The organism is Bradyrhizobium tropiciagri (assembly GCF_001189845.1).
Lineage (GTDB): Bacteria > Pseudomonadota > Alphaproteobacteria > Rhizobiales > Xanthobacteraceae > Bradyrhizobium > Bradyrhizobium tropiciagri.
Map to the genome: position 1 here is coordinate 114,456 of NZ_LFLZ01000001.1, position 113,860 is coordinate 228,315.

A 113,860-nucleotide genomic window follows, 5' to 3' on the forward strand; every position below is an offset into this window, starting at 1 on the left:
GGATGTCCGGCGCGTCGGCCGTGCACATGAACGTGTTCGGGCTCAACCCGGTGGCGGTGTTCGGCACGAAGGAGCAGTGCCAGCGCATGCTGCCGCCGATCATCGACGGCCGCGACAAGTCCTGCTTTGCGGTCACCGAGCCCAACACCGGCCTCAACACCACGCAGCTCAAGACCCGCGCGGTGCGGCAGGGCGACAAATACATCGTCAACGGCCAGAAAGTGTGGATCTCGACCGCGCAGGTCGCCAACAAGATCCTGCTGCTCGCGCGCACCACGCCGCTGGAGGAGGTGCGCAGCCCGACCCACGGCCTCAGCCTGTTCTACACCGATTTCGACCGCAAGCGCGTCACCGTGCACGAGATCGAGAAGATGGGCCGCAAGCCGGTCGACTCCAACGAGCTGTTCTTCGAGAATTTCGAGATCCCGGTCGAGGACCGGATCGGCGAGGAAGGCCGCGGCTTCGAATACATCCTGCACGGCATGAACCCCGAGCGCATCCTGATCGCGGCGGAAGCCGTCGGCCTCGGCCAGATCGCGCTGAAGCGGGCGTCGGACTATGCCAAGGGCCGCATCGTGTTCAACCGCCCGATCGGGATGAATCAGGCGATCCAGCATCCGCTGGCGAAGTGCTGGATGGAGCTCGAGGCGGCCTGGCTGATGGTGCTGCGCGCTGGCTGGCAATATGACCAGAACCTGCCATGCGGCCCCGCGGCGAACTCCGCAAAGTATCTCGCGGCGGAAGCCGGCTTCCACGCCTGCGAGCAGGCCGTGATGACCCATGGCGGCTTCGGTTACGCCAAGGAGTACCACGTCGAGCGTTACTTGCGGGAATCGCTGATCCCGCGCATCGCGCCGATCAGCCCGCAGCTGATCCTCAGCTTCATCGGCGAGAAGGTGCTCGGCCTTCCGAAGTCGTATTGATGGTGGTCATAGCACCATGAGCTTCGTCACCGGCGTCGGCCTCACATCCTACGGCAAGCATGATGGCCTGTCCTCGCTCGACCTGATGAGCAGGGCAGCCGAGCTTGCGATCTCCGATGCCGGGCTGAAGCGCGCCGACATCGACGGCATCCTGTGCGGTTACTCCACGGTGTCGCCGCACATCATGCTGGCCACCGTGTTCGCCGAGCATTTCGGCATCCGCCCGTCCTACGCTCACGCCGTGCAGGTCGGCGGCGCCACCGGGCTTGCGATGACGATGCTGGCGCATCACCTCGTCGATGCCGGCGTGGCGAAGCACGTGCTGGTGGTCGGCGGCGAGAACCGCCTGACCGGACAGAGCCGCGATGCCTCGATCCAGGCGCTGGCCCAGGTCGGGCATCCCGACTACGAGGTGACGCTGGGCCCGACGATCCCGGCCTATTACGGCCTGGTCGCGACCCGCTACATGCATGAATACGGCCTCACGCAGGAAGACCTCGCCGAGTTCGCGGTGCTGATGCGCAAGCACGCGCTGACCCATCCCGGCGCCCAATTCCACGAGCCGATCACGGTCGCCGACGTGATGGCCTCGAAGCCGGTGGCGATGCCGCTCAAGCTGCTCGACTGTTGCCCGGTGTCCGACGGCGGCGCGGCCTGCGTGATCAGCCGCGAGGCGACCGGAGACGGGCGGGTCCGCATCCGTGGCTGCGCCCAGGCGCATACCCATCAGCACATCACGGCCGCACCCGCGTTGAGCGAGCTCGGTGCGGAGATTTCGATCGCGAAGGCGAAGGCAGCGTCGGGTCTGGCGATCTCGGACGTGCGTTATGCCGCGGTCTACGACAGTTTCACGATCACGCTGGCGATGCTGCTGGAAGATCTCGGCCTCGCCAAGCGCGGCGAGGCAGCCGCGCGGGTGCGCGCCGGCTATTTCAATCAGGACGGCGAGATGCCGCTCAACACCCATGGCGGCCTGCTCAGCTATGGCCATTGCGGCGTCGGCGGCGCGATGGCGCATCTGGTCGAGACCCATCTGCAGATGACCGGCCGCGCCGAAAACCGCCAGGTGCGCGACGCCTCGGTCGCGCTGCTGCACGGCGACGGCGGCGTGCTGTCGTCCCATGTCAGCATGTTCCTGGAGCGCGTGCGATGAGTGGACCGATCGCCGACTGGACCAAGGGCGCGGAAGCCATCGTCTATCAGACATGCAGCGCCTGCGGCGCGCGGCAATATTTTCGCCGCAGTTTTTGCGCGGCCTGCGGCTCGCCTGATCTCGCCGAGCATCGCGCGAGCGGGGCAGGGACGGTGTATGCGACATCGCTGGTCTGCCGTGCCGCGACGCCGGAGACGCGGGCGCATGTGCCCTACAACATCGTGCTGGTCGATGCCGACGAGGGCTTCCGCATGATGGCGCATGGCGACAACGAACTTGCCATCGGCGACAAGGTCTCGGCGCGCTTCACGCAATTTGCCGGACGGCTGGTGCCGTATTTCGCAAAGGCGAAATGAGGGGCTGAACGACCCGGTCAGAACGCGAAACCAGGCTGATCCAGATCATTCTTGCCCCTCTAGTTGCGGATACTATCGCCAATAAAATACAAAGCTGGCGATGACGAGCATCGCCGTCACCGCCAGCATTTGCGCAAGCGCTTCCGAGGCCGCCCTCTTGGTGGCTTCCTTCATGCGTTTCCCCTAGACTTGGGCGTGACTCATCGCTGCGCAGATTGCGCGCGCGATGGCCAGATTTTTTACTCGGAACACCCCGCGTCGAGCATTCGCTTTTGACGAGTCCCCACTCAGCGAATATCGACTTTGGCAGGGTTGTCTTTGAATGCGGCGGCAATTTGACTCGGGCGTGTTGCTCCTGCGACGGCAGCCCGTGCGGAGCGTTTTCAAGCGAAGTGGACACCGGTTCGCGTTAAGAAAACGCGTCAAAACAAGGATCTAGAGCCCCGTTCCGATTTCATCGGAACGGAAAAGTCTCTAGTGTTCGGAACCCGACAGAAACGACAGCAAGATCAAGGTTAGGAAATGGCCCGTATCGATTACTCCGATCCCGCGAAGGCAAGCCCGCGCACCCGCGAGATCCTCGACAAGAACCGCAACGCCAACATCTTCCGCATGATGGCGCATTCGCCGAGCTATTTTGAACAGTACTGCCGGCTCGGCGGCGCGATCCGCCACAAGGGCGAGCTCGATCCGATCGTGCGCGAACTCGCGATCACGCGCACCGGCATTCTCTGCGAGGCGCCTTACGAGATCGTCGCGCACAAGCGCATCGGCAAGAATGTCGGCGTCACCGACGAACAGAACGCTGCGCTCGAGAACTGGCAGTCGGCGACCTGCTTCAACGAGGTGCAGCGCGCCGCGCTCACCTTCACCGACGAGATCGTCAAGCTGAAGAAGCCGACGGACGCGACCTTCAAGGCGATCGCGGCGCTGTTGACGCCGGCCGCGCTGATCGAGCTGCAGCTCTCGGTCGGCTTCTACATCATGACGTCGAAGTTCCTCGAGACGTTCGAGATCGACATGCAGCCGGTGACGGAAGTGGTAAGCTGAGGTTTAGCCGGGCCCAGACTCCTTCGCCTCGCCCCGCTCGCGGGGAGAGGCCGGAGCGCATGCAGCGAAGCGCAATGCGCTCCGGGTGAGGGGGAGTCTCCGCGAGTTCGACGCCGGGTGCAGCCCCTCACCCCAACCCTCTCCCCGCAAGAGCGGGGCGAGGGAGAAGAAAGAGCTACCCCGACGTCAGCAGATCGACCTTCGCGTTCGCCACGATCAGCCGCTCGGCGAGAATCTGCGCGAGGTTGCGCATGATCCGCTCGCCGGCGCGCGGATGCTGCTCCCGGAAGCGCTCGAAATCCGGGATCGCGACCTCATAGGTGGTCGCCGACATGTCGGCCACCACATCCGCGGAGCGCTTCGGCTCCAGCAGCGCCATCTCGCCGAACGCCATGCCGGCGGTCAGGGTCGCGAGCCGGATGCCGTCGGGCAGGGTGACGTGGACCACGCCGCTGCGCAGGAAGAACAGCGAGGCCGCCTCGGTGCCCGCGGCGATGATCTTCTGGTTCGGCTGGTAGGTCCTGACCGCGCAGAGCGAGCCGAGGTCGGCGATCTCGGCTTCGCTCAATCCGGCCAGCAGCGGCTGCTCGGAAAGCTCTGTCGTCTCGAGGAAGTCGATCGAGCCGCCATAACGGTAGACGATCTGGTCCTCGGCCCATTCGATCGCGGTGTCGAGCAGGTAGAAATCCCTGATGTTGCCGAGCCGGTTGGTCCATTCGCTGATCGTGGTCCATTCGCGCGAGGTGCGCTTGATGCCTGACAGGATCACGGTGACGCCAAGCTCGGCGAGTTCCTGGAAGGCCTCCGCGACCAGCCTTGCGCCGGCGCGGGTGGTCGCGGTGACGCGGCGGAGATCGAAGATCACGAACTCCGGCCGCGGGCTGCCGGCGAGGCGGCGTGAGACGTAGTCGACATTGGAGAGTGACAGCGTGCCGACCAGTTCGATCACGCGCACCTCCTGGAAATGCCTGGCCAGGATCTCCTGTTCCTGCGGCCGGCGCACCCGGCGCGACGGGTTCTTGCCGATATTGTAGTCGGCGATGATGCTGTGGCGGGCGTCGTCGCTGCGGTTCAGCATGTGCAGGTCGTAATGCGCCGATAGTGCCTCGCAGACCTTGATGCCGCGCACGCTGTTGCCGTGCTTGTCGAGTTTTGGCGAGTAGCTGCCGAGCCCGAGCCGCGCCGGCAGCGCTGCCAGGATGCCGCCGCCGACGCCGCTCTTGGCGGGGATGCCGACGCGGTATATCCATTCGCCGGCGTAGTCGTACATCCCGGACGACGTCATGACCGACAGCGTGCGCGCGATCGCGTAGGGCGTCACCACCTGTTCGCCGGTCAAGGGATTGATGCCGCGGTTGGCCAGCGTCGCCGCCATCACGGCGGTGTCGCGCGCGGTGACGAGGATGGCGCATTGCCGGAAATAGACGTCGAGCACCGCAGGCACGTTGTCGGTGATCACGCTGTTGGTACGGAGCAGATAGCCGATCGCCCGGTTGCGGTCGCCGGTGGCGCTCTCGGAGGTGTAGACCGCATCGTCGACGTCGAGCTCGCGGCCGGCGAAGCGGCCGAGCGCCTGGCGGATAAAGTCGAACGCGCCGTCGCCCTTGTCGGCGTGGAGCAGGCCGGAGCAGGCGATCGCGCCGGCGTTCACCATCGCATTGAACGGGTGGTTGTCGGCATTGAGCCGGATCGAATTGAAGGGGTCGCCGGACGGCTCGACGCCGATCACGCTTTCCACCCGCTCGGCGCCCAGCGTGTCCAGCGCCACCGCGAACACGAACGGCTTCGACATCGACTGGATGGTGAACGGCACCCTGGTGTCGCCGACCTCGTAGACATGGCCGTCGAGCGTCGCCAGGCTGATGCCAAAATGGGCAGGATCGGCCTTGCCGAGCTCAGGGATGTAGTCGGCAACCGCGCCGCCGTCCTCGGTGAGGAAATTTGCGTAACAAGTGTGCAGAAACCGCAGCAGCGGCGGCTGCGAGCGGGCCCAGTTGACGGTAGAGGCGGTGACGGGAGGAGGCGATCGTTTCATCGCCTCCTGTTGTGCAACGCAATCAGGGCGCGCGCAACCGAGTGCGCCTCAGCGTCGGCCGTGACGCGGCCGGCTCGAGAAGATGCCGACTTTCGAACAGATGTTTACAAAACGAGCGGTTGCTCGGCATTTGTTTCGTCATACGAAACTGTTTGATCGAGAATGTTTCGAAAGCGAAACAGCGTGCGCCATTGCGTTGGCTGCAAGGCAACCACCACCCAGGATGCGGCATCTGGGAATTTGATCCGCGCGCGGCGGCGGCACGCCCGCCGTCAGGTCTCGACGATCGCGATCGCCTGGCCTTCGGCGATGACATCGTCAATCCTCACCAGAATCGACTTGATTTTGCCTGCTGCCGTCGATGTGACCGGTATCTCCATCTTCATCGCTTCGACGAACGCAATCTCGTCGCCATCGCCGATGCTGCTGCCGGCTTCAACAGGAAGCGCGCAAACGCGCCCCGCAACTTCGGTCACAACCTTGATCTCTGGCATTCCACTCTCCGATACCGTCTTGCGGAAATTTCATCCGGCGAACGGCTTTTTGTTGTGGCGGCAGATTGCCTGAGGTAGCTTCATCTGCAAGTGGAATTTTATTCCGCATGACGGAATGGAGCCAAACAAAATGGGACGGCGCTCGGAACGGCTTAGCAGGCAGGGAATGCTCGCCAGCGAGACTGGCGATGGCGATGTCATTCAGGTGGTGTCGCGCGCGTTTGACGTATTGCGGTGCTTCGAAGGACATGAAGCGCGGCTCGGCAATCTCGAGATCTCGAACCGCTGCGGCCTGCCGCGTTCGACGGTGTCGCGCTTGACCCACACGCTGACGCGGATGGGACAGCTCGTCTATCTGCCGCGCGATCAGAAATATCGCATCGGCCCGAGCGCGGTCGCGATGAGCACCACGATGATGAAGGGGCTGCAGCTTCGCAACCTGATCCGGCTGCGTTTGCAGGATGTCGCGGACCAATTGCCCGGCACCGTGGGCTTCGTCATCCCCGACCGTTTTCATCTGGTCTATCTGGAGTTCGCCCGCGCGGCGAACGCGCTCGGCCTGCATGAAGCAACCGGCAGCCGCATCTCGATGGCGACCACCGCCGCCGGCCACGCCTACACCGCCGCGCTCGATCCTGCGATCGGCGATGCGCTGATCGCGGAGATGGAAGGCGAGCTGCCCGAGGGCGCCAAGATGCTGACGCCGCGCATCGCGGCCAACCGCCGGCATCTGCAGGAGCACGGCTATGTCGTCGCCTGCGGCCTGTGGAGCCCGCACATCAACGGCGTCGCGGTGCCGCTGTGGTCGCCGCAATATCAGACCTATGTGGTCACCACGATCGGCCTGCTGTCCGCGATGTATGACGAGGCGCGGCTGCATCGCGAGGTCGCACCGCAGATGGTCGACCTTGCCGCTGCACTCGGCAGCCTGCTCGAAGGCGCCGACGGCGACATCTTCAACAATCGGATCGAACGCAAGTCGCTTCCGGTGACCGCCCATAACAACAACAAAATCATCAAAACGGAGGCAATGAATGAACTGGAAGCCGGAACTCGACGACCTCGCCCGGCGCGAAGCGTTCGCGCGGGAGATGGGAGGCGTTGACAAGGTCAAGCGGCAACGCGACCAGGGCCGGCTCACGGTTCGTGAGCGCATCGACAAGCTCGTCGACCAGAACAGCTTTCACGAGGTCGGCGCCATCTCCGGCATCGCCGAATACGACGAGAGCAACGAACTCAAGCATCTGACGCCGGCGAACTGCGTGTTCGGCCGGGCCAGGGTCGACGGTCGCACCGTGGTCGTGGTCGGCGACGATTTCACCGTACGCGGCGGCTCGGCGGATGCATCGATTTCCGCCAAGCCGCTGATGGCGGAGGAGATGGCGCACGACTTCCGCCTGCCGATCATCCGCGTGATCGAGGGATCCGGCGGCGGCGGCTCGGTGAAGACCATCGAGACCAGGGGCGCGGCCAATCTGCCCGGCGGCGTCGGTGGCACCCGTTCGTACTGGTTCACGCTTGCCAATCTGGCGCAGGTGCCGGTGGTCGGCCTCGGGCTCGGCTCGGTCGCGGGCCTCGGTGCCGCGCGGCTGGCGGCCACGCATTACTCGGTCATGACCAAGAGCTCCGCGATGTTCGTCGCCGGTCCGCCGGTGGTGAAGCGGCTCGGCCAGGATCTGACCAAGCAGGAACTCGGCGGCGCCGACATCCAGACTCGTGCCGGCGGGATCGACCAGGCCGTCGACACCGAGGAGGAGGCGTTCGACTACGCGCGGCGCTTCCTGTCCTACCTGCCGTCGTCGGTCTACGATTTGCCGCCGACCATTCCCTGCACCGACGACCCGGAGCGCGCCGAGGAGTCGCTGATGAAGGCCGTGCCGCGCAACCGCCGGCAGGTCTACAAGATGCGGCCGATCATCGAGGCGGTCGTCGACAAGGGCTCGTTCTTCGAGGTCGCCGCCAATTTCGGCCGGCCTGTCATCACCGGGCTGGCGCGGATCGAGGGCCGGGCGGTGCTGCTGCTCGCCAGCGATCCCTTCCACTACGGCGGCTCGTGGACTTCGGACGCGTGCCAGAAGGTAGTGCGCTGGGTCGACTTCGCCGAGACCTTCCATCTGCCGGTGGTCTATCTGATGGATTGCCCCGGCTTCATGATCGGTCTCGAGGCGGAGAAGTCGGCGACCATCCGCCACGGCGTTCGGGCGATGGCCGCGGTCAACCAGAGCACGGTGCCCTGGTGCACCATCATCATCCGCAACGCCTTCGGCGTTGCCGGCGTGGTGCATCAGCCGGCCAACCGCTTCTCGATGCGCTATGCCTGGCCGTCGGCCTATTGGGGCTCGCTGCCGCTCGAGGGCGGCATCGAGGCGGCCTACCGCGCCGAGATCGATGCGGCCGAAGATCCCGCCGCCAAGCTGCGCGAGATCGAGGATCGCCTCAACAAGCTGCGCTCGCCGTTCCGCTCGGCCGAGAAGTTCTGGGTCGAGGAGGTGATCGACCCGCGCAAGACGCGCTCGCTGCTGTGCGAATTCGCGCGCCTTGCCGAGCCGATCCGCAAGGTCGGGCCGCCGAGCAACATGTCGACGCGGCCGTAGGATCAATCATCGTCATTACGAGCCACCCGGTCGGCGCGGAGCGCCGCCGGATGACAGGCTCCGCGAAGCAATCCATCTATCCGCATGCGTGGACGCGTGGATTGGCTCGTCGCTTCGCTCCTCGCAATGACGGTGAAGGGGCGATTGCGTCCTACTCCGCCTCGCGATGCACGTCGTGGATCACGATGCCCATGCCGTTTTCGGGCATCTTGATCCATTCGCGACGCTTCAGCGAGCGCTTGGTGTCCTCGTGTCCGCTCGCCCAGTGCTCGCGCATCGAGGTGCCGGAGAATTCGTGATCCTTGGCGTCACCCTCATAGGCCTTCTGCTGATAGATCAGCTGCAGCAGCGTGATGCCGGGCAGCCGGCTGTTGGCCTTCTTGAGCTGGCGCTCGTCGTCCGAGAGCTGCTCGTCCGGGATCTTTCCCAGCGCGTTATGCAGGGCGGTGCGCAGATTGTAGGTCTTGCGGTAGACGTCGGTGTTGTAGCGGGTGCGCGACGAATACATGATGTCCTTGTGGCGGGCCATCACGTCCTGGATGTCGCGCGGCAGCGCGCCGCGCGCCGAGAACAAATCGACCTGGAACACCAGCGAGTTGGCATTGTCTTCCTGGTCGAGCAGATGCTGCAGCGGCGTGTTGGAGACGATGCCGCCGTCCCAGAAGTGATCGGTCCCGACCTTCACCATCGGCAGCGCCGGCGGCAGCGCGCCGCTCGCCATGATGTGCTCGGGGATGATCTCGTCATGGGCATTGTCGAAATAGATGAAGTTGCCGGAGAGCACGTTCACCGCACCGACCGCAAAGCGCATCTTCTTGGAATTGATGCGGTCGAAATCGACCAGTTCGAGCAGCGAGTCACGTAAGGGCGTGGTGTCGTAATAGCTGGTGGCGGTGCGGGCGCGGCCGGGCTGAACCACGGATTGGACTGATGCGGGGTGAAGAAGCCGGGCTGCCCGAGCGTCGTCGTCAGCCACGAGCTGGTGAAATTGCGCGCCTTGCGGAAGATGTCGCCGTCAGGCGTGTAGTGCCAGATCTTGCGGCTGGTGATGCGGTCCCAGAAGGTGTGCAGCCGCTCCAGCCGCTTGCCGGGTGGATTGCCGGCGATGATCGCCGAGTTGATCGCGCCGATCGAGACGCCGCAGACCCAGTCGGGCTCGATGTTGCACTCATGCAGCGCCTGGTAGACGCCGGCCTGATAGGCGCCGAGCGCGCCGCCGCCCTGCAGCACCAGCGCCACGCGATCGCATCCTTCGGGACGCCAGCCCGGCGTCGCGTGCTCGATATCGTCGACATGAGGGGTACGCGCGTCCATATCAGACACTCCAAAAAATTCGCGGCGAGAATTCAGGGCGCCGATGACGCGGTGATGACAAGCGTCGCGCCGGCGCACGGCGCATCCGCCATGCCTGCCTGCATGGTTAGCATTGGGCTCATCAGGCAAAGGCGAGTCACACAAGCGTAACCGAGGTCATGTCTCTGAAGGAAATCCCTCATATCGCTGTCAATCTCGGCCGCTAGCCTCCGCGCAAACTTTCCAAAACAGGGGGTTATTGCGATGCGCAGGGAAGATCTGCTCAAGCTTCCGTCCATGCCGGCCGCAGGTCCGAGCTATCCCGCCGGTCCTTACCGCTTCATCGATCGCGAATTCCTCGTCATCACCTATGAGACCGATCCGGAATTGATCCGCGCCGGCCTGCCTGAGCCGCTGGAGCCGATCGAGCAGGCGATCGTGCATTACGAATGGATCAACATGCCCGACAGCTCCGGCTTCGGCAGCTACACCGAGTCCGGCCTCGTGATCCCCGCGCGGCTGCGCGGCGAAGAGGTCAATTTCGTCTGCCAGATGTATCTCGACGATGATCCGCCGATCGCGGCCGGCCGCGAGATCTGGGGCTTTCCGAAGAAATACGCCCATCCCAAGCTCGAGATCGTCAAGGACACCCTGACCGGCACGCTGGAATATGCCGGCCAGCTCGTCGCGATGGGCACGATGGGCTACAAGCACGAGAGCATGGCGGGCAACGGCGACGTCACCCGCGCCACGCTGTCGAAGACGCAAGTCAATCTGAAGATGATCCCCGGCGTCGACGGCCATCTCGAGGTCTGCCAGCTGGTCGCGATCAACCTGACCGACATCGTCGTGAAGGGATCGTGGATCGGGCCGGGCCGCCTGCATCTCGTGCCGCACGTCAACGCGCCGGTCGCCGACTTCCCGGTCAAGCGCGTGGTCGGCGCGCATCACTACATCGCCGACCTGACGCTGCCGTTCGGCCGCGTCGTGCACGACTACAACAAGGAAGCCGCCGAGGCGGCAGCGCCGATCGGCCTCGCGGCGGAGTAGCGGCTGGCTGCCGGCGGGCATGAAGCCCGAACCGGCGCGGCCACTCAGGCCGCGGCTGGCTTCGGCTCTGCCAACGGCTTCGGCTGCGGCCGCGCGATCGCCAGCGTGATCACCGCAGCGAAGACACAGAGCGCGCCGGCGACGAAGAACGCCGGCAGATAGCTGGAATAGACCGTGCGCGATACGCCGGCGCCGAACGCGGCCGCGCCGGCGCCGAGCTGGTGGCCGGCGAAGATCCAGCCGAACACCAGATTGGCGCGCTCGGCGCCGAACCGCTGGGCGGTGAGCCGCACCGTCGGCGGCACGGTCGCGATCCAGTCCAGCCCGTAGAACATCGCAAACAGCGACAGGCCGTAGAACGTGAAGTCGGAATAGGGCAGGTACAGCAGCGACAGGCCGCGCAGGCCGTAGTACCAGAACAACAGATAGCGGTTGTCGTAACGGTCCGACAGCCAGCCCGAGATGATGGTGCCGAAGAAGTCGAAGATGCCCATCGCGGCGAGCAGGCTCGCAGCCTGCACCTGCGGGATGCCGAAATCGAGACACATCGGGATCAGGTGGACCTGGACCAGACCGTTGGTCGAGGCGCCGCAGACGAAAAAAGGTCGCGAACAGGATCCAGAACACAGACGACTTCGAGGAGTCGCGCAGCGTGCCGAGCGCGACCGCCATGATCGGCGCATTGGCCGGCGGCGGCGCGGGGAGGGGCGCGGTGCCCGCATCGCCGAACGGGCGCAGGCCGACGTCGCTCGGCCGGTCGCGGAGCAGCATCAGCACCGCAAAGGCGGCGATGCCGAGCATGACGCAGACGAATCCAAGCGCGACGCGCCAACCATGGCGCTCCGTGATTGTCGCGAGCAGCGGCAGGAAGGCGAGCTGCCCGGTCGCGACGCTCGCGGTGAGCATGCCGATCACGAGGCCGCGCCGCGCCACGAACCAGCGCGTGGCTATGGTCGCGCCGAGCACCAGCGCCGTCATGCCGGTGCCGATCCCGATCACGATGCCCCACAGCAGGATGAGCTGCCAGACCTGCGTCATCGCCAGCGACGCGACAAGGCCGGAGACCACGATCAACTGCGCTGCCAGAGTCACGTTGCGCAGGCCGTAGCGGTTCATCAGCGCGGCGGCGAACGGCGCCATCAGCCCGAACAGGATGAAGCGGATCGACAGCGCCGAGGAGATCTCGGCGGTGGACCAGCCGAATTCCTTTTGCAGCGGCACGATGAAGACGCCGGGCGCGCCGACGGTGCCGGCCGAGATCAGCGCGGCCAGGAAGGTCACGGCAACCATCACCCAGCCATAGTGGATGTTGCGGCGGGCGAGGGTGGAAGCAAGCCAGTTCGAGATCATCGGGTTCCAGATCGAATGCAATGAGGTTCTATTCGTGATGCGCAATATGGCACAGCGTGGCTACGTCTAAAATGGCGTAGTTCCCTCGTTTTCGGACATCAGCAGCGATGCGTCGCCGCCTCTTTTAGGGCATTCCGAGAAACGACGAGTATCCGCAGTTCCGTCATTGCGAGGAGCGAAGCGACGAAGCAATCCATAGCTCCGCATATGCGGATCGATGGATTGCTTCCGCCTTCGCCAAGGCTTCGGCGCACAAGTCGCTTCGCTCGCAATAACGGATGGCGCTGCGTCAGTGCGTGACGCGCTCGATCGCGATGGCGGCGGCTTCGCCGCCGCCGATGCACAGTGCGGCAACGCCGCGCTTCAGGTTCTGCGCTTCCAGCGCGTGCAGCAGCGTCACGATCAGCCGCGCGCCGGTGGCGCCGATCGGATGGCCGAGCGCGCAGGCGCCGCCGTTGATGTTGAGCCGATCTCTGGGGATCCCGAGGTCGCGCTGCGCCGCCATCGCGACCACCGCGAAAGCCTCGTTGATCTCGAACAGGTCGACGTCGTCGACGCTCCAGCCGACCTTGTCGAGCAGTTTTCTGATCGCCGGGATCGGCGCGGTCGTGAACCACTGCGGCTCCTGACTATGGGTGGCGTGGCCCTTGATCTCGGCCAGCACAGGCAACCCGTCGCGGTCGGCGAGCGAGCGCCTTGCCAGGATCAGTGCCGCGGCGCCGTCGGCATTGGCGGAGGAGGCGGCCGGTGTGATCGTGCCATTGGCGCGGAATGCCGGCTTCAGGCCGGGGATCTTGGCCGGATCGACCTTCAGCGGGTGCTCGTCATTGGCGATGATGCGCGGACCGGCTTTCTCGCTGAGTGTGATCGGCGCGATCTCGGCCTTGAAAGCGCCGCCCTCGACCGCCTTGCGGGCGCGGTTCAGCGTCTCCATCGCGAAAGCGTCCTGGTCGGCACGGGTGAACTGATAGGCCTCCGCCGTGGCCTCGCCGAAATCGCCCATCGAGCGGCCGGTCTCGTAGGCGTCCTCGAGCCCGTCCATCATCATGTGGTCGATGATGCGGTCGTGGCCGGCGCGATAGCCGCCGCGTGCCTTCTGCAACAGATACGGCGCGTTGCTCATGCTCTCCATGCCGCCGGACAGCACGATCTCGGCCGAGCCCGCCTTGATGATGTCGTGGGCCAGCATGGTCGCCTTCATGCCGGAGCCGCAGACCTTGTTGACGGTGGTGGCGCCAGTGGCATCCGGCAGCTTGGCGCCGCGCGCGGCCTGGCGGGCAGGGGCCTGGCCCTGGCCGGCGGGCAGCACGTTACCCATGAACACCTCGTCGATCCGCTCGGGCGCGAGTTTTGCGCGCTCCAGCGCCGCGCCGATCACATGCGAGCCGAGCTTGTGGGCGGCGAGCGGCGTGAGCTCGCCCATGAAGCGGCCAAGCGGGGTGCGGGCGGCGGAGAGGATGACGACGGGATCGGCGCTGGTTGCCATGGCGGAACTCCGTTCCATGCGGGAATCTGATTGGATTGTATGCATCATATGATGCAACGCAAAAAATGCAACCGCGGCTCCCATGACAAAATGTCGTGTTCGCATGAGTTGGTGCTGTTGCTCGCGATGACGGAATTTGGCGCGGCTTCAGCCAAGCATTCGGTGTCATCGCCCGCGAAGGCGGGCGATCCAGTATTCCAGAGGCATTAGTGCTTGAGCTGAGAGGCCGCGGCGTACTGGATCGCCCGGTCGAGCCGGGCGATGACAGGTGTCGGTGGAGACAAGATTCCGTCCGTCGTCCCTGCGAAAGCCAGGACCCATAATCACCGCATTTGGTGATGAGGGATCGCGGCCCCAGCGTCGCGCAACCATAGAAATATGGGGTAATGGGTCCTGGCTTTCGCCAGGACGACGATGTGGGTGGTTCTCGATTCAAAGGGCCAAACACGCGGTGGCGTGTTTGCTGTAGGGACCGTCACCGGGATGATGAGGGGATCGGTTTCGCTGCTCCTGCTTTGGCAGCCGGGCCGGCCATCAATAGCGGCCACCATCGCGCTTTTGCTGCGTGAGCCATTCCGACAAGGTTTTCGTTTTCGGTGCTGGATCGCGGGAGGGCTCGCGGCGGATGTTGTTGCCGGAACGCGTTGACCGGAGCTCAATCGATTCAGTTTTCATGGTTGCAGCCGCGGATGCGGTCGATCTATCCGCGGCTTCCTTTTCGAGGCGCAGCTTTTTCAATCGCGCCATCTTGTCCCGCTCTGCCTCGGTTTCAGCAGTGTCGGATAGCAGCGCCTTGTGGTGAGCAGTCTCTGCCGAACCCAGCACTCCGATAATCGTGGTCTCGCCCAGCGCTTTGCAGGCCTCGAGCCGATGCAATCCCTCGAGCAAGACGAGCCGGCTCTGATCTGGCCGAACGAGAATCGGGACTTGTTGTCCAATTTCCAGAATGCTGGCCGCAATCTCTTGAACGACCTCAAGCCTAAGGGTCTTCCTCTTCTTCAAGGGAACGTAGATATGGTCGATTGGAAGGCTTTCCGGGCCAGGCACGCTGTCACTTCCTCCTCAGGGCGATCCAAAACAGGTTCAAGGATGCAGCGCTACGCCGTGGCTGGAACCTTGTAAATCGGAGCGGGGGCCTCAAGCGCTCGACTTCATGCCCTAATCCGACCGCCACGCGCCGAGCAGGAATCGCCGCTTCGGCGCGGAGCCTGCCTGCTTCTGCACGTCGGGCAGATCGACGGCATAGCGCTTCATCGCTAGCCGGATTGCGATCCCGATGATCACAAAGGGCGTCACGTAGATCGCGAAAACTTCGAAGGCTGTCATGGTGTCCTCCGCGGTCTCGGACCGGCATTGTAGCACATCATCTCACGGGGCGGAGGAGACGGATGGTCCGGCAGCGCGCTGGTGGGCAGTGCAGCACGCCGCTACCCCCGCGCATGGCCGCATGCGGTGGCTTCGATTGACACGGATACCGTCGGCGCTACGCTACAGACCAAGGAATTTTCGCAACAGAATCAACACCCCGGATTCAAGTCCCAGAAGAACCAAGAAAAGGGCAGGACACGCCGTGACACGCGTCATCGCGTCGTGAGCGGGACCACACGGACCTCCGCGCTCGCGCCATTCCGCATCCGCAGCTATCGCTTCCAATGGCCGTCCGATCTGCTCACCTCCTGGGCGTTCGAGGTCGAGACGCTGGTGCTCGGCTGGTACATCATGGTCGAGACCGGCTCGGTGCTGCTGCTGACGGTGCTCGCTTCGCTGCAATATGTCGGCACGCTGGTCGCGCCGGTCGTCGGCATGATCGGCGACCGGATGGGGCATCGCGATCTGCTCGCCGTGATGCGCTTCGCCTATACGGCGCTGGCCGGCACCATCATGACGCTGGCGCTGACAGGGCATCTCGCGCCCTTGAACGTCATGATCATCGTCGCGATCATGGGGCTGATCCGCCCGTCGGACCTCGGTGTGCGCGGCGCGCTGCTCGCCGACATCATGCCGCCGGAGCAGCTGGTCGGCGCCATCAGCCTGGCGCGCACCACGCAGGACTCGGCGCGCATCGCCGGCGCCTTGACCGGGGCGGGATTGTTCGCCGCGCTCGGCATCGGCTATGTCTATGTCGGGATCGCGAGCTTCTATTTCATCGCGGCCATCCTGATGCTGTGCATGGGCCGGCCGAAATCGCATGCCGCAGCCGATCAGTCTGATATCGACCTGCCGGGCTCAAAGCTGCTGCGCGACCTCAAGGAGGGCATCGTCTATGCCTGGAGCGGCCCGGGGATGCGCGCGGCGCTCTGCGTCGCCTTCCTCGCCAACCTCACCGCGTTTCCGCTGACCAACGGGCTATTGCCCTATGTCGCGCGCGACATCTTCCATACTGACCAGACCGGCCTCGGATATCTCTCCGCGAGCTTTGCGGTCGGCTCGCTGATCGGCTCGATCACGCTCAGCATGGCCGGCGGCGTGCGCATCGCGCGGCTCTTGATCGGCGCGACGCTCGCCTGGTACGCGATGCTTCTGGTGTTCGTCGAGCTCAGGACCATGCCGGTCGCGATGGCCTGTCTGGTGCTCGCCGGCATCGCGCAGAGCATGTCGATGATCTCGGCGGCCGTGATGCTGATGCGCAACGCCAGCGCGCATCTGCGCGGCCGCGTCATGGGCGTGCGGATGATGGTGATCTACGGCTTGCCGCTCGGCCTGCTCGCGGCCGGCAGCCTGATCGATCTGATCGGCTACACCGCGACCGGCACGCTGCTCGCCGCCGCCGGCTTCATCGCCATGCTCGCGATCGCGCTGCACTGGCGGGCCGACCTCTGGCCGGTGCATGCACCGGCCAATGCGAGGTGAGGGAGTGCACGTAGCCAGGATAAAGCGAAGCGCAATCCGGGGTAAGCTCGATCTGCGGATGACGCGGTCCCGGATTACGCTTCGCTCCATCCGGGCTACGGCCTGACCGCTCAGGCAGCCTGCGCCGCCCGCCGAATATGCACCGGCACCGACTTGTAGGACGGCGTGCCGCTTTCCTTGTCCTGATAGTCGAGCGGCACGAGGCCGTTGGCTTCGGGATAATAGGCGGCGACCGAGCCCCGGGCGATGTCGTAGACGATCGCGGTCAGCGTCAGACGGCGCGGCTCGCCGGAGGGCAGGGCGGTCTCGATCTCGACGAGATCGCCATGGGCGAGACCGCGTGCGGTGAGGTCGGCCTCGTTGGCGAACAGCACGTCGCGCCGGCCGAACACGCCGCGGTAGCGGTCGTTCAAGCCGTAGATCGTGGTGTTGTACTGGTCGTGGCTGCGGATGGTGGCGAGCTTGAGGACTGTGTCGTCCGCCAGCACCGGATCCTCTTCGAGGCCGTCGAAGATCAGGAATTCGGCCTTGCCAGACGCCGTGGTCCATTTGCGCTCGGTCGGCGGCAGCGGCAGGCGGAAGCCGCCGGGAATCCGGATTCGCGCGTTGAAATCCTTGAAGTCGGGGAAGACGCCCTCGATAGCGTCGCGGATGCGGTCGTAATCGGCGATCAGCTCGGCCCACGGCACCTTGCTCGCCGGCAGGGTTGCCATCGCGATGCCGGCAATGATCGCCGATTCCGACAGCAGATCCTCGGAGGCCGGGGTCAGCTTGCCGCGCGAGGCGTGCACCATCGACATCGAATCCTCGACGGTGACGACCTGCGGGCCCGAAGCCTGGATGTCGCGCTCGGTGCGGCCCAGCACCGGCAGGATGATCGACTGCTTGCCGACCAAGAGATGCGAGCGGTTCAGCTTGGTGCCGAGGTGGACGGCAAGCTCCAGCTTGCGCATCGCGGCCGTGCAGCGTTCCGGGTCGGGCAGGGCGATGGCAAAATTGCCGCCGAGGCAGACCAGGACCTTCGACCGGCCGTCATCGATCGCTTCCATCGCCGCGACCGCGTCATGGCCGTGATGGCGCGGCGGCTTGAAGCCGAAGGTGCGCTCGATGCCCTCGAACATCGCGATGTTGGGCTTCTCGGTGATGCCCACGGTGCGGTTGCCCTGCACGTTGGAATGCCCGCGCAGCGGGCAGATGCCGGCGCCGGGCTTGCCGTAATTGCCCTTCAAGAGCAGCAGGTTTGCGATCTGCTGCACATTGTCGGTGCCGCGCATGTGCTGGGTGATGCCCATGCCGTAGGTGACGATGGTGGCGTTGGATTTTGCGTAGGCGGCCGCGACCTCGCCGAGCTGGGCGCGGCTGAAGCCGGAGACGGTCTCGATCGATTCCCACGGCGTGGCGCGCAAATCGGCTGCGAACGCATCAAAGCCGTTGGTGTGCTCGGCGATGAAGGCATGATCGAGCACGTCGTGGCTTGTGTCATCCTTCTCGATCAGCGCCTTCATGACGCCCTTCAGCACCGCGGCGTCGGCGCCGACCTTGGGCTGGTAATAGGTCGAGGCGATCCGGGTCGAGCCGAGCGTCGCCATCTCGATCGGGTCCTGCGGATCGGCAAAGCGCTCCAGCGCGCGTTCGCGTAAGGGATTGAACACGATGATCGGCACGCCGCGGCGTGAGACCTCCCACAAGGTGCCCATCATGCGCGGATGGTTGGTGCCGGGATTGTGGCCCATCGCGATGATCAGCTCGCAATGGTCGAAATCGTCCAGCGACACCGTGCCCTTGCCGATGCCGATCGATTGCGGCAGCCCGACGCTGGTCGCCTCGTGGCACATGTTTGAGCAGTCGGGGAAATTGTTGCTGCCGTATTCGCGCGCGAAGATCTGGAACAGGAATGCGGCTTCGTTCGAGGCGCGGCCGGAGGTGTAGAACTCGGCCATGTTGGGATCCGGAAGGTTGCGCAGCGTCTCGCCGATCCGCGCGAAGGCGTCCTCCCAGGCGATCGGCTGGTAGGTGTCGCTCGCGGCGTCATAGGCGAGGGGCTGGGTCAGGCGGCCCTCGTTCTCGAGATGGAAGTCGGTCCAACCGAGCAGCTCGGTCACGGTGTGGGCGGCAAAGAATTCCGGCGTGACGCGTTTGCTGGTCGCCTCCCAGGTCACGGCCTTGGCGCCGTTCTCGCAGAACTGGAAGGTGGAGGTGTGCTCCTTGTCGGGCCAGGCGCAGCCGGGCAGTCGAAGCCGTCGGGCTTGTTGGTCCGCAGCAGCGTGATCGGCGCCTCGACCAGATCCATCTGGGTGCGAACCGCCTCAGCGGTGGCCTTGAGGGCGCCCCAGCCGCCGGCCGGAGCATCATAGGGGCGGATACCGGGAACGTCGCGCTTTTGGACCATATGTCCTCCTGCAGCTTTTGAAGTGTGACCTTGTGCGTTTGTCCCGAAAATTGATTGTAGATTTCTGCCGCGGACCGCGCGAAACGGGCGTGCTCCAATCGACGTTCTCGATCTTGAAACACCTGGCTCGTGGTGGAGCTTAGCCTAGTCGGCTCGCGCCCGCGGTCAACCGGTCAAATGCGTAACCCGGATGGAGCCAACGGGTCGCGTGCAGGCACGCCCCGATGAGAGGGCGCAATCCGAGATGGTCGATCCGCGGATGGCGCGCCCCGGTTTTCGCGGAGCCTGTCATCGGGCGCGCGTTCGCGCGACCCCGTTGGCTCCATCCGGACTACGAGACCGCCGTTCGATGAACAAAGCCCATCCGCGTTGGCTGTGGAGGACATCCCCGCGTCACATATCTGTTGGAGCCCGGTGTTAGGACCGGCCTGCACCGCCTCGCATTTTCCGCGGGGTGCTCTCCGCATTGATCTATCGAATTGCTCCCCCTGACAAAAAGGCTCAGCTCCATGACGCGCTTGCTCTTTGGCACTGCCGCCGCCGGTGTCTTGCTTGCGGCCGCATCGACCGCCCATGCCGGCTCCACGCTCTCATACGTTCCGGACAGCCTGACACAATCCGTGATCGAACACGGACCGTGGACGCTGCATCAGTCCGGACATCATTTTCATCATGACGCTTCCGGCATCGTGCCGCCGGGCACGCTCACGCCGCCCTACAATCCGACCCTCTATGGGACGCCCTATGCCGACTATTGCTCGGCGAGCGGCGAGACCACGATCAATCACGGCAAGAGCGCGATGCAGCCCTACTATTTTCCGTTCGTTCGCCGCCGCGGCGCTGTCCTCGAAGGACTGTTCGACTATCGCCCGCGCAATGAGCAGGAGGCGACGGTCGCTGCGATCTCGACGGATTGGGGCGCGACCTGGCAGTTCAAGGGCAAGGCGCTGGCGCTCAACCCCTACTGCCCGTGGGATGCGACCGATCCGGACAACCAGAACGTCAACGTCAATGGCGTGAAGACGGCGTACGGCTCGTCGAGCGCAAATGCCGCCGACAACGGGCTTGGGCACGCCTTCGTGCTGTCCGTGAAGGGCAAGCAGCGCGTCTATCATCTCAACCGCGCCGATGGTCACATCGACAGCGATCAGCTCGTGGTCCATCCGCTGCATCGCGGCGAGGACTTCTCGCTGTTCGGACTTCCGGAGCTCGGATTTGTCAGCCCGCTTGCGTCCGGCGGCTATCCCAAGCTCGAGGCCACGGCGGGCGCGACCACCGGCCTGATCGATCCCGACGCCATTCTCGGCGCCGTGCACATGGGCGAGAAGACCGCCGTCGTCTACGTTTCCAAGAACCTCACCCCCGGCGACAAGAATTTCCCGGCCAACCAGGTGTGCTCCGCAACGCCGGCCTTCGCGCTGACCAACCTCGTCAACAAGAAGCCGCGGAAGGTCAACCATGACGTGATCACGATTCGCATTGCAACGACGTCCGATGGCGTGAACTTCACTGACGTTGGCGCAGCGACCGGCCTCAACGACCAGACCACGGTTGCGCTGAACGGCATTCGCTGGCTCGGCAGCGGCAGCATCCTGCGCATCCATGACGGGCGCTTCGGCATGTTCTTCGGCGCCGGAAACTGCCTGGACAACGACTCCGACGGCTTCCACTTCATCGGCTACGCCGAAACCGACAATCCGGTTCGCGGCGCCGGCGATCTCCTGAAGTGGCACGTGGTCAACGGCTTCGACAATCCGATCCTGTCCACGGACAAGGTCGTCGATCCCGCCGGCCCGCGGCCGTATCCACTGAATGCGCCGCTCGTGAACGTTCGTGGCGCAGACGCCCTGACGGCCGCGCAAGTCGCGCCCTTCGTACCGCCGGGCGAGGGCTATACCACGAACTTCTTCAGCGGCCGGGTCTACGATCCGCAGGCGGTGCTGACCGACGAGCGGACCGTGACGATCGTGTTCGCCGGCTACAACACGCCGCAGCCGAGCAACAATCTCGGTGATTACCGGTCGATCGGTCGGTTCCAGCTTGGCGTCCAGCGCGGCTATTTCATGCCGCCCTTCGTCGAGTCCGACGACTGAGGCGCACGGAAATCCGGACCAACAAGGACGCGGATCGAGGTTTGAACGCCTCGATCCGCGTCCTGCTATTTCCTATTTCTTCCGATCCAGGAACCCTGCAGCAGCCGCTGCGGCTCGCCGGTCTGGAACGATTTGCCGAACACGCCGACGCTGAGGTTGACCGACTCGGTCAGCGGCAGCTCTTCCCATTGCCGCAGCAGATCCTTCTGGATGCGCAGCGCCTCGGGGCCGCATTCCAGCAGCGCCTTGACGGTGTGCTCGACGGCCTCGTCGAGGCCGCCGGGCTTTGCTACCGTATCGACCAGGCCCCAGGCGAGCGCGGTCGGGGCGTCGATGTTCTCCGCGGTCATCATCAGCCAGCGGGCGCGGCCCCAGCCGATCAGGCGCGGCAGCAGCGCGGCGTGGATCACCGAGGGGATGCCGACCTTGACCTCAGGCATGCCGAACATCGCGTCATGCGCGGCGACACGGACGTCGCAGGCGGCCGCAACCTCGAGGCCGCCGCCGAGGCACCAGCCGGGCAGGCGGGCGATGACAGGCGCGGGGAATTTGCGCACCGCCTCGCAGAGGTCGCGCAAGCGGCTGATGAATGCTTCGGCGGATTTCTGGTCGAGCTTCGCCATCTCCTTGATGTCGGCGCCGCCGATCATGCTGCGCTCGCTTTCGCCGGCCAGGATCACCGCACGGATGGCCGGATCGGCGGCTAGATGCTCAAAGCCTTCGCGCACGCCGTTGGTCACGGCCGAGCTGACGATGTTCAGCTTGCCGGCGTTGCAGATGGTGAGGCGGACGACGCCTCTGTCGTCGCGGTCGATGCCGCAGTGGGGATTGAGCATGTCCATGGAATGGTTCCGGCGCAGGAATTGATCGCGCCATGTCCCGGACAAAGCAGGTCCCTGTCAAGCATGGGCGCCGCGGTTGCGCCGGCGGATGCGGTTAGATAGAATTATGAGCATCATATAAATGGAGCCATCATGACCGCCGCCGAGACATCAGATCTTCATTCCCCCGAGCTGACGCGCACGCGCGTGGTGGAATGGCAGGCGCCCGGGCCGGTCGCCAGGGCGGCGATGCCGATGTCCGGGATCGAGGCAATGCGTGCGATCCGCGACGGCCGTTTGCCGCCGCCGCCGATGGCCAAACTGATCGGCTTCCGCGTGGCCGTGGTCGAGGAGGGGCGGATTGTGATGGAACTCGAGCCGCATGAGAGCCTGGAGAATACCATCGGCCTGCTGCACGGCGCGACCGCCGCGGCGCTGCTCGATACCGCGATGGGCTGCGCGATCTCGACCCTGCTGCCGGCGGGGCAGACCTCGGTCACGCTCGACCTCAAGCTGACCTATCTGCGCCCGCTCTCGGCGCGCTCCGGAACCATTTCGGCCGAGGGCAAGGTGATCAAGCTCGGCCGCCAGACCAGCTACACCGAGGGCTTCGTCCGCGACGGCAGGGGCAATCTTGCGGTGCACGCGACTGCGACATTCTCGATGCTCGGCGGGGGAACCCAAAGCGGCTGATAACGCGAAATAACTGCAGCATTCCCGGCGCAAATCTGCTATTATATGATTAGAAACATTCCATGAGACCGGCATGCGCTATTCGAAAGAACACAAGCAGGAGACCCACGCGCGAATCGTGAAGAAGGCCGCGACGCGGCTGCGCGAGAAGGGCGCCCATGGCATCGGCGTCGCCGACCTGATGAAGGACGCCGGGCTGACCCATGGCGGCTTCTACGCGCATTTCGACTCGCGCGAGGCGCTGGTGATCGAGGCCTTCAACTATGCGATGGACCGCGCCACCGAGCGCTGGCGCAAGGTGACCGCGGAAGTGGCGCCGGAGAAGCGGCTTTCGACCATCGTCGACGGCTACGTGTCGGCGACCCATCGCGACGATCCCGGCCAGGGCTGCGCGGTGCCGGCGCTCGGCGCCGAGATCGCCCGCGAAAGCCCGAAGACCCGCAAGGCCTTTGCGCTCAAGCTCGACCAGATGATCGACATGATCACCGACCAGATCCAGGACGTGCCGCGCAAGACCGCGCGCAAGCAGGCGATGGCGACACTGGCGACCATGATGGGCACCATCGTGATGTCGCGGATCGCCGGCAACGGCGAAATGTCCGACGAGATCCTGGGCGCCGGACGCGAGGCTGTATTGGGACGCGCGGCTGCGGTCAAGTCGCCGGCGAAGAAGGCCAAGGTGAACTAAGGGCACGCTCCGCTTTTGAACCCGTCATCCTGAGGTGGCCGCGTCTTCAGCGGCCCTCGAAGGATCGACGGCCACGAGCCGGGCCGTGCATCCTTCGAGACGCGCTACGCGCTCCTCAGGATGACGGTGATGTGCCCGCATCACACCCCGCTGAACAGCGTGCGCTCGGCTTCCACCGTCTCGCAGATGTAATCCGCCGCCGATACAGTTGACCGGTTCGATCCTGCTGCCGGGGTGAGCCGCGAACTCACCTTCATTCGGGGAGCCCGGCTGCGCGAAGGCCTTTGGTAAAAATCGCAAGATCCTTCGCTCGCCGAAATGGTGCCAGCTCTCCCAGATTGGAGATGCGCAAATCGGGATCGCGTTCGCGTACATGTGCGATGCCCTTTTGTGCCGCCTCAAGGCGTCCGGTGAGTGCGTTGCTGGCTGCGAACATGCAGATGGCCAGCAGGAAATCCGGATTGTCGCGCAATGCTTTTTCGGCCCATGACAACGCCATGTCGTAGCGGCCGGAGAGAAAATGCGCATACGACACCGCTCCGTTTATGCCGTACATGGACGGATCGAGCGGGCTCAGGCGCATGGCACGCATCGCGTAGTCAAGCGCGAGGTCCGGTTCACCTCTGAACGCTCTCACCCAGGCACCAAGGTGCCATGCTTGCGCCAGGTTCGGATTGATCGCCAGTCCGCGATCCACGAAGGCGACAGCGTCGTCGAATTCATGGGCTATAAAGGCGAGTACATATGCACCCATGCACATCGCGGCCGGATCGTCTGCTCCCAGATGCACTGCCTTCCAGCCCAACCGTGTAGCTTCGGCACTTTCCTGCACACGATCGATCATCCAGTGGCGCGCTTTGCGTTGGATGTAGCACCATCCGGCCATGCCATAGGCGCACGCCAAACCTGGATCGAGCTCGATCGCCTTGCTGAAGAGCTGGAGCGCTTCGCTGTTCGCTTCCCTGGTCCACCGACGAACGATCGCCAATCTACGCAGGTAATAGTCGTATGCATCCAGATTCTCGGTTGGCTTGCGCCTGGCTCGCTTGATTTCCTCGCGCTGCAGCATCGGCGCGATTGCGCCCACGACGGTAGAAGTCACTTGGTCTTGCAGATCGAAAATATCTTCGAGCGCACCATCAAAGCGGTCCGCCCAGAGATGTGCGCCGGTTTCGGTATCGATAAGCTGACCGGCGATACGAATACGATTTCCGGCCTTGCGCACGCTACCTTCGAGCACATAGCGCACCGCAAGCTCGCGGCCGACCTGCTTGATGTCCACGGGCCGGCCCTTGTAAGTGAAACTCGAATTGCGCGCGATCACGAACAGCCAACGAAATCGCGACAGCGCCATGGTGATGTCTTCCACGACGCCGTCGGCGAAATACTCTTGCTCCGGGTCGGCGCTGAGGTTCTGGAACGGCAGCACGGCAATCGAGGGCTTGTCGGGGAGATTGAGGGGTGGCTGTCGCGGTTCGGGGGGAACGGCCGTTGCCGCGCTTGCCGGCGTCCGCTCTTCCCGGACCGCGCCGACAAACCGGAAGCCCTTGCGCGGCAGTGTCCTGATGAGGCGCTGCTGCTGGCCGGAATCGCCGATCGCGCTTCGCGCAGCGTTGAAGCGTGTGGTCAGGGCGGCATCGGACACGCAGCGCCCGTTCCAGATGGCGTCGATGAGATCGTCCTTGCTGACGACGCGCTCCCTGTTGCGGATCAGAAAGTCGAGCAGGTCGAATACCTGTGGCGCGACGGAGACCACGTCCGTCCCGCGATGCAGCTCGCGCCGGTCCGTGTCGAGTGCGTACTCCTCGAAGAGATAGCGCAAGCCGCGAATCCCTTGGGTATGCGTCCGATGATCGCCATCAGCGCTTTGGCAGCACCTCAGGCGCCAAGAATAAGCTGCCGGTGAGGAAAATGTAAGCTGCCCGTCAAGTGCGCTCGCGCACGCCCCGGTACCGTGTCCTGACGGAACGAACCTGGAGGTGCTGCAATGAGCACGACCTACAGCCCAACGCGTTCAGCCGAGGCGAGCGCACCGACGCCGCGGGCCTCCGGCGCCTTCAAGAGCTTTTGGGACTCAATTCGGGAATGGCGCAAATGGGAGCGGCTGCGCGCCGACCTCGGCAGCCTGAGCGATCGGGAGCTCATGGATATCGGCATCTCGCGTGGCGAGGTCGACTACGTCGCATCGAACCGGGATACCGACCCGCGCGGCATCCGATCCGCCGGATGACGTCGCCGAGCCCTATGGCCGGCTGAACAGCGCGCGCTCGGCTTCCACGGTCTCGTAGATGTAATCCGCCACAGCGCGGATGCGGGCGAGGTCCTTGCTGTCGGCGTGCATCAGGAGCCAGAAGGTGCGGGAGATCCGCACCTCGTCGCGCAGCACCGGCTGCAGCTCGGGGTGGGCTGATGCCATGAAGTGCGGCAGCACGGCGATGCCGAAGCCGGCGATGGTGGCGTTGAGCTGGGCGATCAGGTTGGCGCTGCGGAATTTGGCGGAGATCTTTGGCGAGACCTGCGGCAGATAGTCGAGCTCCGGCGTGAACAGCAGCTCCTCGATATAGCCGACGAAGCGGTGCCGCGGCAGATCGGCGCGCGCGGCAATGTTGGGCGCCTGCGCCAGATAGGCGGGTGCGGCATAAAGCCCGAGCGTGTAGTCGAGCAGCTTGCGGCCGACGATGCGGCCTTCCTTCGGCATGGTCAGGCTGATCGCGATGTCGGCCTCGCGCTTGGAGAGCGAGAACAGCCGCGCGGTGGCGACGAGCTGCAGATCGAGATCGGGATACCGCTCGGTGAACTTGACCAGCCGCGAGGCCAGAAAGTGACTGCCGAAGCCGTCGGGGGCACCGATCCGCACCGTGCCGGTGAGGTGGGCGCGCGAGCCGCCGACCGCCTCTTGGTTGGCGACGATAGTGGATTCCATCGCCTCCGCGCTGTCGGCGACGCGCTGGCCGGCCTCGGTCAGCAGGTAGCCGGTCTTGCGCCGATCAAACAGTTTTGCGGAGAGGTGGCGCTCCAGCCGGTCGACACGGCGGATCACTGTGGCATGATCGACGCCGAGCTGCTTGGCGGCAGCCGAAACCGACCCGCCGCGCACGATGGCAAGCACGAAGCGGAAGTCGTCCCAGTCGATTGTGCCGCCGCCTTGATCCAGCATTTCCGCACATCTATGGTGCAATTTATCGGACTTGAATCCTATAAAATGCAGGGTCAATAGGGTTTGTAAAGTGATCCCGCCGGCCGGCTGGCGATTCAGGTCCTTCAGGGAGGTTTATCCATGCGCTCAATCGGACATTTCATCGGTGGCAAGGAGGTCAAGGGCACCTCGGGCCGTACCGCAGACGTTTTCGAGCCGATGACCGGCGACGTCCAGGCCAAGGTCGCGCTGGCCTCGAAGGCCGAAGTCCGCGCCGCGGTCGAGAACGCCAAAGCCGCGCAGCCGGAATGGGCCTCCACCAACCCGCAGCGCCGCGCCCGCGTCATGATGAGGTTCGTCGAGCTGGTGCAGCGCGACTACGACAAGCTCGCCGAGCTTCTGGCGCGCGAGCACGGCAAGACGGTTCCCGACGCCAAGGGCGACATCCAGCGCGGCCTCGAGGTCGCCGAGTTCGCCTGCGGCATCCCGCATCTGATGAAGGGCGAGTACACCGAGGGCGCCGGTCCCGGCATCGACATCTATTCGATGCGCCAGCCGCTCGGCGTCGTCGCCGGCATCACCCCGTTCAATTTCCCGGCGATGATCCCGATGTGGAAGTTCGCGCCGGCGATTGCCTGCGGCAACGCGTTCATCCTCAAGCCCTCGGAGCGCGATCCCGGCGTACCGATGAAGCTCGCCGAACTGATGATCGAAGCGGGCCTGCCGGCTGGCATCCTCAATGTCGTCAACGGCGACAAGGAAGCGGTCGACGCCATCCTCGACGATCCCGACGTCAAGGCGATCGGCTTCGTCGGCTCGACCCCCATTGCCCAGTATATCTATGAGCGCGCCGCCCAGACCGGCAAGCGTTGCCAGTGCTTCGGCGGGGCCAAGAACCACGCCATCATCATGCCCGACGCCGACATGGACCAGGCGGTCGATGCGCTGATCGGCGCCGGCTACGGCTCGGCCGGCGAGCGCTGCATGGCGGTCTCGGTCGCGGTTCCCGTCGGCAAGACCACCGCCGACCGGCTGATGGACAAGCTGATCCCGCGCGTCGAGTCGCTCAAGATCGGCACCTCGGTCGATCCGTCGGCCGACTACGGTCCGCTGGTGACCCGTGAGGCGGTCGAGAAGGTCAAGAGCTACATCGACATCGGCGTCAAGGAAGGCGCGACGCTCGCGGTCGACGGCCGCGGCTTCAAGATGCAGGGCTACGAGAACGGCTTCTATCTCGGTGGTTCGCTGTTCGACAACGTCACCAAGGACATGCGGATCTACAAGGAAGAGATTTTTGGTCCGGTGCTCTCGGTGGTGCGCGCCAAGGACTATCACGAGGCGCTGGCGTTGCCGTCCGACCATGACTACGGCAACGGCGTTGCGATCTTCACCCGCGACGGCGACGCGGCGCGCGACTTCGCGGCCAAGGTCAATGTCGGCATGGTCGGCGTCAACGTGCCGATCCCGGTGCCGATCGCCTATTACACCTTCGGCGGCTGGAAGAAGTCGGGCTTCGGCGATCTCAACCAGCACGGTCCGGACTCGGTCCGCTTCTACACCAAGACCAAGACCGTGACCTCGCGTTGGCCGTCCGGCGTCAAGGACGGTGCGGAGTTCTCGATCCCGACGATGAAGTGATTTCCAGAGCCGTCATTGCGAGCGCGACGAAGCAATCCATCTATCCCCCGCGTGGAGGAATGGATTGCTTCGTCGCTCAGCTCCTCGCAATGACGACACATAGCCTTCAAGGGTAGGCGGCGCGATGCAGTTCGCTCTCAACGAGGACCAGATCGCGGTTCGCGACATGGCGCGGGCGTTTGCGGCGGAAAAGATCGCGCCGCACGCGCTCGAATGGGACGAAAAGAAGCACTTTCCGGTCGATGTGATGCGCGAGGCCGCTGGCCTCGGCATCGGCGGCATCTATATCAAGGACGACGTCGGCGGCTCGGCGATGACGCGCTTCGACGCCGCGTTGATCTTCGAGGCGCTGGCGACGGGCTGCCCGACTACGTCGGCCTTCATCTCGATCCACAACATGGCGTCCTGGATGATCGACGCCTATGGCAACGACACCCAGCGCCGCACATGGCTGCCGAAGCTCTGCACCATGGAGCTGATCGCGAGCTACTGCCTGACCGAACCGGGCGCGGGCTCCGATGCGGCTGCGTTGCGCACCCGCGCGGTGCGCGACGGCGATGATTACGTGCTCAACGGCCAGAAGCAGTTCATCTCGGGCGCCGGCAGCACCGATCTTCTGGTGGCGATGGTGCGCACCGGCGGCGACGGTCCCGGCGGCGTCTCGACGATCGTGATCGACGGCAAAACGCCGGGCGTGTCGTTCGGCAACAACGAGCGCAAGATGGGCTGGAATGCGCAGCCGACCCGCGCCGTGATGTTCGAGAATGCCCGCGTGCCGGTCGCGAACCGGCTCGGCGAAGAGGGCATCGGCTTCAAGATCGCGATGGCTGGCCTCGACGGCGGCCGCCTCAACATCGCCGCATGCTCGCTCGGCGGTGCGCAGACGGCGCTCGACAAGGCGCTGGCCTACATGAAGGATCGCAAGGCCTTCGGCAAACGCCTCGACGAATTCCAGGCGCTGCAATTCAAGATCGCCGACATGGCGACCGAGCTGGAGGCCGCACGCACCTTCCTGTGGCGCGCGGCCGCCGCACTCGACCGCAAAGATCCGGACGCCTCCATGCTGTGTGCGATGGCCAAGCGGTTCGGCACCGATGTCGGCTTCGAGGTCGCCAACCAGGCGCTGCAATTGCACGGCGGCTACGGTTACTTAAGCGAATACGGCGTCGAGAAGATCGTGCGCGATCTGCGCGTGCACCAGATCCTCGAAGGCACCAATGAAATCATGCGGCTGATCGTGTCGCGCAAATTGATCGAGGGCGCGCGATGAACGATGTGGCCGCGGAAGGCGATCTGATTGCGCGCAAGGAAGGGGCGGCCGGCATCATCCGGCTCAACCGGCCGAAGGCGATCAATGCCGTGACGCTGGAGATGTTCCACGACATCGACAGGGCGCTCGACGCGTTCGAGGCCGATCCCGACGTTGCCGTGATCGTGCTGGAAGGGGCCGGCGAGCGCGGGCTGTGCGCCGGCGGCGACATCCGCGCGCTCTGGGAAAGCTCCAAGGTCAAGGGCGATCTCGGCAAGATCCTGTGGCGCGACGAGTACATCCTCAACGCGCGGATCAAGCAATTTCCAAAGCCCTATGTCGCGTTCATGGACGGCATCGTGATGGGTGGCGGCGTCGGGCTGTCTGCGCACAGCCGCCACCGCGTCGTGACGGAGCGAACCAAGCTCGCGATGCCCGAGGTCGGGCTCGGCTTCTTCCCCGACGTCGGCGGCACCTATCTGTTGTCGCGTTCGCCGGGCGAGATCGGCACCTATTTTGGTCTCACCGGCACCACCATGAACGGGCCCGATGCGATCTACGCCAGGTTTGCCGACGCCGTGGTGCCGAGCGCCAAGCTGCCCGCGTTGCGCGAGGCGCTGACCAAGGTCGCCCCTCGCACCAGCTCGGCCGAGATCGACCGGCTGATTGCAGGCTTTGCCACCGGCGAGAAGGCTGGCCCCGTCGCCGCGATGCAGGCCAAAATCGATGGCTGGTTCGCGCGCGGCCGGATGGAGGAGATCATTGCGGCGCTGACGGCCGACGGTTCCGACCTGGCGCAGGCGACGCTGAAGACGCTCGGCGAAAAATCGCCGCGCGGCATGGTGGTGACACTGAAGCTGCTACGGCTGGCGCGGGCGACCGAGACGCTGGAGGAGTGCCTGGTGCGGGAATATCGCGCAGCGCTCGAAGTGTTCGCCAGCGACGATTTCCGCGAGGGCGTGCGTGCCGCCGTGATCGACAAGGACCGTAATCCGAAATGGTCGCCGCCCAGGATCGAGGACGTCACCCCTGAGATGCTGGCGCCTTACTTTGCCGAGATCGGCGCCGCCGAATTGAAATTTCCTGACAGCAAATAGAAACGTCGCAAGCGGAGGACTTCCCATGGCAAACGTCGCATTCATCGGGCTCGGCAATATGGGCGGGCCGATGGCGGCCAATCTGGTCAAGGCCGGCCACAAGGTGACCGCGTTCGATCTGGTCGCCGCTTCCCGCGATCAGGCCAAGAGCGACGGTGCTGCGATCGCCGAGAGCGGCGTTGCTGCCGTGAAGGGCGCCGATGTCGTCATCACCATGCTGCCGGCCGGCAAGCATGTGCTCGGCGTCTGGAACGAGGTGCTTCCGGCGATGGCCAAGCGCGCGCTGATCATCGATTGCTCGACCATCGACGTCGAAAGCGCCAAGCAGGCGCATGCGCTCGCCGCCAAGCACGGCATGGCCTCGGTCGATGCGCCGGTCTCCGGCGGCACCGGCGGAGCGAAGGGCGCGACGCTGACCTTCATGTGCGGCGGTGAAGCACAGGCCTTCGCGGCGGCCCAGCCGATGCTGGCCAACATGGGCAAGAAGATCGTGCATTGCGGCGCCGGCGGTGCGGGGCAGGCGGCCAAGATCTGCAACAACATGATCCTCGGCATCTCCATGATCGCGGTTGGCGAGGCCTTCGTGCTGGCCGAAAAGCTCGGCCTGTCGCACCAGGCGCTGTTCGACGTCGCCTCGACCTCGTCGGGGCAGTGCTGGTCGCTGACGACCTATTGCCCGGTTCCCGGCCCGGTGCCGACCTCGCCGGCCAACAACGACTACAAGCCGGGTTTCGCCTCGAATCTGATGGTGAAGGACCTGACGCTGGCACAGGACGCCGCCAATGCCGCCGGCGCGGTGACGCCGCTCGGCAAGCATGCGCAGGAGCTCTATAAGAACTTCGACGCGTCGGGCCATGGCGGGGTCGACTTTTCCGGAATTATCCAGCACGTTCGCAGCCTCGCTGGAAAGTAATTCTATTGCGTCATCCTTCGAGACGCCGCGCATAGCGCGGCTCCTCCAGCGACAACGCGAAGCGTTGCGCGGGGATGACGACAGCGGATGTGGAGAAGCCGGATGACCACATTTCAAGACGCACGCGCCTTTCTGCTCAAGCACCGCACCGACTACGACGCTGCGGTGAAGGGATTCCGCTGGCCGGATCCGGTGCCGTTCAACTGGGCGCTGGACTGGTTCGACGCCGAGCTCGCGCGCAATGCCGACAGCCGCGACCGGCCAGCGCTGTGGATCGTCGATGCCGCCAGTGGCAACGAGACCAAGTTGTCGTTCGCCGAGCTGTCGCGCCGTTCAAATCAAGTTGCAAACTTCCTGCGTGCGCAGGGGCTGAAGCGCGGCGATCATCTGTTGCTGCTGCTCGGCAATGTGGTGCCGCTGTGGGAGACCATGCTGGCGGCGATGAAGCTCGGTGTCGTCGTGATCCCCGCGACCACGCTGTTGACCGCGGACGAATTGCGCGACCGGCTCGATCGCGGCAAGGCGAGGGCGGTGGTCGCAACCCAGGAACAGGTCGCGAAGTTCGCAGGCCTCGGCAGCGACAGCCTCGTCCGCATCGTGGTCGGCGCGGCGCAAACGCAGGACGGCTGGCTGCCGTTCGAGGATGCGGCGAAGGCGTCGGACGCTTTCACCGCCGACGGCCCGACCAACGCCGACGACCCGATGCTGCTCTATTTCACCTCGGGCACCACGGCGAAGCCGAAGCTGGTGCGGCACAGCCAGCGCAGCTATCCGGTTGGCCATCTCTCGACCATGTACTGGATCGGGCTGCAGCCCGGCGATGTCCATCTCAACATCTCTTCGCCCGGTTGGGCCAAGCATGCCTGGAGCTGCTTCTTCGCGCCGTGGAATGCCGGTGCGACGATCTTCATCGCCAACCAGCCACGCTTTGAGGCAAAGGGACTGCTCTCGATCATCGGCCGCTGCGGCGTCACCACGCTGTGCGCGCCGCCGACGGTGTGGCGGATGTTCATCCAGGAGGATCTCGCCAGCTTCAAGGTCTCGCTGCGCGAAGTCTGCGGCGCCGGCGAGCCGCTCAATCCTGAGATCATCGACCAGGTCAAATCGGCCTGGGGCCTGACCATCCGCGACGGCTACGGCCAGACCGAGACCACGGCGCTGGCCGGCAACTCGCCGGGGCAGAAAGTGAGGGTCGGCTCGATGGGCCGGCCGCTGCCGGGCTATCGCGTGCAGGTCACCGACAGTGACGGCCACGCCGCGAAGGAGGGCGAGGTGACGCTGTTGCTCGGCGCCAACAGGCCGGCCGGCCTGATGCAGGGCTATCAGGGCGACGACGGCAGGCTGATCGGCACCGATGGCGAGATCTATCGCAGCGGCGACGTCGTGTTCACCGATGACGAGGGCTATCTCACCTTCGTCGGCCGCACCGACGACGTGTTCAAATCATCCGACTACCGCATCTCGCCGTTCGAACTGGAGAGCGTGCTGCTCGAGCACGACGCGGTGGCCGAGGCCGCCGTGGTGCCGAGCCCGGACCCGATCCGGCTCGCGATCCCCAAGGCCTACGTTTTGCTGGTTTCCGGTGTCGAGCGCAGCCCCGAGACGGCGCTGTCGATCTTCCAGCACCTGCACACGAGGCTCGCGCCGTTCAAGCGCATCCGCAAGATCGAGCTTGTGACCGAACTGCCGAAGACGATCTCCGGAAAAATCCGCCGGGTGCAGTTGCGTCGGCTCGAACATGACGATAATCGCACAGATGCGTTGCGCGGAGCCGAGTTCCGCGAGGAAGAATTTCCGGAGCTGCAGAAAGTGCGGACCTCCGGTTAGGAGGTCAGCCAATGAACGAAGTCTGGAAGAAGCCGCCGGTGTCGCTGGAAACCTACCAGGGCATGGTCGGCAAGGAGATCGGCGTGTCCTCGTGGCACCTGCTCGATCAGGGCCGCATCGATACCTATGCCGACGTGATCGAGGATCACCAGTTCATCCATGTCGATCCCGAGCGCGCGAAGAAGGAAACCGCGTTCGGCACCACGATCGCCCACGGCTTCCTGACGATGTCGCTGCTGTCAATCATGTCCTACGAGGTGATGCCGGTGCTCGAGGGCACTGCGATGGGCGTCAATTACGGTTTCGACAAGCTGCGCTTCATCTCGCCGGTGCGCTCCGGCAAGCGTGTCCGCGGCCGCTTCGTGCTGGCGGAAGCGACGCTGCGCAAGCCGAAGGAACTGCTGTCGCGCACCAATGTTACGGTCGAGATCGAGGGCGAGGACAAGCCCGCGCTGGTCGCCGACTGGCTCGGGCTGATCTATTTCAGCTAAGCAACAGTTGAGTTTCAGCTGAGGGATAGTTGAGTAGCTCCACCTTTCGTGCAAGCAGGAGAGGTGGAGCGAGCGCGCCTCGTCCAAGTAGTGCATTGACGGCTTCGGCCCCTGGTGTCCATCATGCCGCCTCTAGGCGGTGCGGTCCCGGGAGTGGCAGCCATGGTGCAAAACATCGTCGCCGGATTAGTCGTAGTCGGTTTGCTTCTGATTGGCTCGATGAGCTACGCCCAGGAGCATCACGAGTGCTGGAGCGGGCACCTGCTCAAAAGCTTGAAGCCCTGCGGATCGATGACCCCTGCGGTCTAACGCGCCCCCCTTGGCCGGTCAGTGCCGCACTTGACCCGGCCATCCATCGCTGCTCAAAAGCTGCCAATCGCGCGCGTATACACCCTCTCCCCTTGTGGGAGAGGGTGGCTTCGCGGCACGCGAAGCCGGGTGAGGGTCTGTCTCCACGAAACGACTCTCACGTGCGCTCGCGGAGACAGACCCCTCATCCGGCGCGCTTGCGCGCGCCACCTTCTCCCACAAGGGGAGAAGGGAAGTCAGAGCAGGAACGACAAGCATGGCAATCAGGTTTGACGGACGCGTCGCTATCGTCACCGGCGCGGGCAATGGTCTTGGACGGGCGCATGCGCTCGGGCTCGCCAGCCGCGGCGCCAAGGTCGTGGTCAACGATTTCGGCGGCGCGCGCGACGGCACCGGCGGCTCGCTGTCGCCGGCCGAGACCGTGGTCGAGGAGATCCGCAAGGCCGGTGGCACCGCGACGGCCGATGGCGCCGACGTCTCGAATTTCGAGCAGGTCACCGCGATGGTCGAGCGCGCCACCAAGGAATGGGGCAGCGTCGATCTGCTCTGCGCCAATGCCGGCATCCTGCGCGACAAATCGTTTGCCAAGATGGAGGTCGCCGACTGGGCCAAGGTGCTCGACGTGCATCTCACCGGTACCTTCTATTGCTGCAAGGCGGTGTGGGCCGGCATGCGCGAGCGCAACTATGGCCGCATCGTGCTGACGACCTCGTCGTCCGGCCTGTTCGGCAATTTCGGCCAGGCCAATTACGGCGCGGCGAAGGCCGGCATGGTCGGCCTGATGAACGTGCTCGCTGAAGAGGGCCGCAAGAACAACATCAAGGTCAACACCATCTCGCCGACGGCGGCGACCCGTATGACCGAGGAGCTGCTGCCGCCGCAGGCGCTGCAGCTGATGAAGCCGGAGGCGATCACGCCGGCGGTCGAATTCCTGCTCTCGGAGGACGCGCCGACCCGCACCATCATGGGCGCCGGCGCCGGCTCGTTCGCGGTGATCCGCGTGCTGGAAACCGAAGGCGTCAACCTGCCGCAGTCGGAGTGGACGCCGGACGGCGTCGCCGCGCACTTCAACGCGATCAGCGACATGTCGACCGCGAAGGCGCTGCAGGGCGCCTTCGAGCAGACGCAGAAATATGTCGCCCAGGCCGCCGCGCGAGCCGGGATCAAGCTCTGAGCATGACGGTCGCCGTCATCGGAGCCGGCCCCGCCGGCCTGATGGCGGCGGAGGTGCTTGCGCAAGGTGGCGTTGCCGTCACCGTCTACGACGCGATGCCGTCGGCCGGCCGCAAATTCCTGATGGCCGGCCGCGGTGGGCTCAATCTCACCCACTCCGAGCCGCTGCCGGATTTCCTTGCGCGCTATCGCGAGGCGATGCCGCGCCTCAAAGCCACGGTCGAGGCGTTTTCGCCGGATGCCTTGCGCGCCTGGTGCGCGGCGCTGGGGCAGCCGACGTTTGTCGGCACGAGCGGCCGCGTGTTTCCCAAGGCATTCAAGGCATCGCCTCTGCTGCGTGCCTGGCTGCGGCGGCTCGATGCTGCGGGAGTTGCATTCGCATTCCGGCATCGCTGGATCGGATGGGACGCGCAGGGCGCACTGCTGTTTGAGACCCCGGACGGCGTGCGCGCGGTTAGCGCCAATGTCACCGTGCTGGCGCTCGGCGGCGCGAGCTGGCCGCGGCTCGGTTCGGATGGCGCCTGGGCGGAGCTCCTTGCGGCGAAGGGCGTTGCTGTTGCCCCGATGCGACCGGCCAATTCCGGCTTCACCGTCGCGTGGTCGGATATCTTCCGCGACCGGTTTGAGGGGCAGCCGCTCAAGGGCGTCGCTCTCACGATCGGGCCGCACACCGTGCGCGGCGAGGCCGTCGTCACCCGCACGGGCATCGAAGGCGGCGCGATCTACGCGCTGTCGGCAGAATTGCGCGAGGCGGTGCTGGGTATCGGGCAGGCGACGCTGACGATCGCGCTGCGGCCGGACCTCGACGCCGCCGCGCTGACCACCCGCCTGTCCGGGACGCGCGGCAAGCAGTCGCTCGCGAATTTCCTGCGCAAGGCGGCGCAAGTCTCTCCTGTTGGCATCGGCCTGATGCAGGAGGCGGCGATTGCGTCGGGCCGGCCACTGACATCGTTCTCGCCGCCAGAGCTTGCGCAGCTGATCAACGCGATTCCGGTTCAGCTCACCGGCATCGCGCCGATCGATCGCGCGATCTCGACCGCGGGCGGGATCGCGTTCAGCGAGCTCGACGCGCATTTCATGGTGCGGCGGCTACCCGGCGTCTTCGCGGCCGGCGAGATGCTCGATTGGGAGGCGCCGACCGGCGGCTATCTGTTGCAGGCATCGTTCGCGACGGGTGTCGCAGCCGGGAAGGGCGCGTTGCAATGGTTAAAGTCGTAGCTTCGTAGGATGGGTGGAGCGAAGCGATACCCATCATGGTGCCGCGCTGGAAAAGGTTGATGGGTATCGCTGCGCTCCACCCATCCTACGAGATGCGGCTCATTCCGAGCCGGTCTTCGTCGCGATGTCGGTGATGAACCCGAGCACGCCGAACGTGGCGGCGACCGCGCAGACCGCGGTCCATCCACCATAACTCCAGGCCGTGGACGCGGCTGCCGCGCCGACCGCGCCGCCGATGAAGAACAGCGCCACGAACAGGCCGTTGATCCGGCCGCGCGCCTCGGGTTGCAGCAGATTGACGGCGCGGCGGCCGAGCGTCTGGTCGGTGGTGATGCCGAAATCGAGCAGCACGGCGCCGACGCCAAGCAAGGAGAGAGCCGCGATCCGCGACTCGATCATGCCGGCCCAGGCGCACAGCGCCAGCGAACCGGCGATGAGAAGGTGCGAGACGATCAGCAACGGCCGCGCGAAGCCCCTGTCGCCCCAGCGCCCGGCGATCGGCGTCGCTGCCGCACCTGCGACGCCGATCAGCGCGAACAGCGCGATTCCCTTGGCGTCGAGCTTGAACGGTGCGTCCGGCAGGCGTAGCGCCACCGCGGCCCAGAACGCGGTAAAGGACGCCATCACCAGCGCCGCGGTCCAGGAGCGGACGCGCAGCACCGGCTCCTCGCGCAGCAGCCTGGGAAATGAGCGCAACAGCGCGCCGTAGCTGACCCTCGCCGCAGGCTGCAAGGTCGGCAGATAACGCGCCAGCGCGCCGGCGAGCACGGTCATCAGGACGGCCGAGGTGACATAGTAGCCGCGCCAGTTCCAGCTGTCGGCGATCAGGCTTGCCGCCGGCCGCGAAAGCAGGATGCCGATCATCAGGCCGCTCATGACGTCGCCGATCGCCTGGCCCCGCCGCTCCGGCGGGACCATCGATGCAACCAGCGGCACCACCATCTGGATCGCGGCGCAGGATGCGCCGAGGACGAAGGTTGCGGCGAGCAGGATCAGCGGCGTCGGCGCCAGCGCGGTGCCGATCGCGGCGATGATGGCACAGGCGAGGGTCCGCAGGATCAGCCGCCTGTTCTCGACGAGGTCGACCAGCGGCACCAGCAGCAACAGCCCGAGCGCGTAGCCGAGCAGGGTCAGCGTCGAGATCAGGCCGGCCTGCAGCTCGGTCATGCCGAGCGAGCGGCCCATCAGGCCAACGAGGATCTGCGGAGCAAACAAATTGGTGACGACGGTGCCGGTCGTGATGGCGCCGATCCAGATCAGGGGACGCACCGAGACCGTGCGGGCCGGGGAGAGTTTGGTGGCTTCGGAAATGGTCATGGGACCTCGCGAGGAAGTGGCGAGGCCCCCTTTAGGGGATCGGCCTAATATGCTACAATTCAAATAAGATGATGAAGAATATGCGAGATTGTTATGAACACCCATGACCTCGTGGCGTTCGTCGCCGTGGTGGAGACCGGATCGATCGTTGCGGCGTCGGCGCGGTTGAACCTGACCCAGCCCGGCGTGACGCGGCGGATCCAGAATCTCGAGGAGATGCTCGGCGCGCAGCTCTTGGACCGGCTGTCGAAGCCGCTGAGGCCGACGGCGGCGGGCGTTGAGGCCTATGAGCAGGGGCGTCGTGTGCTGCGCATGCTCGACGACCTCAAGTCAGGCGTCGCCAATGACGGCGTTGTGCGCGGCGAGTTCAGGCTCGGGCTGACGCCGTTCTTGTCGGAGGCCGGGCTCACCGGTCCGCTCGATGCGGTGCGCGGCGAGTTTCCCGCGCTTGCGGTGCGCGTGGTCTCGGGCTGGTCGCCCAACCACATGGAGCGGGTCAGCCGCAACGAACTCGATGCGGCGGCGATCTGCCTGCCCGACGGCACCGCGCCGCCCGACGATCTCGAGGCCTCCGACCTCGGCGCGCAGCCGGTGGTGTTCGTCGTTGCGCGCGAGATGAAGACGCCGAAATCAGTCGATCTCGAATGGCTGTCGCGAACCGGCTGGGTGATCAACCAGGATGGCTGCGGCTTCCGCCAGACCTTGAAGCGGCATTTCGATGCGGCGCATCTGCCGTTCAACATCGCGGTCGAGGCGCTGGACAGTGAGCTGCGCCTGTCGCTGGTGGCGCGCGGCCTCGGCATCGGCCTCGTCACGCCGGTGGCGCTGAAGCGAAGCCCGATCCGCAGCCGGCTGAAGATCGTGAAGATCGCGGATTTCAATCCGGCGGTGCGCGCCTGGATCGTGCATCGCCCGCCCGCCGGCCGCCTGGCGCGGCCGATCGAGGTGTTTCGGTCGGCGCTGGATCGTGAGCTGCAGGCGCTGATCCGCGGGTAGATGCGTAGGATGGGTGGGGCGAAGCGATACCCATCATCTCGCCACGCGGTTGAGAGTCGATGGGTATCGCTGCGCTTCACCCATCCTAAAGAACGCGCCTACCGCAATTTCCCGCGCGCCGTCACCGGCAACGCGCCGATGATCTCGTCGCCGCGCACCATCACGACCTCGTCCATCATGTTGACGACGACGCAGACGTGATTGGGCACGATCCGCACCACGTCGCCGACATTCGGCCGGGTGTTGCTGCGGGAGAGGTCGAGGAAGCCGTGCTCCTCGGCGAAGCGGGCGATTTTGGCCTCGGGATGTTCGAGGATCAGGCCGTGGCCTTCGAGGCCGCCGGTATCCGACGTCAGCGTCTTGGAGCCGGCATCGAGGATGCCGCGCTCGGGGCCGGCACGGCTGACGACGGTGGAATAGATATGCAGCGCGCAATCGTCCCAGGTCGCGACGCCGGCGGCGACCTGCATGCGGTCGTTGTAGATGTAGGTGCCGAAGCGGTGCTCGGTGCCGCCCTTCAGTCTGCCGAGATTGACGAGGTTCGGCGTGCCGCCGGTCGAGACGATGGCAGCATCGAGGCCGTGGGCGCGCACGCCGGCCAGCGCCTCGTCGTAGAATTTCTGCGCATCCGCCCAGCCGGTCTCGGTCGGATACAGCATGAAGCCCGCGAAGCTCAGGCCCTTCGAGCTTGCGATCTCGCGCGCCAGCGCGATCGCCTCGGCCGGTGTCTCGACGCCGGCGCGCTTTCGGCCGGTGTCGCATTCGACCACGACGGAGAGTGGGCGGCCGGACGCGGCGGCCGCCTTCGGCAGGTCGCCGATCACGACGGAATTGTCCGCGGCGACGGTGACATTGGCCTTGCCCTGCAGCGCGCCGAGCCGCGCCATCTTCTCGTCGCCGAGCAGGTTGTAGCTGATCAGGATGTCGTCGATGCCGCTATCGGCCATGATCTCGGCCTCGCCGAGCTTCTGGCAGGTGATGCCCTTGGCGCCGGCCTTGATCTGCAGCTGCGCCAGCATCGGGTTCTTGTGGGTCTTGATGTGCGGCCGGTTGGCGACGCCGGCTTCGTCGCAAGCCTTCTGGATCCGCGCGATGTTGCGCTCGACCCGGTCCATGTCGATCACGGCGCAGGGCGTGCCGTATTCCCTGGCGATCTTGGCGGCGAGGGGCGTGGTCATCGGATTAGCTCCATTTCACAGCTTCCGTCATTGCGAGCGGAGCGAAGCAATCCATCCATCCGCATGTGCGGAGCCATGGATTGCTTCGTCGCTTCGCTCCTCGCAATGACGATCATTTCCATGTGCTTCATGCCTGCTCAATCTCTTCGCGCAGCACTTCGAGTTCGAGCCAGCGGTCTTCCGCGGCGGCGAGTTCGTCCTGCGCCTTGGCGATCGCCGCTGAAGCCGCGTCGAATTTCTTGCGATCCTTCGCATAGAGGTCGGGATCGTCGAGCAGCTTCTGCTGCTTGGCGATCTCGGCGTGCAATTTGTCGATCGTCTTCGGCAGCGTTTCCAGCGCGTGCTTCTCGTTGAAGCTCAGCCGGCGCCTGGGCGCTGCTTCGGGCGCTGCGGCCCTGGCTTCCTTTTTCTCCTCGGCCGCGGCTTCCGCCTTCACCGTCTCGCGCTTCACGTCGGCGCCGCGCTGCGCCAGCATGTCGGAGTAGCCGCCGGCATATTCGATCCAGCGTCCCTGGCCTTCGGGCACGATCACCGATGTCACCACGCGGTCGAGGAAGTCGCGGTCATGGCTGATCAGGATCACCGTGCCTTCGTAATCGCCGAGCATGTCCTCGAGCACGTCGAGGGTCTCGAGATCGAGGTCGTTGGTCGGTTCGTCCAGGATCAAGAGGTTCGACGGCTTGGCCAGCGCACGCGCCAGCATCAGCCGGCCACGCTCGCCGCCGGAGAGGGCTTCCAGCGGCGTGCCGCGCTGCTCCTGCGCGAACAGGAAATCCTTCATGTAGCCGATCACGTGCTTGGACTTGTCACCGACCATGACGTGATCGCCGCGGCCGCCGGTGAGCGCCTCGGCCAAGGTCAGCTTCGGGTCAAGGCTCTCGCGGTGCTGGTCGAGGGTCGCCATCTCGATATTGGCCCCGAGCCGCACCGAGCCGGAGTCGGGCGGATCGTTGCCGATCAGAAGATGCACCAGCGTGGTCTTGCCGGCGCCGTTGGGACCTACGATGCCGACGCGGTCGCCGCGCTGGATCCGGGTCGAGAAAGCATCGACGATCTTGCGCTCGCCAAAAGCCTTCGCGATGCTCTTCGCCTCGATCACCAGGCGGCCGGACTTGTCGGCCTCGGCGGCAGCGAGCGTGGCGTTGCCGGTGGCGCCGCGATAGTTGCGGCGCTGGTCGCGCAGCGCATGCAGATTGCCGAGCCGCTTGACGTTGCGCTTGCGGCGGCCGGAGACGCCGTAGCGCAGCCAGTGCTCCTCGTTGACGATCTTGCGGTCGAGCTTGTGCTGCTCGCGCTCTTCCTCCGCCAGCACCTCGTCGCGCCACGCCTCGAAGGCGCCGAAGCCGCGCTCGATCTGCCTGATCTGGCCGCGGTCGAGCCAGGCAGTGGTGCGCGACAGATTGGTGAGGAAGCGGCGGTCGTGGCTGATCAGCACCAGCGCGCAGCGCCGGCTTTCCAGTTCGCCTTCGAGCCATTCGATGGTCGGCAGATCGAGATGGTTGGTCGGCTCGTCCAGCAGCAGGATATCGGGCGAGGGCGCAAGCACGCGGGCCAGCGCCGCGCGGCGTGCCTCGCCGCCGGAGACATGCGCCGGATCTTCCTCGCCGCTGAGGCCGAGCTGCTCGAGCAGATAGCGCGCCTGGTAGTGATCGTCGCCGGGGCCGAGACCTGCCTCGACATAGGCCAGCGTCGTCTTGTGCTCGCCGAAGTCAGGCTCCTGCGGCAAATAGCGGATGGTAGCGCCGGGCTGCACGAAGCGGCTGCCGGCATCCGGCTCGACCAGGCCGGCCGCGATCCGCAGCAAGGTCGATTTGCCGGAGCCGTTGCGGCCGATCAGGCAGACGCGCTCGCCGGCGGAGACCGACAGCTCGACGCTTGACAGCAGCGGCGTGCCGCCGAAGGTCAGGCTGATGTCCTTGAGCTGGATCAGAGGAGGCGGAGCCATCGCGCTAACCCCCGTTCGCCGGCGCCTGCTCGGCGCGGCGGCGCTGGATGCGGCGGATGGTCTGGTCGAGCGTCGCCAGGAAATTCGAGCGGTCGCGCGGCGAATAAGATCTCGGCCCGCCGGTGATCTCGCCCGACGAACGCAGATCGGTCATCAGATTGCGCACCGCCAGCGTCATGCCGATCGACTGTTCGGTGAACGGCTTGCCGTTCGGCGCGATCACGTCGGCGCCGGCCTTGACGCAACGGCTCGCCAGCGGAATGTCCGCTGTTATCACCACGTCGCCCGCATGCGCGCGTTCGGCGATCCAGTCGTCGGCGGCATCCATGCCGGAACCGGCCGCGATGCGCTCGATCAGCGGATCCTGCGGCACGCGGATGAAATTGCCGGCGACCACGCTGACGGGCACGCCGAGCCGGATCGCGACGCGATAGATCTCGTCCTTCACCGGACAGGCGTCGGCGTCGACATAGATGCGGGTCAGGGCGGGGGTTTCAGTCATCGATTCCGGGTTCGCAGGCACGGCCTGCGTGTACTCCATGGTGCGGAAAATTGCGAGCAAAACGAGAGGCTTGTCACGCTGCCCGGTTCGACTACGATTGCCTGAGAAAAACAACCGAAATAAGGGGAAACCCCATGCCTTCGTCGACGCCCGCGCAGACCTACCGCGTCTCGGCCTACAACACCTCGAAACTGTCAGAGAACAAGATCCACGACGACACGGTGGCGCGGAAGTTCGGCTTTTCCGGCGGTCTGGTGCCCGGCGTCGACGTGATGGCCTACATGATGCATCTGCCGGTGGAGAAATGGGGCCGCGATTTCCTCGCGCGCGGCCTGATCGAGGCCCGCTTCGTCAAGCCGGTCTATGACGGCGAGATCGCGGAGTTGACCGGCCGGGAAACCGGCAATGGACTGTCGATCGAGCTCTTCAGCCGCGGCGAGCTCTGCGCCACCGGCACCGCATCGCTGCCGGCCTCCGTGCCGACATTCGTGCTCGACGACTACAAGCAGGTTGCCGCGGTTGCCGAACGCAAGCCGGTCAGCGCCTCGTCCTACGAAGAGGGCAAATGGCTCGGCGTCATCCCGCGCGACTGGTCGGGCGATGCGGCCAAGGAGTATCTCGCCGATATCAGGGAGACCGACCCGATCTACTTACGCGAAGGTCTCGGCCATCCCGGCCTGCTGCCGCGGGTGATGAACAAGGTGCTGGTCGACAATGCGATCCTCGGGCCGTGGATCCATGTCGGCACGAGGATGCAGCTGTTGTCGGCGGGGAAGATCGGCGACGAGCTGACTGCGCGCGCCAAGGTGACCGGCAATTACGACAAGAAGGGCCACCGCTTCGTCGAACTCGACGCGCTGGTGCTCGGCAACGGCGTGCCGCTCGCGCATTGCTGGCACATCGCGATCACCCAACCGCGCGAGCAGGCGGCGGCGTAACCTTCCACCTCTCCCCGTTCTTTACGGGGAGAGGTCGGATCGCATCGCAGATGCGATCCGGGTGAGGGGCAAGGCACAATTCCAGTTACAACGACGGTGCTCGCCGGATGGAGCCCCTCACCCCAACCCTCTCCCGCAAGAGCGGGGCGAGGGAGCAAACACGCCCTTACGCCGCGTTCGCCTTGGCGTCCTGGATCGCGCGCCAGACGCGTTCGGGCGTCAGCGGCATGTTGATGTGCTTGACGCCGTATTCCGACAGCGCGTCGACCACGGCGTTGACGATGCAGACCAGGCTGCCGGCGCAGCCGGCTTCGCCGCAGCCCTTGGTGCCGAGCGGGTTGGATTTCGCCGGCGAGGGATGATCCCCGACCTGCATCGACGGCACGTCGCCGGCGCGCGGCAGCGCGTAGTCCATGAACGAACCGGTGATCGGCTGGCCCGAGGCGTCGTAGCTGACCTCCTCCATCAACGCCTGGCCGATGCCCTGCGCGACGCCGCCGTGCAGCTGGCCGGCAACGATCATCGGATTGACCACGACGCCGAAATCGTTGACCGCCGAGTAGCGCACGATCCGCGTCACGCCGGTGTCGGGATCGATCTCGACCTCGGCGACGTGACAGCCGTTCGGGAAAGTCGACGCGGTCTCCTTGGTGGCGTGATCGACGTCGAGCGTGTCAGGCGTGCCCTCCGGCATCTTGCTTTCGCGCATCCGCTCGGCGAGCTCCATGATGCCGATCGAGCGGTCGGTGCCGGCGATGGTGAAGCGGCCCTGGCCGAACTCGATATCGGCCTCGGAGGCCTCCAGCATGTGCGCGGCGGCCTTCTTGCCTTTCTCGACAACGAGCGCAGAGGCCTCGACGATCGCCTGGCCGGTCGCCGTGATCGAGCGCGAGCCGCCGGTGCCGTTGCCGAACCGCACCAGATCGCTGTCACCCTGTTCGAGCGTGATCTTCTCGAAGGGAACGCCGAGCTGGTCGGACAGCACCTGCGCGAACGGCGTGGCGTGGCCCTGGCCGTAATCGAGCGTGCCGGTGGTGAGCTTCACCGAGCCGTCGGGCTCGAAGGTGATCTTGCCGAGCTCGCCAGACGGCGGCGCGGTGACCTCGAGATAGGAGCCGACGGCGATGCCGCGCAGCTTGCCGCTCTTCTTGCTCTCCTTCTTGCGCCTGGCGAAGTTGTCGTAGTCGGAGATCTCCAGCGCCTTCTGGAACACGCCGGCGAAATCGCCGCTGTCATAGGTGACGCCGGAGGCGGCGGGGAAGGGCAGCTGCGACGGCTTGATGAAGTTGCGCTTGCGCAAGGTGAAGCGGTTGATGCCCATCTCGTCGGCGGCGGCATCGATCAGCCGCTCCATGTAGTAGTTGGCCTCGGGCCGGCCGGCGCCGCGATAGGCGCCCATCAGCGTGGTGTTGGTCAGAACGGTCTTGATGTCGACGCCGAGCAGCGGCGTGCGATAGACGCTGGCGAGGTTCTTGCCCGTGTTGAGCGACAGCGGGCCCGGCGCGACGCCGGTGATGTAGGCGCCGAGGTTGCCGTAGCCGGACAACCGCACCGCGAGGAACTTGCCGTCGGCGTCGAGCGCGAGCTCGGCATGGATCAGCTGGGCGCGGCCCTGGCTGTCGGACAGGAAGCTGGTCGAACGCTCGTCGAGCCACTTCACGGGACGCCCGAGCTCGCGCGCCGCATGCGCGATGCAGGTGTATTCGGGATAGTTGAGGTTCTTCATCCCGAACGAGCCGCCGACATTGCCGGTCAGGATGCGGACCTTGTCCGCGGGCACATTGAGCAGCCGCGCCAGGATCGCCTTGTTGCCTGAAACGCCCTGGGTCGGGACCTGCAGCGTGAAGCGCTCGGTCTTCTTGTCGTAATGCGCGAGCGCGACGCGCGGCTCCATCGAGACCACGGCGACGCGGGTGTTGACGATGTCGAGTTTTGTGACGTGCGCGGCGCTGGCGAATGCCGCGTCGATCTTGGCGGTGTCACCATAGTGGTAGTCGAGCGCGACGTTGTTCGGGATGTTGTCATAGAGCTGCGGCGCGCCGGGCTTCGACGCCTCGGCGGCGTCGGTCACCGCGGGCAGCGGCTCGATGTCGACCTCGACCGCCTCGGCCGCATCGCGGGCCTGCGCCGCGGTCTCCGCCACCACGAAGGCGACGGGATCGCCGACGAAGCGCACCTTGTCAGTTACCAGCGCCGGGCGGTTGGTCTGCAGCAGCGGCGAGCCGTCGCGGTTCTTCAGCGGCAGGCCGCAGGTGAACGGCTTGTAGCCGGCGGCCGCGAGGTCGGCGCCGGTCCACACCCCGAGCACGCCCGGCATCGCCCTGACGGCTTCCGTATCGATCCCCTTGATGAGTCCGTGGGCATGGGAGGAGCGAACCATCCAGCAGATGGCTTGGCCGGGCAGGGAGAAATCGTCGGTGTATCTGCCCTTGCCGCGCACCAGGGTGTCGTCCTCCTTTCGTCGAACAGGCTGTCCGACACCGTATTTTTGCAGTGCGATAGCGTTTTCGAGGGAGGCGGGCGGCGTGTGATCTTGCATCGAAAATGACCTGAAATGCCCGGATTTGTTGGAATTTGGGGCGCTGAGGAGATAACGCACGCCCTCCTTAACGACAACGCCCGATTGGACATGGACCCAATGTGAACGGAGTTTGCGTAGCGCTTTGACGCTGCTAAAGTTTCCGTGAACGACAATTATTCGGCAGCCCCTTTGGGTCCTGCGGAAAGACAGTTTTGATGAACGACCATGTGCGGCTTTGCGACGGCCCTCCGGCCGGCGAAGCCCCGTCAGGGTTGGTTGCGGCAGCCGCGGATACTGGCGTCTACGCCGCACTCGATCTTGGCACCAACAATTGCCGGCTGTTGATAGCCTGTCCCACTGGCGACGGGTTCCGCGTGGTCGACTCCTTCTCGCGGATCATCCGGCTCGGCGAGGGCATCGCCGCGACCGGCTCGATCAGCGAAGCGGCGATCGAGCGCGCCATTGCGGCGCTCGCCATTTGCAGCGACAAGATCCGCTATCGCAAGGCCCGCCGGCTGCGGCTGATCGCCACCGAGGCCTGCCGCGCCGCCGGCAACGCGGAAAGCTTTCGCGCGCGCGTCGCGGCTGCGACCGGCATCGAGCTCGAGGTGATCGACCGCGAGACCGAGGCGACGCTCGCCGTGATCGGCTGCTCGCCGCTGCTCGACCCGAAAGGGCGGGGCGCCATCCTGTTCGACATCGGCGGCGGCTCGACCGAGTTGGTGCGGATTGAGCGCGATCCCGCCGCGCCCGATGCGCCGCCGCGGATCAAGGCGTGGATGTCGATCCCGCTCGGCGTCGTGACGCTGGCGGAGCATTTCGGCGGCAGGAACGTAACCCGGGATTTGTATGCGCAGATGATCGATGAGGTCGCGCGGCATGTCGCGCCGTTCGCGGCCGAGCATGGCAAGGATCTGCGCGACATGCATATGCTCGGCACCTCGGGCACCGTGACCACGCTCGCCGGCGTTTTCCTCAATCTGTCGCGCTACGACCGCCGCCGCATCGACGGCATCTGGATGAACGATGGCGACGTCACAGCGACGATCCAGAAGCTGCTCGGCATGAGCTACGAGGCGCGCGTCAACAACAACTGCATCAGCGTCGAGCGGGCCGACCTCGTGCTCGCCGGCTGCGCGATCCTCGATGCGATCCGCAACGCGTTCCCGATGCCGCGGCTCCGCGTCGCCGATCGCGGCCTGCGCGAGGGCATGCTGGTCGAGATGATGCGCGAGGACGGCGCGCTGCGGGCGTGCTAGAGCTTCTCTTGCCTCGCCCCGCTTGCGGGGAGAGGCCGGATCTTACGCAAAGCGCAAGATCCGGGTGAGGGGGACTCTCCGCGAGCTCATCTCTCACTTCTTTGACGAGGCAGCCCCTCACCGTAGCCGACGCTTTGCGTTGGCGTCCTTTTTAAGAACGGCGGCCGAAAGGCCGCCTATGCCTCTCCCCGCAAGAGCGGGGCGAGGGAGTAGAGAAGCAGTATGGCGAAAGACACCACCGGGCGGCTGCACGTCACGGTCAAGAGCGGCGGCAAGCGAAAGCTGTCGTCAAAACTCTGGCTCGAGCGCCAGCTCAACGATCCCTACGTCGCCAAGGCCAAGGCGCTGGGCTATCGCTCGCGCGCGGCCTTCAAGCTGCTCGAGATCGACGACAAATATCGCCTGCTCAAGCCGGGTATGACGGTGGTCGACCTCGGCGCTGCGCCTGGCGGCTGGAGCCAGATCGCCGCCAAGCGCACCGGCGCCGCCGACGGCAAGGGCAAGGTGGTCGCGATCGATCTGCTGGAGATGGGCGAGATCCCTGGCGTCACCTTTGCGCAGCTCGACTTCCTGGATCATGACGCGCCGGAAAAGCTGATCGCGATGATGGGCGGCCGCGCCGACATCGTGATGTCGGATATGGCCGCCAACACCACCGGCCATCGCAAGACCGATCAGCTGCGCATCATTGGTCTCGTCGAGACCGCCGCGCATTTCGCCGGCGAGGTGCTCAATCCCGGCGGGACCTTCCTGGCAAAGGTGTTCCAGAGCGGCGCCGATGCCGAGCTGGTCGGGCAGCTGAAGCGCGATTTCGCCACCGTCCGCCACGTCAAGCCGGCGGCCAGCCGGCAGGACTCCTCGGAGCGCTACGTGCTGGCGACTGGGTTTCGCGGGCAGCAGCCGTTGCGAGGAACGTAGCGACGGGGGTGGTGCCCCGGAAGAGGGCGACGCGCACCAAGCTGAAGCTTTTGGAACCCTTTCCCCTGCGGCGTATTCTATTTTCCCGGCGCGGTCTGTTCGTTGCGTATCTCGGCCTGACGCCACCACGGGATCCGTGCAACGAACCGCGCCTCCGTCTGGGAGATGTCCCGTGATGGAGTACAGGACGCGCATAGGCAATCGTCTTCTGGCTGCGCTGCCGCACGTAGATTTCGACCTGCTTGTGCCGCATCTACGCAAAGTATCGCTCGAACGCGACCTCGTGCTGGTGCGGTCGGGCGACCCTGTCGAACAGATCTATTTCCCGTGTACGGCATTGATCGCGTTCGTCATGGACATGCCGAACGGACAGGCCGTCGCGACCACGATGGTCGGCAACGAAGGTGCGGCGGGCATCCTGTCGACGCTGCGGCCGGTACGTTCGCCCATGACGGCGGTGGTTCGTGTCGCAGGCACCACATGGCAGATCTCGCCGGCGCGATTTCAGGCGGCGCTCGTGCGAAGCCACGCACTCGCGGATGCGGTGCAGCTCCATATGCGGTCGTTGCTGGTGCAGTTCCAGCATATGGCGGCGTGCAATGCGCTGCACTCGGTGGAAGCCCGTCTGGCCCGTTGGCTACTGCAGATTCACGACCAGATCGGCCAGGACACACTCCCGCTGACGCAGGAGACGCTGTCGGAATTGCTGGGCGTCAGGCGAACGACCGTAACCCACGTCGTGCAGAAGCTTCGCGCATCGGGGGCGATCCGGTCCAACCGGCGCAGCTCGATCGAGGTCGACAGGCAGGGCCTCGAAGCGGCGGCCTGCGAATGCTACGATATCATGCGAGACAGGATCGATCGCATCGTTTCGGCCGAAGGATTGAAACCGTCCGGTCGCGGTGCCGCGGCGCATGGGCCGCAGCGTTCGCACGCTCAACCATGGGCCAATGGCGACAAGGTTCAGGCACGTCCGCATGTAGCGGGGGCCTCGCGATCACGCAGCCATTGATCAACCTGTCAGGCGGGCGTCGATGTCAGGACGCCTCGAGCATCCGCTCGCCGGGTTCGTCGACCCAGGCGTCCCTGGCAAACCATTCGTGAGTGGTCCGGCAGATCGTGCAGTAGGTGCGCGAAAAGAACACCGTGCTGCAGCCAAATGTCTTGCGATCGGCTTTCTTGCCGGTTGTGATCGCGCGGCCTGTCCGCGGACATCTGATCATGATCGCGCCCACGGCGTCCTCCTCCAATGTCAGGTATTGCTGGATCCGCGCCCCTCGGCTGGACGGCGTCCCTTCTTGTGGGAGACGCTCGTTCCAGCCGGGGCTCCGGGAGCGGGTGGCTTGCTCCTCAGGAAGCTGTCTTCAACGCCCTTGCAAGGCTCTTCTTGAGCGGCTCGGAGGTCTCAGTCGCGACCCTCTTGGTGAGCTCCCAAAGCTCCTTGTTCTGCGCGGTGGTGACCTCGAAATTCCTGCGGCCATGCTCGGCCGAAAGCTGCATCGCCTCCGACAGTGACTTGGTGCCGGCAAGATCGGCCACGAAGGCGAGGGCCGAACTGGCGTTGGTGCTCGTGATCTCGACCAGCTTGGCTGCGTAATCCGCGGTGCCGCTGGCATTGATCGAATAGGCTTCCTTGAGCAGGAGGGTGATCTCTGCAGAGGCCTCCTTGACCTTCTCGAACTGTTCCTTTGCGCGCGTCGCATTTTGCTGGGCGATGCCCTGGAAGGCCTTGGGGAAGGCAAACACGGGCAGGCCGAAGCCGACTTTCGGATTGCCGTTCACTTCATTCGTATTCGCGTCACTCACTGGCTCTGATCCTTTCAAGCGAAACTCGATCAATGAAAACCGGGCCTTCCGTGGCGCACGGACGCCACGGAACGGAATCCGGAGCGCTTCCTCCTGCATGATTTCTGCTGATGCGGCGGTCACTGCGGGCCCGCTTGAGCCGAACTGTGCAGGATCGGCGGCGGCACTTCCGTTCGCTTTCTGACTCTCGCGTGGATTTTTTTGCAGGACCCGGCGTCGTCAGGATGGATGCGCGCAGGCGAACACTTCAACGTGGTCGATAGGAACCTGGAAGGACGGCCGGAGTCGAATCCCTGCTCCCGGCGCCAGAGCCCCCAAGGCCCACCGGGAGAAAACCCCCCACTGGGTTGGCGGCCTTGGTGCAGCAGCGTTTCGCGCACTGGGGCCGTTTGATGAAAAAGTGCTGGCAAAGCGCCATTCCCAGGCGCATATCCTGGCAATGGCGACAATTGTTCAATGCAATTGCGGCGCCGAGTACAGACGCACTGAAGAGAAGTTCTTGGTGCCGCACACGGGTGACGCGATCTGCACGGTTTGCGGAGCTGCGCTGGAATCGTGGCTGGAAGCGACCCACGTTCCCACATACGAACTTATTGAACGTCCGGATCGTCCACAGACAACCGGAATGACCGGCCATCCTTAGCGACCCGGTCGTGACGGACGGCGCGCTTGTACCGTGCCTCGCGAACAGCTCGCTCGATCGACTACCCCAGCCGCTGATCCCGCGCGTTCTGGGTGTCCTCGGTCGCGACCTTGACGGCCTCGGCGGCGCGACGCTTCTCGGCGCCCTTGCGGCTCGAGATGTCGATCGCCTTGCGGCCGGCGATCTCGTTGCCGGCGTCGACCGGCATCTGCCAGAAGAACCAGGCCGACGCAGCCGAGATCAGCGACACCACGATGAAGGCCGGTCCGAACACATCGGCCGAGAGCTCGGTCTGGTGATGCAGCGCCAGCGTGGTCTCGACCGAGAAGGCACCGACCGCGACGCCTGCGGACACCGCGAGCTGCTGGTTGACGCTGACGAGGGTGGTCGCGCGGCTCATCTGCGGCGGCTCGACTTCGGCATAGGCGACGGTGTTGATCGCGGTGAATTGCAGCGAGCGGAAGAAGCCGCCGACCACCAGGATGGTGAAGATCAGCATCAGCGGCGTCGAGATCGTGAACAGGGCGCAGGCGGCGAGGAAGGCAGAGCTGACCACCGCATTCACCGTCATCATGTTGCGGAAGCCGAAGGCCTTGATGATGCGCGCCGCCAGCGTCTTCATGCCCATGGCGCCGACCGCGGATGCAAACGTCACCAGGCCGGACTGGAACGGCGACAGGCCGAAGCCGACCTGCATCAATAGTGGCAGCAGGAACGGCAGCGCGCCGATGCCGAGCCGGAACATGAAGCCGCCGACGATCGACGCGCGCATGGTCGGCAGCCGCAGCAAGCCGAAATCGAGCACCGGCGAGCCGGTGCGCCGCGCGTGGATGACATAGAGGGTCATCGACACCGTGCCGACGCCGACCAATCCGGCGACGATCGGCCACGGCAACAGGTTGAGGCCGGCGACCGACAGCCCGAAGGCGATGCCGGCGAGCCCGATGCCGGCCAGCACCAGTCCCATCAGATCGAAGCGCTCGGGGGCCTCGCTCTTGATCGGGTCGATGTATTTCAGCGCGAGGAAGATGCCGAGCAGCCCGATCGGGATATTGATCAGGAAGATCCAGTGCCAGGAGAAATAGGTGGTGATGAAGCCGCCGAGCGGCGGCCCGATCACCGGGCCTATCAGCGCCGGGACCGTCACCCAGGCCATCGCGTTGACCAGCGCGCTCTTGTCGACCGAGCGCAATAGCACTAATCGCCCAACAGGCGTCATCATCGCCCCGCCGAGGCCTTGCAGGATGCGGGCGAACACGAAATCGGTCACCGAGGAGGACAGCGCGCAGCCGATCGAGCCCAGCATGAACACGGCGACTGCGCCCGCAAACACGATGCGGGCGCCGAAGCGGTCCGCGGTCCAGCCGCTCGCCGGGATGAACACCGCGAGCGACAGCAAATAGGACGTGATCGCGAGTTTCAGCGTCAGCGGGCTGGTGCCGATATCGGCGGCGATCGCCGGCAGCGAGGTCGCAATCACCGTAGAGTCCATGTTTTCCATGAACAGGGCAGTGGCCACGATGAGCGGGATCAGGCGTTGTTTGTTCATCAAAATAGGACAGCTGTGCTGAAAAAGGCAGGCGAGGGGGCCATATCATCCTGCCCTGAGCGGCGCTATTGCGGAACCGGCCAAACGCCCTAAATCCAGCGTGACGCTGGTATGCATCCGCCAGCGTTTGAGGTGCCTGCCGTGATCTACGTCCTCGCCGCTCTCTTGCCGCCGATCGGGCTGCTCCTGAACGGACAGCCGTTTTCGGCCATCTTCAATCTGGTCCTGATCGTGTTTTGCGCGATTTTCGGGCTGTTTTTCCATGTCTTGCTGCTGGTGCCGTCGGCCCATGCGGTCATCGCCGTCCACATGAAGCGGGAGGACCGGCGCCACCGCGAGATGGTCGAGGCGATCCGCCGGTACGGGCCGCCGCAGGGTTATCGCTAAACAGGCTGCCGGGGCCGTAAAAAAGCCTGTGCATGGCTGGCAAACACTTTGATTCGTCATGCCGCCATGCTATCGACCAGCGTCAACCCCACCGATGGGCGCCGATTCGACGGTGACGCAGCGCGCGTCGCCGCAGGCGGCGTTCATCCGTAAGACCCATTGCGGCTGCGGCCGCAGACAAGGAGTTGGCAATGGCCACGGGATTTCCGGCTATCCGAGAAGCGTTCACGTTCGACGATGTGCTTCTGAAGCCCGGTCTGTCCGACGTCCTTCCCTCGGAAGTCGATATCCGCTCGCGCGTCACCCGCGCGATCTCGCTCAATATCCCGATCATGGCGTCCGCGATGGACACCGTCACCGAGGCCCGCATGGCAATCGCGATGGCGCAGGCCGGCGGCCTCGGCGTCATCCACCGCAACTTCGATCCGGACGGCCAGGCCGCGCAGGTGCGCCAGGTCAAGAAGTTCGAATCCGGCATGGTGGTCAACCCGCTGACCATCGGCCCCGACGCGACGCTGGCCGACGCGCTGACCTTGATGAAGGAAAACGGCATCTCCGGTATTCCGGTCGTCACAGGTAGCGCCAAGAACGTGCCGGGCAAGCTGGTCGGCATCCTGACCAACCGCGACGTGCGTTTTGCCAGCGATCCCCGCCAGAAGGTCTCCGAGCTGATGACGCATGAGAACCTCGTGACCGTGCGCGAGGGCGTCAGCCAGGATGAGGCGAAGCGGATGCTGCACCAGCATCGCATCGAGAAGCTGCTCGTCGTCGACGACCAATATCGCTGCGTCGGCCTGATCACCGTGAAGGACATCGAGAAGGCGGTCGCCCATCCGCTCGCCTGCAAGGACGAACACGGCCGGCTTCGGGTCGCCGCCGCCACCACGGTCGGCGAGACCGGCTATGAGCGCACCGAGCGGCTGATCGATGCCGGCGTCGACGTCGTCGTGGTCGACACCGCGCATGGTCACTCGCGCCACGTGCTCAATGCCGTCAACCGCATCAAGCGGCTGTCCAATGCCGTGCAGGTCGTGGCCGGCAACGTCGCCACCGAAGGCGGCGCACAGGCCCTGATCGATGCCGGCGCGGATTGCATCAAGGTCGGCATCGGCCCGGGCTCCATCTGCACCACGCGCATCGTCGCCGGCGTCGGCGTGCCGCAGCTCACCGCGATCATGGATGCGGTGGCGGCGGCGAAGAAGGCCGACGTGCCCGTGATTGCCGATGGCGGCATCAAATATTCCGGCGACCTCGCCAAGGCGCTCGCCGCCGGCGCCGACATCGCGATGGTCGGCTCACTGCTCGCCGGCACCGACGAGACGCCCGGCGAAGTCTTCCTGTGGCAGGGCCGCTCCTACAAGGCCTATCGCGGCATGGGCTCGGTCGGCGCGATGGCGCGCGGCTCGGCCGACCGCTACTTCCAGCAGGACATCAAGGATACGCTGAAGCTCGTGCCGGAAGGCATCGAGGGCCAGGTGCCCTACAAGGGCCCGGTCGGCAACGTGATGCACCAGCTCGCCGGCGGCCTCCGCGCGGCGATGGGCTATGTCGGTGCGAAGGACATCAAGGACTTCCACGACAAAGCCGAGTTCGTCCGCATCACCGGCGCCGGCCTGCGCGAGAGCCACGTCCATGACGTCACCATCACGCGCGAAGCCCCGAACTATCCGGGCGGGGTGTAAACACTCCGTGCGTCATTCCGGGGCGATGCGAAGCATCGAACCTCGGGTGCGCAATTGCGCACCGGGGAATCTTGCGATTCCGGGCGCTGTCTGGACCTGATCGCCTTTGGCCCTCAAGCCGGAGTTGGCGGAGACGACAGCCTTGACCGCCAAGGCCCGAGGGCGCATTTTGCCCTCGATATGATCAGGCTTCCGCCGGCGCGCGCCGAAACCACCGAAGCTTTCCTGATGCAATCCGGCGCGGAGCTTGCCGCGCTGTGCACGGAATGCGGCGCGTGCTTCAACGCCTGTCCGATGGTCGACTACATCGATTTGCGCGGCGCTGATCCCAACATCGTTACAGGTGGATTGCGCCGGTTGGCGAGTGGTGAGGCCGCTCCAGACCAAACGGTGGCCTGGGTCGGCGCCTGCACCAAGAGCGGTCAGTGCGTCGATGCCTGCCCGCAAAAGGCCGCGGGGCTTGACGCCATGCTGCTGATCCGGATCGCCAAGCAACGCGCCATCAACGACACGCGCCAACTGCGCGCCAAGCAGGATCCCTCGTATTTCCCGCGCATCAAGACCTTCGCGCGACTCCAGCTCAGCGATGAGGAGCTTGAGACATGGCTGTAAGCGACAATCGCGTCACGTTCTGGTTCGGCTGCAACATGCTGCGCCACGCCGAAATGATCCGGCTGTCCATCATGCTGCTGGAGCGTGCAGGCTACGATGTCCGCGCCGCCGGCGGCCCGGCCTACTGCTGCGGCACCGCCCACGACCATCAACCGCATGCGGCGAGCAACATGGCGGGCCGGACCGTCGGCCGCTTCAATGAAGCCGTCGCGAAGGACGATCGCGGCACTGTCGTGACCTGGTGTCCCTCGTGCCACATGCACATGTCCGACATCATGGCGCCGGGCAACACGGTTGCGTTCGATATTGCGCACATTTCCGAATTGCTGGCCGCATCAATCGATCGGCTGGCGCCGCTGTTGACCATGCCAGTGCAGCGCCGCGTGCTGCTGCACCGGCATCTCGGGTTTTCAACCCACGTGCCGATCAACGATCGGATTGCCAGTATCTTGTCGCGAATACCGGGGCTCGAACTGATCGAGGGACCTGCGGTACCTGGCCACATGTGCAGCGGCATTGCTGCCGTGCCAGGCGCGCTGAAGGTGGTGATGGGCGAGACCTGGTCGGCGGCGGTCGCAAATCGTGCTGACACCGTGTGCACGATCCTTCATCCATGCCATCGCGAATTCGCGGTGCTCGACGGTCGCGACAACATCAAGGTCAGGAACTGGGTTCAGCTCGTTGCCGAAGCAATGGGGATCGAAGCCAGTGACGCCTATGTTGGCTGGCGCAATGGCGCCGCGCCCGATATCGCGGCCATCGAGCGTGCCGAGCCGTCGCGCTATCAGGCGCTGATTGAACCTGAACTGCGCGCACCGCCGTTGCTCGCGGCCTCCGCAATTGTGCCTGAGTAACGAGCCGGCCAGTCGCCCCGCCACCCGCCACCGTCATCCGTCCCGGAGTGACCGATTGGCCCTCGGGGGGCATGCCGGCATGACGCGCATCATTTCAAACAACATTTCAAACAAGCGCTACGCGAAAGAGCAAATCCATCTCCCTTGCGGGGAGGTCGATTGCATGACTACGTGTCCGCCACGAACAATCACCTCAAGAGGAAAATCATGTCCCAAGGAAAGCGCATCGTTCTGGCCTCGCGCCCGCACGGCGAGCCCACGCCGGCCAATTTCAGGCTCGAAGACTACGCGCCGCCGACACCGGGCGCGGGCGAGGTCCTGCTCCGCACCATCTGGCTGTCGCTCGATCCCTATATGCGCGGCCGCATGGCCGACGGCCCGTCCTATGCCGCGCCGGTGCCGGTCGGCGGCGTGATGGAGGGCGGCACGGTGAGCGAGGTGATCGCCTCAAACAATCCCGCCTTTGCCAAGGGCGATATCGTGCTGTCGCGCGCCGGCTGGCAGACCCATGTGCTGTCCGATGGCAAGGGGCTCGCCAAGATCGATCCGAAGATCGCGCCGATCTCGACCGCGGTCGGTGTGCTCGGCATGCCCGGCATGACCGCCTATACCGGCCTGCTCGAGATCGGCAAGCCGCAGGCCGGCGAGACGGTGGTGGTTGCGGCTGCATCCGGCGCCGTCGGTTCGGCGGTCGGCCAGATTGCCAGGATCAAGGGCGCGCGTGCGATCGGCATTGCCGGCGGCAAGGACAAGTGCGCCTACGTCAAGAACGAGCTCGGCTTCGACGAGTGCCTCGACCACCGCGATCCCAATCTCGCGGCGAAGCTGAAGGAAGCTTGCCCGAAGGGCATCGACGTCTATTTCGAGAATGTCGGCGGTGCGGTGTTCGACGCGGTGTTTCCGCTGCTCAATGCGTTCGCGCGGATTCCGGTCTGCGGCCTGATCGCGCATTACAACGACACCGAGGCGCACGCACCGAAATGGGCCGGCGCGATGATGCGCAACATCCTGACCAAGCGGCTGACCTTCCGTGGCTTCATCGTCAGCGACTTCGCCGCGATGCATGGCGACTTCCTGCGCGACATGTCGCAGTGGGTGCGCGAGGGCAAGGTCAAGTACAAGGAGTTCGTGACCGAGGGCCTGGACAGCGCGCCGGAGGCCTTCATGGGCCTGCTCAAGGGCGCCAATTTCGGCAAGCAGCTGGTCCGGGTCGGGCCGGACAAGGCTTGAGCGCATAGCGTTTTCGAGCGAAGCCCGTCCCGGACTTGATCCAGGATGGATACCGGTTCGCGTCAAGAAAACGCGTCAAAACGGGGCTTTCCAGCCCCATTCCGCGCAACAAAGTATCAAAAACGCCACATCGGCGGGCTTTTGGGGGCTTTTCGGCCCCCATTTGCTTGACGGGGACCCGGAGCAGTTGATTCAATATGGCTATATTTCAGGTGTAGCCATGGTTTTTGAAGCTATTGTTTTCGGGGTCATTGTTCTCGCCGTCGGCTATTGGGCGACGATGTTCCTCATGGGCCGCCGCGACGACGTCCTGCATGGAAAATTCGTCGAGGAGGAGCCGGCCGCCGAGCCGCCGGCCCGCTTCATGCCGCATGTGCCGCGCGCGCGGCCCGCGCCCGCAGCGCCGCAACCGAACAAGGACTCGCTGCAGGCGCTGCTCACCGTCATCAAGCGGGACCTGCACGACGCGGCACGGAGCTGACGCGCGGAGCCGGGTGCACACCGCTCCATCCACGTCATTGCGAGGAGCGAAAGCGGCGAAGCAATCCATTTGCCCACTTGCGGCGCGATGGATTGCTTCGCGGAGCCTGTCATCCGGCGGCGCTTCGCGCCGACCGGGTGGCTCGCAATGACGGTGGCAAGGAGTCTCGCCGTTAGGCCGGCTCTTTGCCGAGCAGCATGTCCAGATCGACATCGACCTGGCCCTTGGCCCTGACGTGGCGGACCTCGAAGCTGTCCGGCTGGAAGCGGTACTCGACAAGACCGACTTCCTTGACGCCGATCACTTCCTGCCGCGCATCTGAGATGATGAAGCCGGCCGAGGGCGCCCAGATGTGCCGGACATGCTCGAACGTGTAGTCGCGGCGCTGGTGCACATGACCGCTGCCGACCAGGCGCCAATCGACCTTGCCGAACATCTCGATCAGGCGGCGGCGTGCCGGCTGCGGCACGAAGCGGATCGCGGTCTCGGCGCGCTCGGCATCATAGGGCACGTCGAGATAGAGCGGCTTGTGCACGAACAGCGCGACCGGCCGGCCGACGGCCTTGTCGAGCGCGGCTGCGAGCCAGTCGAATTGCTCGGCCTCGCTGTCGAGGCCGGTGTTCATGATCAGGGAATTGAGGCCGATGAAGCACCAGCCGGCGGCGTCGAAATGCCAGCGGTCCTCGCCGAGCACCGAGGTGAAGGCGCCGCGCGTTTGTTCGGTCGGCAGTTGCGCCGGCACCGGGCCGACCGCAGTCGGATTGTCGCCGATGTCGTGATTGCCCGGTAGATAAAGGCAATCGACCGGCAGCGCGTGGTGCAGCTCCTTGGCGAACACCATGTCGTCGCGGCTGGTCGGCCCGTCGAACGAGACGTCGCCGGAGTTGAGCACGAGATCGGGACGCGTCGCGTCGATGTGCTCGCTGACGCGATGAAAGTTGTCGACGAGCGGCTTGAAGCGGCGCGCGAGATGGGTGTCGGAGATTTGGGTCAGGCGAAACTGGGGCATGCATCGCTCCTTTCGCTGGGAGCATAGGTCGGCGCGAAGTCGGAACGATGACGATTTCGTCGTCTTATTCGCTGCCCTGTTTGATGCGTTGTTTGATGTCTTGTTTGAAGAGCCTTGCTCGAAGCGTTGGTGTCGGCCCTAGATCGCGAACTGCATGATCGAAGGCGTCGACGCGGCAGGACGGACGTGGCTTCCGAGCAGTCCGGTGTTGGAATTTGTTCCCGTCACGGCCGGCTGTGCGTCGAGCCCAAGATGGGCCAGCGCATCGTGGCCCATGTCGTAGGCCGCATAGCCGAGCAGGGCGAGCAGCAGCGCCGCGGCGAGGCTGTGCCTGACGGTGTCGCGCGTCGAGCGATAACCGCTGCGGAAATAGACCGAGAGCAGGATCGCGACCAGCAGCGCCGCGGCGACGCCGGCGAGCCCCGACATCACCATGCCGAGCCCGCCATCCGCCGGATCGTCGAACCAGCCGATGCCGGGGTCGATCACCTTGAACAGGGAGGTGAGGAGGTCGCCGATGGCGGCCGCTGCCAGGGCCGCGCCGTCGAGGATGATGCGCATCGCGCCATCCGTTGGGAACTGAAACCGCCATTGGTCCCGGGAGTTGGTCCGCCGGGCTCGGATGATGGTTCAACGGGTTACCGCGTTCGCTTCATTGTCAGGGCCGCGGGCGGCGGCTAAGAGGGCGGCCGGGCGCCCGCGGCTGAGGGGAGATTCTTGATGTCAGTTCAAATGGTTCTATTGCCGGTCTTCATCCAGATTGGGCTGACCTTCGCGCTGTTGTTCACGATGGCGACGGCGCGCACGCGGACGCTGGCGAGCGGTGAGACCCGGATGAAGGATATCGCGCTGCGCGAGCCGAACTGGCCCGCCCGCGCCACCCAGTTCGCCAACTGCTTTGCCAACCAGTTCGAGCTGCCGGTGCTGTTCTATGTCCTGATCGCCATTGCGCTGCCGCTGCGCCGTGCCGATCTGTTCATCGTGCTGATGTCCTGGGTGTTCGTGGTGACGCGGTTTGCCCATGCCGCGGTGTTCGTCACCTCCAACGACGTGCGGCCGCGCTCGCTCGCCTGGTTCGCCGGCGTGCTGGTGCTGGCGGCCATGTGGCTGTATTTCGCGCTCAGACTGCTGCTGCTGATCTGATGCGCCCAACCGAAAGAGATCAATGACCCCCGCTGCCCGGCTCACCGCCGCGATCGAACTGATCGCCACCATCGACGCACAGCGCATTCCTGCGGCGAAAGCGCTGAAGGAATGGGGCACCGCGCACCGTTATGCCGGCTCCGGTGATCGCGCCGCGATCTCCGGCCTGATCTGGGACGTGCTGCGCCGGCAATCCTCCGCGGCCTTTCTGATGCAGGACGACAGCGCCCGCGCGCGCGTGCTCGGCATGCTCAAGCTCGAGCGCGGCATGGATATCCCGACGATCTCGGCGCTGTGCGACGGCGGCCGGTTCGCGCCGGATCCGCTGACCGCGGCCGAGGAGGCCGCATTGGCCTCGCGCACGCTCAAGGACGCGCCGGCCCACGTTGCGGGCGACTATCCGGACTGGCTCGATCCGCATCTGGCAAAGGTGTTCGGCGACGACCGCGCCGCGGAAGCGACCGCGATGGCGAGCCGTGCGCCGCTCGATCTGCGCGTCAACACACTGCGCGGCAAGCGCGAGAAGGTGCTGCCGCGGCTGTCGCATCTCGGCGCCAGGGAGACGCCGTGGTCGCCGCTCGGCCTGCGCATCGAGCTCGGCGCAGACGCGCGCAATCCCGGCATCCATGCCGAGGAGGATTTCATCAAGGGCGCCATCGAAGTGCAGGACGAGGGCTCGCAGCTCGCCGCGCTGTTCGCGGCGGCCAAGCCCGGCGAGCAGGTGATCGACCTCTGCGCCGGTGCCGGCGGCAAGACGCTGGCGATCGCAGCTCAGATGCAGGGCAAGGGACGGTTGATCGCGACCGACAGCGACAAGCGCCAGCTCGCGCCGATCCATGAGCGGCTGTCGCGCGCCGGCGTGCACAATTGCGATGTCCGCACGCCGCGCGGCGAGGAGGAGGTGCTGTCCGACATCAAGGCCTCCGCCGACCTCGTGCTGATCGACGCGCCGTGCACCGGCACCGGCACCTGGCGCCGCAATCCCGATGCCAAATGGCGGATGCGCCCCGGCGCGCTCGAGGTGCGGCTGAAGGACCAGGCCGAGGTGCTGGAGCGCGCGGTGCCGCTGGTGAAGGCCGGCGGCCGCATCGCCTACATCACCTGCTCGGTGCTGGCGGAGGAGAATGGCGAGCAGGTCAGGGCCTTCATCGCGCGGCATCCGGAGTTTTCCGTGCAGCCGCCGGAGCAGACCGCGTCGGTGCTGTGGGACAAGGCCGAGGCGTTTGGAGAGGCCGCGCTGCAATCGGCCGAGGGCCTGCTGATGACACCGCGCCGGACCGGTACCGATGGGTTCTTTGTGTCGGTGCTGAAGAAGGCGTGACGCTTTCTCCTCCGTCATTGCGAGGAGCGAAGCGACGAAGCAATCCATGGCTCCGCATATGCGGCACGGTGGATTGCTTCGCGGAGCCTGTCATCCGGCGGCGCTTCGCGCGACCGGGTGGCTCGCAATGACGGGGCGGGCAGTGTGCCAACTGCTATGACGCCGCCGAGCACACCCCCACCGGCACCGGCGTCCGGCTCACCGCGATCACCCAGAACAACAACGCGACGGCGCTGATCGCAGCGCCCAGCGCGCAGACGCCGATCCAGCCGGTCGCCGCATAGGCCATCGTCGAGCTGATCGCGCCGAACCCGGTGCCGATCGAATAGAATACCATGTAGCCGCCGACCAGCCGGCTCGCGGCATCGGGGCGCGCGGCAACGATCAGGCTCTGGTTGGTGACGTGGATCGCCTGCACCGCGAAGTCGATCATCAGCACGCCGACCACCACCAGCCAGAGCGACGTGTTGAGGCAGGCGATCGGCACCCAGCCGGCGAGCATCAAGAGCAGCGACAGTCCGGTGGTGCGCTGGCCCCAGCCACGATCGGCGAGCCGGCCGGAATTGCGCGCGGCGAGTGCGCCGGCAAGGCCCGCGATCCCGAGCATCCCGATCGTGGTGTGCGACAGCGACAGCGGAGGTGCTGCGAGCGGCAGCACGACCGAGCTCCAGAACACGCTGAAGCTTGCGAAGATCAGGAGCGCGAACACTGCACGCTCGCGCAACACCCGTTCCTCGACGAACAGCGCGACCGTCGAGCGCAGCAATTTTGCATAGGACGATCCGGCCATCGGCTGCGGCGCATGCCGCGGCAGCGCGCGCGCCAGCAGCGCCGCCAGCACCAGCGTCAGCGCAGCGGAAGTGAGATAGACCATGCGCCAGCCGCCGAGATCGGCCAGCGCGCCGGCGGCAAAACGTGCCAGCAGGATACCCGACACCACGCCGCTGGTGACGGTGCCGATGGTGCGGCCGCGGTCGGCGGGGGCCGCCAGCGTCGCGGCGTAGGCGACCAGCACCTGGATCACGACTGCGAGCAGCCCGACCAGCACCATGCCGGCGAGCAGCACGGCGGCGTTCGGCGCGGTGCCGACGATGGCGAGCGCAAGCGCCGACAGCACGGTCTGGCCGACGATCAGCCTGCGGCGGTCCCAGAGATCGCCGAGCGGCACGATCAGCATCAGCCCGAAAGCGTAGCCGATTTGCGTCAGCGTCACGACGCCGCCGATCACCGCGGGCGTGATGGCAAGATCGCGCGCCATGGTATCGAGCAGCGGCTGCGCAAAATAGATGTTGGCGACGCTGAGCCCGCAGGCGACGGCGAACAGCAGCACGGCCGCGGGTGAAAGCGCGCCTGCCGTCGCGTTGTCGCGCTTGCCGTCCGCTGTCTTGGTCTCCTTGGCCGGTGCGGCCTCTGCCATGGTCTGGTTGGTCATCTTGCCTCCACGCAATTCGCAATCTGGTCTTATAATGAGACCAGTTGCGCTCCGCGCTGTCTAGTCCTATTTTAAGACCAGTTCGGAATCGTGATCGAGGAGGAGAGCCGCGATGAAGCGGACCGGATTCGCCAAGGCGGACTGCCCGGTGGCGCGCGCGCTGGACGCGATCGGCGACTGGTGGTCGCTGTTGATCGTGCGCGACGCGTTCGACGGCCTGCGCCGGTTCGGCGACTTCCAGAAGAATCTCGGCATCGCCAAGGGCATGCTGACGACGCGGCTGCGCACGCTGGTCGAGCTCGGTGTGCTCGAGCAGGTCGCGGCGTCCGACGGCAGCGCCTATCACGAATATGTGCTGACGAAGCGGGGGCACGACCTGTTCCCGGTCGTGGTGGGCCTGCGGCAATGGGGCGAGGCGCATCTCTCGCCCGCGGCGAAGCCCATTCGGTGCTGCTGGACCAGGCCGGGCAGGCGGTCGGCCAACTCGTGCTGCCGTCGAAGAGCGGCAAGCCGTTGGGCTGGGCGGACACGAAGGTGAGGAAGGTTGCGGCGAAGCGGCGGTGATTACGGATGCAAGCGTGTGGATACTCCTTCCACGTCATTGCGAGGAGCGAAGCGACGAAGCAATCCATCGCGCCGCATATGCGGATGGATGGATTGCTTCGCTTCGCTCGCAATGACGGGCATAGAGCCGGGCTGTCGCCCTTCGAGACGGTGGCTTCGCGACCTCCTCCAGCGACAAAGGCGAAGCCTTTGCGCGGGGGTGACGGGAGAGAGCGCGCTTCAATCCACAATAAACAGCGTCGCACCGGTCGCCGTCGACGAGCGGTGCGCGGCGTCGCCGAAATCGGAGACCTGGTAGCTCATGCCGGGCCTCAGCGTGAATTTGCGGCCGTCGCGCAGCTCGGTATCGAGCTCGCCTGTGACGACGTAGAGTACATGACCGCGGTCGCACCAGTGATCGGCGAGATAGCCCGGCGAATACTCCACCATCCGCACCCTGACATCGCCGATGTCGAGCGTGCGCCACAGCGCTTGCCCGGTCTCGCCGGGATGCACCGTCGGCTCGACGTGGCTCCAGTCGGTGACGGTGAAGGGCAGGTCGGGATTTTCATCGGAGCGTTGTCCTGAAGTTTTGATCACTCTGGGCGTTTGCATCCACAAACGCAGGCGTCATCCCCGCGCAACGGCTTCGGCGTTGTCGCTGGAGGTGCGCGTCGAGCGGTGCGCAAGCAGCGCTCGGCGAGCCTCGAAGGATGGTTGGAGCCGGGCCGTCGCCCTTCGAGACGGCCGCTTCGCGACCTCCTCAGGGTGACGGATTACTCCAGCAACCTCAATGCACCAGATGGTTCGCCGAACCCTGCTTGATCTTGCCCTGATCATCGAGCCGCAGATACTCGCAGATCTTCTTGCCGCGTTCGTTCTGGTAGAACACCACGACGCTGTCGGGCGAGACGTAGAGGTCGATCAGCTCGAAATGCAGCTCCGGCAGTTTGGCAAGCGCCGCGCTCCAATAAGCCCGCAGCTGCGCCTTGCCGCGCACGGTGCCGGACGCGCCGAAGCCGAACGCCGGGATCCGGTCCGAGGTCATCTCGGTATCTTCCGAATACATCGCCAGCACGCGCTCGAGATCGCGCGCGTTCCAGGCGGCGACCCACTCGTGGCCGAGCGCGGTGAGGCGGGACGGGTCGTGAAAATCGGGCATTGCTTTCCTCCTTGGCGCTTATGGTCAAATTAGGTCAATAATATTGACCTATATCGATTTGTCCATGCCCAAAGAAGAATGTGGGCGCAACGCTGGCCGCGGTTGCGGGGGCGGGCGCCGTCGCGTATCTGCTTGCCATGACAGCCCAGCACACAGCCCAAGACTCGGTTCAAGCACCGTCGACGCCGTCAGTGGCCTCGGCGCATGACAAGATTCTGATTGTCGATTTCGGCAGTCAGGTGACGCAACTGATCGCCCGCCGCGTCCGCGAGATGGGCGTCTATTCCGAGATCGTGCCGTTCCAGAAGGCGGAGGCTGCCTTCAAGGAGATGAAGCCGAAGGCGGTGATCCTCTCCGGCGGACCCGAGTCCGTTCACGAGACCGGCTCGCCGCGCGCGCCGCAGCTGATCTTCGAGTCCGGCGTTCCCGTGCTCGGCATCTGCTACGGCCAGATGACCTTGGCGGCCCAGCTCGGCGGCGAGGTCGAGGGCGGGCATCACCGCGAATTCGGCCGCGCCGATGTCGAGGTGAAGACCGATAGCCAGCTGTTCGATGGCGTCTGGAACCACGGCGAGAAGCACCAGGTGTGGATGAGCCATGGCGACCGCATCACCAGGATGCCGCCCGGCTTCTCCGTCGCCGGCACCTCGCCGAATGCGCCGTTCGCGATCATCCAGGACGAGAAGCGGAAGTATTACGGCCTGATGTTCCACCCCGAGGTGGTGCACACGCCCGATGGCGCAAAACTGCTGCGCAACTTCGTGCGAAAGGTCGCCGGCCTCACCGGCGACTGGACCATGCGCGCCTTCCGCGAGGAGGCGATCGAGAAGATTCGTGCCCAGGTGGGCAAGGGCAAGGTGATCTGCGGCCTGTCCGGCGGCGTCGATTCCGCCGTCGCTGCGGTGCTGATCCACGAGGCGATCGGCGACCAGCTCACATGCGTGTTCGTCGATCACGGCCTGCTGCGGCTCGACGAGGCCAGGACCGTCGTCGACCTGTTCCGCAACCACTACAACATCCCGCTGGTCCATGTGGACGCGTCGAAAGAGTTTCTCGGCGAGCTCGCTGGGGTCGCCGACCCCGAGGTGAAGCGCAAGACCATCGGGCGCCTGTTCATCGACGTGTTCGAGGCGGAAGCCAAGAAGATCGGCGGCGCCGAATTTTTGGCACAGGGCACGCTCTATCCCGACGTGATCGAGAGCGTCTCCTTCACCGGCGGCCCGTCGGTGACCATCAAGTCGCACCACAATGTCGGCGGCCTTCCGGCGCGCATGAACATGAAGCTGGTCGAGCCCTTGCGCGAATTGTTCAAGGACGAAGTGCGCGTGCTCGGCCGCGAGCTCGGCCTGCCTGAAGTGTTCGTCGGCCGCCACCCGTTCCCGGGCCCGGGCCTTGCGATCCGCTGCCCCGGCGACATCACCAGGGAAAAGCTCGACATCCTGCGCAACGCGGACGCCGTCTATATCGACCAGATCCGCAAGCACGGCCTCTACGATGCAATCTGGCAGGCCTTCGCGGTGCTGCTGCCGGTCAAGACCGTCGGCGTGATGGGCGACGGCCGCACCTACGAATACGTCGTCGGCCTGCGCGCCGTCACCTCGACCGACGGCATGACCGCCGACTTCTACCAGTTCGACATGAAGTTTCTGGCCGAGACCGCGACGCGCATCATCAACGAGGTGAAGGGCGTGAACCGGGTGGTGTACGATGTGACGAGCAAGCCGCCCGGGACGATTGAGTGGGAATGATTCAGGCCCGTCCGGGACTATCCCGCTTTATCCAATTGTACGACGTAACAGACTGATTTTACGATCTAAATCGTCATCTACATTCGACAACTATCGGCGCGCATGAAACCGGACGGACGGAGCGCCTGACGGTGTCGCCGTCCATTGAAACAACCGATCCCGATCAATACCGTCATACGCGAAGATGCGTCTGACGGTATTTTTCTTTGCCTAAGTATCTGCAAAACAAGGAAATCTCCGGTCAAACGCGGCTCAAAAATAGCTGACGGTATTTGCCTGGAGGGAAAGTCCTTGCTGACAGACGCTGCGCTTAAGGCGCTGAGACCAAAGGAAAAATCGTACAAGGTCACCGACCGGGACGGCATGTACGTGGTTGTGTCGCCCGCCGGGACGCTGTCTTTCCGGCTCGACTACCGTCTGCATGGTCGACGCGAGACTGTGGTCCTCGGAAAATACGGCCCGACAGGGTTGTCGCTCGCACGCGCTCGCGAGAAGTGCATCGATGCGAGGCGCGCAGTCGGCGAGGGGCGGTCACCCGCTATCGAGAAGCAGCGCGAGAAACGGCGTCTTCTTGAAGCAAGGAGTTTTGGCGAGCTCGGGGAGAAGTGGCTCGTCGCGGCACCCATGGCCGACAGTACGCGGGCAATGCGACGGTCGATTTTCGAACGTGAGCTGCTTCCCATCTGGCGCAAGCGCCTTCTGAATGAAATCGCACCGGACGATCTTCGCGCCCATTGTGCTGCCATCGTGGAGCGCGGCGCTCCCGCAACGGCGATCCATGTCCGTGATATCGTGAAGCAGATCTACGGATTTGCGATCCTGCATGGCGAGAAGATCGCCAATCCAGCGGACGAGGTGGGACCCGCGTCGATCGCAAACTTTGTCCCGCGAGACCGCTCGCTTTCACCGACTGAAATTCGCATCATGGTCAAGCAGCTGGACCGTGTCGCGACATTGCCCACCATCCGACTGGGTATGCGTTTGTATCTGCTCACGATGGTCCGCAAGAGTGAATTGCTCGATGCCACGTGGGACGAAGTAGATTTCGAGAACGCAGTCTGGACAATTCCCAAGGAGCGTATGAAGCGCTCAAAGGCGCACAACGTTTATTTCTCGCGCCAGGTGCTCGATATCTTCATCGCGCTGAAGACCTGCGCGGGAAATTCAAAGTATGTGCTGCCGTCGCGCTATGACGCCGACGCTCCGATGTCGCGGGCAACGTTCAACCGGATCACATACTCGGTCGTTGAGCAGGCAAGCAAGGAAGGTCTTCCGCTGCAGCCGTTCACGGTTCATGACCTCCGAAGGACTGCGTCAACTCTTCTGAACGAGCTCGGATTCAACAGTGACTGGATCGAAAAGTGTCTCGCGCACGAGGATGGTCGCTCCTCGCGGGGAGTCTACAACAAGGCCGAGTACGAGGTGCAGCGTCGGCATATGATGCAGGAGTGGTCGAACATTATTGATGCCTGGGTCGGTGGCCAGAAATACATCCCGGTCCTCATTCCGCCTTCGATGCCGCTCCTGCAACCCGACCCGGCCCTTTAACCGGCCGGGTTCGGCGTTGCCTCACATCAGGGTGCGGCGCACGAGCAAGGGGTGTCGATCTGCGCGCAGCCAGCCAGGCTTCGACCTCAGCGAGGTCCCACACGACACAGCGGGCTGAGAGTGCGAACCGCCGCGGAAACTCTCCGCGCTGCTCCATCTCATAGATGGTGCTGTCGGCAAGGGGGACCATCTCGCGAAGCTGATCTCGTCGGATAGTGCGCTTGATGGGTGTGATTTCCCGACGTGCCATATTGCTGTCCTGGAGGCGATTGAATCCGATAAGTCCCGTGCAACTAGAGTTCTGGGCTCCATCCGGCAACCGCCTGGCCAGCGTGTCGCACAAAAAGAAACATTTGGCGGTATGGATGTGAAGGGTTTTGAGGCCAGTTCACTTGCGCGTTGCTAGTAAGAAACGATTCATGTCAGCGCGCGAAGGGCGGTAGTTTACTATCATCGCCAACCGTAAGCCCGCCGACCATTCGGTGTCGCACCGGCAAGCGAAATGTATCTAGTGGCGAGGATTATCCCGCGCTTCGTCTTCTTCGGCATAGTGCGCGAGGCGAAGGCTATGAGATCGCACAGCCGGACCTATGACGTCGCTGGAGAGACAACGCCATGTCGCTGAAGAACAGCTTCGATTTCCATTTCGACTAATCGCGCCAGACCGAATTCGCGCCAATCATTTACCGCCAGCCAATTTAGGCACGCTGCCTCAGAGAAGTTGTCTTCGGTGATAAAGTTTGAAAGCGAAGTCACACTAGATCTTGAGAGGCCAAGCGACATTAGTGAAAGCTGAGTTCGTTTGGAGACACCAAATTCCAAATACAGCCAGAAATCCTCTGTTGGAGGTAGAATGTCCTCCCTGCCACGAGCAATTAGAACGGTGCGGAGAATGTCGAGGTAGGCATGAAGGTACTTAGGGGTTTCGAAGCGAGCGACCCGTTCTACTCGTTCCATTGTTTCCCGAATAATGGAGGTAACTGATTTTGACGGACGTCTTCTCGCCCAGTATCGGATTTGGTTGTCGATGATGCGGCTGAGGGGCAAACCTCGCATCCACTCAATGACAAGACGAGCGTTGCCATAAGCTGAACTGCCACTCCCCAAGCCGGCACCGAGATGGTCGGTAAGGCGAGAGAATATTCCAATGAAATTGTTTATCGCCTCATCCCGGCTCTCGCCTTTTTCGTCCTGTACTTCAGTATCACTCAGAGGGTCCGTTGGCAGAAGACCTTCCAATTCAATATCCGGCGTTTCCAGAAAATACTTCTGCAGAGCGTTCATGCCCCACGGATTAATTCCGGGGTTGCGCAGTACGATTTGCGAGGAGACCTCGAGGTCTTCGAGCAGATTATCGACAGCTTCCGCCAGCGTGTTGCGTTGCTCATCTGTTAGAGCGTGAATGCTTGGCGAAGCATCGATCGATCCATAGCTCACCCGACAAAAGATCAGGTAGGAAAGAAGGTATTCATAAAAACGATTTGTGGTCGCTTTTGCACGAGCCTTGGCGTATTCCATAAACGCCGAAAATTCAGAAGCTAGTCGCTGAGTTGCGATACGAATGTTTTGTTTGCTTTTAAACCGTGGTGCGCTGCCATCGAACCATTCGCCAGAATGGAGCGGATCGATACAAAAGATGTTTCCCTGAAATTCTTTGCCCCACCGGCCAGCCCGACCTGCGAGGTTCCAGAAATCTTCTGGTTTCATGAGTTCCTTCTGACCGCGTTTGGGATTCCTCATAAACACACTGCGGCAGGAGAGGTTTACCCCTTCGATCAGGGTCGACGTGCAGACCAAAAAATTAATTTTGCCCGATGAGAATAGGCGCTCCACCTCAGTCCTTATCAATTGTGGAATATTGCCGTAGTGAAAAGCTACGCCCTTTCTCACAAAACGGCGGAGCCTGAACTTTGGATGGACGGCTTTTTCACAGAGCTCGCTCAAAGCTAAGAGCTCTGGATCGCCAACTTCATCCTCAATGAGCTGACATAAAATCTCGGCGACATTCTCCGCATCGGCTGCGCGGTTAACGTAAATTACATTCCCTCCAGCCTGGCCCAATTCAAAAGCGATGAAAGGAAGCTTCTGCGTAGGCGTGGGCCTGTTAGGCAACGTTAGTCGTCCAATACTCGACTGTTTGTATTCTGAGAGAAGGCTAAGGTCCCATATCTTTGGCTTCCCCTTGATTTGCTCAACCCAAATCAAGTTCTGATTCACAGTAGGCTTGGACCCCGTGATGGCACTTGCTCGCTTTTCCTTGGGAGCGAATTGAAGGAGGTTTTGCGGATTGTCTGTCGAGGGACTCGCAAACAGAAATTTTGCGCTGGGAAATTCGCGTTGAGCGAGCTCAAGTACCTGCTGCAGCAGTACACCGCGTTGGCTCGCGCCGATCTGCTGTGCTTCGTCAATCACAATCAAGTCTGCTGACTCGCGAGACGTTCGGCGAAGCATGTAAAGATGGAAACGCTCCTGCGTGTATATATAGATATTATGCGGCTTCGAATCGCTAAAAGAGAGTGGGAGCGACGTGATGTTGATGCTCTGTATGTGACCAACAAGATTTCGAAGGTCACTTTCAACCTGCGAGATCAGAGCTCGCGTCGGAACCAAGAAAAACGTCGTCGAGCCGTGCTTGGTCAGAACGACATTTTCAATCCACCTTTCGAGCACATAGGATTTTCCTGCCGAAGTTGGAGCTGAGGCACTTACCCAATCGTGCGTCTCCATTGCCCTCCAGAGTGCCTGTTGAAAATCATTGCCGACGAACTCTCTCGACGAGCCAATATTCACCGTTGACGCAATCTGATGTGACGCGACATCGAGCGACAAGCTCGATGGAAGTCTTTCTAGGACATCGAAGGGCAGCAGATCGCGTTTTATTGCAACCTGCAAAGTGGGATTGTTCGATGCCATAGCAAGGACTGCGGCGGCGAAAGCACGTTCATTCTGCCCATTGCCTGACGACAAACACGAGTGGAGGATGCGCAACCCAACATCGTGATACAGCTCTGAATCGCTATTTAAGAATATATTGGCGCACCGCACCAAGTGAAACCAGTCTCGGCTCGTAGCATTATCTTGTTTCACAAGGACCGGAAAATCCCCGGCAACAGCATCCAAGGTTATCTGCTCGACAGCTGACTGTATGCCGGCGTCGCTCCAAAGCAATTCGGCAAGAGCTTGTGCGGTCACGATATCAACCCCAGGGATGTTTTCATGGCTTTGCGAAAGTCGTCGCAAAAGCCGAACGGCACATAAAAGATGTGTATCTCGAAGCTCTCAATTCCTCGGTTTATGGCGCGCGATTTGGCCATTTTGCACCATTCCGAGAAGGATGCTTTGACTTTAGAAGTAAACTCGGCGTGCTTAATCTGGTTAGGCTTCTTAGGGTAGTCATAGTCAAATCCAACCAAGCAGAGTCCGCGCCACGAGACCTTGTTAAAGGCGACCGAATGCGGGTTGATAGAGTCGAGAATTTGTTTTTGAAGCTCGGGATCTGCAAGATCCATATAATGATCCAGAAGAGCAAGCTCGCGACGTTTATCCAAACCACCTGTTCCTGGGCCCAAAAGAAAGGGCTTCAGTCCGTCGAATGCTTCCGACAGGGCACCATCCAGGTCCTTGTGAACTTTTGACTCGCACCAGTAGATCGCGAGTTCATCCGGTCCATCACCGGGACCACAATGCACGCCATCCAGCCCATGAAAATGCATCTCGCTATCAGTCTTGAGATCCATCTTGCAAAGGAGCTGTGGCAATTTCAAAAAGCTTTCCGCGAGAACGAACAGCAACATCTCGCCTTGTTCGCCAGACATTCCATTTTTCTTGAAGGTTTCGATAGCGCGTCGTCGCAGACGTTCATTCTTCAGTCGGGCTTCCTGCTCAGTTGCTGAGCTTGCTGCCATCAGCAATTTGCGCGGCGTTACGTAGTCGAGAAGCCAATTCGCCACTTCATCCGTAAAATCGGACAGACGTGGCAGACAGCTGCCATCGAGCGCTACATGATGGCAATGCGCAACGGCTTTAGTTCCATCTACCACTGAGTGTGTCGTGACCGTCGTAAGAACGGAGGCAAGATCGAGGCCTTGTCGAGTTACGGCCGCCAAACGCTCGGCGAGCGTTACCTTCGACACTGCGGTATCCATCAAACAGATCACCATATGAAAGCGGCAATAGTAGAAACGAATCAACTATTTGGCAAATTGTCGAGTTCGAACGCCCATTGGTTGTGCGCGCAGAACGGCCGCGCAAAGGCCGCCTAGGTACTTTCCGGCGGACAAAAATCTTCTGGAAAGCTCCCTTGTATCCGAACAAAGAGAGAACAAATTTCTTGCGATTTGGAATGGTAGGTGTCAGGCTGTCACAAATTGACCCACCGCGATTCGCATCACGCACATGGTATTCCGGCGCAACCCGACGAAAACGGAGTTCTCTAAGCTCCGCGAACAGGCAGGCCTTTCGCTTCCAGAAACCGAAGCGCTTCTCAAGGTCGATCGCCGTACCGTGTATCGCTATGAGCGCGGCGAGACTAAGCCTACCAGGTTGGCGCGGGATATCCTGCGCAAGGCGGCAGAGGAGAGGGCGATCTTGCAGAACAATGCGCCGCCGCTATTCCGCTTCATAGATCTTTTTGCGGGGATCGGCGGACTTCGAAGGGGTTTTGAGCCCGCCGGTGGCAGATGTGTCTTCACGTCGGAGTGGGAACCAAAGGCACAGGAAACCTACAGGCTCAATTATCCCGACAATCATGAAATCGCAGGTGACATTCGTCCCTACGCCCAGAATCCGGACCTGATTCCGGAGCATGATGTACTCTTGGCCGGGTTTCCCTGCCAGCCATTCTCGATCGCCGGCGTTTCAAAGAAGAATGCGCTCGGCCGTCCGCATGGATTTCTCTGCGATACGCAGGGAACACTGTTCTTCGACACGGCGCAGATCATCGCGCATCACCGACCGGCGGCGTTTATTCTGGAGAACGTCAAGAATCTTGAGCGGCATGATCGTGGGCAGACATTTGCCACCATCATGCACGCCTTGGAAAAAGAGCTCGGCTACCACGTCCAGCATCGTGTGATCAGCTCGCAACCATGGGTGCCGCAGAAGCGCGAACGCATCTTTATTGTTGGCTTCCGCGAGCCGACGGAATTTGACTTGTCGGCGCTCAAAATCCCCGATCCTGCAAAGGGCCCCAAGCTTAGCTCGATCTTGGAGCCGGAAGTTGATGACAAGTACACCCTGACGCCCAGGCTTTGGCAGTATCTGAAAGACTACAAGGAAAAGCATAACGCAGCGGGCAACGGCTTCGGTTACAGCCTCTTCGGGCCTGATGATGTCGCACGCACGCTGTCCGCCCGCTACTACAAGGATGGTTCAGAAATCCTGATTGCACAGAAGGGCAAGCGGCCACGTCGCCTGACGCCGCGCGAATGCGCCCGCCTGATGGGCTTCGACACGAAAGAACAGGAATTCCGCATCCACGTCTCGGATACCCAGGCTTACAAACAGTTCGGCAATGCCGTCGTTGTCCCCGTCGTGAGCTTCCTTGCCGACGCCCTGCGTCCTCATATTGAGGCGGCGGTTATCCGCGGCAAGTCAGCGGTGAAGAAGCACAAAGAGCCTGTTATCGTCACCAGACCGGATCGGCGGGAGGTTGCCGAAGCGCATGGTTGATGTGGTACCACCTGATGTGCGCAGCCGGATGATGGCCGGCATCCGGGGCAAGAACACCAAACCGGAAATGCTGCTGCGTCGGGGACTGCATCGGGCAGGTTTCAGATACAAACTGCACGACGGTTCATTGCCGGGCCGACCGGACATGGTGTTTCCGCGTCGGCACGCGGTCTTGTTCGCCCATGGCTGTTTCTGGCACGGTCACAACTGCCATCTCTTCAAATGGCCGGCAACGCGCGAGGAATTCTGGAAGGCGAAGATCGGGCGCAATCGCGAGGTTGATGCGCGCGCCGAAAAGGCGCTCAGGGCTACTGGCTGGCGTCGTGCCGTCGTCTGGGAATGCGCCCTCCGTGGAAAATCCAGAATGCCGATCGAAGATGTTCTCGGGCGACTTGTCGACTGGCTTGCAACCGACAGTGACGGTATTGAATTGCCACCGCCCGGCAGGGTGATCTGATGGCCGAGCCAATCGATCTTTTTGGCAGCGATGAGGATGACGCGTCAGTCGATCAGAGTGGAAATGATGTTTCCGAACTACTGATCCGGCTGCTTGAAGAGGCGCCAAGGCTTCTCGTCAAGAAACTGTCTAACAACGACCGCGACTGGGCGCAGCGTAAAAACAAGCATCAGGGCGGAGTCTACATCCCTCTTGAACAGCGAGATGGAGGATTTTTTCCGCCGCTTGGCCTGAAGGAGCGTGATGAGGACGGTGAACCGATTTATGAGGCTTTTCTGACGACAGAATGGCCTCAGGTTGGTGAAACCAAAAAGAGCCGGCTCGTAAACTATACAAGCAAGGGTGAAGAGACCCATATGACGCGTGTGCCGAGGGCGGCATTCGCAGATCTTTCGCCAGCTTCATTTCTGGTCATGGCACGGCTTGGCGAAGGCGAGAATACAGTCTATCGCTGTCTGACCGTTGACTCGGTATCCGATGCGGCCGTGATGCTGGTCGATGCGCTTGAGCTCGGGCCCGACTTCCTGATCGATGAAAGGGTGCCGGCTGAATACCGCAAACGCGAGCGCGACCGGATTCTCACATTTGCTGAACAGGTCGCCGCCGCATGGCTGTCCGGCACCATAGCCGTTTTTGCCGCCGAAAAGGTCATGCCGGAGACCCTTGCGCTGGCCGACGAGGCGCGCGGCAAGTGGCTAACGAAAACGGGACGCAAGAATCTCAATCCATTTGAATTCGACACGCCAGGTGATGCACTCCGCGATATCAGCCGGTCCATCGAATGGGACCTGTTCCGTGAATACCAGCTTCGCGAACGCGCTGTTGGTCTTGTCAGGATTGTCCTCGGCGATGTTCCCGGCGGGCCGAAAATCTCGAAGGTCATTCACGCTCTTGTTGACCGGCTGCCGGAGATTGATCGCTACATGCTGTCCGCTGGTCAGCAGCGCAAGGCGAGGGCAGGGGTTTCATTCGAACATCACATCGAGAAGATGCTCGCGGACGGCCGTGTGCCTTTCGCAAAGCAGGCTGTCATGCAGGCTAGGAAGCGTCCGGATTTTGTGCTGCCTTCACTGGGGCATCTGAAGAGCACACCCAGCGGAAGAGAGAAGGGCCTGATACTAAGTGCCAAGACGACGCTTCGCGAGCGATGGAAGCAGGTTGAGCGCGAGATGCAAGGAGCGGAGCTTTTCCTCGGCACCGTCGATGAAAACATCGCGGCCAACGCCATAGAGGAAATGGCTACGATGGGCATCAATCTCGTCGTGCCCGAGCATCTGAAGAAGTCGAAAGAGACGGAATACGATCGCCACAAGAACGTCCTCAGCTTCAAAACCTTTTTCGATACGGTCGTCAGCAAGCGCATGGCGGGCTGGTAATCGTTATGCTGGCGTCTATCTCAGAGGGATCTCGTAAGCTGGAGCTCGACCTTTCCGAAGAAACGATCGATTCGCTGAACGAGGTCGATTTGCGGGATCTGAATGAGTTAATCCTCTATCTGCCCTTGCCGAGCATTGGCAGAACCAACATGCATATTGATATCTGTAGCGACTATATCGATGCGTCGTGGGCCGCAGAAAGGTTGGCCGCCGCTTCCGACACAGCAACAGTCACGGAAGACTACGTCCGCGAATGGCATCAGAGCCGCCTGATCCTGACGCTTAACAAGCCGTCGCCCGAAATCCGCAAGGCACTCGAGGATTCCATTCTTCTCTTTCACTTCAGCGATGAAGAAGATCAAAAGCGGTATCAGGAAATTCGGGACGCAGTGTTCGCGTACGAGGTAGAAATCGACGATTACCCTGCAAAATTGCCAGAGATCATTGATGATTATTTCGCCAATCTCGTAAATGGCGCCTACCATCAATTGCGTGCCGATGATCCAGATTACTACGACAAGCAAATCGCTGAACATCCCGAGCGCCAACTCGGGTACTACAAAAGCGCCTTGAGTCGTCGACTGGGAGCAAGCTGTTACACATCTCCAGACGGTTGGGTTGTTCCAGCTTCTATCAGTCTTGACCGCTTCTTTGAGGCGACAGGCCAGAAGTATCGAAGCAGCGAGCTCGTCGTCGGCACGATTTTCATGGTGGCGGGCGCAAGCTATGTTCGTACAACCGACCTTATTTCGCATTTTTCAATGCGCCATTATTTTAAGTCCCGCATTTGCGCGAGCTTTGCTCAGCGCGAAGATGAGGATGTATGGCAGTGGGATCCATTCGACTGGCGCGAAGCATCGTTCACCTACTCGCCTCACGATGCCCGGCTATCATCGTTTTCGTCGAGCACGGTTCAACATCGTCAGCCGGGGCAGGCCCCCGGCTGCCTCGTTCACGAGAGTGGAAGCCTTGTCATAGTGAATGACGGCAAGTTCCAACACCTCCTCTACGACACTGAACCGCTAAACCATGTTGCACTTAAGAAAGTGCAAGGCGAAGTCTCGGCGCTTATGCTGTCGATGGCATCATTTCTCGGCCCATCATCATCGACTTCCTGCGACTGGAGCAATCTCTCCGATGAAGATTTTGAAGAGCTTTGCTATGACGTCATCTACCACCATCCGAAATTCGATGCCGACACCATAAGGAAACTGGGCAAGTCGAGATCGCGCGACGGTGGCCGGGATATCGAGGTTTACGATCTGCCTGTTGGCAGAGGTACTGCTCCAAGAAAGTGGATTTTCCAGTGCAAGCTGGTCAAGGATGGATCGTCACTGTCCGGCCGCAGATTGCAAGATGTTGGCGACATGCTTGAAATGTATAGGGCTGAAGGATTTGGAGTCATGGCATCGGCCCTAATCGATGCCACTCTTTACGACAAGCTCGACGCCGTTTGCGGGAATCGGAAGATAGCGCAGCTTCATTTTTCCAGGCTTGAGCTCGAGCGAGCGTTAGACCGTCTTCCGAAGGTCCGCGCCCGATACTTCAAGTGATTGCAATCATCAAGCTGCAGCCTGCGCCGCTCGCGTCCATCTATCAAATTCCTTCGGCAAAAGCCCAATGAGCTGGCCCGGGATCATGGTTTCCGGGTCAAACGTCAGATCAAGCTGCCGCAGCACGAGCGCCAGCCGGCGAACGCTGCCACGGCCGCTTCCTGCAACGCCTTTCAGAGGTCTGCCTGTCGTGGCATCAGCATAAAGCCTGCTCGCTTCGGCGATGATCGGCCGGCTTCCGAGCACGAACTGGCGTCCGCCAAGCTGTTCAAGAATTTCACCATGCCGGCGCAGCGGGTGCTCGCCATCCGTGGGGGCAAGAAGAAGCAGCTTTGAAGCTTCGCCGTGATCGCGCACCAGCTGCCACGGTGACCGCACAAGATGCCGATAGTAGTGACGATAGTCACGGCTCAAGATGTACCTGTACTCCTTCTCGACCTTCCTCTGGCCGTTCGCTCCGGCAGGGCAGAGCTGGTCGAACCAGACGACGGCCAGGGCGGTCCAGAGGCCGCGATCCTGCGAGATCGCTGCAGGGTCGAAGGGCGACAGAAGCTGGATCAGATACTGCCCGAATTCATATCTATCGCCAAAAACTCGGCGTGATACGGGGCGGATGTCATGTCCCACCGCGGCCGAAGTTTGTGGATCGGCGAGAAGGTGAATGGGTGCCACGCCAGTGGCGCCCGCCGCCAGCCATTCCGCAAAGCGGGCCATGCCTTCATCATTCAGCTTCCGGAATTCCGTTTGCATCATGCGCCCCCCTCGGCGGCACGGATGAGCTCGACGAAGTCATGTGCTTCGCAGACTTCCCGACCGCGGTGTCCACCCATCCCTGCTTTTCGATACCTTCTTTTAGTTCTTCGAGATCATCATCGATCCCGAAGGCTTCCCGCAGATAGCGCAGCCAGAGTGCGCGCCAGTCTTCGTCATCACCATCGTCGAACTCATGATCCTCAATGAGGTGCTCTAGGACAATCCGGAGCGCCGCAGGCAGGATCAGCCCGCGCATCATTGGGTTCTCAAGGATCCGGTGCTTAAATGACGGTATGCGATAGTTCAGAAGGAGCCACGGGCCACTCTCGTCGATGGTGACACGCCATAGCTCGGGGCCGAGATCGGTTTCCCTGATAGGGAAGATGCTCCGCTTTCCCTCTTCGTTTTCGTTTCCGGTAGGGCGAATGCGATCAGCGGCTCCAAGGATTTTTCCGGTACCGGTGCTTTCGACAACCTTCAGCCTGAAAAGTATGGGCATTGCTCGATCAAGTTCGTCGAGAACCATGACCTTCGCTTCCGGAATGCCGACGGTTCCACATTCGAAGCGCATCGAAGATGAGCGCTGATAGGCTTCGAGAATGACGGAGGCGTCGGAAGGAAATCCAAGCTCGTCCACCTTGAGGCTGGCTGTTGCAGCCTGTGGTTCTGTGGGCTTCAGGGGAGCAAGGCGAATATCGACGCTTTCACGCGCGATCCGTTTGCGGCCGGTTGAGTTGATGCGACGCTTTGCGGTTGCCATCAGACAGTCCTCGCATCAACGACAAGATCGCGGTTTTCATCAAAGCCCGAGAGGGTCAGATCAAATATAGGGCCGGCAATCGACAGCCGCAGCTTGTTCGGCCTTACGGGTGTGAAGCTCAGGTTCTGAGCTTCAATGTTCACGTCATTGGCGGCCAGATCAAAATCAAACTTGCTGTGCAGTGAAAAGCCGTTGCCTCCAATTACGTCGTAGGCGACACGCACGTCCACGGTCTTCGGGAATTCCCAGTTCTCCGCGGCGGGGCCGGGTACAACCGAAAAGCCACCTTTTCGCGATTGGATCCGGATCGCAGATTCCTTCTTCGGCATTGGAGGAATGACGACCTTGACCTTCTTTTTTGGTCCCTGCGTTGACCTCGAAAGATCTGCGAGGGAAAAGAAATCGACGAGTGCGTCGTGGTCTTCCTGCTCCACCTTGTCCGCGATGAGCGTGAATAGTTCACGCAGCGCGTACCGGATGTTTCTCAGCGTCTGCGAGGGGGCTCGCCATCCCTTCGCCAGCTTTTCGGCATTAGCGTTCCATGCGGTGTGGGCCGGATTTTCCGCGTCGCCCAGGAATGCGACCACTCCCTCGTCGGACGCAACCATTGCGCCATGGGCATGCGTGCCACTGAAATAGCGATTCTCTCCTGGCACCGTAATTGATCCCCGTGCGAACAGCGCAAAAGGCTTTTCGCCATCAGGTACAGGCTTCAGGAACAGATCGATGTGACTGTTGCGATCACCGGACGGTTTCGGCTTCAACCTGACCGGAATGCGCACATGCAGAAGGCGATTGCCTGAGAACGCCTCCTTCATTGTGGCAAGCTGGTCTTCGGAAAAGCTCGCCACACCAAGTCCGCCGCCGTTGATCGCCGTCCGGGCAGTGAGCAGGGGCGGCTGATCGAGCTGCCGGCTGACAGCCTCGACGAAATCGAGAGGAATTCTTGTGCCGGCGGCGCCGGCACCCGTGTTCGGAACACTGGCGGCAACTTGGTGGAAGGTGCTTGCATCAATCGTGGTTGATCCGACCTCCACTTCGAGGCGCCCGGCAAGGATCGGAAAATAGTAGTTCCTGACCACACCACCGATAATGCCCTGTTCGGTGATATCAGGATTGGGAAAGGGGATTACGAGCGAGAGGCCAGTCTGTCCCTGTCGGGCTATTCCAAACAATTGGGCGAGTTGACCAACCAGTGCAGCGTCGACGACCGGCAGCTGGATATCGTCATTGCCGCGTGCGCCGAACCAGAAGCCATGTGCTGGATGACGGTGACCATTCAGAACATGGTTAGACAGCACGGCCTGTCCCATCAGGAGGGGGGAGGGGTCACCGGCACGAAGCGTGAAGCCGAAGAAAGACCTGATTTGCGAAGAGGTGGAATAAACCAGCTTCCCGAGGCCCCAGCGTCCTCCCGACTTGCCGCCCTTGCCTGACTTGCCGTGACGGCGCCAGAAGTTGCGGAAATTTTCTTCGTCCAGCGCGGCCGGGTCGCCGGTCAAGCCTTTTGTGTTGAAGTCTTCGATGACCAGGAGGCGAACTGCCGGGTGATCGAGAACTGCAGCATCGATTTCGCAGGCCTGCAGATGTGAACGCAGGCCGGAGAAGAGATCCTCGATCCTTCTGGCTTGTTCACCCACGCGCTCCACGAGCGCGAAGCGCACCTTGACCACGCCTGTGCCGGCAGGAGCGTCGGTAGAATTCTGGATGACTTCGCGAACCAGCGCCTCGGCTAGCTCGACTTCGTCATTGTTGAACTGATCCCGCTGCGTCAGCTCCTGCTCTACGTGCGACGCCTTCAGGTCTTCGAACTCCCAGTCAGCCATTAGTCACTCAGCGAAAATTCGCTGTCCCTGCTCCCGTCACCGCTTCCAAACTTCTGCCGCGCCGTGTCTGTCGCCTTCTGGAGTGCGCGGAAAATCTTTTTTACGTCTTCATCATCGTAGTCGTAGGCGCTTCTGTTCGAGAGATTACCGATCAAGCGAATGTCCTGAATGGCGCGGTTCACGCGCGCTTCTGCGAGCTTGACAAACTTGTTGCGTTTTTCAGACATGCGTACATTCCGGAAATGTTGTGAGCATTTATCCGAAATTCTGTCATAAAAATCAACATATTTCAGAAATGTTGGCAACATTACAAGAATATTACGCGGTATTTTTCGATAACCTCCTCTATCCATATGATTGTCAATGGAATTATTGACGATCAAGCTATGCTCTTAATTGGCGCCCGTCAACCAAATGGAGAGTCATACGAAGGTCGCAGCCTCTGGTACGTGGATGACCACCCATAACGGGGGGATATATGTGAGGCTTGCGAGGGCCATCGTCCATTCAGCAAAGACGGGCTCAAGCCCTGACAGAATGATGTTCGATCCTGCGTGTCAGTTCGCAAAGTTCGTTACGCGCCAAATGCATCGGCTGGTCGACTATCCTGGCGAGGAAATTCTGGAAGAGGCAAGCAAGACGTTTGCGAACACCAGGATTGCAGCGGATTTCGATAACATCGTGATTTGAGGGGCGCCCGCAAAATGGCGAGGAAGCTGAAGACGTATCAAACCTCGCTAAGCTTTTTCGATCTGGCGGTGGCGGCGCCGTCGATGAAGGCGGCCCTGGAAGCGTGGGGCGCCGACAGCAACCTCTTCCATCAGGGGGTGGCGAGGGAGAGCGAAGATCCCGACGTTGTCGCGGCGATAATGGCGGCACCCGGTGTCATTCTGAAGCGTCCCGTTGGCTCGAGCGAGCCTTTCAAAGTGAATGCCGAACTGCCCACCGATCTCGCCGGCGACATAGGTTCGAAGCAGCCAGGTCGTAAGTCAAAGGACCGCAAGCCGCAGAAGCGTAACGAACGGGTTCACGATCAGGCAGCCGACCGCAAGGCCGCACTCGCTTTCGAAAAAGAACAACGGCGCCGCGAGCGAGAACGCGAGAAGGACGAGGCCGCCCGGCGCAAGCAGCGCGAGCGACGCCAGAGGGCCATAAACGCAAAGCAGAGGGCCCTGGACGCTGCCCGCATCAAGCACGAAAAGAACGCCTCGGACATTCGAGGTCAGCTCGAACGTCTGGAGGAAAGGGCGCAAGCCGAAGAAGCGCGTTGGGAGAAGGAGAGGGTTCGGCTCGAGGCTGCATTGCGCCGGGCACGTGGCTAAGGGCCTTGTGCCAATTCGCCTGGCGGCAATGGCCGCGACGCGTCGGCGAGTCAGAAGTGCCGAGGATGTTGCTCCCGATTGCTTCCGGTCAGCGCTCATTCCTGTACATTGAGCATGAGGGGCAACTGTTTCTCATCTTCAGGCTCGTGCGTTGCAAAGCCGGAAATGGAAATTCCGAGCAACCGTATCGCTTTCCTGGGCGGCATCAGCTGCTTCAGTAGTTCGCGAGCCAGGCCGGAGAGATCGTCCGCACTGTCGATGACAGTTACCGACCTGCTGCGGGTGATCAACTCGAAGTCGGAAAATTTCACCTTGAGGGTCGCCGTCCGCCCCCGCTCGCCTGTAGCCTCGCAGTGACGCCAGACCTTCTCGATCAGCGGCTGCAGCTCTGTCGCCAAGGCTTCGTAGTCTGCCAGGTCCTGGGAGAACGTGGTCTCGGCCCCGATCGACTTTCGGACACGGTTGGCGCGGACCGGCCGATCGTCGATGCCGCGCGAAATCCAGTAATAGTACGCTCCAGCTTTCCCAAAATTGGCGGTCATGAACTCAAGCGTCTGGTTACGCATATCCATGCCCGTGATGATGCCGAAGCTGTTCATCCTTGCGCTCGTCGCTGGGCCGATTCCATGGAATTTGCCGACGGGGAGATCCTGAACGAATCCCGGACCCATCTTCGGTGTGATCACGAATTGTCCGTTCGGCTTGCGGTGGTCCGAAGCGAGCTTCGCCAGGAACTTGTTGTAAGAGATGCCTGCTGAGGCTGTCAGACCTGTCTCGCTCAAGATTTTCGCTCTGATTCTGGTCGCGATCTCTGTCGCGATCGGGATGGCCTGGATGTTCTCGGTTACGTCCAGATATGCCTCATCAAGCGAGAGTGGCTCGATGATTTCGGTGTGCTCGGCGAAGATCGTCCTGACCTGCCGCGAAATCTCCTTGTAGACCTCGAAGCGCGGCTTCACGAAGATCAGGTCGGGGCATTGGCGCCTGGCGGTCACAGAGGGCATCGCCGACCGAACCCCGAACCTGCGTGCTTCGTAGCTCGCAGCGGCAACTACGCCACGCTCCTTGGACCCACCCACGGCTACTGGTTTGCCGCGCAAGTCCGGATTGTCCCGCTGCTCGACCGACGCGTAGAAGGCATCCATATCAATATGGATGATCTTGCGGTCTCGCACTTCTGCGGCGTTCTGGTCCTGATCGGACGATCTCATGAGCCAATCATACTACAAGTCCACTGGCCGCGGGCCAGTCGAAGGACTGGAGCGAAGCAGGGGACGAGTCCAGGAAGGCAGGGCGGACGGCGTCAGCGGTCAAAAAAGGTCGGCACCATGCGGAGCGCGTCGAGAAGTGTCGCGGGCGCTTATCATCTTCGCTGGCGTCGATTGTCCAGTGCGTTGCCTAGACCCCGGGCGGGCATTCGGGGCAGGTGTCGCCTATCGAGTCCAGGGCCTCGGTGATTGCGACGGCGGCCGCCTCGGGCGAAAGGCCGGGCGGCGGATCGTGTCGGGCGAATTCGTACGCTAGCTCCCGGGCGTGCGGATCCCCGCGGTCCTGCATCCAGCCGTGGTACTCGCATTCGCGGATCGCGCCTGCTTCCTGCAGCACTGCTATTGCCCATCCGGTTAGCGTGCGGGTCGCCGTTCGCTTCTCTCTGGTCATCAGCATCGGAATCGCTCCTGCGCGAGGGGCGAATCCTTGTGGCCCTCAAGTTGTTCCGGCAGTTAGCACAGGGCAGGGATTGCAGATCGTCGGGGCAGCTCTTTTCCACCTGTTCCGCCGCCCTGTGCAAAAGCCGCCTACGCAGCGATCTTGTCTTCCTTGTCTTCGCCGCGCATGACGATCTTCAGCGCCTCGTCTGGCAAAGGGAGCTGCAGCGTCTTTGCTTCATCCCACGGAGCGCGCATCCAGACATCGCGCTCCTCCCCGGTGGTCAGGATCACTGGCATAGCCTTCGAATGGATCGGCTCGACGACGGCGTTCGGTGATGTCGTGAGAAAGCCGTAGACGAGGTGAGGGCCCGGGATCGGCTTCGACTTTGTGCCGCGGTCGCCTTTGAACTCGGTCCAGATGCCGGCGAAGCAGAACAGGGGCCGGCTTTCTTCAAGGGCGAACCAAACGACGTCTTTCTTCTTTGTCTCCGGATTTGGCTCGGGCGCGTACTCGGCGAAGCTGTTGGCAGGTACCAGGCAGCGGTTCTCCGGCTTCAGCCAGCCGCGCCAATGCGGCGATGACGTATTGCGGATGTTGGTGACCGGCGGTCCGCCTGTCCTGGGTGGGGGCGGCATACCCCACCGCATCAGCACCATCTCTTCGGCGTCACCAACATTGCGGATCACCGGCGCCGGATAGTCCGGAAACACACCGGGCATCGGCGCCAGATTGCCGACGTACCTGTTCATTTGCCTGAACAAACCGGCGATCGCCGCCTGGTTAGTGGTGATCGAATAAAGATTGCACATTCAGGGCTCGCTCCCGGTCACTGGCATGAACTGGATCGCCATATCTGTGTCTGATCGTCCGTCACAAGGAGTACCTGTGCGGATGTTTCGTCGCCACCTCAGGCAGCCATCTAACCCACGTACGACCGAAAGCGCCCCCGCGTGTAGGCATGCGAGACGGCCTTGCTCAACTCCGAGATCTCCGATTCCAGGAAATTGTTCGCGACGATCAGCGCGCGAATGGCCGCGCGCATATCGCCGCCGCAAACGGTGATCGCCTGGTCGACTGCTGCCTCCAGATCATCGTCCTGATCGTTCGGCTTCAGGACCGAGGACATCGCGCTGTTCCAGATTGACCGTCGATGGCTTATGTTCTTATTTTGTTCCTATGGAGTCAAGCCGCCGTTTCAAGCCACCCTGGACGTTGGTTCGGGAAAATTCGGAATGCTATGTGGTCAGGGACGCCAATGGCGTGACCCTCGCATGGCTTTATTGCCGTGATGATGCACAGCGTTACAGCTTTGGTGTTGGCAAGCTCTCGTCGGATGAGGCGCGCCGGATTGGCAAGGCGATCGCGCGCATTCCCGAGTTCCTGATGCCGCGCCAGGGCTTCTATGTGCGTGGGAGCGGCCCGCACTGGCGCGCCGACCGGCCGTATCACGTGGCTCTGGAGGACCGCTATATCCGCGAGCACTGGGACGAGATTTACGCGCTTTGCCGGCTGAACAGCCTGCCAATCAACGCGACCGGTGAAATCATACAGAGCGACGGTGTCTGGAGGGTTTATGAGTTCACCTGGCAGATGGACGCGATTCTATTTTGGGCGCGCTTCGAGGGACGCTGGCTGCGCGGCACGGAGTTTCACTATCCCGAACGGCCCGAGAATCTGCCATCGCTAAAGCCGCTCGAGAACTGGCCGAAATTAAAACCGCGAGACTTGCGGTAGCTGCAAGGTCATTAGCATGCGTCCGATCCCCATCGCATTGATGCTCGCCCTTCTTTCGAGCGTGACGTTTGCCGATGATTTTGCCGGACAGGCCAGCGTGATTGACGGCGACACGCTGGAAATACATGGAACGCGCATCCGGCTTTGGGGCGTCGATGCACCGGAGAGCAGTCAGCTGTGCCGCGGCGAAGACAGTTTGCAATATCGTTGTGGTGCGCAGACTGCGAATGACCTTGACGCCTTCATTGCCCGCCGTCCCATCAATTGTGTCCCGCTCAGCCTCGATCAATATGGCCGCACGGTTGCGACCTGTTCGGTCGTTGGTGCGGACCTTGGCGAATGGCTTGTGCTTAACGGCCTGGCGCTGGATTGGCCTCGATACTCGAAGGGCAGATATCGCGGGGCTCAGCACAACGCCGAGCGGGCCGGCCGGGGAATCTGGAAGGGCAGTTATGTCGAGCCGTGGCTCTACCGCGCGTGTATCCGCGCTAACGGCAAGCCGGCCGCCTGCTCGGATGACGCAAACTCCCATCCGTGATCGGTAGAGACGGCGAGCCGGGTCTTGCAGGTGGCGCTGGCCTGCTTTGGGCGACTCACGCTAACACATGGTCATCGATTGCCTCACTGCACACAGGGACGACATGGTTGCAGCCACCCGCGAATTGCCATCTTCTGGTTACGCGCTCGAAGTGGATGGCCGACTGAAGGCCGAATTTGCGACCCGTGACGGCGCCAGGGCAGGTGGAGAAGAGCTGAAATAGCGTTTCCCAAGGCTTCAGATCAGGATTTTTGACGCAGAAACAAGGGCGCGGGAGGAGATACAGCTTCGCTGAGTTACCGTCTTCGTTAGAATTATGATCGGGCGCGTGCGGCTGGGGCCGCACCGGGCTCTAATGAACCTGTCCGCGTGGCGTCCCGGATTTTCTCACTTCGATCCCTCGCGCAACATAATGTGTCGCTCGCCGGAGGCACTCGCTCGCGGGCCCCGTCGGCATTGCATGCCGACGTCGCTATCACTGTCCCGCGCTCGAGTGCCTTGTTAACCGGTCTCGCGACTGCAGTCGCCTCGGTGCCCGCGGTCATTGCATGCCCGCGTCGCTATCACTGCCCTCTCGTCGGCTGCCTCTTTTGATTCTCTCACTCTTGCCTTGTGTTTTCATCCTTGCCGGGCTGCCAGGCACTCGTTTGAGATCTGAGGGGCGCAGGCGCGGAATGCGCCTGCACCCGTGAGGTCAAGGGGGATTGATCCCGAATGGCGCACAGTGGCGGCCAGTGCATGGAAGCCCGCCACGATCGCGACCTCGATCACTCCGATCTGTGCCTTTGGCAGGCGAGGGGGAGCGCTGGGTCGTGCTTGTCAATCAGCAGCGAGCGATGAGGCCGGACGCCTTGATCGTGTGATGACTGGAGTATTGAAATTGGTGTCTGGCAGATCTCTCCAGACGCACCTTCGCCCCGGCACGCGAGAATGCGACTAGGGGGCGCCAGCGTTTGCCGGGATGCGTCTTCCTGGCCGTTGATGCGCTGAGGTCAGCGTGTGCCCGATCGATGGAGCCAGGTCCTTGTGCAGGGTCGGTGGCGGCCGCATGGTAGTCTCCGTAAGTTCGTTCATGGCGCGCGTCCAACGCAACCTCGAATGGGCTGATCAGGCCCGAGGGACGGCAAAAGCCTCGATCGCCTTCCCGCAACGGCTGCGCCTGCTTTTTTCCCCTGCCGCGAAGAGGCGGCATTCCTCGCGGGAGACAAAAAAGCAGGCTTTCGCCGTCCTCCGCTGGCGCTACGGGCCTGAAGGCTGCGGGCCGATCGCTCCCCGGGCCAGGGATCGCCATCGAGGCTGCGATGGGCGCGGCCCGAGCAACAAACGGAGACTACCATGGCTACCATCGGCACCTTCACCGCTTCGGACAACGGCTACATCGGCTCGATCAAGACGCTGACGCTCAACATCAAGGCCCGGTTCGCCGCATCCGAGAAGGACAACGACAAGGCGCCCGACTACCGCATCTTCGCCGGTGTGACCGAGTTCGGCGCTGCCTGGAAGAAGACCGCCCGCGACAGCGAGCGCGAGTACCTCTCGGTCAAGCTCGACGATCCGAGCTTCCCGGCCCCGATCTACGCCTCGCTGGTGAAGGTCGAAGGCGACGAGGGCTTCACCCTGATCTGGTCCCGCCGCAACGGCGACTGATCCCTCGGGATCATCAGCCCCGCCTCCTCGGAGGCGGGGCTTTTTGCATTTCTTGCGCCGCCTGGAAGAAGGCAGAAAGAGAATTTCTTTTGAAGGGATTGCTAAGGGCTCCGCCCTCGCGCGGGCAAGGGTGAAGCACACTTCGTGTGCCGGCCGGAGCGGTATCCCCGGTCTTCCGCGCAAGAGATCTTGATGACGACGTCGTCGTCAGGCGCGTGCAGACGCGCGCTTCCGCGCGCCCCTTGTCAGGCGGGTGATCCCCCTCCGCGTCCTGCCGCCCTTGCCCTTGCTACCCCAGGTCTCGCCGACGGGCAGGGTTGCAGCGCAGCGCTGCGCTTCAACCTCAGCCCACAGGAGAATGACCATGAACATGATGACCCTGTCCCGGAGCGAACAGCCTGTATCGGGCGGTTTCCGCGTGGATGTATCGCGCGGTCAGCGGATCGGCCGCGTGTCGTCCGAGTGGTTTGCGCGACCGGATGACGAGCGTTACCTGAATTTGCCGGACCTCTATGAATCGGTGCGAGGGCGGGCCGAACGCGCGCAGGCGCGGACGGTGGAAAGCCGGGCTATCCGGGTGGAGGCGACCCGCGAAAATTCCGAGCGGTTGGCCTTGATGGTACCGGGCCGTGAGGCGCCGGTGGCGCCGACGCATTGGAGCTTTGGCCAACTGTGCACGCTGGTCGGCGCGCCCACCTCTTACTTGCGGCAACTGCCTGCAGCCCTGTCGGCCATCAACCTGCAGCATGGTTTGTTGTCTCATCGTGCCGAGCTCGTGAAAACCCTGGAGACCGACAACGGACGGCTTGAGCTTCGTGCCGTCACTGGGCCGGACTACGGCCGCATCTGGGACCATGAGCTCGTCGCCGCTGTCATGAAGATCGCAGGCAATGGCACGGGTGACACGCGATGGAAGGTTCCGGGCGTGATGGATTGGTCAACCATGACCCACAATCCGTTTGTAAACGTGACCAGGGACACGACGACGTTCTATGCCAGCGACCGCGATGTGTTTCTGTTTTTGGTCGACGACACCAATCCGATCGAGGCTGGCAAACTGGCGGATGGATCGCCGGATTTGTACTTCCGGGGATTTTATTGCTGGAATAGTGAAGTCGGGAGCAAGACGTTGGGTATTGCCAGCTTTTACCTCCGCGCCGTCTGCATGAACCGTAATTTGTGGGGCGTTGAGAATTTCGAGGGGATCACCATCCGGCATTCCAAGTTTGCCGCCCAACGATTCGCGCATGAGGCGGCTCCTGCGTTGACGCGCTTCGCCAATTCCTCGCCCGCGCAATTTATCGCCGGCATCAAGGCTGCGCGGGAGCGGATTGTCGCCCGCACCGATGAGGAACGGCAGACCTTCCTCCGCAGAGGCGGATTTTCCAGGTCCGAGGCATCTAAAATCATCGAAACCGTCTTGGACGAGGAAAACCGCAAGCCGGAAAGCATCTTTGATTTCGTGCAGGGCATCACCGCGTTCGCCCGCGACAAGGCTCACCAGGATACGAGGCTTGAACTGGAAGGCAAAGCCAAGCGCTTGATGGAGCGTGCAATCTGACACTGTGAGCCGCGCAATTGGAAACGGTTGCGCGGCTTCGCTCGATACCTGTGCGCCGCCGCCGATCCGGCAAGCCGGATCGGCGGCGGCGACGCGTATCCGCGTCCGGCGCTCGCCGGACCTCCGGCCCGGCTCGCGGAAGGTCAGGGGCGAACCTTGGACCCTTTCTCCTCAAGCAGATCTGCAGGCCGGACCTGCAACGCTTGGGCAATCTGCCAGATTGTGAGCAACGTCGCGTTTTGCAGCCCTCGCTCCATGCTGCTTACGAAGGCCCGGTCGACGCCCATGCGTTCCGCCACGGCCTCTTGGCTCAAGCCAAGGGCCAGTCGAAATCGACGCGCGTTCGCTCCAAAGACCTTGCGAATATCCATCCGCAGGATAGGAAGCAATCGCGTATTTTGGCGCTACGTGTTATAATACGCGGAGCTTGGATGTTGAGGGTCACGGACGGAGCTTCAATTGCTGAAATGTGGAGAACGCGGCTTCTTGAACGCTCGCCCGGGCAGGTGGCACGCCATATGCTACAGCAGAGAACTCTTCGAGCCGACGAGGCTAGCGGCTGGCCATTTGATTTTCGATCACGCATATATTGTGGTCTCTGATGTCGAAGCCGCCGCTAGATCCTGACATCGCAGATGTCGCGCCGAACGAGCCGGCGCTGACGGCCTATGACGAACAGCATGTCGTCACGTACATTCGCCTTCTGCAGGCGGAGAGTGAGGGGGCGGACTGGCGCGATGTGGCTCGAGTGGTCTTGCATATGGATCCGGAGAGAGAGCCGGACCGTGCGCGGAACGCATACCAGAGTCATCTTGCACGCGCCAAATGGGTGACCGAGCAGGGGCGCCTCTTACGTGACGCCGGCTCAAAATAGAAGAAAATCGCTGACTAGAGACTTGCAGCCAAAACTAATTTCTCTCGCTAATCGGTGGTCATTCCCGTGCACCACGTGGTGCCAAATTTGGGGCTTCCTGCAACCCTCTCGTTCATTGCTATTGCGCCGCAATCCTTGTTAGCTGCGTGCAATGGGGCGGAAGCAATGCCTGAATTCGACTGGCGGTCGCCGGATTCCTACAAGAGTCTGCAAGACGCCGAAATCACCGACATCGCCTGGGAATGCCTTCGCCGCAATGCGGACTATCGACGCGACTACGAAGTAATGATCGCGACCAGCCCGGACGCGAGGTGACTGCAGAATTCAGGAGGAGGTGGGGCATCTGCTTTCGCCCATGACCCGCAGAGGTCATTCAACGAGCAGACAATCTTCTGGGCGCCGGAAGTCCTGGCGGCGGTCGTTCCAATCGCGGTAACCGCTTCGGTTGCCACTCACAAGTCAGCGTCTCAGCCACTGCTCGATCTTGCAGCCGGCAAGGTGCGCCGCGCATCCGACGGCTGGCATGCAGTGCTGCGTATCGGCGCGGTGGAACACCGTATATGGTCCAAAGAGCCGCCAATGGTCGGCGCTTCATATGCTGCCGAATTGCCTTTTGATGGCGATTTCGACGCACGTGCCTACGCAGCCCGCCGGCTCTGGCGGACACTGAACGGACGTGCGCCGGGGCCTGCATTTCATCAGTTGTCTGAACAGCGGCGCAAACGCCTGAGTACTGCGATCCGCGCACTCGACGCGCATAGCGCTGGTGGCAGCTACCGCATCATCGCCGAAGCGCTGTTCGACAAGAGGCGCATCCCTGAGAATGCTTGGAAAACGCACGATCTGCGCAATCGAACGATCCGTCTGGTGCAAACTGGCCTTGCGCTGATGCGCGGTAGCTATCGCAAGCTTTTACGGCGAGTCCGTAAGGTCGAATAGCTCCTCCGCTCAGGGGCTACCGAAAATCCCTGCCTCAATTTTTAGTGTCCTCCTCCGAGAGCCGGTGACGTCCGCTCATATGCTGATGCGCCCTTCATCGCGCGCTGCAATTCTGGTGTCCTCAAATACCCGATCCGATGGCCAACACTCCTAGGACGCGCGGTTTCGTGCTGCCTTGGCTTCCCTGACGCCCGTTCCCCGCGCTCTCCCGCGCAAATTGACCCGACTAGCCAGCCAGTCACGCACTTCACCAGCAAAGTCCGAGGGCGCCTTGCGACCGACAGTTCCAGCCAGATCAGCGATGGTCGTGCTCGCTAATTCGCTGCGCATGCTTTGCTCAGCACGCAACATCAGTGCATGGATTGCGCACACGCCTTCGGTCGACCAGCGCGGTGCTTTGCGACCAAACACAGCACACTTGCTCCGGATCTCCTGGCATTCGAACAGCGGTTTCTTGCCTTCGATCGCATCCACAACGTCGAGCACGGTGATGTGATCGGCCCGTCGCGCGAGAAGATAGCCGCCGCGGATGCCTTCCGAGGCGCGCACGATGCCGGCCTTCTCGAGCTTGGGAAAAATCTTCGCCAAGAATGACGGCGAAACTCCTTGGAGTTCTGCCAGGTCGCGGCTGCTTGCCGCTTCCATCCCTGTACCAACCAGCCAGAGCAGGCAGTGCAGCCCATATTCAATGCCATTCCCGAGATGTGCCATAATGCCAACCCTGATTGTCGGTGTTAGGCGCTGCAAGGTTGTCGCCGAACGGCTTGGGAGGTCAGCCACACCGAAACCCGAGTTGGTCGCGCGCCAGGCGGCCAACCTCCCGCTTGGCTGCGACGCGGACGCCTTCTGTGTCCGCGTCGCCCGGCTTTCACTCCGCCGACGATCATCGGCGCACGTCGCTTGGTAACGCCGGTGGCAAACGGATCAGGCGACGATGATGCGCCGCGGATCGGCCGCTGCCAGCGCCTCCGCACGATCGGCGCTAGGAGGATAGATCCAGACCGTATTGATCGTGTGTTTGAGTGCCTTGGCGTCGGCACCTTCCATCTTGACCTCGCGATCCCACCCTTCGGTATAGACCGCGCCCCACGGACCTAGATCAAGGCAAGTCACGTATTTCGGCTGGCTATAGGGAATGCAGGGGATTCCGAGCAGCGACGCGGCGACATTGTGACCAGCCGAGCGGCCCAGGTTCGAGGCGTGCTGGCAGGACATCAGCGTATGGTTGCCGTCGTCATCAGTCGCAGCGCGCGCCACGTCGCCCGTCGCGAAGATTCGCTCGGTGCCGGGCACGAAAAGGTTTCGATCGACATGCAGCCGCCCGAGCCCGTCTCTCTGTCCAGGAATCTGTGCGGTCAGCGGGCTCGCGCGGAGGCCACCGATCCAGATGACTGTCTTGGCGTCGATGCGTTCGCCGGTCTCGGTGGTGGCACCCTCGGCATCGACCGATGTGACGGCCGCGCCGAGCTTCCATTCCACGCCGAGTTCCTCAAGCGCCTTGGTGATGACGGGACGAGGGCCGGGTCCAAGGTCCGGTCCGATATCATTTGCCCGCTCCACGATGACGACGCGGACTTTGGTATCGGCGCCTAGCGCGTCGCGCAGACGTGCGGGCATCTCCGCCGCCACCTCGATGCCAGTGAAGCCGCCCCCTGCCACCACAACCGTATTACGGGCCGGCGTGTCGGGCAGCCTGGCGAGGTTTTTGATGTGGGCCTCCAGCTCCGCGGCCTCGCCGAGCTGATCGACGCTGAAGCTGTGTTCGAGCAGGCCTGGGATCTTCGGACGAAACAACCGGCTGCCAGTCGCAAGAACAAGCCGATCATAACCGAGTGTTGACCTGGAGCCATCAGTCGACACGACATCGACTTCATGCTTGTCGGAACGGATTGCCTCGACTGTCCCCTGAATGAAGCGAACGCCGACGGCGTTGAATATCTCCATGAGCGGGGCTTTCATTTCGCCCGCGCCGGCTTCGTACAGTCGCGGACGAACGTGCAATTCCGGTTGGGGGGCGATCAGCACGACTTCGACCTCATCGGACTTTCTGTGTTCGTTGAGGACGCGCGCTGCGCCGAGGGCACTCCACATTCCGGCAAAGCCGGCACCGACAATCAAGATTCTCTGCGTCACTTCAATCTTCCTTTCTAGTTGTGGATATTTTCGCGGTGACCTGATGTCGATCGAGGCCGCCGGAAACCAAGGAGCTAGGCGGGGCGCTCGCTGGCGTGGCCGTGCCGCTCAATTTTCTTTGTGGGGGATCGATCACGGGTCGCCGCGCGAAACTTCCGCCGGCTCGCGAGCCACGAGCTCACGTCGCGGGCCAAGGCTCGAAGCGCCTTGCGGTTCAGGACTCGTGCGATGTCTCTAATGATCGAACGAGCCAGTTCGTCCCGCATGCTTCTCTCGGCCCGCAGCAGGATGGCATGAACGTTGCGCACGTCGTCAGCCGGCTCGCCTTCCAGGCGGGCGTATGACCCGCTTTGGGTGATGTCGCGCGTGCTCAGGGGCTCTGCGCGCGGCTCAAGTAGCCACCGAAGACTGTATTCGTGATCTGATCTCGTGTGTATCATAACACGGATCATAATAGTCTGCGTTAATGTTTGCAACCCCGATGCCTCGCTGATGCGCGATGGTGATCGCAGGATTTTGCGACCGCATGGGCAGCGCCCTGGGTTGAGGGGTATCGAAAATCGCCCCCTCGATATTCGGCATCCACCTCCGGGAGCGCTCTTCTCCATAATGACCGCGAACACGCCCGCGCCGCCATTCGTAGCGCGCTGTCATCCCGGAGTTCTCAAATGCCCGATCCGATGGCTGGTCTGCCACCGCGCTTTCTGCGTACGCCGGAGGCGGCCCGTTATCTCGGCCTTTCCGGTCGCACACTCGAGAAGCACCGGACGTACGGCACCGGGCCGACATATCGCAAGATTGGCGGGCGCGTCATCTACGCGCTGGAGGACCTGAAGGCCTGGGCCGATCTCGGCGCCAAAACGTCGACTTCCGATCCCGGCAAGGGGACCGTGCTGCCAGCCAAGAAACACCCGACGCTGCGCCCGTATGCGGGCCAGGAACGTCGCTGATGTCAGCCCGAGTGCAGTGAAATGCGACGCAAACAGCATTCGGAGCGCGATCAGCTCGAACTCTTTCGGGCGTTGCCCGGCGATCTCGCGCCGCGCGACGCGCAGGATTTGATGGCCTATCCGTTCTTTTCCCTCGCCAAATCGAAGCGGGTCGTGCCGATCGATTTCCGTGCGGGTGCAATCGCGATTCGTGTCGAAGCAGTGCCGGAGCACGGCATGGCAACGATTTGGGATGCCGACGTTCTCATTTGGGCAGCGTCGCAGATCGTTGAAGCCCGTGACGCTGGCCTGAAGACATCGCGGCTGATGGCGGCAACGCCATACGAGATTCTGACGTTCGTTGGCCGCAGCACCAGCGCACGCGACTATGATCGCCTGAAGGCGGGTCTCGACAGGCTGCAGTCAACCACCGTGCAGACGTCGATCCGCCAGCCGGCAGAACGACGACGTCATCGCTTTTCCTGGATCAACGAGTGGAAGGAGACGACGGATGCCAGCGGCCGACCGCTTGGCATCGAACTGATCCTGCCGGATTGGTTCTATGCCGGTGTCCTGGACGATGCGCTCGTGCTCACAATTGACCGCGAGTATTTCGATCTGACGGGTGGACTTGAGCGCTGGCTCTATCGGCTCGCCCGCAAGCACGGCGGTCATCAGGACGGTGGCTGGAGTTTCGATTTTCTCTACCTGCACACCAAGTCCGGCAGCCTGTCGCCGCTCAAGCATTTTGCCTACGACCTGCGCGAAATCGTCCGGCGGCAGACGCTGCCCGGCTATCGGCTCGTGATCACCCATGACAGGCGGGGCGTCGAGCGTCTGAACTTCTCACCCGTTCTCGTTGATCCGCTGACGCACCGCTTGCGCAAGCGCGGTCTCTTGCCGCCGAGTGGAGATAACCTGTGAATCAGCTCGTGCTATCGGGGACCACAACCCTCGTGCCATCGGGGACCGGATCCTCGTGCTATCGGGGACCAGAAACCGGCTTAAGTATCTGTTCTCTCGGGAATTCCAGCCTCCGTAACTTTCCTAACCTGAAATCCTTCGGATTTCTTCTAACGGACCGCGCGATCCGTCCCGTTGGGAATTGTCGGCTTGGTCCAGGTGCGAAAGAAAGCACGAGCGTCTCCACCACGCCGCGGCTGAGGCGTGTGAACGCAGCACAGCAGTTGGGCCCGATCATCCAATTCGTCGAGCATCTGGAACGCAGGAGAGATGCATGAGCGATCTCACGCAGGTCGAGGTCCTGTGGCTCGAGAAGCGCATCGAGAACCGGATCCGCTTTGGCCGCGCTGTCGACGAGAAGAACCTGGATGGCCATCGACGCGTCCTGTCGTTCGTCCCCGGCAGCATCTTTGCCTTTGTCCGCTGGACCTCCAACGACTTTGGGACGGTCGTGTCGCGGATCGACATTCTGCGCGCGGTCAAGCCAGGGCAGCGTTGCTCAACAGTTCCGTATGTGAAACCCGGCGGCGAAATCCTGCTGCGGCTTTCGGGCTGGCCGAAGGTCGAGCGGGTGCTGCAACTGATCGACGGCGTAGAGGCGCTTGGAATCAATCCCGCGGACGCCGCGCCCGACTACTGGCATCACGTCCACAACCGTCTCTCTGTCAACGAAACTCCACGCGCCTATACAAGGTCGCGCCACCAGGCGTGGCTTCATCGGCAGCGGGTGGCGCCATGACTGCCCGATGTTCAACACTCGCCGGCATGGCTGGCGGCGTCGCCACGCTCATCGCCTCGATTATCACGGAGCCGCTCCCAGCTTATGTTTGGAACGCCTCGCAAAGCGTCCCGCCGGGCCTCTATCGCGTGCAGTCGACGGACAAGCGATACGTTACCGAGCTTGTCGCCGTCCGACCGCCTGAACCGCTCGCAACCTTTCTCGATCTCAACGGCTATTTGCCGATCGGGGTGCCGATGCTGAAGCGTGTCTTGGCGCTTCCCGGGCAAACCGTCTGCCGGCACGGGTTCACGATAACGGTCGACGCTATTGAAATGGGTGAAGCGCGGGAGCTTGACAGCCGCGGCCGGCGCTTACCTGCGTGGGAGGGCTGCGACGTCGTCGGGGAGGGCGAACTCTTTCTCATGAACTGGCAATCCGCGGATTCCCTTGATGGCCGTTATTTCGGAGTGGTGCCGTCGTCGGCCGTGTTCGGCCGTGCGATTCCAGTGTGGACCCGGGAGGAGTGATCGTGCCTGATTCCCGCTGTCGACCAGCCATTCCTCTGTTCGATCGGTGGCTGCACCATTCCTCCGTCCCGACCTGGGTCAGCAATGCCGTCGCGCGCAGCGGCTGTCCAGGGCGGCCGCAAGGCCGGCGCAAAGCAGCTTCACCCTGGACGGCCGCGAGAACGGCGGCATGCCTTCATATATTCGGGACGTTAGCCTGCATTGCTCTCGCTATACTGCCGTTTGCGACGGCGCATGCGCAAAACGCTTGCACGGAGGGCGTCTCATCGTCGCATCAAGGTCGCCCCCTTGCAGACGGTCCCTTTGCGGCGTTCATTTCGGAAGCGTCCCTCCGATTTGGCGTTCCGGAGCACTGGATCAACGCAATTTTGCGAATTGAAAGTGATGGTGACGTGCGCGCCAGATCGCCGAAGGGAGCGATGGGTTTGATGCAGATCATGCCCGGGACCTGGTCCGAGCTTCGCCTTCGCTACCATCTCGGTTCAGATCCATTCGATCCCTGCGCCAGCATTCTCGCTGGCGCAGCCTATTTGAGGGAATTGTACGATCGATACGGTTCACCGGGTTTTCTGGCTGCCTACAATGCCGGTCCCGCCCGCTATGACGAGCATCTCGCCGGCCGGCAATTACCTGCGGAAACGCAAATCTATGTGACAAGGCTTGCTCCTTTGATTGCGGGCCGAGAGCCTTGCAACACGACGCCGGCAACGGACGTTCGTACGCGGCCTTGGACGAAAGCTCCGCTATTTGCCGTGCGGACCGAACGTAATCTCGTCGCACGGCTTGTGCCGACCATGCGTCCTTCGAACAGCAGATCGACCGTGACTCCTGTGCGTCGGACCACTGCAATCATGTCCCAGGGCGATGGTCTGTTTGTTGTGCGATCGCGGGCTGGAGCGTCGTAGTGATGATGAGAGTAGTCTGGCGCATTGTGGCGTGGGTGAGAATAGAACTGGCGGAGGGGCGAGGGCAGTGGGCAGGCACGACAGCAGGACGGCGAGATAAAAGGGGCTCGCCGGTCGAACCGCAAGCCATTGACATGGCTTGGGCTCCGGCGTGCCGGTCGGTCGGGGCGCGTGCCGCGCTTTGGATTTTGGTGAATGCAATCAAAGGCGTTTTCGGCACGGTGTGCGCTCTTGCTTGCTGGGGGGCCTGGCCATGACCGCAGGCGACAGCGATCTGCGCGTTCGGCCCGGGCGCATCCGCAATACCCGCGCGCCCCAGCCGAAGAGCTTCATCAACCAGGTGCTGCGTGCCGCGAAGAAAGCCGGACACACCTCGGGTCAGGCTATGGCTGGCAGGCGTTCTGTGGCCTATGGACGCTCGTCGTTTGGCCGCGGCCGGCTCGCCTTTAGTCGCAGCCGGTTGTTCAGCCCGACACGGCGCGTGTTGGTGAAGGCGCGCGTGGTTCGCCACAAGGGACGAGCCTTCCGCTCAGCAGCACTGAGCGTCCATCTTTCATACCTGACGCGCGATGGCGTCACCCGGAGCAGCGAGAGGGCCGAGATGTTCGATGCCGGCAGCGACCGTGCCGACGGTACGGCATTCGCTGAACGCTGCGAGGGCGACCGCCATCATTTCCGGTTCATCGTCTCGCCCGAGGACGCCAGCGACTTGACCGACCTTAGGGCTTTCACCCGCGACCTCGCCAAACAGATGGAGGCTGATCTTGGCACGCAGCTCGACTGGGTGGCCATCGATCACTGGAACACGGATAACCCGCACGTCCATCTTCTCGTTCGGGGAGCCCATGAGGAGGGGGCAGATCTCGTGATCTCCCGGGACTACATCAGCCGGGGGCTGCGCTCACGCGCCGAGGAACTGGTCGCGATCGAACTGGGCCCAAAACCGGAGCATGAAATCCGCAATTCGCTGGAGAGGGAAGTCACCGCAGAGCGATGGACGCGGCTCGATCGGGAGATCCGGCTGGCGGCCGACGACACCGGCGCCATCGACCTGCGCCCCGAGAACCCCGGACCGTTCGATCCTGAAATCAGGCGCCTGATGATTGGCCGCCTTCAGCACCTCGAGAGGATGGGTCTTGCCGCATCCGCCGCGCCAGGGGAATGGATGATAGGACTCGAGGCCGAGCGTGGCTTGCGCGACCTCGGTATGCGCGGCGACATCATCAAGACCATGCACCGCGCCTTTACCGAGCGTGGGGAAGCCCGCGGCGTTTCCGACTACGTCATCGAAGGTGGACAGCCGACGTCCCAGATCATCGGACGTTTGGTCGATCGGGGATTGCACGATGAACTAACAGGTGAGGCCTACGCCCTGATCGACGGAACAGACGGACACGCGCACCACGTCCGCTTCCGCGGAATCGAAGCCTTCGAACATGCGCCTCCGGCCGGCGGTATCGTCGAAGTCCGGCGCTTCGGTCAAGCCGGAGATCCGCGCCCCACTTTGGCGCTCGCAATTCGTTCCGATCTCGATCTCGGCGGGCAGCTGACTGCAACAGGGGCCACCTGGCTCGACCACCGGCTGGTCGAGCGATATCCGATGCCGCTCGCGATGGGCGGCTTCGGTCGCGAGGTCCGCGATGCCATGGAAGCCCGCGCCGAGCATCTTGTGCAGGAAGGTCTGGCGCGGCGGCAGGGCCAACGCGTTATCCTGCAGCGCGACCTCCTGGACACGTTGCGGCGGCGCGAACTGAACGAGGTGGCAGCAAAAATCTCGGCCGACACCGGCCTGCCTCATGTGAACGCCGCCTCCGGGGAGCATGTGGCCGGCACGTATCGCCAGCGGATGACGCTCGCCTCGGGACGCTTCGCGATGATCGACGACAGTCTTGGCTTTCAGCTCGTGCCCTGGTCCCGCGAACTCGAAAGACGACTCGGCCAACACGTCACTGGCGTCGTGAAGGACGGCGGCGGTATCGAATGGAGTTTTGGTCGGAAGCGCGACCTCGGCCTCTAGCAATCTCTCCAACTCCGTTGCGGAAGGGCGTTCGGGATGTCTGGAAGCAAAATCCTCTGGGGACAGGTAATCGTTGTCGGTCTGATCGTCATGCTGGCCACCTGGGGAGCAACCGAGTGGGTGGCTTGGCGGCTCGCCTGGCAGCCGGAGCTTGGGCGGCCCTGGTTCGAACTGTTGGGCTTCAAGGTCTACTACCCGCCAATCTTTTTCTGGTGGTGGTTCGTCTATGACGCCTATGCGCCTCAGGTGTTCGTCGAAGGTGCCTTCATCGCGGCCTCGGGGACCTTCGCTTCGATCGCGGTGGCGATCGGCATGTCGGTTTGGCGGGCGCGCGAGGCCAGGAACGTCGAGACCTATGGTTCGGCGCGCTGGGCTGATACGGAAGAGGTTCGAGCGGCCGGACTTCTCGGTCCGGATGGCGTCGTGCTGGGCAAGCTCGACCGCGGCTACCTCCGGCATGACGGACCGGAGCACGTATTGTGTTTTGCACCCACCCGGTCGGGCAAAGGTGTCGGCCTCGTCGTTCCCTCGTTGCTGCTTTGGCCGGGCTCGGCCATCGTGCACGATATCAAGGGAGAGAACTGGCAACTGACAGCCGGCTTCCGCTCGCGTCATGGCCGGGTCCTCTTGTTCGACCCGACGAACCCAAAGTCCTCAGCCTACAATCCCCTTCTCGAGGTCCGGCGCGGGGAATGGGAGGTTCGCGACGTCCAGAACGTCGCCGACGTCCTGGTCGACCCCGAAGGCTCCCTCGACAAGCGGAACCATTGGGAGAAGACCAGTCATTCGCTCCTGGTCGGCGCCATTCTCCACGTCCTTTACGCTGAGGCGGACAAGACCCTGGCCGGGGTTGCCGCCTTTCTCTCCGACCCAAAGCGGCCAATCGAAGTCACGTTGAAGGCGATGATGACCATGCCACACCTTGGCGAGCAGGGCGCTCATCCCGTGGTCGCCTCGACCGCGCGCGAGCTCCTCAACAAATCGGAGAATGAACGCTCCGGCGTCCTTTCCACCGCGATGTCGTTCCTGGGGCTCTACCGTGATCCCGTCGTGGCCCGGGTGACCTCCCGGTGCGACTGGCGGATTTCCGACCTGATCGCCGATGCCAGCCCTACGACGCTTTATCTCGTGGTGCCGCCCTCCGATATCTCACGGACCAAACCATTGATCCGCCTGGCGCTGAATCAAATCGGCCGGCGCCTGACGGAAGACCTGCACGCCCGCGACCGCCGGCATCGTGTCCTGATGATGCTCGACGAGTTCCCAGCGCTGGGGCGGCTTGATTTCTTCGAATCCGCGCTCGCCTTCATGGCGGGGTACGGCATCAAGAGTTTCCTGATCGCGCAATCGCTCAATCAGATCGAGAAGGCTTATGGGCCCAACAATGCCATTCTCGACAACTGCCACGTCCGCGTCAGCTTCGCGACCAACGACGAGCGGACCGCCAAGCGGGTATCCGACGCGCTGGGCACGGCAACGGAGATCTGGCGATGAAGAACTATGCCGGGCACAGGCTGAACCCATGGCTGGGGCATCTCATGGTCTCACGACAGGAAACTGCGAGACCACTGCTCACCCCCGGTGAAGTGATGCAGCTTCCGCCGACGGACGAGATCGTCATGGTGGCGGGCGCGCCGCCGATTCGGGCGAAGAAGGTGCGCTACTATGAGGATCAGCGGTTTACCGAGCGGATCTTGCCGCCGCCCGACCCGGCGTCGTCTGGTCGATCATCGCGAGCGGACGGATGGTCAACGCTTGAAACGCCGAATCCGGCGACTGGTCCGACCGACAAAAAGGAGCATACAGGGGAAGACGCGGCGAACAGCGGCCTCCGCCGCGAGCCCGAACTCCCCGACCACGTCGCGATCGTCAAGGAGACCACCGAGCCGACGCCAGCCGAGGAATTTGCCGCCGTTCTTGACGACGACGAGGATGCGGTCCGCCAGTCTCGACTTATGCGTCAGCGGATGCGCGGCGTCGCGCGTCAGGTCGCCATGGACCCGAATGACGGTATGGAGCTCTGAGGCGATATGCGCGACCGGATGAACGTATACTTTCCCCCGGAGCTTTTGAAACAGATCTCGGAGCTCGCCGATCGAAGAAAGCTTTCCCGGTCTGCAATCATTGAAGCGGCAGTCGCTTCATTTCTGTCACCAGACGGAGCGGACAGGCGGGAGGCAGCGTTCACCCGTCGCCTCGATCGGCTGTCGCGTCAGGTGCAGAGGCTGGAGCGTGACGTTGGTTTGACGGCCGAGACTTTGGCCCTCTTCATCCGCTTCTGGCTGACGATCACCCCACCATTGCCGAACGATGCGCAGGCGGCCGCGCAGGCAAAGGGCAGGGAGCGCTTTGACGGATTTGTCGAGGCGCTCGGGCGCCGTTTGCAAAAGGGGCAAAGCTTTCTGCGAGAAATTCCGGAAGATATCGGCCGCGTAGAGCCGGGTGAGACCTGATCGGGTTCTGCAGACAAACTATCTCGCCGATCCTTTCTCTTTCTACGCCGGTCTACGATCACCGAAACCGCTTGTTGCGCCAGGTCCATTGGTGCCTTTTCTAATCAATCCCATCTGAGGGCCTCTGTGGACGCCTTCATTCGGTGGGGGCGACGGTGGCAATCCATTCCTTTCAATCGGAAGCGAATTCGCGTGGCGCGCGTATGTTGCGTAGCGCGCTTGGTACGGCGATTGCCGGCTATCTCGAAGATGAATCAATCATCGAGGTAATGCTCAACCCGGATGGGCGGTTGTGGATCGACCGGTTGTCGAGTGGCCTGACTGATACAGGTGAAACTCTGTCAGCGGCGGACGGCGAGCGTATCGTTCGCCTGGTCGCGCATCATGTAGGCGCCGAGGTGCATGCCGGCGCGCCGCGGGTTTCGGCCGAACTGCCCGGGACCGGCGAGCGCTTCGAAGGTCTCTTGCCGCCGGTCGTTGCAGCCCCTGCTTTCGCGATCCGCAAGCCCGCGGTCGCCGTGTTTACGCTCGACGACTACGCCGCCAAGGGGATCATGACCGCGGAGCAGGCCAGGATCCTGAAGAGCGCCGTCGCCGCTCGCAAGAACATCCTCGTCGCCGGCGGGACTTCGACTGGCAAGACAACGTTGACGAATGCGCTCTTGGCCGAGGTCGCAAAGACCTCCGATCGCGTCGTGCTGATCGAGGATACCCGCGAACTTCAGTGTAAGGCGCCCAATCTTGTAGCGCTGCGAACAAAAGACGGTGTGGCCACACTGTCGGATCTTGTCCGCTCCTCCCTGCGACTGCGCCCTGATCGCATTCCCGTCGGCGAGGTTCGCGGTGCCGAAGCACTCGACCTGCTCAAGGCCTGGGGCACCGGTCACCCCGGCGGCATCGGGACCATTCATGCTGGCACCGCGCTCGGCGCGCTGCGGCGGCTCGAGCAACTCATCCAGGAAGCTGTCATCACTGTTCCGCGCGCACTCATTGCCGAGACTATCAACCTCGTCGCGGTTCTTGCGGGTCGGGGGGCCGATCGCCGCCTCGTCGAGCTCGCCACCGTCTCAGGCATTGGGGCCGCCGGCGACTACAGCCTTTCATCAGCAGGAGACTGACATGCGTTTGGACTCTCGTTTTCTTCGGCAAGCCGCATCACTCGCTGCCTCCGGTTTGTTTCTCTTGATGACGTCGTCAGCATGGGCGGCTGGCTCGAACATGCCGTGGGAACAGCCGCTCAATCAGATCCTGCAATCGGTCGAGGGGCCGGTCGCTAAAATCATCGCTGTCATCATCATCGTCGTCACCGGACTGACGCTCGCGTTCGGGGACTCGTCCGGTGGTTTCCGCAGGTTGATCCAGATCGTGTTTGGTCTGTCGATTGCGTTTGCCGCCTCGAGTTTCTTCCTGTCGTTCTTCTCCTTTGGCGGCGGCGTGGTGATCTGATGGATGAACCAGTCGCAGGTTTTGTCGTGCCCGTTCACCGCGCACTCACTGAGCCAATTCTGATGGGCGGCGCGCCGCGGTCGGTCGCGATCGTGAACGGCACGCTTGCGGCGGCCCTTGGGCTTGGACTGCGGATGTGGATCGCGGGTCTCGTCCTCTGGTTCATCGGCCACATGGCCGCCGTCTGGGCCGCCAGGCGCGATCCCGCCTTCGTCGATGTCGTGCGCCGACACCTGCGCATTCCCGGCCATCTTAACGCCTGAGCTCTCTGTCATGATGAACCTTGCCGAATACCGCCATTCCAACGCGCGCCTCGCCGACTTCCTGCCCTGGGCGGCCCTGGTCGACAAGGGCATCATCCTGAACAAGGACGGTTCATTCCAGCGGACGGCAAAGTTCCGGGGACCTGACCTCGACAGCGCAGTGCCGGCTGAACTGGTCGCCGTTGCCGGCCGACTGAACAACGCCTTGCGCCGACTTGGATCAGGCTGGGCCGTATTCGTTGAGGCGCAGCGCCATTTTGCGGGCGCCTACCCGACGGACATCTTTCCGGATGTCGCATCCGCACTGGTCGACGCCGAGCGCAGAGCTCAGTTCGAGGAGGCCGGCGCCCACTATGAGTCCAGCTATTTCCTGACCTTCCTCTACCTGCCGCCGGAGGAAGGGGCCGCGAGGGCAGAGCGATTGCTCTATGAGGGCCGCGATCGCACCGCTGGAGCGGACGCGCGCGAGGTGCTCCGCGGGTTTGTCGATCAAACCAACCGCGTGCTGCAACTCGTAGAAGGGTTCATGCCTGAATGCGCCTGGCTCGATGATCAGGACACGCTGACCTATCTGCATTCGACGATCTCGACCAAGCGTCATCGCGTTCGGGTGCCAGAAATTCCAATCTACATTGACGCGCTGTTGGCTGACCAGCCGCTGACCGGCGGGCTCGAGCCGATGCTGGGTTCAGCAAACGTCCGGGTTTTGACGATTGTCGGCTTTCCGGGCGCGACGACGCCGGGAATTCTGGACGATCTGAATCGCCTGGCATTCTCATATCGCTGGTCGACCCGCGCGATCATGCTCGACAAAACAGATGCCACCAAGCTGCTGACCAGGATTCGCCGGCAGTGGTTCGCCAAGAGAAAATCCATCGGCGCAATTCTCAAGGAGGTCATGACCAACGAGGTGTCGACGTTGCTCGATACCGACGCCCACAACAAGGCGATGGACGCCGACGCTGCGCTGCAGGAACTGGGGGCGGACCAGGCCGGACAGGCCTTTGTCACTGCGACCGTCACCGTGTGGGACGTCGATCCCAACGCTGCCGACGAAAAGCTCCGCCTGGTCGAGAAGGTTATCCAGGGCCGCGATTTCACCTGCATGATCGAGACGGTGAACGCCGTCGAAGCCTGGCTAGGCAGTCTGCCCGGGCACGTTTACGCCAACGTGCGGCAGCCACCGGTTTCGACCCTCAACCTCGCCCACATGCTTCCGATGTCGGCCGTATGGGCGGGCGAGGCGAGGGATCTGCACTTCAAGGGGCCGCCGCTTCTGTTTGGCAAGACCGAGGGGTCGACCCCGTTCCGGTTCTCGCTCCACGTCGGGGATGTCGGTCATACCCTGGTGGTGGGACCGACGGGCGCCGGCAAATCGGTCCTGCTCGCACTGATGGCGCTTCAGTTCCGCCGTTATCCCAACTCTCAAGTCTTCGCCTTCGATTTTGGCGGTTCGATCCGTGCGGCTGCGCTCGCCATGGGCGGCGACTGGCACGATCTCGGCGGCGCATTGTCCGACGAACGCGACCGAGCCGTTGCATTGCAGCCGCTGGCCTGGATCGAGGATTCGGCGGAGCGCGGATGGGCCACGGAATGGATCGGCGCGATCCTGGCGCGGGAAAAGGTCGAGATCACACCGGAGGTCAAGGATCATCTGTGGTCGGCGCTGACGTCTCTCGCCTCGGCGCCAATGCAGGAACGCACCCTGACCGGCCTGTCAGTTCTACTGCAATCGAACCCCCTGAAACGTGCCTTGCAACCCTATTGTCTGGGCGGTCCGTCCGGGCGTCTGCTTGATGCCGAATTCGAACGACTTGGCGAAGCGTCGGTCCAGGCGTTTGAGACCGAAGGGTTGATCGGGACGAGCGCAGCGCCTGCCGTGCTGGCGTACCTCTTTCATCGTATCGGGGACCGCCTCGACGGCCGGCCGACCCTCCTCATCGTCGATGAAGGCTGGCTTGCCCTGGAAGACGAGGATTTTGCCGGCCAGCTTCGCGAATGGCTGAAGACGCTTCGCAAGAAGAACGCGTCCGTGATTTTCGCGACCCAGTCACTTTCGGACATCGACGGCTCCGCGATCGCACCGGCGATCATCGAAAGCTGCCCAACACGCCTCTTGCTGCCGAACGAACGGGCGGTCGAACCGCAGATCACGGCGATCTACCGTCGCTTCGGGCTCAATGACCGTCAGATCGAGCTTCTGAGCCGGGCAACACCAAAGCGCGACTACTACTGCCAGTCCCGCCGCGGCAATCGAATGTTCGAGCTTGGCCTTGGTGAGGTTGCACTCGCATTCACCGCAGCCTCGTCCAAGACAGACCAGGCTACCATCGCGCAGCTGCTCGCAGAACATGGACCTGACGGCTTCGTGCCGGCCTGGCTCCAGCACCGTGGTGTCGCCTGGGCCACCGACCTGATCCCCAATCTCAACAATCTGGAGAAATCGCTATGAGGCGTCCTGGCCTATTGGTGGCCGCCGGCACCATCGCGCTGGTGCTTGGTGTCGTGGTGCCCGCACGGGCGCTGATCGTCTTTGATCCCAACAACTACGTCCAGAACGTCCTGACCGCCGCGCGGGAGCTCCAGCAGATCAACAACCAGATCACCTCGTTGCAGAACGAGGCGCAGATGCTGATCAATCAGGCAAGGAATCTGGCAAATCTGCCGTATTCATCGCTACAGCAGCTGCAATCCTCGATCCAGCGGACCCAGCAATTGCTGGCCCAGGCCCAGCGCATCGCCTACGACGTCCAGCAAATTGATCGCGCCTTCTCGACGAGCTATGCGCCAGCTATCAGCAGCCAGTCGAACCAGTTGCTGATCTCTAACGCTCAATCGCGGTGGCAGAACTCCTATGCCGCGACGCAAGACGCACTCCGGGTTCAGGCCGGCATCGTTGGCAACCTCGATACCAATCGCATCCAGACGTCAGCACTCGTAACGTCAAGCCAGGGCGCCAGCGGTGCCTTGCAGGCAACGCAGGCCGGCAACCAGATTCTCGCGTTGAGCGCGCAGCAGCTTGCCGACCTCACCGCGGTCGTGACCGCACAGGGCAGGGCACAGAGCCTTGAAGCGGCGCAGCGCGCTGCGGCCCAGGATCAGGGCCGAGAACAGCTCCGACGGTTTTTGACACCGGGGCAGGGCTATCAATCCCAGGACGTGCGGATGTTCCACTAATGACTGATGTCAGGGCATTCAAGGCGTCGCTGCTTACGACAATTGGCGTATTGGTCGTTGCAGCCTGCACCATTCAGCTTCGTGGTGGAGACGATACTCCGCGGCCACCGAAGGCGGAGCAGACGACAGGTAGCTCTGACCTCGCACGCTGCCGCAGCGTCACGGCGGAGGAAGCGGCAGGTTATCAGCATTGCAAGCAAGTTTGGGCCGAAAACCGCCGTCGCTTTTTTGGCAAGAAAGATGGTGCCGCAGTTCGCGGCGACGATGATTCCGCCGCCGGCGTGGCGCCCGCTCCAAAGGATCAGAGCCGCATCTCGCAGGGATATCCGCCCCTGGCGATACCTGAGGAGAGCAAGCCATGACTGGTACGGGGATCATCGACCAGTTCCTGGAAACGTTCACGCGCTATATCGACAACGGCTTCGGGCTGGTGGGCAGCGATGTCGGATACCTTGCAACGACGCTTGCGGCGATCGACATCACGCTCGCCGCGTTGTTCTGGAGTTGGGGGACGGACGAGGACATTATCGCGCGCCTTGTCAAGAAGACGCTCTTCGTGGGCGTCTTTGCCTATCTCATCGGCAATTGGAGTAGCCTTGCGCGGATCGTCTTCGAGAGCTTTGCCGGCCTTGGGCTGAAAGCATCCGGCGCAAGCCTCTCCGCGGCAGATTTCCTGCGACCGGGAAAGATCGCTCAGGTCGGCCTCGACGCCGGCCGGCCGCTGCTCGACTCGATCTCCAACCTGATGGGTTACATCAGTTTCTTCGAGAACTTCGTCCAGATCGTCGTTCTCCTGTTCGCCTGGGTCGTGGTCCTGCTGGCCTTCTTCATTCTGGCAATCCAGCTCTTCGTCACCCTGATCGAGTTCAAGCTCACGACGCTCGCCGGCTTCGTGCTCATTCCCTTTGGCTTGTTCGGCAAGACCGCCTTCGCAGCAGAGCGGGTCCTAGGTAACGTCATATCTTCAGGGATCAAGGTTCTGGTCCTGGCCGTCATTGTCGGCATTGGATCGACCCTGTTCTCGCAGTTCACTGCAGGATTCGGCGGCGCGCAGCCGACCATTGAAGACGCGATGACCTTGGTCCTTGCTGCGCTCTCCTTGCTGGGCCTCGGCATCTTTGGTCCCGGAATCGCAAACGGCCTGGTCTCTGGCGGACCGCAACTTGGCGCCGGCGCCGCGATTGGAACAGGCCTTGCCGCTGGTGGTGTTGTCGCTGCCGGCGCAGGCCTGGCCGCCGGCGGAGCAGGTCTTGCTGGCGGAGCGATGGCTGGCGCCGCGCGCGGTGGCGGCGCGGTTTTGAGCGGAGCATCCGCCGCCTATCGAAACGGCGGCCTCACTGGCGTCGCGGAGGCGGGTAGCCTGGCCGCGATGAGCCCGTTGCGTCGTGCAGCGGCTGCGTTCGGCGGGGGTGGGCAAGCGGGAGGGGAGACCGCGAGCACCTCGGCTGAAGGGCAGCCCGATTGGGCGCGCCGCATGAAACGCGCCCAGACCATTCGGCATGGTGCCTCAGTAGCCAGCCACGCCGTCCGCTCAGGCGACCATGGCGGCAGCGGCTCTTCCGTGGATTTGTCCGAGGGAGAGCGCTGACACGCAGCCAATAGCACTTTCACCATGCGGTCCGGCGGGGCGCGTCGAAAACCTGGAAAGCGCACTGCTTGAAACCGATCACTTGATCTCAGGGGCAATTATCGATGTTCAAACGACCATCAGTTCACTACGGGCGCATGCCCGAACCGATCACACCGTATCAAAAGGCTGCACAGGTTTGGGACGAACGCATCGGATCGGCGCGTGTGCAAGCCAGGAACTGGCGCCTGATGGCATTCGGCTGCTTGATGCTGTCTGCCGGCCTCGCCGGGGGCCTTGTCTGGCAATCGAGCCAGGGGTCGATCACGCCCTGGGTGGTCGAAGTCGATCACCTCGGTCAGGCCCAGCGAGTTGCGCCGGCCAACATCGACTATCAGCCCACAGACGCGCAGATCAGCTATCATCTGGCCCGCTTTATCGAGGATGTCAGAGGCCTGCCGGCCGACGGCATTGTTTTGCGCCAGAATTGGCTGCGTGCCTATGATTTTACGACCGATCGTGGCGCGGCAGCGCTCAATGATTACGCGCGTAACAACGACCCCTTTGCCAGGTTGGGCAAGGCCCAAATCTCAGTCGACGTCTCGAGTGTCATTCGCGCGTCTTCCGAAAGCTTTCGGGTCGCATGGACCGAGCGCATCTACGACAACGGCTCGCTGAGCTCGACCGAGCGTTGGACTGCGATTCTCACCGTCGTGATTGAGACGCCGCGCGATGCCGAGCGTCTGCGCAAAAATCCCCTTGGCGTCTATGTCCGCGCCATCAGCTGGTCAAAGGAGCTGGGTCAATGACCAAGACGCCATCTGACGTTGATTCGAAACTTTCCATCTCGCACAGCAGGCTAAATTTGCCCTGGTCTGAGTTCGTCACATCGAAGCGAGCAATTCTGTCAGTTCTTCTCCTTTGCTCGTCGGTGCTCGGAGGGTGCGCGAGCTACATTCCGCCGGAGATCAGCTATGACGCTGAAGTTCCTCCGTTGCCGGCGCCTCCGGTGTCTCTCGACGACAAACCGCGACCGCTTCACGTTCCACCGCTCTGGAAGCCGGCTCTCGGCGGCAAGTCGGGAGCGAAGGAAGAGCCTGAGCCCGTGAGCCGGGTGGAGACGGCGAACAGCGCTGCCAGGGTCGAGCCGCGCAGGCGCGGCTATTTCAACGCAGCGCAAATCTACGCTTACAGTCCCGGCGCGCTCTACCAGGTGTACGCGGCACCCGGACAGATCACGGATATTGCGCTCGAAGAGGGAGAGCAACTGACAGGATCGGGACCAGTCGCGGCAGGCGACACGGTACGGTGGGTCGTGGGCGATACAGAGAGCGGGAGTGGTGACACGCGCCGGGTTCATATCCTGGTCAAGCCGACTCGTGCATCGATCGAAACCAACCTTGTCGTCAATACCGATCGGCGCACCTACATGATCGAGCTCCGCTCCCGCGAGCGGCCATATATGCCATCCGTTGCCTGGTACTACCCGGAAACCATTCGCGAGCGATCGCGCTCAGTCGCTTTGAAACCCGCTCTTCCGGATGCGGCTCAGCGTATCTCTCGCTACGCCATCGAGGGGGACAGTCCACCCTGGCGGCCGATTGCTGCGTATGACGATGGTCGTAAGGTCTATGTCGAATTCCCACAGGGGATTGTGCAAGGCGAGATGCCTCCGCTCTTCGTCATCGGCCCTGACGGCAAGACAGAACTCGTCAACTATCGCGCGTATGGCAACGTGTTGATCGTCGATCGGCTGTTCGCAGCAGCAGAACTGCGGCTCGGCGGTGAACATCAGCAGAAGGTCAGAATTGTCAGGACCGACGGGAGGCCGTCGTCATGAACACCCGGAAGGGAGACGATCAAGAGCAAGCGGTGCCGCCGCAGACACGAGAAGAACGGTCCGGGAGCTTCCGCTTAAGGGCTGAGCATCCGCGCGTGACGCGGCTGTCGCGGAAAGTCCTGGCGGGAGGGAGCGCGGTTGCCTTGCTTGTGATCGGTGGGGCGATCCTGTGGTCGCTGCAGAACAACCGCTCCCGAAGCCAGCCGGCCGATGAGCTCTACAGCACTGACCATCACAATGTTGCCGACGGCATTACGGCGCTGCCAAGGGACTACGCTGGCGTTCCGCGCCAACCAACCCCGCAGCTTGGTCCGCCGCTCCCTGGTGACCTCGGTCGACCAATCCTTGCTGCCCAGGGACAGTCGCCGACCATCGGCGGTGATCCGGAACAGCAGCGCCGGGATCAGGAGACCGAGGCGGCTCGCATCAGCCATTTGTTCGCCGCGACCAATGGGCGAGAAGTGCGACCGCCCGACGCTGCGGCTGCTGGAAGCGACCGCGTCGTGCCACCGAACGCAACGAGCACTGGCGAAGACGGATCTGGGCAGAACGGTCAGAACCGAAAGCTTGCCTTCGTGAACGATGCTGTGGACCGTCGCACGGTAAGCCCTGACCGCGTCACCAGGCCGGCTTCGCCATATATCGTACAGGCCGGGACGGTCATTCCGGGAGCCCTGATCACCGGGATCCGGTCGGACCTGCCAGGCCAAATCACCGCGCAGGTCACCGAGAATATCTTTGACACGCCGACCGGCCGCTTTCTGCTCGTACCTCAGGGAACGCGTCTGATCGGCGTCTACGATAGCCAGGTCACTTTCGGCCAGTCCCGCGTACTGCTTGTCTGGACCCGGCTGATCATGCCGAATGGACGTTCTATCATTCTCGAGCGACAGCCTGGCGCTGACGCCGCCGGGTATGCAGGCCTGGAAGACCAGGTCGACAATCATTGGGGTGAGCTATTCAAGGCTGCGGCACTATCGACGTTTCTGGCGGTCGGAACCGAATTGGGTGCCGGCTCGGACACCAACAGCAACGACAGCGCAATTATCCAGGCATTGCGGCACGGCGCATCCGACTCACTAAATCAAACCGGACAGCAAGTCGTTCGGCGCAGTCTCAACATCCAGCCTACCTTGACTGTACGACCCGGTTTCCCGGTTCGCGTTCTCGTCAATCGTGACCTGATACTTGTGCCATACGGAGGGTAACGGCATGCCCAAACTTAGAATAGGAGCATTGCCTGACGACAAGCCGGTCAGGGTTACGGCTGAGCTTCCAGCCCAGGTGCACCGCGATCTCGTTGCCTATGCCGAGGCCGTCGCCGGACAAGCCGGTCAACAGGTCGATCCGGCCAAGCTTGTTGCGCCTATGCTGGCACGCTTTATGGCAACGGACCGAGCATTCGCCAAGCTCAGGCGTCGCGCTCATCCGCCAATCGCTGGCGACGGATAGTGCTCGGTCAACAACTGAAGAAAGTTGCCAAGCATCGGATTATCGTTGTCGGGTCGCCAGAATGCGGAAAATCCAATCCGGCTCGTACCCATGCCATCGCGAATCTCTGCATGGGCCAGGTCTCCAGAGCTTGCCTTGACATCAGACTCGAGGGTGAAGCCGATGCCAAAGCCCATGCTGATGAGATAGCTGATGTTGTCTCGACATACATGGTGCCACTCGATCCTTGGCCGGTCGACAAAGCAGGCTAGTTTGGTGATTAGAAGTCTCTCAAACTCTCTTCCCAGAGCATGGTCGCTCAACAGGAGAGTCTCGTGTCGTAGAGCAGTCCAGTAGACGAAGTCGCGGCTTGCCAATGGATGGGATTGCGGTACCGACAAAAGGACCCGTTCACTCCAAAGTGGAAAGGATCCGCTATCCAGCGCAAACGGTTCTCCGGGAGCAATAACGATATCAGGCGTGCCTTTCATTGGCGTGGTTGCAATGCGTCCTCGGCATTGCTCGAGCATTGCTAGTCTGACTGACGGAAATCGGACCTTGAAGTCGAGTATTACGGTGCGTAAACGGTCGGTGAAGATTGACGAACTTATGCCGATGCAAAGATGACCTGTCCCGCTGCGATCGTGAGCCAGGCCCGTTCCTATGAGTGCATCTAGACGATCGAGAATTTGCCTCGCGTTTCCGAGGAATCGCCGGCCCTCAGGGGTCGGCTTCACTCCACCACTTGAACGAGCAAATAGCGCAGCACCAACGAGGATCTCGAGTTGAGCGATCGAGCGGCTTAGCGCTGAATGTTGAACGGATAGCGCCTCTGCGGCACGTCGAAGACTGCCGCTGTCGCATGCGGCTACCGCAAATCGAAGGTGCTGTAAGCTAATTGCGACCGTGGATGATATACGTCCGTCGCTATTTGTGTTGCCAGTTTCCGTCATTGTGTGGCTCACCAGTAGGCCGAAACGTAGTGGCTGTCCTGCAGCAGTAACGAGTTGCACATCACGCTATCTGGACTGATCCAACCGCCTGCGGTGGAATCACTGGTACCCAAAGAGCCGGGCCGGAGAGCCGGCCTGCCTTTCGAAGCTCTGCCAATGTTTGAGTCGAAATGCCGAGACATCCTGCAACGGCTAATGTGTTACCGATCTCGCAAGGAGCGCCGATACGCCTCAGTTGCCAGCCGGCACGTCGTAGTATCCGTTCCATCCGGATATCCGTAACGGTGACGATATCGGTGAGCTGCTTCCAAAGCCCGAACTCAACCATCCCGGCGAACAGTTCGTAGGTGGCACGAGCGATCCCGTGCTCGCCCTTCGGCGCGTCGGATGCAATATCGATCGCGAATCTGCTGCTTTCCCATATCCGGGGGCTAGACGGAGCAGGCTGGCCACCGAGAAGCACCGAAAATCTATCGCGGAGCATGGTCGAACCGATGGTCGGTAGGAGGCGGACCGAACCTCGTACCTCCCCGAGTTCGCTGAGTTGTGCCAGATATGCCGGGTGAAGAGCATCGAAGTCGTCAATCTCCATTTCGCCGTTGGTACTGACGTCCCAGTCCATCCGGACTTTGAAAACGCGATAGCGGAGCTGATGCATCGCCGCGAGCGTTTCGGAGAACTCACCATACAGCGATTTAGTAATTAGCTGGATCAAGGCTTCCTCCATGTCTATCCGGCATGCCATAAAGCGGGAGATCTCCGGTGCAGGCATTACCTATAGTTGTAGGGGGAGCTCGTCCTAATTCGGCCTTCTCTTTTTTGCAGCGGCAAAACGCATCGCTGCCTGCACAACTGTTCGAACGCCCAGCTTTTGCTTCGCATTGTTGAGGTAATAGGCCGCGGTGTTCCTGGATATTCCGAGAATCAGACCTATTTCCCAGGCGCTCTTGCCTTGTGAGGCCCACTCGAGGCATTCGCATTCGCGTGGGGAAAGGGACACGCTCTCAAGATTGCGGTCGGAAGGAAGCGTGCGGCGGAGATGTGCGTGAAAGAAGAACGCCATCGTTTGAAGAACGAGTGCATTCGAGGTAATGCACCTGTCAAACTGCGGCCTGACCTCGTCCACGGCAAAAGTCAGCGCAGCGACTGGACCCTGGTTGTCATGGATCGGAACGGTGAAGCCGAACTTGATCCCGAATTGGGAGGCCTCGTCGAGAAAGGCCTGTTGTGCTGGCGTAATTGGCATCGGAAGACCAGCGCCCCACCGGAATGGCTCCGGGCTGCCTAACGCCCGAACGATGATTGGATCTAACCGTTCGTAGCGGCTATGTAGATAGTGTGAGGTCCACGCAACAGGATATGTGGAAATGATGTGAGGCTTTCCGGACCGGCGCCTTGGCAGTGCCAGGTATGCAAAGCACTGCAAATCGAGGGCGGCTGCCGTTACGGCCATGGCCTCGGAGAAGTCACTATCGCCTCGAGCTATGGACAAGTGGTCGGCAAAATTCTGGAGAACGCGGAGCATCGTTCGCTTTCACGTTTGGGCCTTGCGAACCGCGAATGACGCCCGGTCGTGTCGCGAGGTAGCGGACCGACCGGCGGCGCAATAACGCGGAGCAGGCGACTCGCATGATCGGCGGCATCGAAGCGAATTCGGCTGAGTACAGCGCCATGGTTTGTTCGGCTGGGTCATGGCGCTCTGCTCACTTCGACGATACGCAGATTCTCTTTCGACAGGTTTGCGACAGGCGGCGTCCATAAGCCCATACCAGATCGATAGGCAGGGGAGTCAATCGGATCCACCGTAAGCGGGTGCTCGGAATGCGTGAGTCACTGGAATTGCTCAGGGCGCTTTTCCGAAATGCTCACGAATCCACCCCGGCGTGACGCCAAGTTGCCGGTGGAATGCCCGCCGCATTCGCTCTTGGGAGCGGAAACCGCATCTTGCTGCCACGGTGGCCGGCGTGGCCATTGTGGTTTCCAGCATTAGCCTTGCGCGGGACACGCGCAGTCGTTCTATCGCAGAGGCCGGCGCGTGCCCGAATGCCTCCGTAAATCGACGCTGAAAGGTTCGCGGCGATTGACCCACGGTCCTTGCGAGTTCGCCGATTGACCATGTCCGGTTTAGGGAAGCCTCGACCAGCTCCATCAGCCGTCCATAATCACCTGGTCCCGATTGCTGCTGCAAGGCCAAAGGCTCGCTGAACTGTGCTTGACCACCCGGCCGTCGCAAGTAGACAACCAGATTGCGGGCCACTCGAGCGGCGATGGTCTGGCCGTAATCTTCCTCAACGAGTGCCAAAGCCATGTCGATCCCGGCTGTTACGCCGGCGGATGTCCAGATTGCACCGTCGCGGACGAAAATAGGATCGTTCAGAACGTCGATGTCAGGGAACCTGCTGGCAAGGTCTGCGCAGTTTCGCCAGTGCGTCGTTGCCTTCTTGCCTGATAGTGCCCCACTCTCCGCGAGCAGGAAGGCGCCCGTGCACACGGTGCAAACGCGGCGGGTCGATCTGGCGGCCTGACGAACTGCGTTCACGAGGTTGGTATCACGCAGTGCGGCCTGCACACCTGGGCCGCCTGGAATGATCAAGGTGTCTGCGTTTTGCAATGCTTCAAGGCCGTGTTCAATCAACAAGGTCGGTCCGACCGAGGCTTCCAGTCGACCGCGGCTTCCGGCCGCGATGATGAGCTCGTAACCGGGAGTAGCACCCTCTCGATTTGCGAGTGCGAAGGCTTGCAATGGTCCAACAAGGTCGAGCGGCTGGTGGTCCGGGTACAC

General features: G+C 62.8%; 104 protein-coding genes and 5 pseudogenes (2 of these 109 only partly in view). 67 read left to right on the forward strand and 42 right to left on the reverse strand.

All coding sequences use genetic code 11. From position 1 onward, the window contains the following. The 4 genes from AKN84_RS00545 to AKN84_RS00560 all read left to right on the forward strand — a co-directional run. Window positions 1–923, forward strand: the 3' portion of a protein-coding gene (locus AKN84_RS00545; protein WP_050418836.1) for an acyl-CoA dehydrogenase family protein. Its footprint begins 244 nt before the window's first position; 923 of the gene's 1,167 nt are visible here — the last part of the coding sequence; its start codon lies beyond the left edge, outside the window; its stop codon occupies window positions 921–923. 16 nt (window positions 924–939) lie between these two features. Further along, on the forward strand, window positions 940–2,076 hold the full coding sequence (locus AKN84_RS00550) for a thiolase family protein (RefSeq protein WP_050418838.1): 1,137 nt from the start codon (window positions 940–942) through the stop codon (window positions 2,074–2,076). Further along, the gene (locus tag AKN84_RS00555; protein ID WP_050418839.1) at window positions 2,073–2,432 is read left to right on the forward strand and encodes a Zn-ribbon domain-containing OB-fold protein; all 360 of its coding nucleotides are present in this window, start codon (window positions 2,073–2,075) and stop codon (window positions 2,430–2,432) included. The genes AKN84_RS00550 and AKN84_RS00555 overlap by 4 nt, the downstream gene beginning before the upstream one ends. A gap of 522 nt (window positions 2,433–2,954) precedes the next feature. Continuing rightward, window positions 2,955–3,482: a carboxymuconolactone decarboxylase family protein gene (locus AKN84_RS00560; protein ID WP_050418840.1), complete on the forward strand. Its 528-nt coding sequence runs from the start codon at window positions 2,955–2,957 to the stop codon at window positions 3,480–3,482. A 175-nt stretch (window positions 3,483–3,657) separates the two neighbouring features. Here the strand turns inward: AKN84_RS00560 and glsA are convergent, their stop codons facing one another. Further along, window positions 3,658–5,517: a glutaminase A gene (gene glsA, locus AKN84_RS00565; protein WP_050418841.1), complete on the reverse strand. Its 1,860-nt coding sequence runs from the start codon at window positions 5,515–5,517 to the stop codon at window positions 3,658–3,660. 272 nt (window positions 5,518–5,789) lie between these two features. Beyond that, the gene (locus AKN84_RS00570; protein WP_050418842.1) at window positions 5,790–6,011 is read right to left on the reverse strand and encodes an acyl-CoA carboxylase biotin carboxyl carrier protein subunit; all 222 of its coding nucleotides are present in this window, start codon (window positions 6,009–6,011) and stop codon (window positions 5,790–5,792) included. 130 nt (window positions 6,012–6,141) lie between these two features. On the opposite strand from AKN84_RS00570, the gene AKN84_RS00575 reads away from it, so the two are divergent. Both AKN84_RS00575 and AKN84_RS00580 read left to right on the forward strand, forming a co-directional pair. Then, entirely contained in the window at window positions 6,142–7,116 is a 975-nt protein-coding gene (locus AKN84_RS00575) for an IclR family transcriptional regulator (protein ID WP_050418843.1), read from the forward strand. After that, on the forward strand, window positions 7,046–8,605 hold the full coding sequence (locus AKN84_RS00580) for an acyl-CoA carboxylase subunit beta (RefSeq protein ID WP_050418844.1): 1,560 nt from the start codon (window positions 7,046–7,048) through the stop codon (window positions 8,603–8,605). Before AKN84_RS00575 ends, AKN84_RS00580 begins: the two co-directional genes overlap by 71 nt. A 151-nt stretch (window positions 8,606–8,756) precedes the next feature. Here AKN84_RS00580 and AKN84_RS00585 read toward each other — a convergent pair. Next, window positions 8,757–9,919, reverse strand: a pseudogene (locus tag AKN84_RS00585) (patatin-like phospholipase family protein). Window positions 9,920–10,162: 243 nt separating this feature from the next. On the opposite strand from AKN84_RS00585, the gene AKN84_RS00590 reads away from it, so the two are divergent. Next, window positions 10,163–10,948, forward strand: a complete 786-nt coding sequence (locus AKN84_RS00590) for an acetoacetate decarboxylase (protein ID WP_050418845.1) — start codon at window positions 10,163–10,165, stop codon at window positions 10,946–10,948. 44 nt (window positions 10,949–10,992) lie between these two features. Here AKN84_RS00590 and AKN84_RS00595 read toward each other — a convergent pair. The 4 genes and pseudogenes from AKN84_RS00595 to AKN84_RS47935 form a co-directional block, all read right to left on the reverse strand. Continuing rightward, window positions 10,993–12,298, reverse strand: a pseudogene (locus AKN84_RS00595) (MFS transporter). A 289-nt stretch (window positions 12,299–12,587) separates the two neighbouring features. Then, complete coding sequence (locus tag AKN84_RS00600; RefSeq protein ID WP_050418846.1) at window positions 12,588–13,784, reverse strand: acetyl-CoA C-acyltransferase; 1,197 nt, start codon at window positions 13,782–13,784, stop codon at window positions 12,588–12,590. A gap of 534 nt (window positions 13,785–14,318) precedes the next feature. Continuing rightward, window positions 14,319–14,831, reverse strand: coding sequence for a ParB N-terminal domain-containing protein (locus AKN84_RS00605; protein ID WP_050418847.1), 513 nt, complete (start codon window positions 14,829–14,831; stop codon window positions 14,319–14,321). Window positions 14,832–14,942: 111 nt separating this feature from the next. After that, entirely contained in the window at window positions 14,943–15,110 is a 168-nt protein-coding gene (locus tag AKN84_RS47935; RefSeq protein ID WP_167351827.1) for a hypothetical protein, read from the reverse strand. Window positions 15,111–15,374: 264 nt separating this feature from the next. On the opposite strand from AKN84_RS47935, the gene AKN84_RS00610 reads away from it, so the two are divergent. Next, window positions 15,375–16,634: an MFS transporter gene (locus AKN84_RS00610; protein WP_050418848.1), complete on the forward strand. Its 1,260-nt coding sequence runs from the start codon at window positions 15,375–15,377 to the stop codon at window positions 16,632–16,634. A 110-nt stretch (window positions 16,635–16,744) separates the two neighbouring features. Here the strand turns inward: AKN84_RS00610 and AKN84_RS00615 are convergent. Then, window positions 16,745–19,023, reverse strand: a pseudogene (locus tag AKN84_RS00615) (FdhF/YdeP family oxidoreductase). A 509-nt stretch (window positions 19,024–19,532) separates the two neighbouring features. Between AKN84_RS00615 and AKN84_RS00620 the strand changes: the two are divergent. Continuing rightward, on the forward strand, window positions 19,533–21,116 hold the full coding sequence (locus tag AKN84_RS00620; RefSeq protein WP_050418850.1) for a hypothetical protein: 1,584 nt from the start codon (window positions 19,533–19,535) through the stop codon (window positions 21,114–21,116). Window positions 21,117–21,181: 65 nt separating this feature from the next. Here AKN84_RS00620 and AKN84_RS00625 read toward each other — a convergent pair whose 3' ends face one another. Next, window positions 21,182–21,958, reverse strand: a complete 777-nt coding sequence (locus AKN84_RS00625; protein WP_050418851.1) for an enoyl-CoA hydratase — start codon at window positions 21,956–21,958, stop codon at window positions 21,182–21,184. Window positions 21,959–22,090: 132 nt separating this feature from the next. On the opposite strand from AKN84_RS00625, the gene AKN84_RS00630 reads away from it, so the two are divergent. Further along, a complete protein-coding gene (locus tag AKN84_RS00630) occupies window positions 22,091–22,630 on the forward strand; it encodes a PaaI family thioesterase (RefSeq protein WP_050418852.1) in 540 nt (179 codons plus the stop codon). Window positions 22,631–22,703: 73 nt separating this feature from the next. Then, window positions 22,704–23,318, forward strand: a complete 615-nt coding sequence (locus AKN84_RS00635) for a TetR/AcrR family transcriptional regulator (protein WP_050418853.1) — start codon at window positions 22,704–22,706, stop codon at window positions 23,316–23,318. Between the two features lie 253 nt (window positions 23,319–23,571). Here the strand turns inward: AKN84_RS00635 and AKN84_RS00640 are convergent, their stop codons facing one another. Beyond that, entirely contained in the window at window positions 23,572–25,140 is a 1,569-nt protein-coding gene (locus AKN84_RS00640; protein ID WP_050418854.1) for a winged helix-turn-helix domain-containing tetratricopeptide repeat protein, read from the reverse strand. 165 nt (window positions 25,141–25,305) lie between these two features. On the opposite strand from AKN84_RS00640, the gene AKN84_RS00645 reads away from it, so the two are divergent. After that, window positions 25,306–25,548, forward strand: a complete 243-nt coding sequence (locus AKN84_RS00645) for a DUF1127 domain-containing protein (RefSeq protein WP_050418855.1) — start codon at window positions 25,306–25,308, stop codon at window positions 25,546–25,548. A 12-nt stretch (window positions 25,549–25,560) separates the two neighbouring features. Here AKN84_RS00645 and AKN84_RS00650 read toward each other — a convergent pair whose 3' ends face one another. Beyond that, window positions 25,561–26,475, reverse strand: a complete 915-nt coding sequence (locus tag AKN84_RS00650; RefSeq protein WP_050418856.1) for a LysR family transcriptional regulator — start codon at window positions 26,473–26,475, stop codon at window positions 25,561–25,563. Between the two features lie 120 nt (window positions 26,476–26,595). Between AKN84_RS00650 and AKN84_RS00655 the strand changes: the two genes are divergently transcribed. The 8 genes from AKN84_RS00655 (at window position 26,596) to AKN84_RS00695 (ending at window position 36,369) form a co-directional block, all read left to right on the forward strand. After that, window positions 26,596–28,092 carry a CoA-acylating methylmalonate-semialdehyde dehydrogenase gene (locus AKN84_RS00655; protein WP_050418857.1) on the forward strand — a complete coding sequence of 499 codons (1,497 nt, stop codon included), beginning with the start codon at window positions 26,596–26,598 and terminating at the stop codon, window positions 28,090–28,092. A gap of 124 nt (window positions 28,093–28,216) precedes the next feature. Then, window positions 28,217–29,362 (forward strand): isobutyryl-CoA dehydrogenase, encoded by a 1,146-nt coding sequence (locus AKN84_RS00660; RefSeq protein ID WP_050418858.1) that lies wholly within the window; start codon window positions 28,217–28,219, stop codon window positions 29,360–29,362. Then, complete coding sequence (locus AKN84_RS00665) at window positions 29,359–30,438, forward strand: enoyl-CoA hydratase/isomerase family protein (protein ID WP_050418859.1); 1,080 nt, start codon at window positions 29,359–29,361, stop codon at window positions 30,436–30,438. Before AKN84_RS00660 ends, AKN84_RS00665 begins: the two co-directional genes overlap by 4 nt. A gap of 25 nt (window positions 30,439–30,463) precedes the next feature. Next, window positions 30,464–31,351 carry a 3-hydroxyisobutyrate dehydrogenase gene (gene mmsB, locus AKN84_RS00670; protein ID WP_050418860.1) on the forward strand — a complete coding sequence of 296 codons (888 nt, stop codon included), beginning with the start codon at window positions 30,464–30,466 and terminating at the stop codon, window positions 31,349–31,351. A 102-nt stretch (window positions 31,352–31,453) separates the two neighbouring features. Further along, the gene (locus tag AKN84_RS00675) at window positions 31,454–33,178 is read left to right on the forward strand and encodes an AMP-binding protein (protein ID WP_050418861.1); all 1,725 of its coding nucleotides are present in this window, start codon (window positions 31,454–31,456) and stop codon (window positions 33,176–33,178) included. 11 nt (window positions 33,179–33,189) lie between these two features. Next, window positions 33,190–33,669 (forward strand): MaoC family dehydratase, encoded by a 480-nt coding sequence (locus AKN84_RS00680; protein ID WP_050418862.1) that lies wholly within the window; start codon window positions 33,190–33,192, stop codon window positions 33,667–33,669. Window positions 33,670–34,234: 565 nt separating this feature from the next. Beyond that, window positions 34,235–35,152 (forward strand): SDR family NAD(P)-dependent oxidoreductase, encoded by a 918-nt coding sequence (locus AKN84_RS00690; RefSeq protein WP_050418863.1) that lies wholly within the window; start codon window positions 34,235–34,237, stop codon window positions 35,150–35,152. Between the two features lie 2 nt (window positions 35,153–35,154). Beyond that, entirely contained in the window at window positions 35,155–36,369 is a 1,215-nt protein-coding gene (locus AKN84_RS00695) for a BaiN/RdsA family NAD(P)/FAD-dependent oxidoreductase (RefSeq protein WP_128970289.1), read from the forward strand. Between the two features lie 99 nt (window positions 36,370–36,468). Here AKN84_RS00695 and AKN84_RS00700 read toward each other — a convergent pair whose 3' ends face one another. Beyond that, window positions 36,469–37,686: an MFS transporter gene (locus AKN84_RS00700; RefSeq protein ID WP_050418864.1), complete on the reverse strand. Its 1,218-nt coding sequence runs from the start codon at window positions 37,684–37,686 to the stop codon at window positions 36,469–36,471. 93 nt (window positions 37,687–37,779) lie between these two features. Between AKN84_RS00700 and AKN84_RS00705 the strand changes: the two genes are divergently transcribed. Continuing rightward, the gene (locus tag AKN84_RS00705; RefSeq protein WP_050418865.1) at window positions 37,780–38,682 is read left to right on the forward strand and encodes a LysR family transcriptional regulator; all 903 of its coding nucleotides are present in this window, start codon (window positions 37,780–37,782) and stop codon (window positions 38,680–38,682) included. A gap of 98 nt (window positions 38,683–38,780) precedes the next feature. On the opposite strand, the gene AKN84_RS00710 is transcribed toward AKN84_RS00705, so the two are convergent. The 3 genes from AKN84_RS00710 to AKN84_RS00720 form a co-directional block, all read right to left on the reverse strand. Beyond that, the gene (locus AKN84_RS00710; protein WP_050418866.1) at window positions 38,781–39,860 is read right to left on the reverse strand and encodes a D-TA family PLP-dependent enzyme; all 1,080 of its coding nucleotides are present in this window, start codon (window positions 39,858–39,860) and stop codon (window positions 38,781–38,783) included. 127 nt (window positions 39,861–39,987) lie between these two features. Further along, the gene (locus AKN84_RS00715; protein WP_050418867.1) at window positions 39,988–41,805 is read right to left on the reverse strand and encodes an ABC-F family ATP-binding cassette domain-containing protein; all 1,818 of its coding nucleotides are present in this window, start codon (window positions 41,803–41,805) and stop codon (window positions 39,988–39,990) included. 4 nt (window positions 41,806–41,809) lie between these two features. Next, complete coding sequence (locus AKN84_RS00720) at window positions 41,810–42,307, reverse strand: YaiI/YqxD family protein (RefSeq protein WP_050419062.1); 498 nt, start codon at window positions 42,305–42,307, stop codon at window positions 41,810–41,812. Between the two features lie 134 nt (window positions 42,308–42,441). Between AKN84_RS00720 and AKN84_RS00725 the strand changes: the two genes are divergently transcribed. Further along, window positions 42,442–43,245, forward strand: coding sequence for a hotdog family protein (locus tag AKN84_RS00725; RefSeq protein ID WP_050418868.1), 804 nt, complete (start codon window positions 42,442–42,444; stop codon window positions 43,243–43,245). A 166-nt stretch (window positions 43,246–43,411) separates the two neighbouring features. On the opposite strand, the gene AKN84_RS00730 is transcribed toward AKN84_RS00725, so the two are convergent. Further along, window positions 43,412–45,784: a xanthine dehydrogenase family protein molybdopterin-binding subunit gene (locus AKN84_RS00730; RefSeq protein WP_050418869.1), complete on the reverse strand. Its 2,373-nt coding sequence runs from the start codon at window positions 45,782–45,784 to the stop codon at window positions 43,412–43,414. 197 nt (window positions 45,785–45,981) lie between these two features. On the opposite strand from AKN84_RS00730, the gene AKN84_RS00735 reads away from it, so the two are divergent. The 3 genes from AKN84_RS00735 (at window position 45,982) to AKN84_RS00745 (ending at window position 48,955) form a co-directional block, all read left to right on the forward strand. Next, entirely contained in the window at window positions 45,982–47,025 is a 1,044-nt protein-coding gene (locus AKN84_RS00735) for a Ppx/GppA phosphatase family protein (RefSeq protein ID WP_128970290.1), read from the forward strand. 222 nt (window positions 47,026–47,247) lie between these two features. Continuing rightward, window positions 47,248–47,943: an RlmE family RNA methyltransferase gene (locus AKN84_RS00740; protein ID WP_050418871.1), complete on the forward strand. Its 696-nt coding sequence runs from the start codon at window positions 47,248–47,250 to the stop codon at window positions 47,941–47,943. A 283-nt stretch (window positions 47,944–48,226) separates the two neighbouring features. Further along, complete coding sequence (locus AKN84_RS00745) at window positions 48,227–48,955, forward strand: Crp/Fnr family transcriptional regulator (protein ID WP_347337287.1); 729 nt, start codon at window positions 48,227–48,229, stop codon at window positions 48,953–48,955. A 25-nt stretch (window positions 48,956–48,980) separates the two neighbouring features. On the opposite strand, the gene AKN84_RS00750 is transcribed toward AKN84_RS00745, so the two are convergent. From AKN84_RS00750 to AKN84_RS00760, 3 genes are all read right to left on the reverse strand, one after another. Then, window positions 48,981–49,178, reverse strand: a complete 198-nt coding sequence (locus tag AKN84_RS00750) for a hypothetical protein (protein WP_050419063.1) — start codon at window positions 49,176–49,178, stop codon at window positions 48,981–48,983. 115 nt (window positions 49,179–49,293) lie between these two features. After that, the gene (locus AKN84_RS00755) at window positions 49,294–49,749 is read right to left on the reverse strand and encodes a phasin family protein (protein WP_157863224.1); all 456 of its coding nucleotides are present in this window, start codon (window positions 49,747–49,749) and stop codon (window positions 49,294–49,296) included. A 704-nt stretch (window positions 49,750–50,453) separates the two neighbouring features. Continuing rightward, window positions 50,454–51,941, reverse strand: a complete 1,488-nt coding sequence (locus AKN84_RS00760; protein ID WP_050418873.1) for a DHA2 family efflux MFS transporter permease subunit — start codon at window positions 51,939–51,941, stop codon at window positions 50,454–50,456. A 141-nt stretch (window positions 51,942–52,082) separates the two neighbouring features. Between AKN84_RS00760 and AKN84_RS00765 the strand changes: the two genes are divergently transcribed. The 6 genes from AKN84_RS00765 (at window position 52,083) to AKN84_RS00790 (ending at window position 57,187) form a co-directional block, all read left to right on the forward strand. Next, window positions 52,083–52,328 (forward strand): hypothetical protein, encoded by a 246-nt coding sequence (locus AKN84_RS00765; protein WP_050419064.1) that lies wholly within the window; start codon window positions 52,083–52,085, stop codon window positions 52,326–52,328. Between the two features lie 191 nt (window positions 52,329–52,519). Continuing rightward, a complete protein-coding gene (gene guaB, locus AKN84_RS00770; protein WP_050418874.1) occupies window positions 52,520–54,010 on the forward strand; it encodes an IMP dehydrogenase in 1,491 nt (496 codons plus the stop codon). 54 nt (window positions 54,011–54,064) lie between these two features. Next, entirely contained in the window at window positions 54,065–54,622 is a 558-nt protein-coding gene (locus tag AKN84_RS00775; protein ID WP_157863225.1) for a 4Fe-4S dicluster domain-containing protein, read from the forward strand. Continuing rightward, window positions 54,613–55,476 (forward strand): heterodisulfide reductase-related iron-sulfur binding cluster, encoded by an 864-nt coding sequence (locus AKN84_RS00780; protein WP_050418876.1) that lies wholly within the window; start codon window positions 54,613–54,615, stop codon window positions 55,474–55,476. Before AKN84_RS00775 ends, AKN84_RS00780 begins: the two co-directional genes overlap by 10 nt. 207 nt (window positions 55,477–55,683) lie before the next feature. Further along, window positions 55,684–56,706 (forward strand): NADP-dependent oxidoreductase, encoded by a 1,023-nt coding sequence (locus AKN84_RS00785; protein WP_050419065.1) that lies wholly within the window; start codon window positions 55,684–55,686, stop codon window positions 56,704–56,706. A 187-nt stretch (window positions 56,707–56,893) separates the two neighbouring features. Then, window positions 56,894–57,187 carry a hypothetical protein gene (locus AKN84_RS00790; RefSeq protein WP_430649871.1) on the forward strand — a complete coding sequence of 98 codons (294 nt, stop codon included), beginning with the start codon at window positions 56,894–56,896 and terminating at the stop codon, window positions 57,185–57,187. A 172-nt stretch (window positions 57,188–57,359) separates the two neighbouring features. On the opposite strand, the gene AKN84_RS00795 is transcribed toward AKN84_RS00790, so the two are convergent. Beyond that, window positions 57,360–58,196: a metallophosphoesterase family protein gene (locus AKN84_RS00795; protein ID WP_050418878.1), complete on the reverse strand. Its 837-nt coding sequence runs from the start codon at window positions 58,194–58,196 to the stop codon at window positions 57,360–57,362. A 138-nt stretch (window positions 58,197–58,334) separates the two neighbouring features. Further along, the gene (locus AKN84_RS00800; RefSeq protein ID WP_050418879.1) at window positions 58,335–58,757 is read right to left on the reverse strand and encodes a hypothetical protein; all 423 of its coding nucleotides are present in this window, start codon (window positions 58,755–58,757) and stop codon (window positions 58,335–58,337) included. Between the two features lie 159 nt (window positions 58,758–58,916). Here AKN84_RS00800 and AKN84_RS00805 point away from each other — a divergent pair, with 159 nt between their 5' ends. After that, a complete protein-coding gene (locus tag AKN84_RS00805) occupies window positions 58,917–59,339 on the forward strand; it encodes an MAPEG family protein (RefSeq protein ID WP_050418880.1) in 423 nt (140 codons plus the stop codon). 22 nt (window positions 59,340–59,361) lie between these two features. Then, window positions 59,362–60,660 carry an RsmB/NOP family class I SAM-dependent RNA methyltransferase gene (locus AKN84_RS00810; RefSeq protein WP_050418881.1) on the forward strand — a complete coding sequence of 433 codons (1,299 nt, stop codon included), beginning with the start codon at window positions 59,362–59,364 and terminating at the stop codon, window positions 60,658–60,660. A 154-nt stretch (window positions 60,661–60,814) separates the two neighbouring features. Here the strand turns inward: AKN84_RS00810 and AKN84_RS00815 are convergent, their stop codons facing one another. Continuing rightward, on the reverse strand, window positions 60,815–62,092 hold the full coding sequence (locus AKN84_RS00815) for an MFS transporter (protein WP_128970294.1): 1,278 nt from the start codon (window positions 62,090–62,092) through the stop codon (window positions 60,815–60,817). Window positions 62,093–62,204: 112 nt separating this feature from the next. On the opposite strand from AKN84_RS00815, the pseudogene AKN84_RS00820 reads away from it, so the two are divergent. Beyond that, window positions 62,205–62,656, forward strand: a pseudogene (locus tag AKN84_RS00820) (winged helix-turn-helix transcriptional regulator). Between the two features lie 219 nt (window positions 62,657–62,875). On the opposite strand, the gene AKN84_RS00825 reads toward AKN84_RS00820, so the two are convergent. Both AKN84_RS00825 and AKN84_RS00830 read right to left on the reverse strand, forming a co-directional pair. Then, window positions 62,876–63,235 carry a DHCW motif cupin fold protein gene (locus AKN84_RS00825; protein ID WP_430649872.1) on the reverse strand — a complete coding sequence of 120 codons (360 nt, stop codon included), beginning with the start codon at window positions 63,233–63,235 and terminating at the stop codon, window positions 62,876–62,878. Window positions 63,236–63,425: 190 nt separating this feature from the next. After that, window positions 63,426–63,797, reverse strand: coding sequence for a nuclear transport factor 2 family protein (locus tag AKN84_RS00830; protein WP_050418884.1), 372 nt, complete (start codon window positions 63,795–63,797; stop codon window positions 63,426–63,428). A gap of 137 nt (window positions 63,798–63,934) precedes the next feature. Between AKN84_RS00830 and guaA the strand changes: the two genes are divergently transcribed. Both guaA and AKN84_RS00840 read left to right on the forward strand, forming a co-directional pair. Further along, complete coding sequence (guaA, locus tag AKN84_RS00835) at window positions 63,935–65,545, forward strand: glutamine-hydrolyzing GMP synthase (protein ID WP_050419067.1); 1,611 nt, start codon at window positions 63,935–63,937, stop codon at window positions 65,543–65,545. 291 nt (window positions 65,546–65,836) lie between these two features. Then, complete coding sequence (locus AKN84_RS00840; protein ID WP_050418885.1) at window positions 65,837–67,093, forward strand: tyrosine-type recombinase/integrase; 1,257 nt, start codon at window positions 65,837–65,839, stop codon at window positions 67,091–67,093. On the opposite strand, the gene AKN84_RS44370 is transcribed toward AKN84_RS00840, so the two are convergent. The 3 genes from AKN84_RS44370 to AKN84_RS44375 form a co-directional block, all read right to left on the reverse strand. Further along, window positions 67,047–67,343, reverse strand: a complete 297-nt coding sequence (locus AKN84_RS44370) for a helix-turn-helix transcriptional regulator (RefSeq protein WP_128970295.1) — start codon at window positions 67,341–67,343, stop codon at window positions 67,047–67,049. The two genes, AKN84_RS00840 and AKN84_RS44370, sit on opposite strands and share 47 nt — an antisense overlap. Window positions 67,344–67,681: 338 nt before the next feature. Continuing rightward, window positions 67,682–70,285, reverse strand: coding sequence for a DEAD/DEAH box helicase (locus tag AKN84_RS00845; RefSeq protein ID WP_050418886.1), 2,604 nt, complete (start codon window positions 70,283–70,285; stop codon window positions 67,682–67,684). After that, window positions 70,282–71,238, reverse strand: a complete 957-nt coding sequence (locus AKN84_RS44375; RefSeq protein WP_157863226.1) for a HamA C-terminal domain-containing protein — start codon at window positions 71,236–71,238, stop codon at window positions 70,282–70,284. The genes AKN84_RS00845 and AKN84_RS44375 overlap by 4 nt, the downstream gene beginning before the upstream one ends. Window positions 71,239–71,488: 250 nt before the next feature. Between AKN84_RS44375 and dcm the strand changes: the two genes are divergently transcribed. Genes dcm through AKN84_RS00880 form a run of 4 tightly spaced genes read left to right on the forward strand, consistent with a single transcriptional unit; the run spans window position 71,489 to window position 76,149 of the window. After that, window positions 71,489–72,763, forward strand: a complete 1,275-nt coding sequence (gene dcm / locus AKN84_RS00860) for a DNA (cytosine-5-)-methyltransferase (RefSeq protein ID WP_050418889.1) — start codon at window positions 71,489–71,491, stop codon at window positions 72,761–72,763. Next, window positions 72,756–73,220 (forward strand): very short patch repair endonuclease, encoded by a 465-nt coding sequence (locus tag AKN84_RS00865; protein WP_050418890.1) that lies wholly within the window; start codon window positions 72,756–72,758, stop codon window positions 73,218–73,220. Before dcm ends, AKN84_RS00865 begins: the two co-directional genes overlap by 8 nt. Then, a complete protein-coding gene (locus tag AKN84_RS00875) occupies window positions 73,220–74,596 on the forward strand; it encodes a type II restriction endonuclease (protein ID WP_128970297.1) in 1,377 nt (458 codons plus the stop codon). Before AKN84_RS00865 ends, AKN84_RS00875 begins: the two co-directional genes overlap by 1 nt. Before the next feature lie 5 nt (window positions 74,597–74,601). Beyond that, window positions 74,602–76,149 (forward strand): hypothetical protein, encoded by a 1,548-nt coding sequence (locus tag AKN84_RS00880; RefSeq protein ID WP_050418893.1) that lies wholly within the window; start codon window positions 74,602–74,604, stop codon window positions 76,147–76,149. A 9-nt stretch (window positions 76,150–76,158) separates the two neighbouring features. On the opposite strand, the gene AKN84_RS00885 is transcribed toward AKN84_RS00880, so the two are convergent. From AKN84_RS00885 to AKN84_RS00900, 4 genes are read right to left on the reverse strand one after another with little or no spacing between them, the layout of a single operon-like run. Further along, complete coding sequence (locus AKN84_RS00885) at window positions 76,159–76,902, reverse strand: hypothetical protein (RefSeq protein WP_128970298.1); 744 nt, start codon at window positions 76,900–76,902, stop codon at window positions 76,159–76,161. Next, the gene (locus tag AKN84_RS00890) at window positions 76,871–77,662 is read right to left on the reverse strand and encodes a hypothetical protein (RefSeq protein ID WP_050418895.1); all 792 of its coding nucleotides are present in this window, start codon (window positions 77,660–77,662) and stop codon (window positions 76,871–76,873) included. The genes AKN84_RS00885 and AKN84_RS00890 overlap by 32 nt, the downstream gene beginning before the upstream one ends. Then, window positions 77,662–79,488, reverse strand: a complete 1,827-nt coding sequence (locus AKN84_RS00895) for a hypothetical protein (RefSeq protein WP_050418896.1) — start codon at window positions 79,486–79,488, stop codon at window positions 77,662–77,664. Before AKN84_RS00895 ends, AKN84_RS00890 begins: the two co-directional genes overlap by 1 nt. Then, the gene (locus tag AKN84_RS00900) at window positions 79,488–79,715 is read right to left on the reverse strand and encodes a hypothetical protein (protein ID WP_050418897.1); all 228 of its coding nucleotides are present in this window, start codon (window positions 79,713–79,715) and stop codon (window positions 79,488–79,490) included. Before AKN84_RS00900 ends, AKN84_RS00895 begins: the two co-directional genes overlap by 1 nt. A gap of 477 nt (window positions 79,716–80,192) precedes the next feature. Here AKN84_RS00900 and AKN84_RS00910 point away from each other — a divergent pair, with 477 nt between their 5' ends. After that, a complete protein-coding gene (locus tag AKN84_RS00910) occupies window positions 80,193–80,810 on the forward strand; it encodes a hypothetical protein (RefSeq protein ID WP_050418899.1) in 618 nt (205 codons plus the stop codon). Between the two features lie 95 nt (window positions 80,811–80,905). Here the strand turns inward: AKN84_RS00910 and dinB are convergent, their stop codons facing one another. From dinB to AKN84_RS00930, 4 genes are all read right to left on the reverse strand, one after another. After that, complete coding sequence (gene dinB / locus AKN84_RS00915; protein WP_050418900.1) at window positions 80,906–82,021, reverse strand: DNA polymerase IV; 1,116 nt, start codon at window positions 82,019–82,021, stop codon at window positions 80,906–80,908. A gap of 187 nt (window positions 82,022–82,208) precedes the next feature. Beyond that, the gene (locus AKN84_RS00920; RefSeq protein ID WP_050418901.1) at window positions 82,209–82,475 is read right to left on the reverse strand and encodes a hypothetical protein; all 267 of its coding nucleotides are present in this window, start codon (window positions 82,473–82,475) and stop codon (window positions 82,209–82,211) included. A gap of 131 nt (window positions 82,476–82,606) precedes the next feature. Then, window positions 82,607–83,269, reverse strand: coding sequence for an SOS response-associated peptidase (locus AKN84_RS00925; protein WP_050418902.1), 663 nt, complete (start codon window positions 83,267–83,269; stop codon window positions 82,607–82,609). Window positions 83,270–83,379: 110 nt separating this feature from the next. Next, on the reverse strand, window positions 83,380–83,586 hold the full coding sequence (locus AKN84_RS00930; protein ID WP_050418903.1) for a hypothetical protein: 207 nt from the start codon (window positions 83,584–83,586) through the stop codon (window positions 83,380–83,382). Window positions 83,587–83,699: 113 nt separating this feature from the next. Here AKN84_RS00930 and AKN84_RS00935 point away from each other — a divergent pair, with 113 nt between their 5' ends. The 4 genes from AKN84_RS00935 to AKN84_RS00950 all read left to right on the forward strand — a co-directional run bounded on the left by AKN84_RS00935 (window position 83,700) and on the right by AKN84_RS00950 (window position 87,940). Next, window positions 83,700–84,194 carry a hypothetical protein gene (locus tag AKN84_RS00935; RefSeq protein WP_244484866.1) on the forward strand — a complete coding sequence of 165 codons (495 nt, stop codon included), beginning with the start codon at window positions 83,700–83,702 and terminating at the stop codon, window positions 84,192–84,194. A 16-nt stretch (window positions 84,195–84,210) separates the two neighbouring features. Further along, window positions 84,211–84,732 (forward strand): thermonuclease family protein, encoded by a 522-nt coding sequence (locus tag AKN84_RS00940; RefSeq protein WP_050418905.1) that lies wholly within the window; start codon window positions 84,211–84,213, stop codon window positions 84,730–84,732. A 1,335-nt stretch (window positions 84,733–86,067) separates the two neighbouring features. Beyond that, a complete protein-coding gene (locus AKN84_RS00945) occupies window positions 86,068–86,379 on the forward strand; it encodes a DUF736 domain-containing protein (protein WP_050418906.1) in 312 nt (103 codons plus the stop codon). Between the two features lie 370 nt (window positions 86,380–86,749). Further along, the gene (locus AKN84_RS00950) at window positions 86,750–87,940 is read left to right on the forward strand and encodes a DUF932 domain-containing protein (protein ID WP_193399623.1); all 1,191 of its coding nucleotides are present in this window, start codon (window positions 86,750–86,752) and stop codon (window positions 87,938–87,940) included. Window positions 87,941–88,083: 143 nt separating this feature from the next. Here AKN84_RS00950 and AKN84_RS00955 read toward each other — a convergent pair whose 3' ends face one another. Beyond that, entirely contained in the window at window positions 88,084–88,329 is a 246-nt protein-coding gene (locus AKN84_RS00955) for a helix-turn-helix domain-containing protein (RefSeq protein WP_244484867.1), read from the reverse strand. Window positions 88,330–88,541: 212 nt separating this feature from the next. On the opposite strand from AKN84_RS00955, the gene AKN84_RS00960 reads away from it, so the two are divergent. From AKN84_RS00960 to AKN84_RS00970, 3 genes are all read left to right on the forward strand, one after another. Beyond that, complete coding sequence (locus AKN84_RS00960; protein WP_050418909.1) at window positions 88,542–88,814, forward strand: hypothetical protein; 273 nt, start codon at window positions 88,542–88,544, stop codon at window positions 88,812–88,814. Window positions 88,815–88,979: 165 nt separating this feature from the next. Then, entirely contained in the window at window positions 88,980–89,129 is a 150-nt protein-coding gene (locus AKN84_RS00965) for a transcriptional regulator domain-containing protein (protein WP_244484868.1), read from the forward strand. Between the two features lie 264 nt (window positions 89,130–89,393). Continuing rightward, window positions 89,394–89,753 (forward strand): DUF2285 domain-containing protein, encoded by a 360-nt coding sequence (locus AKN84_RS00970; RefSeq protein ID WP_347337288.1) that lies wholly within the window; start codon window positions 89,394–89,396, stop codon window positions 89,751–89,753. Window positions 89,754–89,903: 150 nt separating this feature from the next. On the opposite strand, the gene AKN84_RS00975 is transcribed toward AKN84_RS00970, so the two are convergent. After that, the gene (locus AKN84_RS00975) at window positions 89,904–90,464 is read right to left on the reverse strand and encodes an RrF2 family transcriptional regulator (RefSeq protein ID WP_050418911.1); all 561 of its coding nucleotides are present in this window, start codon (window positions 90,462–90,464) and stop codon (window positions 89,904–89,906) included. Window positions 90,465–90,677: 213 nt separating this feature from the next. Continuing rightward, on the reverse strand, window positions 90,678–91,886 hold the full coding sequence (locus AKN84_RS00980; RefSeq protein ID WP_050418912.1) for an NAD(P)/FAD-dependent oxidoreductase: 1,209 nt from the start codon (window positions 91,884–91,886) through the stop codon (window positions 90,678–90,680). 668 nt (window positions 91,887–92,554) lie between these two features. Between AKN84_RS00980 and AKN84_RS00990 the strand changes: the two genes are divergently transcribed. The 19 genes and pseudogenes from AKN84_RS00990 (at window position 92,555) to AKN84_RS44390 (ending at window position 110,146) form a co-directional block, all read left to right on the forward strand. Further along, window positions 92,555–92,836, forward strand: a complete 282-nt coding sequence (locus AKN84_RS00990) for a helix-turn-helix transcriptional regulator (protein WP_050418914.1) — start codon at window positions 92,555–92,557, stop codon at window positions 92,834–92,836. Window positions 92,837–92,857: 21 nt separating this feature from the next. Beyond that, the gene (locus tag AKN84_RS00995; RefSeq protein ID WP_050418915.1) at window positions 92,858–93,739 is read left to right on the forward strand and encodes a replication initiator protein A; all 882 of its coding nucleotides are present in this window, start codon (window positions 92,858–92,860) and stop codon (window positions 93,737–93,739) included. A 313-nt stretch (window positions 93,740–94,052) separates the two neighbouring features. Next, window positions 94,053–94,517: a DUF2840 domain-containing protein gene (locus AKN84_RS01000; RefSeq protein ID WP_050418916.1), complete on the forward strand. Its 465-nt coding sequence runs from the start codon at window positions 94,053–94,055 to the stop codon at window positions 94,515–94,517. Further along, complete coding sequence (locus AKN84_RS01005) at window positions 94,514–95,026, forward strand: S26 family signal peptidase (protein WP_128970299.1); 513 nt, start codon at window positions 94,514–94,516, stop codon at window positions 95,024–95,026. Before AKN84_RS01000 ends, AKN84_RS01005 begins: the two co-directional genes overlap by 4 nt. Before the next feature lie 2 nt (window positions 95,027–95,028). Beyond that, on the forward strand, window positions 95,029–95,931 hold the full coding sequence (locus AKN84_RS44385) for a lytic transglycosylase domain-containing protein (RefSeq protein WP_347337289.1): 903 nt from the start codon (window positions 95,029–95,031) through the stop codon (window positions 95,929–95,931). A gap of 253 nt (window positions 95,932–96,184) precedes the next feature. Then, complete coding sequence (locus tag AKN84_RS01010) at window positions 96,185–97,948, forward strand: relaxase/mobilization nuclease domain-containing protein (protein ID WP_050418918.1); 1,764 nt, start codon at window positions 96,185–96,187, stop codon at window positions 97,946–97,948. 36 nt (window positions 97,949–97,984) lie between these two features. Continuing rightward, window positions 97,985–99,972: pseudogene (locus AKN84_RS01015) on the forward strand (conjugal transfer protein TraG). A gap of 6 nt (window positions 99,973–99,978) precedes the next feature. Next, window positions 99,979–100,401, forward strand: coding sequence for a ribbon-helix-helix domain-containing protein (locus AKN84_RS01020; protein WP_050418919.1), 423 nt, complete (start codon window positions 99,979–99,981; stop codon window positions 100,399–100,401). 203 nt (window positions 100,402–100,604) lie between these two features. After that, window positions 100,605–101,519, forward strand: a complete 915-nt coding sequence (trbB, locus tag AKN84_RS01025; protein ID WP_050418920.1) for a P-type conjugative transfer ATPase TrbB — start codon at window positions 100,605–100,607, stop codon at window positions 101,517–101,519. 1 nt (window position 101,520) lies between these two features. Next, entirely contained in the window at window positions 101,521–101,847 is a 327-nt protein-coding gene (locus AKN84_RS01030) for a TrbC/VirB2 family type IV secretion system protein (protein WP_050418921.1), read from the forward strand. Further along, window positions 101,847–102,110 (forward strand): VirB3 family type IV secretion system protein, encoded by a 264-nt coding sequence (locus AKN84_RS01035; protein ID WP_050418922.1) that lies wholly within the window; start codon window positions 101,847–101,849, stop codon window positions 102,108–102,110. Before AKN84_RS01030 ends, AKN84_RS01035 begins: the two co-directional genes overlap by 1 nt. 10 nt (window positions 102,111–102,120) lie before the next feature. Beyond that, the gene (gene trbE, locus AKN84_RS01040; protein WP_050418923.1) at window positions 102,121–104,562 is read left to right on the forward strand and encodes a conjugal transfer protein TrbE; all 2,442 of its coding nucleotides are present in this window, start codon (window positions 102,121–102,123) and stop codon (window positions 104,560–104,562) included. Beyond that, window positions 104,559–105,287, forward strand: a complete 729-nt coding sequence (gene trbJ, locus AKN84_RS01045; protein ID WP_050418924.1) for a P-type conjugative transfer protein TrbJ — start codon at window positions 104,559–104,561, stop codon at window positions 105,285–105,287. The genes trbE and trbJ overlap by 4 nt, the downstream gene beginning before the upstream one ends. Further along, the gene (gene trbK-alt / locus AKN84_RS01050) at window positions 105,287–105,649 is read left to right on the forward strand and encodes a putative entry exclusion protein TrbK-alt (protein WP_050418925.1); all 363 of its coding nucleotides are present in this window, start codon (window positions 105,287–105,289) and stop codon (window positions 105,647–105,649) included. Before trbJ ends, trbK-alt begins: the two co-directional genes overlap by 1 nt. Next, window positions 105,646–106,875: a P-type conjugative transfer protein TrbL gene (gene trbL / locus AKN84_RS01055; protein WP_050418926.1), complete on the forward strand. Its 1,230-nt coding sequence runs from the start codon at window positions 105,646–105,648 to the stop codon at window positions 106,873–106,875. The genes trbK-alt and trbL overlap by 4 nt, the downstream gene beginning before the upstream one ends. A 104-nt stretch (window positions 106,876–106,979) precedes the next feature. Next, entirely contained in the window at window positions 106,980–107,663 is a 684-nt protein-coding gene (trbF, locus tag AKN84_RS01060) for a conjugal transfer protein TrbF (protein WP_050418927.1), read from the forward strand. Next, window positions 107,660–108,694, forward strand: coding sequence for a P-type conjugative transfer protein TrbG (trbG, locus tag AKN84_RS01065; RefSeq protein ID WP_050418928.1), 1,035 nt, complete (start codon window positions 107,660–107,662; stop codon window positions 108,692–108,694). The genes trbF and trbG overlap by 4 nt, the downstream gene beginning before the upstream one ends. Next, entirely contained in the window at window positions 108,691–109,902 is a 1,212-nt protein-coding gene (locus tag AKN84_RS01070) for a TraB/TrbI/VirB10 family type IV secretion system protein (protein ID WP_050418929.1), read from the forward strand. Before trbG ends, AKN84_RS01070 begins: the two co-directional genes overlap by 4 nt. Before the next feature lie 4 nt (window positions 109,903–109,906). Further along, on the forward strand, window positions 109,907–110,146 hold the full coding sequence (locus AKN84_RS44390) for a DUF2274 domain-containing protein (protein ID WP_128970300.1): 240 nt from the start codon (window positions 109,907–109,909) through the stop codon (window positions 110,144–110,146). Here the strand turns inward: AKN84_RS44390 and AKN84_RS01075 are convergent. The 4 genes from AKN84_RS01075 to AKN84_RS01090 form a co-directional block, all read right to left on the reverse strand. Further along, window positions 110,119–111,078 carry a LysR family transcriptional regulator gene (locus AKN84_RS01075; RefSeq protein WP_050418930.1) on the reverse strand — a complete coding sequence of 320 codons (960 nt, stop codon included), beginning with the start codon at window positions 111,076–111,078 and terminating at the stop codon, window positions 110,119–110,121. The genes AKN84_RS44390 and AKN84_RS01075 overlap by 28 nt on opposite strands. Before the next feature lie 61 nt (window positions 111,079–111,139). Then, window positions 111,140–111,793: an acyl-homoserine-lactone synthase gene (locus AKN84_RS01080; RefSeq protein ID WP_050419068.1), complete on the reverse strand. Its 654-nt coding sequence runs from the start codon at window positions 111,791–111,793 to the stop codon at window positions 111,140–111,142. 84 nt (window positions 111,794–111,877) lie between these two features. Continuing rightward, complete coding sequence (locus AKN84_RS01085) at window positions 111,878–112,603, reverse strand: LuxR family transcriptional regulator (protein ID WP_050418931.1); 726 nt, start codon at window positions 112,601–112,603, stop codon at window positions 111,878–111,880. A gap of 318 nt (window positions 112,604–112,921) precedes the next feature. Further along, window positions 112,922–113,860 carry the 3' portion of a GlxA family transcriptional regulator gene (locus tag AKN84_RS01090; protein ID WP_050419069.1) on the reverse strand. 54 nt of this gene lie beyond the right edge of the window, so 939 of the gene's 993 nt are visible here — the last part of the coding sequence; its start codon lies off the right edge, out of view — the gene reads right to left on this strand; the stop codon is at window positions 112,922–112,924.

Bases quoted from the DNA above. Each gene is read 5' to 3' on its own strand.
- AKN84_RS00550 (WP_050418838.1), top strand. From the start codon at position 940: ATGAGCTTCGTCACCGGCGTCGGCCTCACATCCTACGGCAAGCATGAT.
- AKN84_RS00555 (WP_050418839.1), top strand. From the start codon at position 2,073: ATGAGTGGACCGATCGCCGACTGGACCAAGGGCGCGGAAGCCATCGTC.
- AKN84_RS00560 (WP_050418840.1), top strand. From the start codon at position 2,955: ATGGCCCGTATCGATTACTCCGATCCCGCGAAGGCAAGCCCGCGCACC.
- glsA (WP_050418841.1), bottom strand. From the start codon at position 5,517: ATGAAACGATCGCCTCCTCCCGTCACCGCCTCTACCGTCAACTGGGCC.
- AKN84_RS00570 (WP_050418842.1), bottom strand. From the start codon at position 6,011: ATGCCAGAGATCAAGGTTGTGACCGAAGTTGCGGGGCGCGTTTGCGCG.
- AKN84_RS00575 (WP_050418843.1), top strand. From the start codon at position 6,142: ATGGGACGGCGCTCGGAACGGCTTAGCAGGCAGGGAATGCTCGCCAGC.
- AKN84_RS00580 (WP_050418844.1), top strand. From the start codon at position 7,046: ATGAACTGGAAGCCGGAACTCGACGACCTCGCCCGGCGCGAAGCGTTC.
- AKN84_RS00590 (WP_050418845.1), top strand. From the start codon at position 10,163: ATGCGCAGGGAAGATCTGCTCAAGCTTCCGTCCATGCCGGCCGCAGGT.
- AKN84_RS00600 (WP_050418846.1), bottom strand. From the start codon at position 13,784: ATGGCAACCAGCGCCGATCCCGTCGTCATCCTCTCCGCCGCCCGCACC.
- AKN84_RS47935 (WP_167351827.1), bottom strand. From the start codon at position 15,110: ATGACAGCCTTCGAAGTTTTCGCGATCTACGTGACGCCCTTTGTGATC.
- AKN84_RS00620 (WP_050418850.1), top strand. From the start codon at position 19,533: ATGACGCGCTTGCTCTTTGGCACTGCCGCCGCCGGTGTCTTGCTTGCG.
- AKN84_RS00625 (WP_050418851.1), bottom strand. From the start codon at position 21,958: ATGGACATGCTCAATCCCCACTGCGGCATCGACCGCGACGACAGAGGC.
- AKN84_RS00630 (WP_050418852.1), top strand. From the start codon at position 22,091: ATGACCGCCGCCGAGACATCAGATCTTCATTCCCCCGAGCTGACGCGC.
- AKN84_RS00635 (WP_050418853.1), top strand. From the start codon at position 22,704: ATGCGCTATTCGAAAGAACACAAGCAGGAGACCCACGCGCGAATCGTG.
- AKN84_RS00645 (WP_050418855.1), top strand. From the start codon at position 25,306: ATGAGCACGACCTACAGCCCAACGCGTTCAGCCGAGGCGAGCGCACCG.
- AKN84_RS00650 (WP_050418856.1), bottom strand. From the start codon at position 26,475: ATGCTGGATCAAGGCGGCGGCACAATCGACTGGGACGACTTCCGCTTC.
- AKN84_RS00655 (WP_050418857.1), top strand. From the start codon at position 26,596: ATGCGCTCAATCGGACATTTCATCGGTGGCAAGGAGGTCAAGGGCACC.
- AKN84_RS00660 (WP_050418858.1), top strand. From the start codon at position 28,217: ATGCAGTTCGCTCTCAACGAGGACCAGATCGCGGTTCGCGACATGGCG.
- AKN84_RS00665 (WP_050418859.1), top strand. From the start codon at position 29,359: ATGAACGATGTGGCCGCGGAAGGCGATCTGATTGCGCGCAAGGAAGGG.
- mmsB (WP_050418860.1), top strand. From the start codon at position 30,464: ATGGCAAACGTCGCATTCATCGGGCTCGGCAATATGGGCGGGCCGATG.
- AKN84_RS00675 (WP_050418861.1), top strand. From the start codon at position 31,454: ATGACCACATTTCAAGACGCACGCGCCTTTCTGCTCAAGCACCGCACC.
- AKN84_RS00680 (WP_050418862.1), top strand. From the start codon at position 33,190: ATGAACGAAGTCTGGAAGAAGCCGCCGGTGTCGCTGGAAACCTACCAG.
- AKN84_RS00690 (WP_050418863.1), top strand. From the start codon at position 34,235: ATGGCAATCAGGTTTGACGGACGCGTCGCTATCGTCACCGGCGCGGGC.
- AKN84_RS00695 (WP_128970289.1), top strand. From the start codon at position 35,155: ATGACGGTCGCCGTCATCGGAGCCGGCCCCGCCGGCCTGATGGCGGCG.
- AKN84_RS00700 (WP_050418864.1), bottom strand. From the start codon at position 37,686: ATGACCATTTCCGAAGCCACCAAACTCTCCCCGGCCCGCACGGTCTCG.
- AKN84_RS00705 (WP_050418865.1), top strand. From the start codon at position 37,780: ATGAACACCCATGACCTCGTGGCGTTCGTCGCCGTGGTGGAGACCGGA.
- AKN84_RS00710 (WP_050418866.1), bottom strand. From the start codon at position 39,860: ATGACCACGCCCCTCGCCGCCAAGATCGCCAGGGAATACGGCACGCCC.
- AKN84_RS00715 (WP_050418867.1), bottom strand. From the start codon at position 41,805: ATGGCTCCGCCTCCTCTGATCCAGCTCAAGGACATCAGCCTGACCTTC.
- AKN84_RS00720 (WP_050419062.1), bottom strand. From the start codon at position 42,307: ATGACTGAAACCCCCGCCCTGACCCGCATCTATGTCGACGCCGACGCC.
- AKN84_RS00725 (WP_050418868.1), top strand. From the start codon at position 42,442: ATGCCTTCGTCGACGCCCGCGCAGACCTACCGCGTCTCGGCCTACAAC.
- AKN84_RS00730 (WP_050418869.1), bottom strand. From the start codon at position 45,784: ATGCAAGATCACACGCCGCCCGCCTCCCTCGAAAACGCTATCGCACTG.
- AKN84_RS00735 (WP_128970290.1), top strand. From the start codon at position 45,982: ATGAACGACCATGTGCGGCTTTGCGACGGCCCTCCGGCCGGCGAAGCC.
- AKN84_RS00740 (WP_050418871.1), top strand. From the start codon at position 47,248: ATGGCGAAAGACACCACCGGGCGGCTGCACGTCACGGTCAAGAGCGGC.
- AKN84_RS00760 (WP_050418873.1), bottom strand. From the start codon at position 51,941: ATGAACAAACAACGCCTGATCCCGCTCATCGTGGCCACTGCCCTGTTC.
- guaB (WP_050418874.1), top strand. From the start codon at position 52,520: ATGGCCACGGGATTTCCGGCTATCCGAGAAGCGTTCACGTTCGACGAT.
- AKN84_RS00780 (WP_050418876.1), top strand. From the start codon at position 54,613: ATGGCTGTAAGCGACAATCGCGTCACGTTCTGGTTCGGCTGCAACATG.
- AKN84_RS00785 (WP_050419065.1), top strand. From the start codon at position 55,684: ATGTCCCAAGGAAAGCGCATCGTTCTGGCCTCGCGCCCGCACGGCGAG.
- AKN84_RS00795 (WP_050418878.1), bottom strand. From the start codon at position 58,196: ATGCCCCAGTTTCGCCTGACCCAAATCTCCGACACCCATCTCGCGCGC.
- AKN84_RS00800 (WP_050418879.1), bottom strand. From the start codon at position 58,757: ATGCGCATCATCCTCGACGGCGCGGCCCTGGCAGCGGCCGCCATCGGC.
- AKN84_RS00805 (WP_050418880.1), top strand. From the start codon at position 58,917: ATGTCAGTTCAAATGGTTCTATTGCCGGTCTTCATCCAGATTGGGCTG.
- AKN84_RS00810 (WP_050418881.1), top strand. From the start codon at position 59,362: ATGACCCCCGCTGCCCGGCTCACCGCCGCGATCGAACTGATCGCCACC.
- AKN84_RS00815 (WP_128970294.1), bottom strand. From the start codon at position 62,092: ATGACCAACCAGACCATGGCAGAGGCCGCACCGGCCAAGGAGACCAAG.
- AKN84_RS00830 (WP_050418884.1), bottom strand. From the start codon at position 63,797: ATGCCCGATTTTCACGACCCGTCCCGCCTCACCGCGCTCGGCCACGAG.
- guaA (WP_050419067.1), top strand. From the start codon at position 63,935: ATGACAGCCCAGCACACAGCCCAAGACTCGGTTCAAGCACCGTCGACG.
- AKN84_RS44370 (WP_128970295.1), bottom strand. From the start codon at position 67,343: ATGGCACGTCGGGAAATCACACCCATCAAGCGCACTATCCGACGAGAT.
- AKN84_RS44375 (WP_157863226.1), bottom strand. From the start codon at position 71,238: ATGGATACCGCAGTGTCGAAGGTAACGCTCGCCGAGCGTTTGGCGGCC.
- dcm (WP_050418889.1), top strand. From the start codon at position 71,489: ATGGTATTCCGGCGCAACCCGACGAAAACGGAGTTCTCTAAGCTCCGC.
- AKN84_RS00865 (WP_050418890.1), top strand. From the start codon at position 72,756: ATGGTTGATGTGGTACCACCTGATGTGCGCAGCCGGATGATGGCCGGC.
- AKN84_RS00875 (WP_128970297.1), top strand. From the start codon at position 73,220: ATGGCCGAGCCAATCGATCTTTTTGGCAGCGATGAGGATGACGCGTCA.
- AKN84_RS00880 (WP_050418893.1), top strand. From the start codon at position 74,602: ATGCTGGCGTCTATCTCAGAGGGATCTCGTAAGCTGGAGCTCGACCTT.
- AKN84_RS00885 (WP_128970298.1), bottom strand. From the start codon at position 76,902: ATGATGCAAACGGAATTCCGGAAGCTGAATGATGAAGGCATGGCCCGC.
- AKN84_RS00890 (WP_050418895.1), bottom strand. From the start codon at position 77,662: ATGGCAACCGCAAAGCGTCGCATCAACTCAACCGGCCGCAAACGGATC.
- AKN84_RS00895 (WP_050418896.1), bottom strand. From the start codon at position 79,488: ATGGCTGACTGGGAGTTCGAAGACCTGAAGGCGTCGCACGTAGAGCAG.
- AKN84_RS00900 (WP_050418897.1), bottom strand. From the start codon at position 79,715: ATGTCTGAAAAACGCAACAAGTTTGTCAAGCTCGCAGAAGCGCGCGTG.
- AKN84_RS00910 (WP_050418899.1), top strand. From the start codon at position 80,193: ATGGCGAGGAAGCTGAAGACGTATCAAACCTCGCTAAGCTTTTTCGAT.
- dinB (WP_050418900.1), bottom strand. From the start codon at position 82,021: ATGAGATCGTCCGATCAGGACCAGAACGCCGCAGAAGTGCGAGACCGC.
- AKN84_RS00920 (WP_050418901.1), bottom strand. From the start codon at position 82,475: ATGCTGATGACCAGAGAGAAGCGAACGGCGACCCGCACGCTAACCGGA.
- AKN84_RS00925 (WP_050418902.1), bottom strand. From the start codon at position 83,269: ATGTGCAATCTTTATTCGATCACCACTAACCAGGCGGCGATCGCCGGT.
- AKN84_RS00930 (WP_050418903.1), bottom strand. From the start codon at position 83,586: ATGTCCTCGGTCCTGAAGCCGAACGATCAGGACGATGATCTGGAGGCA.
- AKN84_RS00940 (WP_050418905.1), top strand. From the start codon at position 84,211: ATGCGTCCGATCCCCATCGCATTGATGCTCGCCCTTCTTTCGAGCGTG.
- AKN84_RS00945 (WP_050418906.1), top strand. From the start codon at position 86,068: ATGGCTACCATCGGCACCTTCACCGCTTCGGACAACGGCTACATCGGC.
- AKN84_RS00950 (WP_193399623.1), top strand. From the start codon at position 86,750: ATGATGACCCTGTCCCGGAGCGAACAGCCTGTATCGGGCGGTTTCCGC.
- AKN84_RS00960 (WP_050418909.1), top strand. From the start codon at position 88,542: ATGTCGAAGCCGCCGCTAGATCCTGACATCGCAGATGTCGCGCCGAAC.
- AKN84_RS00965 (WP_244484868.1), top strand. From the start codon at position 88,980: ATGCCTGAATTCGACTGGCGGTCGCCGGATTCCTACAAGAGTCTGCAA.
- AKN84_RS00970 (WP_347337288.1), top strand. From the start codon at position 89,394: ATGGTCGGCGCTTCATATGCTGCCGAATTGCCTTTTGATGGCGATTTC.
- AKN84_RS00975 (WP_050418911.1), bottom strand. From the start codon at position 90,464: ATGGCACATCTCGGGAATGGCATTGAATATGGGCTGCACTGCCTGCTC.
- AKN84_RS00990 (WP_050418914.1), top strand. From the start codon at position 92,555: ATGCCCGATCCGATGGCTGGTCTGCCACCGCGCTTTCTGCGTACGCCG.
- AKN84_RS00995 (WP_050418915.1), top strand. From the start codon at position 92,858: ATGCGACGCAAACAGCATTCGGAGCGCGATCAGCTCGAACTCTTTCGG.
- AKN84_RS01000 (WP_050418916.1), top strand. From the start codon at position 94,053: ATGAGCGATCTCACGCAGGTCGAGGTCCTGTGGCTCGAGAAGCGCATC.
- AKN84_RS01005 (WP_128970299.1), top strand. From the start codon at position 94,514: ATGACTGCCCGATGTTCAACACTCGCCGGCATGGCTGGCGGCGTCGCC.
- AKN84_RS01010 (WP_050418918.1), top strand. From the start codon at position 96,185: ATGACCGCAGGCGACAGCGATCTGCGCGTTCGGCCCGGGCGCATCCGC.
- AKN84_RS01020 (WP_050418919.1), top strand. From the start codon at position 99,979: ATGCGCGACCGGATGAACGTATACTTTCCCCCGGAGCTTTTGAAACAG.
- trbB (WP_050418920.1), top strand. From the start codon at position 100,605: ATGTTGCGTAGCGCGCTTGGTACGGCGATTGCCGGCTATCTCGAAGAT.
- AKN84_RS01030 (WP_050418921.1), top strand. From the start codon at position 101,521: ATGCGTTTGGACTCTCGTTTTCTTCGGCAAGCCGCATCACTCGCTGCC.
- AKN84_RS01035 (WP_050418922.1), top strand. From the start codon at position 101,847: ATGGATGAACCAGTCGCAGGTTTTGTCGTGCCCGTTCACCGCGCACTC.
- trbE (WP_050418923.1), top strand. From the start codon at position 102,121: ATGATGAACCTTGCCGAATACCGCCATTCCAACGCGCGCCTCGCCGAC.
- trbJ (WP_050418924.1), top strand. From the start codon at position 104,559: ATGAGGCGTCCTGGCCTATTGGTGGCCGCCGGCACCATCGCGCTGGTG.
- trbK-alt (WP_050418925.1), top strand. From the start codon at position 105,287: ATGACTGATGTCAGGGCATTCAAGGCGTCGCTGCTTACGACAATTGGC.
- trbL (WP_050418926.1), top strand. From the start codon at position 105,646: ATGACTGGTACGGGGATCATCGACCAGTTCCTGGAAACGTTCACGCGC.
- trbF (WP_050418927.1), top strand. From the start codon at position 106,980: ATGTTCAAACGACCATCAGTTCACTACGGGCGCATGCCCGAACCGATC.
- trbG (WP_050418928.1), top strand. From the start codon at position 107,660: ATGACCAAGACGCCATCTGACGTTGATTCGAAACTTTCCATCTCGCAC.
- AKN84_RS01070 (WP_050418929.1), top strand. From the start codon at position 108,691: ATGAACACCCGGAAGGGAGACGATCAAGAGCAAGCGGTGCCGCCGCAG.
- AKN84_RS44390 (WP_128970300.1), top strand. From the start codon at position 109,907: ATGCCCAAACTTAGAATAGGAGCATTGCCTGACGACAAGCCGGTCAGG.
- AKN84_RS01075 (WP_050418930.1), bottom strand. From the start codon at position 111,078: ATGACGGAAACTGGCAACACAAATAGCGACGGACGTATATCATCCACG.
- AKN84_RS01085 (WP_050418931.1), bottom strand. From the start codon at position 112,603: ATGCTCCGCGTTCTCCAGAATTTTGCCGACCACTTGTCCATAGCTCGA.